Origin of the sequence: Mesorhizobium sp. WSM1497, from assembly GCF_001672455.2 — a bacterium.
GTDB lineage: Bacteria > Pseudomonadota > Alphaproteobacteria > Rhizobiales > Rhizobiaceae > Mesorhizobium > Mesorhizobium ciceri.
Genome location: NZ_CP021070.1, coordinates 1,869,172 through 1,981,451, shown reverse-complemented (window position 1 = coordinate 1,981,451; position 112,280 = coordinate 1,869,172). Strand labels below are relative to the sequence as shown.

At 63.5% G+C, this 112,280-nt stretch carries 109 protein-coding genes, 1 tRNA gene and 1 pseudogene (2 of these 111 only partly in view); 59 read left to right on the top strand and 52 right to left on the bottom strand.

What is annotated here, in order from left to right:
* The 10 genes from A9K65_RS09710 to A9K65_RS09660 all read left to right on the top strand — a co-directional run.
* Positions 1-861, top strand: partial view of an aldehyde dehydrogenase family protein gene (locus A9K65_RS09710; protein ID WP_064995608.1) — the 3' portion only. Its footprint begins 651 nt before the window's first position; only the last 861 of its 1,512 coding nucleotides appear in the window; its start codon lies off the left edge, out of view; its stop codon occupies positions 859-861.
* Between the two features lie 57 nt (positions 862-918).
* Positions 919-2,172: an ABC transporter substrate-binding protein gene (locus A9K65_RS09705; protein ID WP_064995607.1), complete on the top strand. Its 1,254-nt coding sequence runs from the start codon at positions 919-921 to the stop codon at positions 2,170-2,172.
* Positions 2,173-2,276: 104 nt separating this feature from the next.
* Positions 2,277-3,233, top strand: a complete 957-nt coding sequence (locus A9K65_RS09700; RefSeq protein WP_024502750.1) for a sugar ABC transporter permease — start codon at positions 2,277-2,279, stop codon at positions 3,231-3,233.
* A complete protein-coding gene (locus A9K65_RS09695) occupies positions 3,230-4,174 on the top strand; it encodes a carbohydrate ABC transporter permease (protein ID WP_024502751.1) in 945 nt (314 codons plus the stop codon). Before A9K65_RS09700 ends, A9K65_RS09695 begins: the two co-directional genes overlap by 4 nt.
* A 4-nt stretch (positions 4,175-4,178) precedes the next feature.
* The gene (locus A9K65_RS09690; protein WP_013529698.1) at positions 4,179-5,294 is read left to right on the top strand and encodes an ABC transporter ATP-binding protein; all 1,116 of its coding nucleotides are present in this window, start codon (positions 4,179-4,181) and stop codon (positions 5,292-5,294) included.
* An 88-nt stretch (positions 5,295-5,382) separates the two neighbouring features.
* Positions 5,383-6,885 carry a GMC family oxidoreductase gene (locus tag A9K65_RS09680; protein ID WP_064995606.1) on the top strand — a complete coding sequence of 501 codons (1,503 nt, stop codon included), beginning with the start codon at positions 5,383-5,385 and terminating at the stop codon, positions 6,883-6,885.
* Complete coding sequence (locus A9K65_RS09675) at positions 6,882-7,640, top strand: 3-ketoacyl-ACP reductase (protein ID WP_013529695.1); 759 nt, start codon at positions 6,882-6,884, stop codon at positions 7,638-7,640. The genes A9K65_RS09680 and A9K65_RS09675 overlap by 4 nt, the downstream gene beginning before the upstream one ends.
* Positions 7,641-7,652: 12 nt before the next feature.
* Complete coding sequence (locus A9K65_RS09670; RefSeq protein ID WP_064995664.1) at positions 7,653-9,281, top strand: choline dehydrogenase; 1,629 nt, start codon at positions 7,653-7,655, stop codon at positions 9,279-9,281.
* 17 nt (positions 9,282-9,298) lie between these two features.
* Complete coding sequence (locus A9K65_RS09665) at positions 9,299-9,607, top strand: Dabb family protein (RefSeq protein WP_013529693.1); 309 nt, start codon at positions 9,299-9,301, stop codon at positions 9,605-9,607.
* A 164-nt stretch (positions 9,608-9,771) separates the two neighbouring features.
* Complete coding sequence (locus tag A9K65_RS09660; protein WP_024502755.1) at positions 9,772-10,989, top strand: MFS transporter; 1,218 nt, start codon at positions 9,772-9,774, stop codon at positions 10,987-10,989.
* 8 nt (positions 10,990-10,997) lie between these two features.
* Here the strand turns inward: A9K65_RS09660 and A9K65_RS09655 are convergent, their stop codons facing one another.
* The 12 genes from A9K65_RS09655 to A9K65_RS09600 all read right to left on the bottom strand — a co-directional run bounded on the left by A9K65_RS09655 (position 10,998) and on the right by A9K65_RS09600 (position 25,504).
* Positions 10,998-11,843 (bottom strand): EamA family transporter, encoded by an 846-nt coding sequence (locus A9K65_RS09655; protein ID WP_013529691.1) that lies wholly within the window; start codon positions 11,841-11,843, stop codon positions 10,998-11,000.
* Entirely contained in the window at positions 11,840-12,742 is a 903-nt protein-coding gene (locus tag A9K65_RS09650) for an endonuclease/exonuclease/phosphatase family protein (protein ID WP_064995605.1), read from the bottom strand. Before A9K65_RS09650 ends, A9K65_RS09655 begins: the two co-directional genes overlap by 4 nt.
* Before the next feature lie 166 nt (positions 12,743-12,908).
* Positions 12,909-14,459, bottom strand: a complete 1,551-nt coding sequence (locus tag A9K65_RS09645) for a sodium:proton antiporter (protein WP_027161381.1) — start codon at positions 14,457-14,459, stop codon at positions 12,909-12,911.
* A 262-nt stretch (positions 14,460-14,721) separates the two neighbouring features.
* Positions 14,722-15,786 (bottom strand): ABC transporter ATP-binding protein, encoded by a 1,065-nt coding sequence (locus tag A9K65_RS09640; RefSeq protein WP_013529688.1) that lies wholly within the window; start codon positions 15,784-15,786, stop codon positions 14,722-14,724.
* A gap of 16 nt (positions 15,787-15,802) precedes the next feature.
* Entirely contained in the window at positions 15,803-16,594 is a 792-nt protein-coding gene (locus A9K65_RS09635; RefSeq protein ID WP_013529687.1) for an ABC transporter permease, read from the bottom strand.
* Positions 16,591-17,385: an ABC transporter permease subunit gene (locus A9K65_RS09630; RefSeq protein WP_224621361.1), complete on the bottom strand. Its 795-nt coding sequence runs from the start codon at positions 17,383-17,385 to the stop codon at positions 16,591-16,593. The genes A9K65_RS09635 and A9K65_RS09630 overlap by 4 nt, the downstream gene beginning before the upstream one ends.
* A gap of 186 nt (positions 17,386-17,571) precedes the next feature.
* Positions 17,572-18,678 carry an ABC transporter substrate-binding protein gene (locus A9K65_RS09625; protein WP_013529685.1) on the bottom strand — a complete coding sequence of 369 codons (1,107 nt, stop codon included), beginning with the start codon at positions 18,676-18,678 and terminating at the stop codon, positions 17,572-17,574.
* Between the two features lie 242 nt (positions 18,679-18,920).
* The gene (locus tag A9K65_RS09620) at positions 18,921-20,093 is read right to left on the bottom strand and encodes an iron-containing alcohol dehydrogenase (RefSeq protein WP_013529684.1); all 1,173 of its coding nucleotides are present in this window, start codon (positions 20,091-20,093) and stop codon (positions 18,921-18,923) included.
* Positions 20,094-20,110: 17 nt separating this feature from the next.
* A complete protein-coding gene (locus tag A9K65_RS09615; RefSeq protein WP_063168962.1) occupies positions 20,111-21,499 on the bottom strand; it encodes an aldehyde dehydrogenase family protein in 1,389 nt (462 codons plus the stop codon).
* A 127-nt stretch (positions 21,500-21,626) separates the two neighbouring features.
* The gene (locus A9K65_RS09610) at positions 21,627-22,997 is read right to left on the bottom strand and encodes a glutamine synthetase family protein (RefSeq protein ID WP_064995604.1); all 1,371 of its coding nucleotides are present in this window, start codon (positions 22,995-22,997) and stop codon (positions 21,627-21,629) included.
* Between the two features lie 87 nt (positions 22,998-23,084).
* Complete coding sequence (locus tag A9K65_RS09605) at positions 23,085-24,641, bottom strand: amino acid permease (protein ID WP_013529681.1); 1,557 nt, start codon at positions 24,639-24,641, stop codon at positions 23,085-23,087.
* A gap of 44 nt (positions 24,642-24,685) precedes the next feature.
* Positions 24,686-25,504 carry an N-formylglutamate amidohydrolase gene (locus A9K65_RS09600; RefSeq protein WP_024502760.1) on the bottom strand — a complete coding sequence of 273 codons (819 nt, stop codon included), beginning with the start codon at positions 25,502-25,504 and terminating at the stop codon, positions 24,686-24,688.
* A 144-nt stretch (positions 25,505-25,648) separates the two neighbouring features.
* Here A9K65_RS09600 and A9K65_RS09595 point away from each other — a divergent pair, with 144 nt between their 5' ends.
* From A9K65_RS09595 to A9K65_RS09585, 3 genes are all read left to right on the top strand, one after another.
* Positions 25,649-26,476: a MurR/RpiR family transcriptional regulator gene (locus A9K65_RS09595; protein WP_013529679.1), complete on the top strand. Its 828-nt coding sequence runs from the start codon at positions 25,649-25,651 to the stop codon at positions 26,474-26,476.
* Between the two features lie 193 nt (positions 26,477-26,669).
* Positions 26,670-27,830 (top strand): efflux RND transporter periplasmic adaptor subunit, encoded by a 1,161-nt coding sequence (locus A9K65_RS09590; protein ID WP_063170332.1) that lies wholly within the window; start codon positions 26,670-26,672, stop codon positions 27,828-27,830.
* Complete coding sequence (locus A9K65_RS09585; protein ID WP_027161377.1) at positions 27,827-30,958, top strand: efflux RND transporter permease subunit; 3,132 nt, start codon at positions 27,827-27,829, stop codon at positions 30,956-30,958. Before A9K65_RS09590 ends, A9K65_RS09585 begins: the two co-directional genes overlap by 4 nt.
* 64 nt (positions 30,959-31,022) lie before the next feature.
* On the opposite strand, the gene A9K65_RS09580 is transcribed toward A9K65_RS09585, so the two are convergent.
* The 7 genes from A9K65_RS09580 to A9K65_RS09550 all read right to left on the bottom strand — a co-directional run bounded on the left by A9K65_RS09580 (position 31,023) and on the right by A9K65_RS09550 (position 37,391).
* Positions 31,023-31,433, bottom strand: a complete 411-nt coding sequence (locus A9K65_RS09580) for a GtrA family protein (protein ID WP_064995603.1) — start codon at positions 31,431-31,433, stop codon at positions 31,023-31,025.
* Entirely contained in the window at positions 31,430-32,239 is an 810-nt protein-coding gene (locus A9K65_RS09575) for a ChbG/HpnK family deacetylase (protein WP_064995602.1), read from the bottom strand. The genes A9K65_RS09580 and A9K65_RS09575 overlap by 4 nt, the downstream gene beginning before the upstream one ends.
* A complete protein-coding gene (locus A9K65_RS09570) occupies positions 32,236-33,225 on the bottom strand; it encodes a glycosyltransferase family 2 protein (protein WP_064995601.1) in 990 nt (329 codons plus the stop codon). Before A9K65_RS09570 ends, A9K65_RS09575 begins: the two co-directional genes overlap by 4 nt.
* Positions 33,218-34,381: a glycosyltransferase 87 family protein gene (locus A9K65_RS09565; protein WP_064995600.1), complete on the bottom strand. Its 1,164-nt coding sequence runs from the start codon at positions 34,379-34,381 to the stop codon at positions 33,218-33,220. Before A9K65_RS09565 ends, A9K65_RS09570 begins: the two co-directional genes overlap by 8 nt.
* A gap of 181 nt (positions 34,382-34,562) precedes the next feature.
* Entirely contained in the window at positions 34,563-34,961 is a 399-nt protein-coding gene (locus A9K65_RS09560) for a hypothetical protein (RefSeq protein WP_084016287.1), read from the bottom strand.
* Between the two features lie 97 nt (positions 34,962-35,058).
* On the bottom strand, positions 35,059-36,096 hold the full coding sequence (locus tag A9K65_RS09555; protein WP_064995599.1) for a zinc-binding dehydrogenase: 1,038 nt from the start codon (positions 36,094-36,096) through the stop codon (positions 35,059-35,061).
* 53 nt (positions 36,097-36,149) lie between these two features.
* Complete coding sequence (locus A9K65_RS09550) at positions 36,150-37,391, bottom strand: acyl-CoA dehydrogenase family protein (RefSeq protein WP_064995598.1); 1,242 nt, start codon at positions 37,389-37,391, stop codon at positions 36,150-36,152.
* A gap of 113 nt (positions 37,392-37,504) precedes the next feature.
* Here A9K65_RS09550 and A9K65_RS09545 point away from each other — a divergent pair, with 113 nt between their 5' ends.
* From A9K65_RS09545 to A9K65_RS09525, 5 genes are all read left to right on the top strand, one after another.
* Positions 37,505-38,320 carry an SDR family oxidoreductase gene (locus A9K65_RS09545; protein ID WP_064995597.1) on the top strand — a complete coding sequence of 272 codons (816 nt, stop codon included), beginning with the start codon at positions 37,505-37,507 and terminating at the stop codon, positions 38,318-38,320.
* 39 nt (positions 38,321-38,359) lie between these two features.
* Positions 38,360-38,845, top strand: coding sequence for a MaoC family dehydratase (locus A9K65_RS09540; RefSeq protein WP_263484965.1), 486 nt, complete (start codon positions 38,360-38,362; stop codon positions 38,843-38,845).
* Positions 38,842-39,873, top strand: a complete 1,032-nt coding sequence (locus tag A9K65_RS09535) for a phosphotransferase family protein (protein ID WP_064995596.1) — start codon at positions 38,842-38,844, stop codon at positions 39,871-39,873. The genes A9K65_RS09540 and A9K65_RS09535 overlap by 4 nt, the downstream gene beginning before the upstream one ends.
* 165 nt (positions 39,874-40,038) lie before the next feature.
* Positions 40,039-40,683, top strand: coding sequence for a TetR/AcrR family transcriptional regulator (locus tag A9K65_RS09530; RefSeq protein ID WP_013529665.1), 645 nt, complete (start codon positions 40,039-40,041; stop codon positions 40,681-40,683).
* Between the two features lie 206 nt (positions 40,684-40,889).
* Entirely contained in the window at positions 40,890-41,138 is a 249-nt protein-coding gene (locus A9K65_RS09525) for a DUF680 domain-containing protein (protein ID WP_013529664.1), read from the top strand.
* A gap of 42 nt (positions 41,139-41,180) precedes the next feature.
* Here the strand turns inward: A9K65_RS09525 and A9K65_RS09520 are convergent, their stop codons facing one another.
* The 8 genes from A9K65_RS09520 to A9K65_RS09485 all read right to left on the bottom strand — a co-directional run bounded on the left by A9K65_RS09520 (position 41,181) and on the right by A9K65_RS09485 (position 49,020).
* A complete protein-coding gene (locus A9K65_RS09520; protein WP_064995595.1) occupies positions 41,181-42,230 on the bottom strand; it encodes a Gfo/Idh/MocA family oxidoreductase in 1,050 nt (349 codons plus the stop codon).
* Between the two features lie 69 nt (positions 42,231-42,299).
* On the bottom strand, positions 42,300-43,085 hold the full coding sequence (locus A9K65_RS09515) for a ThuA domain-containing protein (protein ID WP_027161369.1): 786 nt from the start codon (positions 43,083-43,085) through the stop codon (positions 42,300-42,302).
* Positions 43,086-43,162: 77 nt separating this feature from the next.
* Entirely contained in the window at positions 43,163-43,390 is a 228-nt protein-coding gene (locus tag A9K65_RS09510) for a hypothetical protein (RefSeq protein WP_013529661.1), read from the bottom strand.
* A gap of 59 nt (positions 43,391-43,449) precedes the next feature.
* Positions 43,450-44,034: a sarcosine oxidase subunit gamma gene (locus A9K65_RS09505; RefSeq protein ID WP_064995594.1), complete on the bottom strand. Its 585-nt coding sequence runs from the start codon at positions 44,032-44,034 to the stop codon at positions 43,450-43,452.
* A complete protein-coding gene (locus tag A9K65_RS09500) occupies positions 44,027-47,023 on the bottom strand; it encodes a sarcosine oxidase subunit alpha (RefSeq protein WP_064995593.1) in 2,997 nt (998 codons plus the stop codon). The genes A9K65_RS09505 and A9K65_RS09500 overlap by 8 nt, the downstream gene beginning before the upstream one ends.
* Positions 47,020-47,316 carry a sarcosine oxidase subunit delta gene (locus A9K65_RS09495; RefSeq protein ID WP_013529658.1) on the bottom strand — a complete coding sequence of 99 codons (297 nt, stop codon included), beginning with the start codon at positions 47,314-47,316 and terminating at the stop codon, positions 47,020-47,022. Before A9K65_RS09495 ends, A9K65_RS09500 begins: the two co-directional genes overlap by 4 nt.
* A 10-nt stretch (positions 47,317-47,326) precedes the next feature.
* On the bottom strand, positions 47,327-47,767 hold the full coding sequence (locus tag A9K65_RS09490) for a hypothetical protein (protein ID WP_024502778.1): 441 nt from the start codon (positions 47,765-47,767) through the stop codon (positions 47,327-47,329).
* A complete protein-coding gene (locus tag A9K65_RS09485) occupies positions 47,767-49,020 on the bottom strand; it encodes a sarcosine oxidase subunit beta (RefSeq protein WP_064995592.1) in 1,254 nt (417 codons plus the stop codon). Before A9K65_RS09485 ends, A9K65_RS09490 begins: the two co-directional genes overlap by 1 nt.
* A gap of 269 nt (positions 49,021-49,289) precedes the next feature.
* Here A9K65_RS09485 and A9K65_RS09480 point away from each other — a divergent pair, with 269 nt between their 5' ends.
* The 7 genes from A9K65_RS09480 to A9K65_RS09450 all read left to right on the top strand — a co-directional run bounded on the left by A9K65_RS09480 (position 49,290) and on the right by A9K65_RS09450 (position 54,902).
* Positions 49,290-50,048, top strand: coding sequence for an SDR family oxidoreductase (locus A9K65_RS09480; protein WP_013529655.1), 759 nt, complete (start codon positions 49,290-49,292; stop codon positions 50,046-50,048).
* Positions 50,049-50,159: 111 nt separating this feature from the next.
* Positions 50,160-50,546: an SET domain-containing protein-lysine N-methyltransferase gene (locus tag A9K65_RS09475; protein WP_013529654.1), complete on the top strand. Its 387-nt coding sequence runs from the start codon at positions 50,160-50,162 to the stop codon at positions 50,544-50,546.
* 177 nt (positions 50,547-50,723) lie between these two features.
* Entirely contained in the window at positions 50,724-51,002 is a 279-nt protein-coding gene (gene rpsU, locus A9K65_RS09470) for a 30S ribosomal protein S21 (protein WP_013529653.1), read from the top strand.
* A gap of 138 nt (positions 51,003-51,140) precedes the next feature.
* Positions 51,141-51,983, top strand: coding sequence for a tetratricopeptide repeat protein (locus A9K65_RS09465; RefSeq protein ID WP_013529652.1), 843 nt, complete (start codon positions 51,141-51,143; stop codon positions 51,981-51,983).
* Between the two features lie 209 nt (positions 51,984-52,192).
* A complete protein-coding gene (locus A9K65_RS09460; protein ID WP_024502781.1) occupies positions 52,193-52,669 on the top strand; it encodes a DUF992 domain-containing protein in 477 nt (158 codons plus the stop codon).
* Between the two features lie 91 nt (positions 52,670-52,760).
* Positions 52,761-53,243, top strand: a complete 483-nt coding sequence (locus tag A9K65_RS09455; RefSeq protein WP_024502782.1) for a DUF992 domain-containing protein — start codon at positions 52,761-52,763, stop codon at positions 53,241-53,243.
* Positions 53,244-53,465: 222 nt separating this feature from the next.
* A complete protein-coding gene (locus A9K65_RS09450; protein WP_064995591.1) occupies positions 53,466-54,902 on the top strand; it encodes an MFS transporter in 1,437 nt (478 codons plus the stop codon).
* A 15-nt stretch (positions 54,903-54,917) separates the two neighbouring features.
* Here A9K65_RS09450 and A9K65_RS09445 read toward each other — a convergent pair whose 3' ends face one another.
* The 10 genes from A9K65_RS09445 to A9K65_RS09400 all read right to left on the bottom strand — a co-directional run bounded on the left by A9K65_RS09445 (position 54,918) and on the right by A9K65_RS09400 (position 64,596).
* Positions 54,918-55,610 (bottom strand): response regulator transcription factor, encoded by a 693-nt coding sequence (locus A9K65_RS09445; protein WP_013529648.1) that lies wholly within the window; start codon positions 55,608-55,610, stop codon positions 54,918-54,920.
* A complete protein-coding gene (locus tag A9K65_RS09440) occupies positions 55,607-58,336 on the bottom strand; it encodes a sensor histidine kinase KdpD (RefSeq protein WP_064995590.1) in 2,730 nt (909 codons plus the stop codon). Before A9K65_RS09440 ends, A9K65_RS09445 begins: the two co-directional genes overlap by 4 nt.
* 54 nt (positions 58,337-58,390) lie before the next feature.
* Positions 58,391-58,957, bottom strand: coding sequence for a potassium-transporting ATPase subunit KdpC (gene kdpC / locus A9K65_RS09435; RefSeq protein ID WP_027161362.1), 567 nt, complete (start codon positions 58,955-58,957; stop codon positions 58,391-58,393).
* A 74-nt stretch (positions 58,958-59,031) separates the two neighbouring features.
* A complete protein-coding gene (kdpB, locus tag A9K65_RS09430) occupies positions 59,032-61,125 on the bottom strand; it encodes a potassium-transporting ATPase subunit KdpB (protein WP_027161361.1) in 2,094 nt (697 codons plus the stop codon).
* A complete protein-coding gene (locus tag A9K65_RS09425; RefSeq protein WP_224621338.1) occupies positions 61,122-61,319 on the bottom strand; it encodes a hypothetical protein in 198 nt (65 codons plus the stop codon). The genes kdpB and A9K65_RS09425 overlap by 4 nt, the downstream gene beginning before the upstream one ends.
* A 25-nt stretch (positions 61,320-61,344) precedes the next feature.
* On the bottom strand, positions 61,345-63,048 hold the full coding sequence (gene kdpA / locus A9K65_RS09420; protein ID WP_064995589.1) for a potassium-transporting ATPase subunit KdpA: 1,704 nt from the start codon (positions 63,046-63,048) through the stop codon (positions 61,345-61,347).
* A gap of 20 nt (positions 63,049-63,068) precedes the next feature.
* Positions 63,069-63,158, bottom strand: coding sequence for a K(+)-transporting ATPase subunit F (locus A9K65_RS09415; RefSeq protein ID WP_032808122.1), 90 nt, complete (start codon positions 63,156-63,158; stop codon positions 63,069-63,071).
* Between the two features lie 450 nt (positions 63,159-63,608).
* On the bottom strand, positions 63,609-63,911 hold the full coding sequence (locus A9K65_RS09410) for a DUF982 domain-containing protein (RefSeq protein ID WP_013529642.1): 303 nt from the start codon (positions 63,909-63,911) through the stop codon (positions 63,609-63,611).
* Between the two features lie 258 nt (positions 63,912-64,169).
* On the bottom strand, positions 64,170-64,394 hold the full coding sequence (locus tag A9K65_RS09405; protein ID WP_013529641.1) for an alkylphosphonate utilization protein: 225 nt from the start codon (positions 64,392-64,394) through the stop codon (positions 64,170-64,172).
* A 112-nt stretch (positions 64,395-64,506) separates the two neighbouring features.
* Positions 64,507-64,596, bottom strand: a tRNA-Ser gene (locus tag A9K65_RS09400).
* A 361-nt stretch (positions 64,597-64,957) separates the two neighbouring features.
* Between A9K65_RS09400 and A9K65_RS09395 the strand changes: the two genes are divergently transcribed.
* The 5 genes from A9K65_RS09395 (at position 64,958) to A9K65_RS09375 (ending at position 68,765) form a co-directional block, all read left to right on the top strand.
* A complete protein-coding gene (locus A9K65_RS09395; RefSeq protein WP_245322014.1) occupies positions 64,958-65,662 on the top strand; it encodes a hypothetical protein in 705 nt (234 codons plus the stop codon).
* A 306-nt stretch (positions 65,663-65,968) separates the two neighbouring features.
* Positions 65,969-66,292: a hypothetical protein gene (locus tag A9K65_RS09390; protein WP_064995587.1), complete on the top strand. Its 324-nt coding sequence runs from the start codon at positions 65,969-65,971 to the stop codon at positions 66,290-66,292.
* Between the two features lie 32 nt (positions 66,293-66,324).
* Positions 66,325-66,990 (top strand): peptide-methionine (S)-S-oxide reductase MsrA, encoded by a 666-nt coding sequence (msrA, locus tag A9K65_RS09385; protein ID WP_013529638.1) that lies wholly within the window; start codon positions 66,325-66,327, stop codon positions 66,988-66,990.
* A gap of 208 nt (positions 66,991-67,198) precedes the next feature.
* Positions 67,199-68,188 carry a BMP family ABC transporter substrate-binding protein gene (locus A9K65_RS09380; RefSeq protein WP_024502791.1) on the top strand — a complete coding sequence of 330 codons (990 nt, stop codon included), beginning with the start codon at positions 67,199-67,201 and terminating at the stop codon, positions 68,186-68,188.
* Between the two features lie 115 nt (positions 68,189-68,303).
* Positions 68,304-68,765: a GNAT family N-acetyltransferase gene (locus A9K65_RS09375; RefSeq protein ID WP_064995586.1), complete on the top strand. Its 462-nt coding sequence runs from the start codon at positions 68,304-68,306 to the stop codon at positions 68,763-68,765.
* Here the strand turns inward: A9K65_RS09375 and A9K65_RS09370 are convergent.
* Positions 68,760-69,155, bottom strand: coding sequence for a hypothetical protein (locus A9K65_RS09370; protein ID WP_064995585.1), 396 nt, complete (start codon positions 69,153-69,155; stop codon positions 68,760-68,762). The two genes, A9K65_RS09375 and A9K65_RS09370, sit on opposite strands and share 6 nt — an antisense overlap.
* A gap of 23 nt (positions 69,156-69,178) precedes the next feature.
* Positions 69,179-69,388, bottom strand: coding sequence for a SlyX family protein (locus A9K65_RS09365; RefSeq protein WP_013529634.1), 210 nt, complete (start codon positions 69,386-69,388; stop codon positions 69,179-69,181).
* A 227-nt stretch (positions 69,389-69,615) separates the two neighbouring features.
* Here A9K65_RS09365 and A9K65_RS09360 point away from each other — a divergent pair, with 227 nt between their 5' ends.
* From A9K65_RS09360 to deoA, 6 genes are read left to right on the top strand one after another with little or no spacing between them, the layout of a single operon-like run.
* A complete protein-coding gene (locus A9K65_RS09360; RefSeq protein ID WP_013529633.1) occupies positions 69,616-71,148 on the top strand; it encodes an ABC transporter ATP-binding protein in 1,533 nt (510 codons plus the stop codon).
* Positions 71,145-72,284 carry an ABC transporter permease gene (locus A9K65_RS09355; RefSeq protein WP_027161353.1) on the top strand — a complete coding sequence of 380 codons (1,140 nt, stop codon included), beginning with the start codon at positions 71,145-71,147 and terminating at the stop codon, positions 72,282-72,284. The genes A9K65_RS09360 and A9K65_RS09355 overlap by 4 nt, the downstream gene beginning before the upstream one ends.
* A gap of 1 nt (position 72,285) precedes the next feature.
* Entirely contained in the window at positions 72,286-73,257 is a 972-nt protein-coding gene (locus A9K65_RS09350) for an ABC transporter permease (RefSeq protein ID WP_013529631.1), read from the top strand.
* Between the two features lie 55 nt (positions 73,258-73,312).
* Positions 73,313-73,705: a cytidine deaminase gene (gene cdd, locus A9K65_RS09345; protein WP_013529630.1), complete on the top strand. Its 393-nt coding sequence runs from the start codon at positions 73,313-73,315 to the stop codon at positions 73,703-73,705.
* A gap of 30 nt (positions 73,706-73,735) precedes the next feature.
* Positions 73,736-74,545 carry a purine-nucleoside phosphorylase gene (locus A9K65_RS09340; protein ID WP_064995584.1) on the top strand — a complete coding sequence of 270 codons (810 nt, stop codon included), beginning with the start codon at positions 73,736-73,738 and terminating at the stop codon, positions 74,543-74,545.
* Entirely contained in the window at positions 74,545-75,864 is a 1,320-nt protein-coding gene (gene deoA / locus A9K65_RS09335) for a thymidine phosphorylase (protein WP_064995583.1), read from the top strand. Before A9K65_RS09340 ends, deoA begins: the two co-directional genes overlap by 1 nt.
* Positions 75,865-75,949: 85 nt before the next feature.
* On the opposite strand, the gene A9K65_RS09330 is transcribed toward deoA, so the two are convergent.
* The 3 genes from A9K65_RS09330 to A9K65_RS09320 form a co-directional block, all read right to left on the bottom strand.
* Positions 75,950-76,513, bottom strand: a complete 564-nt coding sequence (locus A9K65_RS09330) for a TIGR02281 family clan AA aspartic protease (protein WP_024502797.1) — start codon at positions 76,511-76,513, stop codon at positions 75,950-75,952.
* Between the two features lie 224 nt (positions 76,514-76,737).
* Positions 76,738-77,367: a uracil phosphoribosyltransferase gene (upp, locus tag A9K65_RS09325; protein ID WP_013529626.1), complete on the bottom strand. Its 630-nt coding sequence runs from the start codon at positions 77,365-77,367 to the stop codon at positions 76,738-76,740.
* 146 nt (positions 77,368-77,513) lie between these two features.
* Positions 77,514-78,488 (bottom strand): adenosine deaminase, encoded by a 975-nt coding sequence (locus A9K65_RS09320; protein WP_064995582.1) that lies wholly within the window; start codon positions 78,486-78,488, stop codon positions 77,514-77,516.
* A 134-nt stretch (positions 78,489-78,622) separates the two neighbouring features.
* Between A9K65_RS09320 and ubiE the strand changes: the two genes are divergently transcribed.
* The 5 genes from ubiE (at position 78,623) to coaBC (ending at position 83,037) form a co-directional block, all read left to right on the top strand.
* Entirely contained in the window at positions 78,623-79,399 is a 777-nt protein-coding gene (gene ubiE, locus A9K65_RS09315; RefSeq protein WP_013529624.1) for a bifunctional demethylmenaquinone methyltransferase/2-methoxy-6-polyprenyl-1,4-benzoquinol methylase UbiE, read from the top strand.
* 70 nt (positions 79,400-79,469) lie between these two features.
* Complete coding sequence (gene ubiB, locus A9K65_RS09310) at positions 79,470-81,044, top strand: 2-polyprenylphenol 6-hydroxylase (RefSeq protein WP_064995663.1); 1,575 nt, start codon at positions 79,470-79,472, stop codon at positions 81,042-81,044.
* Positions 81,045-81,125: 81 nt separating this feature from the next.
* Positions 81,126-81,383 (top strand): plasmid stability protein, encoded by a 258-nt coding sequence (locus A9K65_RS09305; protein WP_013529622.1) that lies wholly within the window; start codon positions 81,126-81,128, stop codon positions 81,381-81,383.
* Between the two features lie 2 nt (positions 81,384-81,385).
* A complete protein-coding gene (locus A9K65_RS09300) occupies positions 81,386-81,808 on the top strand; it encodes a type II toxin-antitoxin system VapC family toxin (RefSeq protein WP_013529621.1) in 423 nt (140 codons plus the stop codon).
* A complete protein-coding gene (gene coaBC, locus A9K65_RS09295; protein WP_064995581.1) occupies positions 81,805-83,037 on the top strand; it encodes a bifunctional phosphopantothenoylcysteine decarboxylase/phosphopantothenate--cysteine ligase CoaBC in 1,233 nt (410 codons plus the stop codon). Before A9K65_RS09300 ends, coaBC begins: the two co-directional genes overlap by 4 nt.
* An 85-nt stretch (positions 83,038-83,122) precedes the next feature.
* On the opposite strand, the gene A9K65_RS09290 is transcribed toward coaBC, so the two are convergent.
* Positions 83,123-83,701 carry an invasion associated locus B family protein gene (locus A9K65_RS09290; RefSeq protein WP_027161348.1) on the bottom strand — a complete coding sequence of 193 codons (579 nt, stop codon included), beginning with the start codon at positions 83,699-83,701 and terminating at the stop codon, positions 83,123-83,125.
* Between the two features lie 35 nt (positions 83,702-83,736).
* Positions 83,737-91,812, bottom strand: a complete 8,076-nt coding sequence (locus A9K65_RS36470) for an autotransporter outer membrane beta-barrel domain-containing protein (protein ID WP_280953815.1) — start codon at positions 91,810-91,812, stop codon at positions 83,737-83,739.
* A 635-nt stretch (positions 91,813-92,447) separates the two neighbouring features.
* Between A9K65_RS36470 and A9K65_RS09280 the strand changes: the two genes are divergently transcribed.
* Both A9K65_RS09280 and A9K65_RS09275 read left to right on the top strand, forming a co-directional pair.
* Entirely contained in the window at positions 92,448-92,756 is a 309-nt protein-coding gene (locus A9K65_RS09280; RefSeq protein WP_013529617.1) for a hypothetical protein, read from the top strand.
* A 126-nt stretch (positions 92,757-92,882) separates the two neighbouring features.
* Positions 92,883-93,353, top strand: a complete 471-nt coding sequence (locus A9K65_RS09275; protein ID WP_064995579.1) for an NUDIX hydrolase — start codon at positions 92,883-92,885, stop codon at positions 93,351-93,353.
* Positions 93,354-93,357: 4 nt separating this feature from the next.
* Here the strand turns inward: A9K65_RS09275 and A9K65_RS09270 are convergent, their stop codons facing one another.
* The 5 genes from A9K65_RS09270 to A9K65_RS09250 all read right to left on the bottom strand — a co-directional run bounded on the left by A9K65_RS09270 (position 93,358) and on the right by A9K65_RS09250 (position 98,584).
* Positions 93,358-94,209 (bottom strand): citryl-CoA lyase, encoded by an 852-nt coding sequence (locus A9K65_RS09270; RefSeq protein WP_064995578.1) that lies wholly within the window; start codon positions 94,207-94,209, stop codon positions 93,358-93,360.
* Positions 94,206-95,390: a CoA transferase gene (locus A9K65_RS09265; protein WP_064995577.1), complete on the bottom strand. Its 1,185-nt coding sequence runs from the start codon at positions 95,388-95,390 to the stop codon at positions 94,206-94,208. Before A9K65_RS09265 ends, A9K65_RS09270 begins: the two co-directional genes overlap by 4 nt.
* 15 nt (positions 95,391-95,405) lie before the next feature.
* On the bottom strand, positions 95,406-96,929 hold the full coding sequence (locus A9K65_RS09260; RefSeq protein ID WP_013529613.1) for a tripartite tricarboxylate transporter permease: 1,524 nt from the start codon (positions 96,927-96,929) through the stop codon (positions 95,406-95,408).
* 4 nt (positions 96,930-96,933) lie between these two features.
* Positions 96,934-97,470 carry a tripartite tricarboxylate transporter TctB family protein gene (locus A9K65_RS09255; RefSeq protein ID WP_064995576.1) on the bottom strand — a complete coding sequence of 179 codons (537 nt, stop codon included), beginning with the start codon at positions 97,468-97,470 and terminating at the stop codon, positions 96,934-96,936.
* A 139-nt stretch (positions 97,471-97,609) separates the two neighbouring features.
* The gene (locus tag A9K65_RS09250; RefSeq protein ID WP_027161341.1) at positions 97,610-98,584 is read right to left on the bottom strand and encodes a tripartite tricarboxylate transporter substrate-binding protein; all 975 of its coding nucleotides are present in this window, start codon (positions 98,582-98,584) and stop codon (positions 97,610-97,612) included.
* A 183-nt stretch (positions 98,585-98,767) separates the two neighbouring features.
* Between A9K65_RS09250 and A9K65_RS09245 the strand changes: the two genes are divergently transcribed.
* Positions 98,768-99,532, top strand: coding sequence for an IclR family transcriptional regulator (locus tag A9K65_RS09245; protein WP_064995575.1), 765 nt, complete (start codon positions 98,768-98,770; stop codon positions 99,530-99,532).
* Between the two features lie 31 nt (positions 99,533-99,563).
* Here A9K65_RS09245 and A9K65_RS35915 read toward each other — a convergent pair.
* Positions 99,564-99,668: pseudogene (locus tag A9K65_RS35915) on the bottom strand (DUF4892 domain-containing protein); the annotation flags it as partial.
* A gap of 5 nt (positions 99,669-99,673) precedes the next feature.
* Positions 99,674-100,207: a GNAT family N-acetyltransferase gene (locus tag A9K65_RS09240; RefSeq protein WP_063173086.1), complete on the bottom strand. Its 534-nt coding sequence runs from the start codon at positions 100,205-100,207 to the stop codon at positions 99,674-99,676.
* Positions 100,208-100,408: 201 nt separating this feature from the next.
* Between A9K65_RS09240 and A9K65_RS09235 the strand changes: the two genes are divergently transcribed.
* The 4 genes from A9K65_RS09235 to A9K65_RS09220 all read left to right on the top strand — a co-directional run bounded on the left by A9K65_RS09235 (position 100,409) and on the right by A9K65_RS09220 (position 104,084).
* The gene (locus tag A9K65_RS09235) at positions 100,409-100,864 is read left to right on the top strand and encodes a DUF2214 family protein (protein ID WP_024502811.1); all 456 of its coding nucleotides are present in this window, start codon (positions 100,409-100,411) and stop codon (positions 100,862-100,864) included.
* A gap of 175 nt (positions 100,865-101,039) precedes the next feature.
* Positions 101,040-102,017 (top strand): tripartite tricarboxylate transporter substrate-binding protein, encoded by a 978-nt coding sequence (locus A9K65_RS09230; RefSeq protein WP_013529607.1) that lies wholly within the window; start codon positions 101,040-101,042, stop codon positions 102,015-102,017.
* Between the two features lie 74 nt (positions 102,018-102,091).
* On the top strand, positions 102,092-102,565 hold the full coding sequence (locus A9K65_RS09225; RefSeq protein WP_027161339.1) for a tripartite tricarboxylate transporter TctB family protein: 474 nt from the start codon (positions 102,092-102,094) through the stop codon (positions 102,563-102,565).
* 10 nt (positions 102,566-102,575) lie between these two features.
* Positions 102,576-104,084, top strand: coding sequence for a tripartite tricarboxylate transporter permease (locus A9K65_RS09220; RefSeq protein ID WP_027161338.1), 1,509 nt, complete (start codon positions 102,576-102,578; stop codon positions 104,082-104,084).
* Position 104,085: 1 nt separating this feature from the next.
* Here A9K65_RS09220 and nth read toward each other — a convergent pair whose 3' ends face one another.
* Positions 104,086-104,910, bottom strand: coding sequence for an endonuclease III (gene nth / locus A9K65_RS09215; RefSeq protein ID WP_024502815.1), 825 nt, complete (start codon positions 104,908-104,910; stop codon positions 104,086-104,088).
* 22 nt (positions 104,911-104,932) lie between these two features.
* Between nth and A9K65_RS09210 the strand changes: the two genes are divergently transcribed.
* The 11 genes from A9K65_RS09210 to A9K65_RS09160 form a co-directional block, all read left to right on the top strand.
* On the top strand, positions 104,933-105,427 hold the full coding sequence (locus A9K65_RS09210; protein ID WP_013529603.1) for a DUF2244 domain-containing protein: 495 nt from the start codon (positions 104,933-104,935) through the stop codon (positions 105,425-105,427).
* Positions 105,428-105,551: 124 nt separating this feature from the next.
* Positions 105,552-106,427, top strand: coding sequence for a bifunctional helix-turn-helix domain-containing protein/methylated-DNA--[protein]-cysteine S-methyltransferase (locus A9K65_RS09205; RefSeq protein ID WP_064995574.1), 876 nt, complete (start codon positions 105,552-105,554; stop codon positions 106,425-106,427).
* Positions 106,428-106,647: 220 nt separating this feature from the next.
* Complete coding sequence (locus tag A9K65_RS09200; protein ID WP_027161336.1) at positions 106,648-107,118, top strand: hypothetical protein; 471 nt, start codon at positions 106,648-106,650, stop codon at positions 107,116-107,118.
* 19 nt (positions 107,119-107,137) lie between these two features.
* A complete protein-coding gene (locus tag A9K65_RS09195; RefSeq protein ID WP_064995573.1) occupies positions 107,138-107,530 on the top strand; it encodes a hypothetical protein in 393 nt (130 codons plus the stop codon).
* Positions 107,497-108,009, top strand: coding sequence for a hypothetical protein (locus tag A9K65_RS09190; RefSeq protein ID WP_027161334.1), 513 nt, complete (start codon positions 107,497-107,499; stop codon positions 108,007-108,009). Before A9K65_RS09195 ends, A9K65_RS09190 begins: the two co-directional genes overlap by 34 nt.
* Positions 107,984-108,466, top strand: a complete 483-nt coding sequence (locus tag A9K65_RS09185) for a hypothetical protein (protein WP_064995572.1) — start codon at positions 107,984-107,986, stop codon at positions 108,464-108,466. The genes A9K65_RS09190 and A9K65_RS09185 overlap by 26 nt, the downstream gene beginning before the upstream one ends.
* Positions 108,467-108,619: 153 nt before the next feature.
* Positions 108,620-109,525, top strand: coding sequence for a ribokinase (locus A9K65_RS09180; RefSeq protein ID WP_064995571.1), 906 nt, complete (start codon positions 108,620-108,622; stop codon positions 109,523-109,525).
* A gap of 1 nt (position 109,526) precedes the next feature.
* Positions 109,527-110,975, top strand: coding sequence for an amidase (locus A9K65_RS09175; RefSeq protein WP_064995570.1), 1,449 nt, complete (start codon positions 109,527-109,529; stop codon positions 110,973-110,975).
* A gap of 113 nt (positions 110,976-111,088) precedes the next feature.
* Complete coding sequence (locus A9K65_RS09170) at positions 111,089-111,703, top strand: LysE family translocator (protein WP_013529595.1); 615 nt, start codon at positions 111,089-111,091, stop codon at positions 111,701-111,703.
* Positions 111,704-111,804: 101 nt separating this feature from the next.
* Positions 111,805-112,125, top strand: a complete 321-nt coding sequence (locus tag A9K65_RS09165) for a hypothetical protein (RefSeq protein ID WP_013529594.1) — start codon at positions 111,805-111,807, stop codon at positions 112,123-112,125.
* A 3-nt stretch (positions 112,126-112,128) separates the two neighbouring features.
* Positions 112,129-112,280, top strand: partial view of a hypothetical protein gene (locus tag A9K65_RS09160; RefSeq protein WP_064995569.1) — the start only. It continues 226 nt past the right edge of the window; the window shows 152 of its 378 coding nt (coding positions 1-152); it begins with the start codon at positions 112,129-112,131; its stop codon lies off the right edge, out of view.

Genomic DNA, 112,280 nt, shown 5'->3' with positions numbered 1-112,280 from the left:
AATATCCTGGCCGGACTTGGCACCGATGTCGGTGCGCCGATGGTCAGCCATCCGCTGGTCGAAATGGTCTCGTTCACCGGCTCCACCCGCGTCGGCAAGATGACGATGGCGTCCGCCGCGCAGTCGCTGAAGAAAGTCTCGATGGAGCTCGGCGGCAAGAACGGCCAGATCGTCTTCCAGGACGCCGACCTCGAAGCGGCCGCCGATGCGGCGGTGTTCGGCGGCTTCTTCAATGCCGGCGAGTGCTGCAATGCCGGCAGCCGGCTGATCGTGCACGAGGCGATCGCCGACGATTTTCTCAGCACCGTCAAGGCGCTTACCGCCAGGGTCACGGTCGGCGATCCGCTCGATGACCAAACCAAGGTCGGCGCGATGATCTCGTCCGACCATTTGGCCAAGGTGGCCGGTTACGTTGCGGCAGCCGCGACCGAGGGCAGCAGCATCTACAGCGGAGGCAAGCAATTGGCCTCCAATATCGGTCAATACCTCGATCCCACCATCATCCGCGGCGTCACCGAGGACATGGCCATAGCGCGCGAGGAAGTGTTCGGCCCGGTGCTCTCGGTGCTGACTTTTGAATCGATTGAAAAGGCGTTGCACATCGCCAACAACACGCCCTATGGTTTGTCGGCGGGCGTGTGGAGCGCCAGCATCGACACTTGCATGTCGGTCGCGCGCGGCGTGCGTTCGGGAACCGTTTGGGTGAACACATTCATGGAAGGTTATCCCGAGCTGCCCTTCGGAGGCTATAAGCAGTCCGGTCTCGGACGCGAACTCGGCAAACGCGCCGTCGAGGATTATACCGAGGAAAAGACAATCCAGTTTCATCGCGGCCAGCGCACCGGGTGGTGGGTCGGCTGAGTTGAGAAGAACCCGGCGGCATCCGCCGGTCGTGTAATGCAACAAGGGAGGAAGTACATGTTGCGCAAACTGCTTATCGGAACGGCTCTCGCGTCGGGCCTGGCTTTCGCGGCCCACGCCGAGGACGTCAAGGAAGTCCAGATGCTGCATTGGTGGACCTCGGGCGGCGAAGCGGCTGCTCTCAACGTCCTCAAGGGTGATCTGGCCAAGGAAGGCTATGCCTGGAAGGACGTGCCGGTGGCCGGCGGCGGCGGCGATGCCGCCATGACCGCGCTGAAGGCGATGGTCGCGGCCGGCAATTATCCGACCGCCTCGCAGATGCTCGGCTACACCGTGCTCGACTATGCAGCCGCCGGCGTCATGGGCGACCTGACCGAAACGGCGAAGAAGGAAGGCTGGGACAAGTCCGTTCCGGCAGCCCTGCAGAAGTTTTCGGTCTATGACGGCAAGTGGGTCGCGGCGCCGGTCAATGTTCACTCGGTCAACTGGCTGTGGATCAACAAGGCCGTCATGGACAAGATCGGCGGCACCGAGCCGAAGTCTTTCGACGACTTCGTTGCGCTGCTCGACAAGGCCAAGGCGGCAGGCGTGATCCCGCTCGCTCTCGGCGGCCAGAACTGGCAGGAAGCCACCATGTTCGACTCCGTCGTGCTGTCGACCGGCGGACCCGAGTTCTACAAGAAGGCCTTCAACGACCTCGATGACGAGTCCCTGAAGTCCGACACGATGAAGAAGTCGTTCGACAATCTGGCCAAGCTCGTCACCTATGTCGATCCCAACTTCTCGGGCCGCGACTGGAACCTTGCCACCGCCATGGTCATCAAGGGCGATGCTCTGGTGCAGGTCATGGGCGACTGGGCCAAGGGCGAGTTCAACGCCGCCAAGAAAACGCCGGGCACCGACTTCCTGTGCTATCGCTTCCCGGGCACCGACGGCTCGGTGATCTACAACTCCGACATGTTCGGCATGTTCAATGTTCCCGACGACCGCAAGGCCGCCCAGGTCGCACTGGCCACCGCCACCCTGTCGAAGAGCTTCCAGTCGGCCTTCAACGTCGTCAAGGGTTCGGTCCCGGCCCGTACCGATGTTCCGGACACCGACTTCGACGCTTGCGGCAAGAAGGGCATCGCCGACCTGAAGGCAGCCAATGAAGGCGGCACGCTGTTCGGCTCGCTGGCCCAGGGCTATGGCGCGCCTCCGGCGGTCGCCAATGCCTATAAGGATGTCGTCTCCAAATTCGTCCATGGTCAGATCAAGACCTCGGACGAAGCCGTGACCGAATTGGTCAAGGCGATCGACGACGCCAAGTAAGCGCCACGCGCCAAAAACGCCTTCCCCGCTCCGGCGGGGAAGGCCCAGATCCGCGAACATAGATCCGCGAAGCTGGTTGGCCGCGAGTCGACGGGAGGAGCCCCATGAGCACGGTAGCGACAAGCCAGATCAAGCTGACGCCGGAGCATGCGCGGCCACGCGCCTCGGTGCGCTCGCGCCTGCAGGACGCATTGCCGAAGATCGTGCTGGCGCCGAGCTTCGCCATCACCATCGTCTTCGTCTACGGCTTCATCCTGTGGACGATCTATCTGTCCTTCACCAATTCCAAGACCTTCCCGTCCTATGTCCTAACCGGCTCGCGCGCCTATCAGCGGCTGTGGGGCTGGACCTTCGATACCGACCCGCCCTCGAGCTGGTACACGTCGATCACCAATATGGGTATTTTCGGTTTCCTCTACATCGCAATCTGCCTGGCGCTCGGCCTGTTCCTGGCCATCCTGCTCGACCAGAAGATCCGCGGCGAAGGCGTGTTGAGGCCGATCTATCTCTATCCGATGGCGCTGTCCTTCATCGTCACCGGCGTTGCCTGGAAATGGTTCCTGGATCCCGGCCTAGGTCTCGAGCAGACCTTGCATCAGTGGGGCTGGACGAGCTTCCATTTCGACTGGATCAAGAACAAGGATTTCGTCATCTACACGGTGGTCATTGCCGGCGTCTGGCAGGCCTCCGGCTTCATCATGGCGATGTTCCTGGCCGGCCTGCGCGGCATCGACGGCGAGATCATGAAGGCGGCGCAGATCGACGGCGCCACCACCTTCCAGCTCTATCGCCGCATCGTCATCCCGCTGCTGCGGCCGATCTTCCTGTCGGCATTCATCGTGCTCGCGCACCTCGCCATCAAGTCCTACGATCTCGTGGTCGCACTGACCAGCGGCGGGCCCGGCGGCTCGGCATGGCTGCCGTCCAACTTCATGTATGAGTACACGTTCAAGCGCAACGAAATGGCCGTCGGCTCGGCCAGTGCGGTGATCATGCTGATGACCATCGTCGCCATCATCGTGCCCTATCTCTATTCGGAACTGCGGGAGAAGCCGCGATGAGCGCCGTCACCACTCCCGCCCGCCAGGCCTCCGGCGGCGTCAACGTCAAGGTCATCAACCGCATCGTCATCTACGGGCTGCTGGCGCTGTTTGCGCTGTTTTACCTGATGCCGCTGTTCGTCATGCTGGTGACTTCGTTCAAGACCATGGACGAGATCCAGAACGGCAACATGCTGGCGCTGCCCAAGGCGCCGACCTTCGACCCGTGGCTGAAGGCGTGGGGCGAGACCTGCGTCGGCCTCACCTGCGCCGGCATCAAGGGCTATTTCTGGAACTCCATCAAGATGGTGGTTCCGGCCGTTCTGATTTCGACCATGCTGGGCGCGCTGAACGGCTACGTTCTGACCAAATGGCGTTTTCGCGGCGCGACGCTGGTGTTCGGGCTGATGCTGTTCGCCTGCTTCATTCCGTTCCAGTCGGTGCTGCTGCCGATGGCGACCATCCTCGGCAGCCTCGGCCGCTTCGGCGTCACACTGCAGAACTCGGTCGGAACGAGCTTCGGTCTCGGCAACCCGACGGTCAACCTGGTCTTCGTCCACGTCGTCTACGGCATCGGCTTCACCACGCTGTTCTTCCGCAACTACTACGAGGCGTTTCCGACCGAACTGGTCAAGGCGGCACAGGTCGACGGCGCATCCTTCTTCCAGATCTTCCGCCGCATCATGCTGCCGAACTCGATGCCGATCTTCGTCGTTACCGTGATCTACCAGTTCACCAACATCTGGAACGACTTCCTGTTCGCCTCGGCTTACGCCGGCACCGGCGACGCGATGCCGATGACGGTGGCGCTCAACAACGTCGTCAACACCTCGACCGGCGTCGTCGAATACAACGTCAACATGGCCGCCGCGATGATCGCGGCACTGCCCACCCTTCTCGTCTATGTGCTCGCCGGCCGCTACTTCGTGCGCGGTCTCATGGCTGGCGCCGTCAAAGGATGATCTGATGGCTTTTCTGGAAATTGATGGTCTGAGAAAGCGCTTCGGCCAGGTCGAGATCCTGAAAGGGATCGATGTCGAGCTCGAGAAAGGCGGTTTCCTGGTGCTGGTCGGCCCTTCCGGCTGCGGCAAGTCCACTTTGCTCAACACCATCGCCGGCCTGGAGACGATCACCTCGGGCGAAATCCGGGTCGACGGCCGCGCCATCAACGATCTGCACCCCTCCAAGCGCGACATCGCCATGGTGTTCCAGAGCTATGCGCTCTACCCGAACATGACGGTGGCCGGAAACATCTCCTTCGGCATGGAGATGCGCGGCGTGCCGGCGGCGGAGCGCCAGAAGGCGATCGACAAGGTGGCCAAGGTGCTGCAGATCGGCCACCTCTTGCAGCGCAAGCCGAGCCAGCTTTCGGGCGGCCAGCGCCAGCGCGTCGCCATGGGCCGGGCGCTGGTGCGCGACCCCAAACTGTTCCTTTTCGACGAGCCTTTGTCCAACCTCGACGCCAAGCTGCGCGTCGACATGCGCATCGAGATCAAGCGCCTGCATGCCACCACCGGCACCACCATCGTCTACGTCACCCACGACCAGATCGAGGCGATGACGCTGGCGACCAAGATCGCCGTGATGCGCGACGGCGAGGTGCAGCAGTTCGGCACGCCGGCCGAAATCTACAACAACCCGAGCAATCTCTTCGTCGCCGACTTCATGGGCTCGCCAGCGATGAACCTGATCCCGGCGACGATCGGTACGTCAGGCAATGCGTTGTCCGTCGTGCTGCAGCGCGAGGCGCGCGAGCCGATCAACCTGCCGATGGCCAATGCGCCGGCGGGCCTGTCGGCATTCCAGGGCAAGCCGATCATCTTCGGTGTCCGTCCCGAAGCCCTGACCGATCCGGAAGGTGCCGAGCGCAACGCCTCGCACATCGCAACCGCGGACTGTCACATCGAGGTCGTCGAGCCGGCAGGTTCGGACACCTTCGCCGTCACCAATCTCGGCGGCAAGGGCGTGGTGGCGCGGCTGCGCGCCGACGCCAACATTCAGCCGGGCACCAACACGCCGCTCGCCTTCAACCTGACAAAGGCGGTGTTCTTCGATCCGGCGACCGAGACCCGTATTCGCTGATGTATGTCGCCCAAAAGTGGATCCGGTTTTGGGGCAACGACATGCATCAAAACAAAAAACTAAAGCGCGTCGGGACGCGATTTAGGCCATGAGAAATCCGGACATCGTCATCATCGGCTCCGGCATCGGCGGCGCCACGATCGCTTCCGGCCTTGCCGGCAGCGGCGCCTCGATCTTGATGCTCGAGCGCGGCGAGCCGTTGCCGGCGACGCCGCACGCGCGCGACACGCGCTCGATCTTCGTCGACGGCCATTATAGGCCGAAGGAGATGTGGCGTGAGGCCGGCGGCGCCGCCTTCAACCCCGGCAATTATTATTATGTCGGCGGCAATTCGAAGTTCTATGGCGCGGTGCTGATCCGCTACCGCAAGGAAGATTTCGCCGCCATGGAGCACTTTGGCGGGGTCTCGCCGGCATGGCCGTTCTCCTATGAGGAATTCGAGCCCTGGTATTCGAAAGCCGAACAGCTGTTTCGCGTGCGCGGTGCACTGGGCGAGGATCCGACCGAGCCGTTCCATTCGATCCCCTACGCCTACAAGCCGGTGCCCGACGAGGCGCCGATCGCCCGCGCCCGCGCCGAGCTGAAAAACCTCGGCCTGCATCCGGCCTCGCTGCCGCTCGGCGTCGACATCGACACCTGGCTGAAAGAGGGCAAGACCGGCTGGGATGCGTTTCCCAACACCGGCCAGGGCAAGGTCGACGCGCAGACAGGACCGCTGACGGCGGCCCTGAAGGACACCAACATCCGGCTCGAGACCGGCTGTTATCTCGAGTACCTGGAGGCATCGACCGACGGCAAAACCATTGCTGCCATCCACTATCGGCAGAATGGTGAGCTGAAAAAGGTCGCGCCGAAACTGGTCATCCTCTCCGCTGGCGCGGTCAATTCCGCCGTCATCCTGCTGCGATCACCGTCTCCTGATGGCAAGGGCCTTGCCAACCGCTCCGATCAGGTCGGGCGCAATTTCATGAACCACAATTCCAGCGCCATGCTGGCGATCGATCCGCGCCGCCGCAACGATGCCGTCTACCAGAAGACGCTGATGCTCAACGACTACTATCTGTCCGACGGCAAGGGCGGTAAGCCGCTGGGGAACGTCCAACTGCTCGGCAAGATCGACGGCAACATGCTGCGGGCCAATGTCAAGTACACGCCGGGATTCGCGCTCGACTTCATGGCCGGCCACGCCGTCGACTGGTACCTTATGTGCGAAGACCTGCCCGACCCGGAAAGCCGCATCATGGTCGACGGCAAGGACATCATCATGCAGTGGCGGCGCTCCAACATGCAGTCGCTCGACGGGCTGAACAAGGTAATGCGCGAAAACTTCCGCGCCTGCGGCTATCCCATCGTGCTGTCGCGCCCCTTCGACAAGCGCACGCCGTCGCATCAATGCGGCACGATCAAGATGGGCGACGATCCGGCGACGGCGGCGCTCGACCCCTACTGCCGCTCCTTCGACCACCGGAACCTGTTCGTCGTCGACGCCGGTTTCCTGCCGAACTCGGCGGCGGTCAACCCAGCGCTGTCGATTGCAGCCCAAGCGCTGCGCGTTGCTGACCACATCCGCAAGACGGACCTCGCCGCATGACCCGCCCCGCCGCCATCGTCACCGGCGGCGCGCGCGGCATCGGCCTCGCCTGCGCCCAGGCACTGGCGGATGCCGGCTTCGATATTCTGGTCGCCGACCTTGCCGAAACAGCCGCTGACGGACTTGCCCCCGACATCGCCAAGCGTGGCGCAAAATTCGCCTATGTCAGGTGCGACATCGCGGACCTCGACACCCATACAGCACTTGTCGATGCCGCGATGCGCGCCTTCGGCCGCATCGACTGCCTGGTCAACAATGCCGGCGTCGGCGCCGTGGTGCGCGGTGACCTCTTGGACCTCAAGCCGGAGAATTTCGACCGCACGCTGGGCATCAACCTGCGCGGCACCGTCTTCCTCAGCCAGGCTGTCGCCAAGGCGATGCTGGCTGCGCCAGGCGATCAGAGATCGATCATCACCATCACCTCGGTCAGTGCTGAAATGGCGTCGCCGGAACGGCCGGACTACTGCATCTCGAAGGCCGGGCTTTCGATGTGGGTGAAGAACCTGGCGTTGCGGCTTGCGCCTGAAAACATCGGCGTCTTCGAAGTCCGGCCCGGCATCATCCGCACCGACATGACCTCAGGCGTGACCGCCAAATATGACGCCCTTATCGACGGCGGCCTGGTTCCGGCCAAACGCTGGGGCGAAGCATCGGACATCGGCGCGGTGGTGGCGACGCTCGCCGGCGGCAAGCTCGGCTTTTCGACCGGCTCGATCATCAATGTCGACGGCGCGCTCTCGGTGCCACGGCTATGAATGGATCAGGAAATGACTGACTATATCATCGTGGGCGCCGGTCCTGCCGGCTGCGTTATGGCCAACCGGCTGAGCGAAGATCCCAGCAATTCGGTCCTGCTGCTGGAAGCCGGCGGCAAGGACTGGCACCCCTACATCCACATGCCGGCGGGCTTCGCCAAGATGACCAAAGGCATTGCTTCCTGGGGTTGGTCGACCGTGCCGCAAAAGCACATGAAGGACCGCGTCTTCTGGTACACGCAGGCCAAGGTCGTCGGCGGCGGCTCGTCCATCAACGCCCAGATCTACACGCGCGGCAATGCCCGCGACTACGACGCCTGGGAGAAGGAAGAAGGCCTCGCCGGCTGGGGCTATCGCGACGTGCTGCCCTATTTCAAGCGCGCCGAAAACAACCAGCGCTACGCCAACGACTTTCATGGCGACCAGGGCCCGCTCGGCGTGTCCAACCCGATTTCGCCGCTGCCTATCTGCGAGGCCTATTTCCGTGCCGGCCAGGAGATGGGCATCCCCTTCAACCCGGACTTCAACGGCGCTGCCCAGGAAGGCGTCGGCTACTACCAGCTGACCCAGAAGGATGCCCGGCGCTCGTCCGCTTCAGTCGCCTATTTGAAGCCGATCCGCGCCCGCAAGAATCTGACCGTCCGAACCGATGTGCTGGTGACGCGCATCGTCGTCGAGAACGGTCGCGCTATCGGCGTCGAGGTGGTCGACAGGCCGGGCGGCGAGAAGAAAATCCTGCGCGCCGAACGCGAGGTGATCGTCTCGTCCGGCGCCATCGGCTCGCCGAAGCTCCTGATGCAGTCGGGGATCGGCCCCGCAGACCATCTGAAGTCGGTCGGCGTGACGCCGGTGCATGACCTGCCCGGCGTCGGCTCCAACATGCAGGACCATCTCGATTTGTTCGTCATCGCCGAATGCACCGGCGATCACACCTATGACAACTACGCCAAGCTGCACCGCACGGCCTGGGCCGGTCTGCAATATCTGCTGCTGAAGAAAGGCCCGGTGGCCTCCAGCCTGTTCGAGACCGGCGGCTTCTGGTACGCCGACCCGACCGCCGCCTCGCCCGACATTCAGTTCCATCTCGGCTTGGGATCCGGCATCGAGGCCGGCGTCGAGAAGCTCAACAATCCAGGTGTCACCCTGAACTCGGCCTTCCTGCGGCCGCGCTCACGCGGCACGGTGCGGCTGAAGAGTGCCGACCCGTCCGACCACCCGCTGATCGATCCGAACTACTGGTCCGATCCCTATGACCGCGCCATGTCGATCAAGGGGCTGCGACTGGCGCGCCAGATCATGCGACAGAAGGCGCTTGCCCCTTACGTGCTGCGCGAAGTGCTGCCCGGGCCGTCGCTCGCCAGCGACGACGAGCTGTTCGACTATGCCTGCCGCACCTCCAAAACCGACCATCACCCGGTTGGCACCTGCCGCATGGGCCATGACGACATGGCCGTGGTGACACCGGATCTGCGGTTGCGCGGCATCGAGGGCCTGCGCGTTTGCGACGCCTCGGTGATGCCGCGCGTGCCTTCATCCAACACCAATGCGCCGACAATAATGGTCGGTGAAAAAGGAGCCGATCTGGTCCTCGGCCGCGAGCCGCTGCCGCCGGCGGTGTTTTCCGGAAACCGGGCTGCTTAGCCGCTGAGGAGCAAGACATGATCAGGCACTGTGTTTTCGCTAGATTTCGCAATGATGTCGCCGCTACCGAGCGCACGGCGGTCCATGCCGATCTCGAGGCGCTGCGACAGCTGATCGACGGCATGGACGCCGTAAAATTCAGCGCCAATGTCAGCCCGGAGCCGTTCGCACGCGGCTTCACCCATGGCTTCACCATCGACTTCCGCGATGCTGCCGCGCGCGATGCCTATCTTGTGCATGAAGCGCACCAGCGCGCCGGCGCACGCCTGGTCGCTGCCCTGGAAGGCGGCACGGACGGGCTGATGGTGTTTGATCTCGAAATCTAGACTCACCGTCAAGCCACGATCGAGTTCATCGACAGATGGCACCGGTCGCTCCTCATTGCACCTCAGCGGGCGTTCGATCAAATGAGCCGCGCGAAAAAGTGACCACCGGTCTTCCCTGAACTGGCTGATAATTCCTCACATCGATGATGGTGGAGGAGGAAGATTTGCCCCTTAATTCGCAGCAGAAGAAGACCGTCCTCGCCTCGTTCCTGGGCTGGACGCTCGATGCTTTCGATTTCTTCCTTCTGACATTCCTGCTCACCGATATCGCGACCGAATTCCACGCCGACGTGCCCGCGGTCTCCAAGGCGCTGTTCCTGACCTTGGCCACACGCTTCATCGGCGCGTTCTTCTTCGGCATGCTTGCCGACAAATACGGGCGCAAGCCGATCCTCATGCTCAACATCGTGAGCTATTCGGTGATCGGCGCGCTGGCCGCCTTCTCGCCCAATCTCGGCATCTTCCTCGCCCTGCGTGCGCTGTTCGGCATCGCCATGGGCGGCGAATGGGGGCTTGGCAGTTCGCTGGCCATGGAATCCATTCCGCCGAGCGCACGCGGCATGGTCTCCGGCATCCTGCAATGCGGCTATCCGGCCGGCTATCTGCTGGCGGCGGTGGTCTATGGCCTGCTCTATCAGCAGACGATCGGCGGCTACACGATCGGCTGGCGCGCCATGTTCCTGCTCAGCTTCGTGCCGGCGCTGATTGTGCTCTTCATCCGCTCGCATGTGCCGGAATCGCCGGCCTTCGTCGAAGCGCAGAAGACGGCTCGACCGGGCATGTGGGAAACCCTGCAGAAACACTGGGGTGTCGCGCTCTATGCCGTCGTGCTGATGATGTTCTTCAATTTCTTCAGTCATGGCACGCAGGACCTCTACCCGACCTTCCTGAAGAAGCAGCACGGCTTCGATCCGCATACGGTGAGCTGGATCACCATCGTCGCCAATATCGGCGCCATCGTCGGCGGCCTGGCGTTCGGCGCGCTGTCCGAAAAGATCGGCCGCGTCAACGCCATCACGCTGGCCTGCCTGATCGCCTTGCCGTCGATCCCGCTATGGGCCTACTCGACCACGCCGTTCATGCTCGCCATCGGCGCCTTCGTCATGCAGGTCGCGGTCCAGGGCGCCTGGGGCGTCATCCCCGTGCACCTCAACGAGCTTTCGCCCGGAGCGGTGCGGGCGACCTTGCCCGGCTTTATCTATCAGGCGGGCAATCTCGCCGCGTCCTATGGCGGCCCCTATCAGGCAGGAATCGCGGAAAGCGCCGGAGGCAGCTATGGCTATGCCCTGGCGCTGTTCGCAGGCGTGGTCGCCATCTGCATCATCGTCGTCATCCGTTTCAGTCCGGAACGACGTGGCCAGCTGATGACCGTGCTCAATTAGGGTCGAAATCAGCCGAGCCTGAGCGCAACGACACCGGCGACGATGCTGAGCGCGGCGGCACCGCGCCAGCCGGTCATTTTTTCGCCGAGAGCGAAGACCGAGATCATCATGGCAAACAGGATCGAGGTTTCGCGCAGCGAGGCCACGGAGGCGATCGGCGCCTTGGTCATCGCCCACATGACGATCCAGTAGGCGGCGCCGCTGAGCACGCCCGTGAACAGCCCTGCCTTCCAGTCGCGCGCCAACACCGGCAGCGCCTTCGGCCCGCGGAAGATGAGGCACAGCACCAAGGCGCCAAAAGCATCGCAGATGAACAGCCAGGCTGCATAGCTCTGCGCGGTTGCCGCCAGCCGCGCGCCGCTGCCGTCGGACAGCGTGTAACTGGCAATGAAGATGGAAGTGCCCAGTGCGAAGCCAACCGCGCGCAGATTGAGTTTTTCCAGATGTGCGCCGCCACGAAACGACATCACCAGCGTGCCGGCCGACAACAGGAAGATGCCGAGCATGGCGAACGGGCCGGGAATCTCGGCAACGACGAACATGCCGCCAAAGGCCGAGAGCAGAGGTGCGGTGCCCCGCGCCAGCGGATAGGTCTGGGCGAAATCGCCGGCCTTGTAGGCGCCGATCAGGAAGGTGCGGTAGCCCATGTGGAAAATGACGGAGGCGATGATGTAGGGCCACACCTCCGCCTTCGGCACTTCGACGAAGGGCAGCACCACGAGTGCCGCCGCGCCCATGCCGAGCGTCATCAGCGTGATCGACAGGAAGCGGTCGAGATGGACCTTGACCAGCGCGTTCCAGATCGCGTGCATGGCGGCGGCGGCAAGCACTGCGAAAAAGACGAAAAGCGTCATGTGGCAATGCCGGGCGTTTCCAGGTCGATGTCGACCCGCAACGGAAAATGATCCGACGCAACCTCGTCGATATCGGCACAGATCGAACGCACCCGCCCGGCGAACATGCCGCCGACGAAGCAATGGTCGAGCCGGCGCTTTGCCAATCTGCCGTCGATGGTCTTCACATGGGTGTGGAAGTCCGGAACTGGCTCCCCGGCAACGGCGGCGGCATCGACGAAACCGCTGAGATAGGCGGCACCCCGATGGTAGGGCGTGCTGCCGACGATGCGGCGATATTCGGCGCTGCCCGGCTCCATGTTGAAATCGCCCATCCAGATCGCCGCCAGCGGGTTTTCCGGCTCCGCTTCGCCGCTGGTCCAGTTGCGCGTGGGCTCGTCGTCGACGCCGCTCCACGGCCCGCCGTCGGACGGTGCCCGGCGATGCTCGGCCAGGAGATAGTCGATCTGCTCCAGCCGCTCCTCGGCCGCGATATGGGCGAGATGCAGCGACAACACCCGCACCGGCCCTGCCGGCGTGCGGATCATGCATTCAAGTGCTGCATTGCGGGTGTTGAGCGGCCGCTGCGTGCGGCGCATCGGCAGCGCATGCAGCCGCGACCAGACGATCGGCAGTTTCGACAGCACCATGGTGCCGAACTGGCGGCGCCGGTTGACCAGACGGCCGTCATGCCGCTCGCTGGCGTCCATGTCGAAGGCCGGGCCATAGACCCAGTGATAGTCGGGCAGCAGGCTGGAAAGCAGTTCCGGCTGATCGTCGAAATTGCTGCGCTGCCAGTGACGCTCGACTTCCTGCAGTGCAATGATGTCGGCGCCGGCAACGATGCGCGCGGCGCGCGAAAGATCGTAGCGCCCGTCGCTGCCGAACCCGTACTGGATGTTGTAGCTGACCAGCTTCATTGCTTATCCGGCTCAATTTCGTGTTGGCAGTAGCGGTTCGATGCCACGGTTGCAATGTGCAGGAGAATGGACGTGGCTTGGACCAGCCTTGCCCCTGACCGGGATCATGCACCGATCCCGAAGCACTTCGGTATTTTCCGTGCGCCGGAAAACGGCGTGCGATGCCTCAAGTATTCAGCGGCTGGAACCGGCCGGGTGGCGACGCGGCCAGTTCGGTCCAGTCGATCTCTTCCTCAAGGCGATGATAGGCTTCGTCGCCAATCGTCCCGTTGCGGCGCAATTCCTCCAGCGCGTCGCGCTGGCTCTTGATCGCATAAAGACGCAAGCGGTCATATTCGGTCGCCGCCTGGGCATCGTCGGGGTTTTTGGCGATCTTGCGTTGAGCGGCATATTGCTCGCGCACCGCGGCCGCAGCATCCGATGTCTTGCCGCTCAATATGTCGAGCGCCGCCTGCATGACCACAACGCGCGCCTGCGCAACCTCGCGATCGACCGTTTCGTCAGGATTGAGATTCAAAAGGCGCAGCAGCGGCTTCAGGCTCATGCCTTGCAGCACCAGCGTGCCGAGGACGACCGTGAAGGCAGCGAGCACGATCGGGTCGCGGGCCGGGAATTCAGCCGGCAGGGCGAATGCCGCCGCAAGCGTCACCAAACCGCGCATCCCGCACCAGCCGATCAGCACGCCGCCACGAAACGACGGAGCGTCACGCTGACGATCAGCCACGCCGAAACGGTCAAACCACCTGATAATCGCGCCGCACCCCAGAACCCAGACGAAGCGTGAGACGATAACGATGGCGAGCACTGTCCCGGCCAGGACGAACGCATCGGTCTGCCCCTGCCCGGCAAGCCGGCCGACGATCGTACGCGCCTGCAGGCCCATCAGCACGAAAGCCAGAACATTGAGCACAAAGACCGCCGTTTCCCAGACGGAATAAGAGCTGATGCGGTTTCTGGCCGGCATGCGGCGCGGCGCGGTGCGGGCGATCGTCATGGCATAGACGACTATGGTGATGATGGCCGACAGTCCGATCCTGTCGGCCAGGATCCAGACCCCGAACGTGCCGGCAAATTGCACCACAGTGCCGCTCGCCGGGTCCTCGATCCGGCCCAGCGTCATCAGAGACAACCGGCCAAGCAGATAGCCGGCCGCAAGACTGCCGAGCGTGGACAGCAGGATCATCGGAACGGCGCTGCTCAGCAGAATGGAGCCTGCTGCCGCAGAAATCGCCATTCGGTAAATCAGCAGCGCGGTGGCGTCGTTAAGCAGGCTCTCGCCTTGCAGAATGGCAGTGATGCGATGCGGCACCTTGAACTGGCCAAGCACGGCCGATGCCGCAACCGCATCGGGCGGCGCCACGATGGCGCCAAGCGCTATGGCCGCGGCAATCGGCAGACCTGCCATCGCCCAGCCGGCCAGCGCCACCGTCGCTGTCGTGAAAAGGACGGCACCAAGCGCCAGCAGCACAAGCGGCACCTTGTAGCGGTTGAGATCGCGCAGCGACGTGTCATAGGCGGCGTCGAGCAGCACCGGCGCGATGAACAGGGCAAGCGCCAGTTCCGGGTCGATCTCGATGGTCGGCACGCCAGGCACGAAGGCGATGGCCACCCCTGCCAGCGCCAGCAAAGAGGGATAAGGAACCTGCACGCGCCGCGACAGCGCCGTCAGCGCAACGGCGATCAACAGCAGAACGAGTGTCAGTTCGAAAAGAACCATGGCCTCTTATAGCCGGGAAGCGAGATTCTGGCAGCGGCAAAGCGGCTGGAAATTGTTGATTGCCCGGCAAGCTCGAGCCGGCAGAAAATACCTCGAATTGCTTCCTGACAAATCGCCGTCCACACCAACATTGAAATCATCTGATATGGGGCTCGCTTAAACGCGGACTTCCCTGCACTGCAGCCCATGCCACGCGGGCGGAAGCATCCTTCCCCCTTCGCTAACCGGGATACAGCCATTCATTCCAAACAAGCGCAGCAGCCTAGTGCAGCACGAGCATATCGCTCGAAGAAAACGAGATCTCGGCCTTCTCACCAACTGCGGGGGGCGGCGTCGCCGGGCTGTTGAACGTGTCGAGCGAGACCGTGTTGCCGCCGATGCCGACACGAACCCGGATGACCGATCCGAGGAAATGCACTTCGGAGATTTCTCCGGATAGGCTGGAGTCACGGCCAGGCTGGCGGCCCAGCGAAATAGCTTCCGGACGCAGCGCCAGGGACAGCGTGTCGCCCGACTTGGAACCGTTGAGCTTGCCCTTGAGCGAGACCTGTTCGGAATTGACCCGCACCGTGCCCGCGGCGGCATCGGTGACGGTGCCTTCCAGCACATTCAGCGTGCCGACGAAATTGGCGACGAACTTGGTTGCCGGCCGGTTGTAGATCTCGAATGGCGTGCCGACCTGCTCGGCCTTGCCGCCATACATGACGGCGATGCGGTCCGAGATCGACAGCGCCTCTTCCTGGTCGTGCGTGACGAAGATGGTGGTGATGCCGAGCTTCTTCTGGATCGACCGGATTTCCTCGCGCAGCGACACGCGCACCTTGGCGTCGAGCGCCGACAGCGGCTCGTCGAGCAGCAGCAGCTTTGGCTTCGGCGCGATGGCGCGGGCTAGCGCGATGCGCTGCTGCTGGCCGCCCGAGAGCTGGTAGGGATAGCGATCCGCCATCTGCGGCAGCTTGATGATGCCGAGCATCTCGGCGACGCGGGCATCGATGTCCGCCCTCGGCATGCCGGCGACCTTCAAGCCGAAGCCGATATTTTGCGCCACGGTCAGGTTCGGGAACAGCGCATAGGCCTGGAACACCATGCCGACATTGCGCTGGTTGGGCTTCAGTCTCGTAATGTCCTTGCCGCTGACGACGATCGTGCCCGCGCTCGGCTCCTCGAAACCGGCAACCATGCGCAACACCGTCGTCTTGCCGCAGCCGGATGGCCCGAGGAAGGAGACGAATTCGCCGCGCTCTACGTCGAGATTGAAATCCTCCACCACCGTGGTGGCGCCGAAAGATTTTCGAACGTGCTGGATGGAGAGGAATGGGTCGGCCATGGCGTGGTTCTCTCGATCAATTTGGGCGGTTCGCCGATTTCGGCGCGAAGCGGGACAGGATCTGGATCAGCGACATGCAGCCCCAGGTGATGGCGAAGGCGATCACTGCAAGGGCTGCGGGCTCGTATGCACGGTTGGCGCCGATGTTCTGCAGATACGGGCCGAAAGCCGGACGGCTGAGCAGGCTGGCCATTGTAAACTCGCCAATGACGATGGCGAAAGTCAGGAATGCGCCGGACAGCACCGCGATCAGCACATTGGGCAGGATGACGCGGGTGATGATGGTGCCCCAGCCCGCACCCAGAATTTGCGCGGCTTCGGTCAGCGTACGCACATCGATGGTGCGCAGACCGGTGTCAACGGCCCGATACATGTAAGGCAGAGACAGCGTCGTATAGCCAATGACAAGCAACGCGTTCGCACCCCAATTGCTTGCCAAGAATGGCAGCGGCGAGTTCGAGCCGTACATCCTGATATAGCCGAAGACGATGACGATTGCCGGAATGACCAGCGGCAAAAGGGTGATGAATTCGACGATTGGCCTGAGCTGAGGCAGACGCAGCCGGATCCAGTATGCCGCCGGCACCACGATCAGCACCCCCAGGATAATGGTGCAGAGCGCAGCGATGACTGAAAAGAGGAAAGTTGACTGGAAGCGCGCGTCTCCCAGCACGACTTGATAGGCGTCGAAGGAGTGGACGCCGCGCCGCATGCGCAGCGAGAACTCGACCGTCGCCATCAACGGAATAAAGAAATAGGCAGCCCCGACAACAAAGACGACCCAGGCCCAGAACTTACCCGACTTCATTTGAGCCACCTTTCGGACCGAGTCCGAAACCAGATGTAGAAGACATTCGCAAGCCCGGTGATGACGATCATGCCAAAGGCTATGGCATAAGCGAGTTGCGGGTTGTGCAGCACGTCGCCATTCATCTGCGAGTAGAGCTTGATCGGAACGATATTAAGCGTCGGACCGGCAAACGCATAAGCGGTGGCGATGGCGCCGAAGGCGTTCGCAAACAACAGGATGACCGTACCGAGAAAACTCGGCCATATCACAGGGATGACAACCATGCGCCAGTACTGCGCCTGCGTGGCACCGAGCGTGGCCGCAGCCTCGCCCCACTCCTTCTTCAAGCCGTCGATGGCTGGCACGATGATGACCACCATCAGGGGAATCTGAAAGAACAGATAGACCGCGATCAGGCCCGTTGTGGTGAGAAAATTGAAGCCCATCGCGTAAATGTTGATGTTGAGCACGTCACGCAGAAGCGTCGTGACGATACCGACACGGCCGAGCGTAGCCAGGAACGCGAAGGCGAGCGGCAAGCCGGCAAAATTCGAGGCGACGCCCGAAAACGTCAGGGTCGCGGAGCGCGTCCAGCTTGGCAGTCCGCCGCGCACGATCGCGATCGCGATGGCGAGCCCGGCAAACGCCCCGATGATGGCCGACCAGAAACTGATCTTGATCGAAGACCAGTAGGAATTGCTGATCGACGGATCGCTGACCAGCTGCAGAATATTGTCGAGCGTGAACCCGCCTTCACCGTTCCGGAAGGCTCCCACGACGAGATAGAGCGTGGGCAGGATCAAGAACATTAGGGCAAAGATGAAGAACGGCGCCACGCCGATCCATTGCGTCGGCAAGCGGAAGGCGGTCGCCTCCTTCGGCGGCACCGGCTTGGTGGCGAATGCCTGATTTGAAAGCGAGAGATCGGTCATGCGCCGGCTACCGTCTTCGAGGAAGGACCGGACGGCCTCGCGGCCGCCCGGTGGATTTCAGTCTTACTTGACGTTGGCGCCGACAGTGGCGTCCCAGTTCTTGCTGATAGCTTCCTTGGCCTTAGCCTGCTCGTCGAGCGACGGGAACGCGGCCGAGGCATAGGATTCCGCCGGCGGCAGCTTGGCCAGCACGTCCGCCGGGATCTTGCCGTTCTTGGCGAGATCGTTGAAGCGGATCGGGTGGCAATAGCCCTTCAGCCAGCCGATCTGGCCTTCGTCGGAGTAGAGGTATTCCATCCACAGCTTGGCTGCATTCGGATGCGGCGCGTAGGCGCTGATCGCCTGCACGTAGACGCCGGCAACGACGCCGGTCTTCGGCACGATGACGTCGACGGGCGGGTTGCCCTTCAGCGTGTCGCGGCCGGCGAGCGCGTTGTAGTCCCAGTTGATCAGGATCGGGGTCTGACCCTGGGCAAGCGTTGCCGGCTTGCCCACGACCGGAACGAAATTGCCGGCGGCGTTGAGCTTCTTGAAGAAGTCTAGGCCAGCAGTGCCGGCAGCTTCACCGGCTGCAGCGCCACCGGAAAGGCCGGCGGCGTAGACAGCCTGGATGGCCTGGTTTGAAACGCGCGGATCGCCGGCAAGAGCGACCGCGTTGGCGAATTCCGGCTTCAAGAGGTCGGCCCAGTCGGTGGGCGATTCCTTGATCAGGTCCTTGTTCACCATGAACGACAGAACGCCGTAATAGTCGCCGTACCAGAAGCCGTCGGCATCCTTGGCGCTGTCGGGGATCGAGTCCCAAGTCGACACCTTGTAAGGCTGGATCAGGCCATCGGCCTTGGCGGTCGGGCCGAAGGACAGGCCGACGTCGATGACGTCGGGCGCCTGCGGGCCCTTGTTGTCCTTGTTGGCCTTGATCGCCTCGACCTCGTCGCCGGAGCCGGCGTCGGGGTTGAGTTCGTTGACGGTGATTTCCGGATACTTCGCCTTGAAACCTGCGATGACATCGCCATAGCCGCACCAGTCATGCGGCAGCGCGATGGTGGTGAGCTGGCCTTCCGCCTTGGCAGCCTTGACGAGATCGTCCAGCGAATCCGCGGACGAAATCACCGTCGACGCGAAAAGCGCCGCGGCCGAAAGGGAAAGCACTTTCCCCGTGAACTTGAACATGTGTTCTCTCCGTTGAACTGACGCCGTTGGACGCCTGCGATGCGGTATCGTTTTCATGTGACAGCCAGATGAAAGCTTTGTGAAAGCGGCTGCTCGCAGTGCGAAAAAGTAAACTCTTTTTAACCTGATGTAGCAATCGCTCCGCGATTCTTTTTCCGGCTAACTAGTTTGTGCCTTGCCCGTCATCCTCCCCCTTGTTTTCATAGCCCCTTTTCAGATCACTTTGCGGCGCGGAAAACGCCTCAGACCGTGCCGGCAATGGCGTTTTCGAGCAAGGTCAGCGCCGCCTTCTTGGTCAGCTTGACCGGGTTACCGCCGGCGGTCGGATCGACCACCGCCATGTCGGCGATCAGCGCCTTGCGTTTCTTGTCCATGTCGAGCCCCTTGATAAGGCCCGGCAGCGCATGCGGCACCTTCAATTCCTTGCGCAGCTTGATAATCGCCTTGGCGAACCCGTCGAAGCCGCCCTTGATGCCGCAATAGGCGGCGAGCCGGCCGATACGCTCCTCGATGGAGTCACGGTTGAAGGCGAGCACATAGGGCATGAACACCGCATTGGTCATGCCGTGATGGGTGTCATAGAGCGCACCGACCGGATGCGACAGCGAATGGATGGCGCCAAGCCCCTTCTGGAAGGCAGTGGCGCCCATGGCGGCGGCGCTCATCATGTGGGCGCGCGCGACGAGATCCCTGCCGTTGGCATAGGCCTTCGGCAGGTTCTCGAAGACCAGCCTCACACCTTCGACGGCGATGCCGTCGGCCATCGGATGATAGCCCGGCGCGCAATAGGCCTCGAGACAGTGGGCGAGCGCATCCATGCCGGTGCCGGCGGTGATGAAGCCGGGCATGCCGACCGACAGCTCCGGATCGGCAATAACGATTGCTGGCAAAAGTTTCGGATGGAAGATGACTTTCTTGGTGTGCGTTGCCTCATTGGTGATAACACCGGCGCGGCCAACTTCCGATCCGGTCCCGGCGGTGGTCGGCACGGCGATGATCGGCGCGATGGCGTCCGAATTGGCGCGCGTCCACCAGTCGTCGACATCCTCGAAATCCCATACCGGCCTGACCTGCCCGGCCTGGAAGGCGATCAGCTTGCCGAGATCGAGCGCCGAACCGCCGCCGAAGGCGATGACGCCGTCATGTTTGCCCTTCTTGAACACGGCGATGCCGGCGGTCAGATTGGACTCGACCGGGTTAGGCCTGACCTCGGAGAAGACGCCGTAAGGAACCTTGGCGTCGTCGAGTATCTTCAGCGTCGAGGCGACGACCGGCAGTTTCGCCAGTCCAGGGTCGGTGACGAACAACGGCCGCTTGATGCCGGTGGCCGCCAGCACCTCAGGCAATTCCTTGATGCGGCCGGCGCCGAAGCGGACGGTGGTGGGGTAGTTCCATTTGGAGATCAGCTTGGACATTTTTGTCTTTCAATAAATCAGATGGCTTCGCGCAGATGGAATGATTTCGGCCGGGTCAGATTGTCGTAGCCGATGGCCGACAAGCCCGCACCCTTGCCGGTGTCCTTGACGCCGGTCCAGACCAAGGCCGGGTCGAGGTAGTCGCAGCGGTTCATGAACACCGTGCCGGTCTCGACGCGGTTGCCGATCGCCACGGCATGCTCGGTATCGCGCGTCCAGATCGAAGCGGTCAGCCCGTAGGGACTGTCGTTCATCAGCGCGATCGCCTCTTCGTCGTTGCGCACCTTCATGATGCCGACGATCGGGCCAAAGCTTTCCTCGCGCATGACGCTCATCTGATGATCGACTTCTGTCAGCACCTCAGGTGCCAGATAAGGCGAACCAGCCTTGTCGTTAGCCACCTTCATGTTGATGTGCGCCTTGGCACCCTTGCGCAGCGCTTCCGCCTTCTGTTCACGGATCAGGTCAGCAAAGCGCGCCTGCGCCATCGGTCCCATCGTCGTCGCCTGGTCGAGCGGATTGCCGACGACATAGTTCTTGGTCTCGGCGATGAAGCCTTCGACGAATTCGTCATAGACCTTCTCGTGCACATAAACGCGTTCGATGCCGCAGCAGCACTGGCCGGAATTGTAGAAGGCGCCGTCGACCAGATTGGCGACCGCATGGTCCATCTTGGCGTCGGGCAGCACATAGGCCGGATCCTTGCCGCCAAGCTCGAGGCCGAGCGTCATGAAGGTGCCCGCCGCCGCCTTTTCGATGGCGCGGCCGCCGCCGACCGAACCGGTGAAATTGACGTGGTCGATCTTGCCCGAGCCGAGCAGCCTTTCGGTCTGGGCGTGGTTCAGCACGACATTCTGGAACACGCCCTTGGGCAGGCCGATCTTGTCGAAAGCCTGTTGAAAGCGCTCGCCGACCAGCAGCGTCTGCGCCGCATGCTTCAGGATCACGGTGTTGCCGGCCATCAGCGCCGGCACGATGGTGTTGACGGCGGTCAGATAGGGATAATTCCACGGCGCGATCACCATGACGACGCCGAGCGGGTCTTTCTTCACATAGCGGCGGAAACCGTCCTTGGGGTTGGAGGCCGGCACGGACTTGAGCGCCTGCTCGGCGATCTCGACCATGTAGTTGGTGCGTTCCCTGACGCCGCCGAATTCGCCGCCATAGCGCACGGGCCGCCCCATCTGCCAGGCGATTTCCGGCACGATCTCGTCGGTCATCGCGACCAGCGCTTCCAGCATAGCCAACATGTACTTGCCGCGCTCGACGATAGGTGTCTCAGCCCACTTCTCTTGCGCCGCCTTGGCGCGTTCCACTGCGGCGTTGATCGCCTGGTCTGTAGCAATCGGCCGCTCGGCATAGATCGAGCCATCGACGGGGGTAATGAGTTTGACCGTCTCGGTCATTTTGTAAGTCCTCGTATTCTACAACAAAATCGTGTGGCCTGGCGCTGCCCCTCATCTGCCTGCCGACAGCCTCTCCCCACGGGGAAAGGCTAAGAGTGAAGGGGTGGCGCCGACGAACCGCCGATACCTAATACCGCTCGAAACCTCTGTGCAGTTCCCAATCCGTAATCCGGCGGTCGTATTCGAACTGCTCCCACTTTGCGGTGTGGACATAGTGTTCGAGCACATCCTCGCCGAACGCCTGCTTGAGCATCTTCGACTTCGCCAGCGTGTCGGTGGCATCGCGCAGCGTCTTCGGAATCTCCGGCAGGCGAGATGCTTGATAAGCATCGCCGACGAACGGCTTCTGCAATTCCAGTTTTTCGTCGATGCCGGCAAGGCCGGCGGCGATCAGGGCTGCGAAAGCAAGATACGGGTTGAGGTCGGCGCCACCGATGCGGCATTCCATGCGGATGCCTTTGGTGCCCTCGCCGCACAGGCGGAAGCCTGCGGTGCGGTTGTCCTCGCTCCACATGATCTTGGTCGGCGCGAAGGTGCCGGCCTGGAAGCGCTTGTAGGAGTTGATATAGGGCGCCAGGAACCAGGTGAATTCCTTGGCGTATTTGAGCTGGCCGGCGGCCCATTGCTGGCCGAGTGTCGACAGCGTCCAGTCGGCCTTTTTGTCGAAGAACAGCGGTGTCTTGCCGTCGGCGCTCCACAGCGAATTGTGGATGTGGCTGGAATTGCCGGCGAGCCCGTAATTATACTTGGACATGAACGAAATCGCCTTGCCCTCGGACTCGGCGATTTCCTTGGCGCCGTTCTTCAGGATGACGTGGCGGTCGGCCATGTCGAGCGCCTCAGCATAGCGCACATTGATCTCTTCCTGGCCCGGACCCCACTCGCCCTTGGAATTCTCGATCGGAATGCCGGCCGCTTCCATTTCGTTGCGAAGCCGGCGCATGACGCCTTCTTCCTTGGTGGTGATGCCGATCTGGTAGTCGCCGATATAGGGCGATGCGGTGTCGAGACCTTGCCAGTGCTTCTTGCGGGCCGAATCGTAGGTCTCGTTGAACAGATAGAATTCGAGCTCGGATGCGAAATAGCCGATATAGCCGCGCTCGCTCAGCCGCTTGACCTGCTTCTTCAAGATGGCGCGCGGCGAATGCGGCAGGTCGTCATGCGTGTGGTGGTCGAGCACGTCGCAGATCACGAGCGCGGTCTTTTCCAGCCAGGGAATGCGCCGCAGCGTGGCGAGATCCGGCTTCATGACGAAATCGCCATAGCCCTTCGACCAGCTCGCCGCCTTGTAGCCCGGCACCGGCTCCATATCGATGTCTGCGGCCAGCAGATAATTGCATCCATGCGTTTCGTCATGCGCGGAATCGACGAAGTACTGCGCCAGGAAGCGTTTTCCCGCCAGCCGTCCCTGCATGTCGACGATGCAGGCCAGCACGGTGTCGATCTCACCGCTGGAGACCGCTTTCTTCAACTGATCGAACGAGAAATTTCCGGCCATTCCTTTGGCACTCCAGCGCTTGGGCTTTGAATGAGTTGAACGAAACCATGGCCGGCACGATGCCGGCCATGGCCATGATGGTCGAGGTCAGTGGCCGGTTTCGCCGACTGCCTGTTCGGCCGCCTTGATGGCCGCCTGACGCGCCGCAATGATGTCGCCGAGCGGCGGCCCCTGGAAGCGGCGCTTCTCGAAGCCGAACCAGACGACTGCCGTCAGGATGAAGAAGCCGACGGTGATGTAGAGCGCCCAATCGTTCGGCGGCTGGATGCCGATGATGAAGATCAGGATCATTGAGACGATCGACAGGAAGGCGAACAGCATGAACACGCCGCGCCCCATGTTCCAGGGACCCATCTTGTCCCACTTCGGCGTGCCCCAGGCGAGCATGCCGAGCACGATCGGCACGGTGAAGGAGAGGAACAGGAAGATGACGGTGCAGGAAACCACGATGGTGTAGGCCGAAGTGCCTGCGACCGAAACCAGCGTCGAACCCCAGACGAACAGCACCGACAGGATCGAAGCCGTCCAGATCGCCGCCACCGGCGTGCGGTAGGTCGGGCTGACCTTGGCGAGTGCCGCCGAACCCGGCAGGCCGCCGTCACGCGAGAAGGCGAAGATCATGCGCGAGGCAGACGTCACCGTGGCAAGGCCGCACAGCAGCTGTGCGACGAACACGACGAGGTAGACGAACTCCTTGATGCCGGGGCTTACGCGCTGGTCGAAGGCCCAGAAGAACACGTTCCAGCCCTGCTTGGCGGCATCGTCCATGTTCGGGATCATCAGCACGAAGGCGGCCAGGAACAGATAGCCGAAAACGGCCGACCAGATCACCGACATGACCATGGCGCGCGGCACGGAAGAAGCCGCCTTGATGGTTTCCTCCGAGGTGTGCGCGGAAGCGTCATAACCGGTGATCGTGTAGATCGGCAGCAACAGTCCGAGCGCGAACACCCAGGCATTCGAGACGGATGGCCACACGCCGGCGCCTGCGTCCCCGGAATAGTTCTTGAAGGTGAAGAGACGGCTGAAATCCCAGGTCTCAGCGGAAGCCAGGCAGACGATGGCGATCAGGATCGAGCCGAAGAAGATGAGATAGCCCGAGAAATCGGTCAGCTTCGCCGTCAGCTTGATGCCGAGATGGTTGATCAGCGCCTGCGCGCCGGTGATGATGATCAGAAAGATCATCTGGTTTGTCAGCGTGCCTTCGATTCCGAGCGTCGGGCCGAAAGCGCCGATGAAAAACGTCCAGGTGCCGACATTGATGGCGCCGAGCACGGTGATCAGGCCGAGCAGATTGAGCCATGCGGTGACCCAGCCGGTGCCGCGGTTGCCGAGGATCGAACCCCAGTGATAGAGGCCGCCGGCCGTCGGATAGGCCGAGCTGATCTGCGACATGGCGACCGCAAAGGTCAGCGAAACGAAGCAGCCGACCAGCCAGCCGATGCCGATGCCGATGCCGCCGGCGCCGGAGGTGGCCTGGGCCAGCGAATTGATGCCGCCCGACAGGATGCAGATGATGGAGAAGGAAACGGCGAAGTTCGAAAAGCGACTGAGGCGCCGCTCCAATTCCTGGGCATAGCCCATGCTGTGGAGGTGCTTTACGTCCTCCGCCTTGTCAACTTCAGTATAACCCGGTGCTGCCATTTTAGTGTCCCCTGTTGGTTTTCGGGTCGGGATGAGATCCCGCCCTAGCTAGCCGATTGAACTGACTTTCCGACTGAATGCGATCTGGTGTGTCCGGCCTCCTCTGGCTCCAGATCCGAAAAAATGCCCGTGAGCAGATCCGCCCATTTCCGCTGCCCGGTCTCGCCGGCGATTTCGTCATTGCGGATTTCGATCATCGCGCAGGGCAGTCCGCGCGAGCGCGCATGCCGTTCCAGCGTGAAATAGACGCGGTCATCAGGTGAATACGGCTCGTTGACCCCGACGGTGACACCGGAAAGCCGCTTCAGCGCCGATATCAGCGGCGCCGCCAGCCGGCGATCCTCGTCATGGATGATGCCGATATGCCAGGGCCGGTTGCGGCCCTTGTATACCGGCGTGAAGGAATGGACCGAAACCAGCCGCGTTTCCTGACCGTGTGACAGCCTGTGGCTGATGATATCCGCAATCGTATCGTGGAAAGGGCGCCACGAAAGCGCGACACGCGCGGCACGCTCACTTTCCGACAGGCCGGCATTGCCCGGTATGGCCGTTGTCTCACTGACCGGCGGCACCAGGTCGGGCGCGTCAAGCGGCCGGTTGCAGTCGATGACAAGGCGCGAAATGCGGGTTTCGACCAGCGTCGCGTCGAGCGCCTGCGCCATGCGGCGGGCAACCGGCAGCGCGCCGGGATCCCAGGCGATGTGGCGCGACAGGTCCTCGACAGCAAGGCCGAGCGTGCCGAATTCGGCGGGCAGGAAGTTCGAGGCGTGATCGCAGGTCAGCACGAAAGGGCTTGATCCGCCGGGGTTCGTCACCCTTACGGTATCAGACGATGCAAGGCTGGCGGGCCGTGCTTTCTCCATACTCTGCCGTCCCCGGGGAGCGCTGTATCGTATGTTACGTATTTTGCCTCATTGCGTCCCTGTGGATGATTTCATACAGTTTGTCCGGCTTTGTCAAATGCGATTTCGGAAAAGACCATCGACCGAGCCAGGGGTGGGGAAAAGATGATTTCCAACATTGCCGAACTGATCGCCGACCGCATCGGCACGATGCCGGCCAGCGAACGGCGCGCGGCCCAGACACTGATTGCCTTCTACCCGATGATCGGCTTGAAAACGGTCGCTGAATTCTCGGCCGCAGCCGGCGTTTCCTCGCCGACGATCCTGCGTTTCGTCGCCCGGTTGGGCTTTCAGAACTATCCGGAGTTCCAGTCGAGCCTGCAGGACGAACTGGCGGCGCAACTGCAATCGCCGGCGACAAGGACGCTCAATCCGCCATCGCCCGGCGGCGGGACCGTGTCGCCGATGCTGGAAGCGACGCTCGACAATATGCGCGAGACATTCAGGCACCTGTCCGACAAGCAGCTTGCCGACATCGCCGCCCGGCTAGCGGACCGGCGCGGCAAGACCTTCCTGATCGGCGGCCGCTTCACCGATCCGCTGGCGCGCTACATGGCCGCCCACCTCGCCATCATCCAGCCGGATGTCTTTCACCTCGCCGGGCAGGAAAGCATGTGGCGTGACCGGCTGATCGACATGGGCAAGCGCGACGTGCTGGTCATCTTCGACATCAGGCGCTACCAGGACAGCCTCCTCCGCTTCGCCGAGAAGGCGCATCAGCGTGGCGTGCAGATCGTACTGTTCACCGACCAGTGGCTGTCGCCGATCGCCCGCCTTGCTCGCCATGTCATCGCCGGACGAACCGCGGTGCCGTCGGCATGGGATTCATCGGCGGCCCTTTTCGTCGTCGCCGAAACGCTGATCGGCGCCGTCACCAGGCAACTGGAAGCAGAAGGCGCCAAACGCATTCGCGAGATGGAAAGTCTGCGTTAGTGCATATGCGATGATCCGAAGCGTTACGCATATTTTCTCAAACGTTACATATATTTAATGTGCGCAGCCCCCGGAGAATTGTCATAAAGACGCGATATCGAGACGGCTTCTTTGCCTTACAATAGCCTCGCTGCGTCTGCTTCATTTCGGGAAACCGGTAGACGGAAGGATTGTTTTACCAACCGGAGTGCTGATGGCCGCCTGGAAACAGATACTTTTTGCACTCGTGGTGCTGGTGGTGGCGGCAGCCGCCTGGCTGCGCTTTTATCCCGGCGCACCGGACGTGCTGGCACGTTGGGGCATCGACTGGGCTTACGCGGCAACGCCCCCGGCTGAAACCGGTGCCGCCAACGCGAGGCAGGCAAACGGCCGCAACGGCAACCAGCGGGTGAACGTGGTCGCCTTGGCGGCCACTTCGGCTGTTATCAACGACCGCCTGCAGGCGATCGGCACCGGCCGTGCCAACGCCTCGGTGACCGTCAATCCTTACAGCTCCGGCCGCCTCGCCGAACTGCTGGTCGAATCCGGCAGCCATGTCGAAAAGGGACAGATCCTCGCCACCCTCGATTCCGAGACCGAAGTGATCTCTCAGGACCGTGCCAAGCTCGCCTTGCAGGACGCTCAGTCCAAGCTCGACCGCGTTAAGTCGCTGCGTGCCTCCAATGCCGCGACCCCGGTAGCCGTGGCTGATGCCGAGGTGGTGCTGGCGGGCGCCAAGCTGGCGCTTCAGGACGCGGAACTTGCACTGCAGCGCCGGTCGATCCTGGCGCCGATCGCCGGCACCGTCGGCATCCTGCCGATCTCGGCCGGCAATTACGTCACCAACCAGTCGGCCATCGCCACGCTCGACGACCGGTCCTCGATCCTGGTCGATTTCCTGGTGCCCGAGCGCTTCGCCGCCGCCGTCAAGGTCGGTGCGCAATTGACGGCGACGCCGATCGCCAATCCCAGCAACGCCTATAGCGGCACCGTTTCGGCCATCGACAACCACATCGATGAAAAGAGCCGCACCCTGCTGGTCAAGGCCAAGATCGCCAACCCGGCCGATTCGCTGCGCGCCGGCATGTCGTTCGGCATCACCATGAAATTTCCTGGGCAAACCTATCCGGCCGTCAGCCCGCTGGCGATCCTGTGGGGGTCGGACGGCGCCTATGTCTGGCAGATCGAGGATGGCAAGGCCAGGCGGGTCCCGGTGCGCATCATCCAGCGCAACACCGAGACCGTGCTGATCGACGCCGAGATCGACAATGGCGACATGGTGGTCACAGAAGGCACCCAGAGCGTCAGCGAGGGCGGCGCGGTTCGCCTTGCCGGCGAAGAGCAGCGCGCCGCGGACGCCGCCGCAGGCTCATGACCGGAACCATCAACACCGCCAGCGAGACCGGCTTCACCGCCCTGTTCATCCGCAGGCCGGTCATGGCCTTCGTGCTCAACACACTGATTGCGGTCGCCGGCCTGGCCGCTTTCTACGGCGTCGAGATCCGCGAACTGCCTGATGTCGACCGCGCGGTCGTCACTGTTTCCACCACCTTCGAGGGCGCGGCGGCCGAGACCGTCGACCGCGAACTGACTGACACGATCGAGGGCGCCGTCGCCCGCGTCTCAGGCGTCAAGTCGATCTCGTCGTCTTCCTCGTTCGGCTCGAGCCGCGTCACCATCGAGTTCAACGACGGCGTCGATCTGAATGTCGCCGCCTCGGACGTGCGTGATGCTGTCGGCCGCGTCGCCAATCAGATGCCCGACACCGCCGATCCGCCGCGCATCGTCAAGGCCGACGCCAATTCCGACGCGGTGATGCGACTGGCGGTGACCTCGGACAACATGTCGATCCAGGACATGACCGTGGTGGTCCAGGACCAGATCGAGGACGAGCTTGCCGCCGTGCCCGGCGTTGCCGACGTCCAGGTCTATGGCGACCGCGACAAGATCTTTCGCATCGATGTCGACCAGAACAAGCTGGCCAGCCTCGGCTTCACGGTTGCCGATCTCAGGGCCGCCCTTGCCTCGGTCGCTTTCGATTCCCCTGCCGGTTCGATCACCACGACCAACCAGGACCTGATCGTCCGCACGACTGCCGACGTGACCACGCCGGAAGAGTTCGAAAACATCATTGTCGGCGGCACGACGCGCATCCGCGACGTCGCCACCGTCACGCTCGGTCCCGACGTCGGCCAGACCACGCTGCGCTCGGACGGCAAGACCGGCATCGGCATCGGCATCATCCGCCAGGCGGAATCGAACACGCTGGACATCTCGACCGGTGTCCAGGCCGCCGTCGCCAAGCTGCAGGAAAACCTGCCCAAGGGCATGTCGATCAAGATCACCAGCGACGACGCCGTCTTCGTCAAGGGCGCGGTGCACGAGGTCGAGATCGCACTCGGCCTGTCCGTGACCATGGTGCTGATCGTCATCTATGTGTTTCTCCTCGACTGGCGCGCGACGCTGATCCCCGGCCTGTCGATGCCGGTCGCCATGATCGGCACCATCGCTGCCATCTATCTGGCCGGCTTCTCGGTCAACATCCTGACCCTGCTCGCTCTGGTGCTGGCGACGGGACTGGTCGTCGACGACGCCATCGTCGTGCTCGAAAACATCGTGCGACGACGCAATGAAGGCATGGGGCCCCGCGCCGCCGCCGTGCTTGGCGCGCAGGAAGTGTTTTTCGCCGTCATTGCCACCACCTTGACGCTGGTCGCCGTCTTCGTGCCGATTTCGTTCCTGCCCGGCCAGACCGGCGGCCTGTTCCGCGAATTCGGCTTCGTGCTTGCCATGTCGGTGTTATTGTCCTGCGTTGTGGCGCTGACGCTGTGCCCGATGCTCGCCTCGCGCATGCTGACCAGCGCATCGCTCCACCACGAAGGGGGCCATGGCATCGGCGCCCGCATCGGCGGCGCGCTCAGTACGGCCTACAAGCGCGGCCTACACGCCTGCCTCGACGCGCCATGGATCGTGCTTCTGGTCGCGGTGCTGTTTGCCGGCACCGCCTTCACGCTGTTCGGCACCATCCGCCAGGAGCTGACGCCGACCGAGGACCGCGCCGCCGTGCTTCTGCGCATCAGCGCCCCGCAAGGCGTCAGCCTCGACTATACGACGCAGCAGATGCAGAAGATCGAGAGACTGATCCAGCCGATGCGCGATTCCGGCGAGATCCGCTCGACCTTCGAGAATGCCGGCCAGAACGGCTCCTACAATTCCGGCTTCATGGTGATGACGTTGGCGCCGTGGAACGAGCGCAGCCGCAGCCAGCAGGAGATCATGGCCGAGATCAGCCAGTTGACCAGGCAGGTGCCGAGCGTGCGCATCTTCCCGGTACAGCCCAACAGCCTCGGCATCCGTGGCGCCGGCAACGGCCTGCAGTTCGCGCTGGTCGGCAACGACCGCAAGGCGCTCGGCGACGCAGCCGTGAAGATCATCGCCGAGATGCAGAAGGACGCGCGCTTCCAGACACCGCGCCTGTCGATCGACCCGACGCAACCGCAGCTCGCCGTGGCCATCGACCGCGAGCGCGCCTCCGACCTCGGCATCGACATATCGGGACTGGCCAACACCTTGCAGGCCATGCTCGACGGCAACGATGTCGTCGACGTCTACATTGCCGACCGCAGCTACGGCGTGAAGCTGGTCTCGACCACCAATCCGATCAACGATCCGACCGATCTGGAAAACATCTTCCTGAAGACGGCAGACGGACGTTTCGTGCCGATGTCGACCATCGCCACGCTGACCGAACGTGCCGTACCGCCATCGCTGTCGCGCGAACAGCAGCAGCCCTCGGTGGCCATCACCTCCAACCTCAGTGGCGACTTCGCGCTTGGCGACGCGCTCACCCGCGCCGAGGAGATCGCCACGCCGCTGCTGCCTGCGGGCAGCCGCATCCTGCCTCTGGCCGAGGCGGCGACGCTGGGCGAAACCAACAGCGCCATGATCACCATTTTCGGCTTCGCGCTGGTCATCATCCTTTTGGTGCTGGCCGCCCAGTTCGAAAGTTTCGTCAGTGCCGTCATCATCATGGCGACGGTGCCGCTCGGACTGGCCTGCGCGATTTTCGCGCTTCTGCTCTCGGGCACCAGTCTCAACGCCTACAGCCAGATCGGCCTGGTGCTTTTGGTTGGCGTCATGGCCAAGAACGGCATCCTGATCGTCGAATTCGCCAACCAGCTGCGCGATCGCGGGCTTGGCGTGCGCGAAGCGATCGAGCAGGCCTCGATCATCCGCGTGCGGCCGGTGATGATGACGATGATCTGCACCGTGCTCGGCGGCTTGCCGCTGGTGCTGGCGAGCGGCGCCGGGGCCGAGGCGCGCGTCGCGCTCGGCTGGGTCATCGTCGGCGGCCTGGGGTTGGCCACCGTCTCGACGCTGTTCCTGACGCCGGTCGCCTATCTCCTGCTTGGCCGCTTCGTGACGCCGAAGACCCATGAGGAAGCGCGACTGAAGCGCGAGTTGGAGGAAGCCGCCTACACCAATGTGGAACCGGCGGAGTAAAGAAATCCAGGGAAAAGTGTGTAGCGGTTTTCCGTCCGGAATTTCGTAAGAAAAATAGTTCCGCCTATCTCAAGAACCGGCCTTCGATCGACCAGCGCGCGGCGAGGAAATTCAGCACCGCCGCCACCACGACACCGGCGATCTTTGCCGGCCACACTCCGGCGATGCCGGCAAACAGCGCGATGGAGAGGCTGGAGACGCCGAGCGAAATCAGCCCTCCAAGCGAGGCGAAGCGAAAGAATGCGTCACGCAGCCGGATGGCTCGATTGCGCTCGAACGACCAGAAGCCGTTCGCCGCGAAGGAAAAGGTGACGGCGATGAACCAGGCAGCAACGTTGGCCGGCAGCGGCGAAGCACCGAGCTTGAGCAGCAGGAAGAAGCTGGCAAGGTCGATGGCTGTGTTGGCCAGTCCGACAATGGCAAAGCGGACGATCTTGTTGCCGGTCGAACGCGGGGGCCGCTCGGCGTCGTTCATCCCCTGCCATCCATGATTGCGACATTGGCGCGGGCCAGGCTGGCTCCGAACGCGTCCGATGCCAGGGCCGCGAATTCGACCTCGCGCACACCTTGCATCGTGTCGCGCGCGCGCAGCGTCTCGTCGACATGGCCGGGATGGCACATGAACAGCCCTTGTTCCGGCAACCCTTCGACGGCGGCCTGCAGAACCGCAGTGAACTTTTCGGGCTGCCGCCAGTCATAGATGCCGGCGAGCGGCTGGAAAACGATGAAGCCGGCGCGCTGCATCGAACGGTTGAACCCGGCAGCGAGCGCGGCAATCGCGGCGACCTTCGACCCTGCGGCCAGCGCCGGGCCGCCGCGTAGGGCCGGCCTGTCGGCGCCTGCTGGAAACCGCGCGCGCAGCCATGTGCGCACGACGGGAAGGAAATGCACATGCTGATGCCCGTCGACGAAATCGGGGCGGCGGCCAAGCGCCTCGACGAAGCGGCTGTACTGGGCGTCAAGCTCGGCATGAACATGGCGCTCGTCGATGCGGCCGCGCAGAACAGGCAAGGCCAGTGCGCGGAGCGGTGGCAGCCGGCCTTCCGGCGCCAGGTTCGACCGGCCGGTAATGGTCAACTGGTCGGTCAAGGTGAGATGCAGCCCGACCGCGGCCCGGCCGCACAGCGGTTTTATGCGCGCTGCCTCCGCTTCCCATTCCGGAAAGCCGGTCATGCAGCTGGTGCCGGTCAGGCGGCCGCGATCGAGCAGGTCGAGAATCGCAGCGGAAACGCCGGGCGCCAGGCCATAATCGTCGGCGATCAGGCGGATGCGCCGCGTCATCTGTTCGAAGTGCCCGGCTCCGGCCGATCGGCGGGGGCCACGCTGCGCACGACGTCGCGCACGAGATAGACCGGGCGATCCTTGCTCTCGCTGAGCGTGACCCAGACGTATTCGCCGATCAGGCCAAGCAAGGTCAGGTTGAGGCCGCCGAGCAGGACGACGGCAACCAGCAGGCTGGGGTAGCCCGGAACGGCAATGCCGTAGAAGATCACCTCGAAGAGCACCTTGGCGCCATAGAGCGCACCGGCCAACGCCGCGAGCAGCCCGCTGAGGCTGATGAGACGCAAGGGAATGACGGAAAAGGAAGTAAAACCTTCGAGCGAGAAGGCGATCAGGTTGAGCCGGCTCCATTTCGACGTGCCGCTGGCGCGGCCTTCCGGCGAATAGGGCAACGCCTTCTGGCGAAAGCCGGCCCAGGCAAACAGGCCCTTGTTGAAGCGACGCTTGTCGCGCAGGCTGGTCAGCGCGCGCGCCACGGCGCCGCGCATGACGCGAAAGTCGCCGGCATTTTCGGGAATGTCGAAACGCTGGCTCGAGTTGATCAGGCTGTAGAAAAGCCTTGCAAGCTGGCTGCGCCGCCAGCTCGCCTCGCGGCGGTCGTTCTGCGCATAGACGACGTCGATGTCCGGATGGTCCACCAGCTCGGCGATCAGCTTCAGGCTGATGTCCAGGGAATGCTGGAGGTCGGCGTCCATGATCAGCACCATGTCGCCGCGCGACTGGTCGAGGCCGGCGAGCACCGCGACTTCCTTGCCGAAATTGCGGCTGAGGCGCACGATCTCCCACGACCCCGTCAGCGCTTGCGAAAACCGCACGGCGCCATCGTCACGACTGCCGTCATCGACGAGGATCTTGTGTACGGTCATGCCGAAGCGTTGTGCCACGGCCACTTCGAGCTCGCCCAGCAGGCACGCGAAGGCCGATGCCGATGCCGCCTCGTTGAAGAACGGTGCGACGATATCGAGGCTCGGCCGCAACTCAACCATTCGCGACTCCCGCATTCACCACCTTTTCCCGTGCCTTGGCCCAGAACCACCAGATCAGCGAACCGGCGATAAAAGTGACGGCGACCGGCCGGAACCAGGGGAAGAGGAAATCGTGCACATGGCGCTCGACGCCGCTCAACCCGGTCACGAACAGCGTCGTCGACAGCACCGAGGCAAGGACGCCGCCCCGTTCTTCGCGCCACAACAGGGCGATGGCAAGACCGGCTGGTACCGCGATCATGGCAAAGGTGTTTGGCTCGACGCGCGGGTTGAAGACGCACATGTAGAAAGTGGCTGTCAGGAAGATCGCCAGCGCCGCCTTTCCCTGTTCGAGCCTGCGGTCGAACCAGATGACGGCAGAAAGCGTAAACAGGGCCATGACCATGCGCACGATCGTTGCGCCGAATTCCGGAATTGGCAGTCCTATCGTGGTGAACGGTGCCGTGAAATCGGTGGGCACGAAATGGCTGGTGTTGTCGACGGCCATGGAGGTCAGCATCTGGATGAAGACACGATACTGGTCGTTGAGATAGCCGGCGGGAGCAAAAGCGTAAGGCAGTGCCAGCACGAACAGCAGCGCCAGCACCAGCACCGGTATCAGCCGGAGCCGAAGGGCTCCTACCAACAACAGCATTATGATCGCGGTCGGCTTGGCGATGATGGCAAGCGAAGCCCAGAAGAACGTCTCCGCCCGCCGCCCTTCCAGCGCCGACAGGGTGAGAATCCAGCAAGCGCCGGTCAAAAGGATCGTCGCCTGGCCGTTGCGGATCGCCCCCACCGCCATCGGCAAAGCGAGGAAAAGACCGAAAGAAAGCAGCCATGTCAGTTCGCCGCCGCCGAGCTTGCGCACCTGCCGCATCGCGGCGTAGGTCAGCACCGCAAAGCCAATGGAATGCCAAACCAAGCCGCCCAGATGCGGACCAAGCTTGACTATTGGAGTGTAGAGCGCGGCAAAGGCCGGCGCGTAGAGATACCCCATCTCGGACTGGGTGTCGTAGAGCGGCAGACCGGCCTGAAGCGCCACGCTGCCGTCGATATAGGCCTGCCATACCGTCCGCTTGTGCGGTGACCACAGGACCAGGGCAAGAACGACCAGGAACGCTCCGATCCACAGGCCAAACCCCAAACGGTCGAAAACCGGCTTGGAAATCGTCATCAAGGCGCTCCACACAATCCCGGAACTGGATCAGTCCAGCCTGTCCCGGCATTCGATGGCGGCGGCATATCACGGACGAAGTGGCGTGGCATAGGGGGCTGACGAACGTCAGGGCCGCACCTCCTTCGCCTCGAATATGCGTTCCCACCTTCATGGCTGCCGTCCGAGGCTGGCGACCTGACTAATCGCCAGTGAATTCGGGCAAACGAAAATAGGGGTTGCGCGGATCAAAGGGATATTTCGGCTCGCCCTTACCAGCAAGAACAGCCCCCGGAATCAGCACGCCTTTCGGCCCGAACTGATAGTCGATGCCGGCACAGAGGTGAGCGAGATCCTGGTAGTTGAAACTGCGCAACGCACTGCCACCTTCAAATGCAGCTGTTTTGAGTTGCTCAGGCATGAGCGGCCCGATCATCCTGTCGCGATAGGCTTTGATCTTGGCCTTGTTGAGTCTGGAGGCCTGACATTCGGCGCCGACGACCCGCGCCAGCATGATGTTCCTGACCGCAGTCCCGGCAGGATCATCCAGCGGGGCCGAATATTTCTTGAGAAAGTAATTCGTACCGGGATCGTTCGTCATCGCCTTGCGCCAAAACGGCGGGAACTTTTCGGCAGCCTGTTCTCACAAGCAGCCCCTTTTTTGCAGTAACTGGACTTCGCTCGCCAGCCATTTTCGTTCAAGGCTTGATGAACACCTTGCCGTTGGGCTTGGCCAGTTCGGCTGGCAGCCGCGCCATTGCTTCGGCAAGCGGCACCACCGCCGTCACGTCGGTCGACCAGCGCCCATCGGAAAAGCGCTTCTGCGCTTCCAGGATCGCCGGGCCGCGACGGTCGCGGAACTGGCGCATCCACTCGCTCAGCCAAAACCCTTCGATATGCTTGTGCTGGAAGATCAGTTGGCCGGGCTCGCGGATAACGGTGGCTTCGGGATCGAGCCGCCCATAGATGATCCAGCGCGACCGCTTCGGCATGACGTCGAAGATGGCGGAGGCAAGCGGCCCGGTTACCGCGTCAAGGAAGATGCGCGGCTGTTCGGCCTTCATCACCTCGCGCAGCGCCGCCTTGAAATCCGGCGCCCTTTCATTGAGCACGTGCGCCGCGCCAAGCGCATTCAGAGCCGCGATCTGGTCGTCGCGGCGCACGGTGACGATCGGCCGGAAACCCTCTTCGCTGGCCAGGCCGATGATCAGCTTGCAGAGCTGGCTGGCGCCGGCGGTCATGACGAAGGCCTTCTCGCCTTCCTCCTTGACGATGTCGAACATGGCGAGCGCCGTGAGCGGGTTGACGATCATCGCCGCACCATCCTCGTCGCGAACGGTGTCGAGCAGCGGGATGCAGGCAGCCGCCTCGGCGACGGCATAGTCGGCCCACGAGCCCCAGTTGGTGACGCCGGTGGCAAAAGCCACGCGCTTGCCGATCAGGCTTTTGGGATAGGGCTCGTCCCCGCTGGCGACGACAATGCCGACACCCTCGAAGCCGGCCGGCTGGCCCTTGGCACGCGGCTGGCCGTACTGGCCCTTGACGAAGGCGACATCGGACGGATTGATCGAGGCGAGGCTGACCTTGATCAGCACCTGGCTGGGGCCCGGTGTCGGCACCGCGATGCTGCCCGGCTCGAGATAGGGCTCCATCGCCTCCAGCACACTGCCGCTCCGCGTCCTGGTGTAGCCATCGCCGACAAGCAGCAGCGCCTTCATTTCGGATGGGACGGTCATCGGAACACTCCTCGCTCGAGCCTCGGGTCGCGCCCGCATGACGATGCCGGCGCTCAGACCTTCTCCTGCGTGTATTTCCTCAACTCCGTCCGCGCCACCTGACGGCGATGCACGGCGTCCGGCCCGTCGGCAAGGCGCAAGGTCCGCAGATGCGTCCACGACCGCGCCAGCGGTGTGTCCTGGCTGATGCCTTGCGCGCCGAACATCTGCACCGCCTCGTCGGTGACCTTGAGCGCGACGCGCGGTGCGATCACCTTGATCTGGCTGATCCAGGGAGCAGCGGCCCGCACATCGCCCTGGTCGATCATCCACGCCGCTTTGAGGCAGAGCAGCCGCGCCATCTCGATCTCCATGCGGCATTCGGCGATGATGTCGAAATTGGCGCCGAGCTTTGCCAGCTTCTGGCCGAAGGCCTCGCGGCGCACGGAACGCTGGCACAGCATCTCGAGCGCCATCTCGGCCTGTCCGATGGCGCGCATGCAGTGGTGGATGCGGCCGGGACCGAGCCGCCCTTGCGCGATCTCGAACCCCCTGCCCTCGCCGAGGATCAGGTTCGACGCCGGTACGCGCACATTGTCGAAGCGAAGATGCATGTGGCCATGCGGCGCGTCGTCATCGCCATAGACCTGCATGGCCCGGACCTTGGTCACACCTTTCGTGTCGGAAGGCACCAGGATCATCGAATGACGGCGGTGCTGCGGCTCGTCATCGCCCCCGGTCCTGACCATGACGATGTAGATGGCGCAGCGCGGATCGCCGGCGCCCGAAGCCCACCATTTCTCGCCATTGAGCACATAGTCGCCGCCGTGGCGTTCACAACGCATGGCAATGTTGGTGGCATCGGATGAAGCGACATCCGGCTCGGTCATCAGATAGGCCGAGCGGATCTTGCCGTCGAGCAGCGGTTCCAGCCATGCTTTCTTGTGGTCGGCCGAGCCGTATCGCTCCAGCACCTCCATGTTGCCGGTGTCGGGCGCCGAGCAGTTGAAGGTCTCGGCGCCGAGATGCGCCTTGCCCATCTCTTCGGCCAGATAGGCGTACTCGACAGTGGAAAGGCCATAGCCGCGTTCCGAGCCGGTCAGCCAGAAATTCCACAGGCCGCGCTCTCTTGCGGTCTTCTTCAGCCCTTCGAGGATCTCGCTCTGACGCGCACTGTAGACCCAGCGGCTGCCTGCCTTGCCCACTTCGCTGAGGAATTCATGGTCGAGCGGCATGATCTCGTCGCGCACCATGGCCGCGACGCGCGCGTGGATTGGCTTCAGCCGCTCGGTCATGCCGAGATTCATCTCCGTCATCGGTCGCTAACCCTTCATACACGCCAGGCATTTTGTCAGTGGCAAGGATGACCGTACTTCGGATAGCCTTGTCAACGAACTGTTTGCCCGCATGCCGAGCGCGGAGAATTGTGATGAGCTATCTGGACGAACTGTTTTCGGTGGCCGGCAAGACCGCGCTGGTGACGGGTGCGGCGACCGGCATCGGCCGCATGGCGGCGACCGCGCTGGTCAAGGCCGGCGCCAGCGTGATGATCGCGTCGCGCAAGGGCGAGGATTGTATCAAGGTCGCCGAAGAGTTGAACCAGCTTGGTGCACCGGGCCGGGCCGACGGCTTCGTCGGCGACGTTTCCAGCGAAGCCGGCATCGCCGCACTCGTCGCCGAGGTCAAATCGCGCATCGAACGGCTGAACATTCTGGTCAACAACGCCGGCGTCTCCTGGGGCGCGCCGCTGGAAAGCTTCCCCTATTCGGCATGGGCCAAGGTGTTTGGCGTCAACGTCACCGCGGTTTTCCACCTGACCCGTGAATTGCTGCCGCTGCTCGATGCCGCCGCCAGCGACGCCGATCCGGCCAGGGTGATCAACCTCGGTTCGGTGATGGGCACGCAGCCGCTGGCCGACGACGCCTATTCCTACACCGCCTCGAAGGCTGCGGTTCATCATCTGACGCGCACACTGGCGCTCGAGTTCGCCGCCCGCCGCATCACCGTCAACGCCTTTGCCCCCGGCCCCTTCCAGAGCCGGATGACGGCATTTGCCACCGCCACAGAGGAACAGGCCAGGCACGTCGGCAGCCATGTTCCGATCGGCCGTATCGGCGCACTGGATGACATTGCCGGCGCAACGCTCTATTTGTGCAGCCGTGCAGGCAGCTATGTCACTGGCGCCATCCTGCCGATCGATGGCGGACAGTCGGTGCAGCATGGGCTGACCTTGTTCAAGGAATGACATTTTCCGGCCACAGAAGCCGGGGGTGAACTGGAGGACATGAGCGTGGAACCGATCAGTCTCGATGTGCTTCTGGCCAGTGTCGGCAAGGAGGTCGGCGTGTCGCCCTGGCGGGTGGTCACGCAACGCATGATCGACCAGTTCGCCGACGCCACGGACGACCATCAGTTCATCCACTGCGATCCGGAGCGGGCGATGCGTGAAACGCCGTTCGGCGGCACCATCGCGCACGGCTTCCTGTCGCTGTCGCTGTTGTCGGCGATGACCTTCGAGACCATGCCGCCGCTGGAAAACGGCAAGATGGGCGTCAACCACGGCTTCGATTCGCTGCGCTTCCTGGCGCCGGTGAAAACCGGCGCGCGCATCCGCACGCGTTTCGTGCTGGCCGACGTCAAGGTCAGGCCGTCGGGCTGGGTGCAGACCGCGCATGACGTGACGATCGAGATCGAGGGTTCGAAGAAGCCGGCACTGACCGCGCGCTGGCTGACGCTGACCTTGATCGAACGCCAGCCCGAGACGGCATGAGTGATCCCGTTCTCGACCAGGCAGCGCTTGCGCCTTACCTCGAGGCGAACATACCGGGCTTTTCCGGGCTTGCGGCAGTCGAGAAGTTCAAATCCGGCCAATCGAACCCGACCTACCTTTTGACGGCGGCAAGCGGCCGTTACGTGCTGCGCGCCAAGCCGCCGGGGCAATTGCTGAAATCGGCGCACCAGGTCGACCGCGAATTCAGGGTGATGAGCGCCCTTGCCGGCACCGCCGTGCCTGTGCCGGCCATGCTGCATCTGTCGGCGGAAGGCTCGCCCATCGGCCGCATGTTCTACGTGATGGATTTCCTCGACGGCCGCATTTTCTGGGATCCGGCCCTGCCGGAGGCTGACGACAATGATGAACGCGCCGCCATCTACGATGCCATGAACGACACCCTCGCCGCCCTGCACGAGGTCGATGTCGAGACTGTGGGGCTCGGCGATTTCGGCCGGCCGGGCAATTATTTCGAGCGCCAACTGGCGCGCTGGACGAGCCAGTACCGTGCCTCGGAAACCGGCACCGTCGCCGACATGGACCGGCTGATTGCCTGGTTGGAAACGCATATGCCCGTCGATGACGGCCGGATCTCACTGGTCCATGGCGACTACCGGCTGGACAATCTGATCTTCGCGCCGGACCGGCCAACGGTTCTGGCAGTGCTCGACTGGGAACTTTCGACATCAGGCCACCCCTTCGCCGATATCGCCTATCAATGCATGCAATGGCGGCTGCCGCACGCTTCCGGCTTTCGCGGCCTGGGCGGTATCGATCGTTCCGCACTCGGCCTGCCTTCCGAAGAGGACTACGTCGCCGCCTACTGCCGGCGGCGCGGGCTCACCGGTATCGGCAACTGGACGTTCTTCCTCGCCTTTTCCTTCTTCCGGCTGGCTGCCATCTGCCAAGGCGTCTTCAAACGGGCGCTGGACGGCAATGCCTCCAATCCCGAGAAGGCGAAAACCTATGGCGAGGCGGTGAAGCTGCTTTCGTGTCTTGCCGCAGAACTGATCGACAGGGAGGCGTGATGGGCCATTTCGAGAGAGGAACGGTGCTGATCACGGGGCTGCCAAATTACGACAAGCGTCGGCACGGTCCGAAGCATACCGTTTGGGAACTTCCCGTGCCCTTGTCCGTTTCCGTACAGTGTATATAATTTAACCAGCCACCAACCCAACCGAAGGCACCAGATCTTGCCGCAGAGCGTCCAGACACGCCGCGAGAAACAAAAGGCAGAACTGCGCTCCGAATTGCTCGAGGCCGCGCATAAGCTTGTCCAGGAAGAGGGCTATGAGGGCCTGACCATCCGCAAGCTGGCCAAGCGGGTCGGCTACGCCCCGATGTCCGTTTATTCCTACTTCGCCGACAAGCAGGACATCCTGTTCGCTCTGGCCGAGGACGCATTCGAGACGCTTGCTCGCCGCATCGAGGAGCATCCGTCCGATGATCCGATCGCAGCCTTGCAGGCGGTGATGACGGAATATGCCGCCTTCGGGCTCGGCAATCCCAACGAATACCGCACCGTATTCATGACCGAAAAGACTAAGCTGCCGGAAGGCAGGAGCTACGACGACATGGAAGAGAGCAACCCGGCGATGAAGGCGCTGATCAGCCGGGTCGAGGCCTGCGTTGCCGCCGGAAAATTGCAGGGCGATCCGCGCGCCATCGCCACCATGCTGTGGGCGGTCGGCCACGGCACGATCTCGCTGCTCATCACCTTTCCATTCTACCCCTTCGGCGACCCGCAGGCCTTCGTGAAGCGGATGTGCGATTTCACGCTCGCCACGCTCAGCACGCAAAACGTCCCGCCATTGACCGAGACACCGGTCAACTGCTGAACGCCGTTCCCTTTCATTTCCATATTTTCTCTCCGTCCCAGCCAGACCCTGGGGGGATTTCTTGGTTAACGAAAAATTTATCGTACGCGTACGGTTTTCCCTTGAATTCCCAATCGACAGCGTATATGTACAGTGTATCGTACGTGTACGAGAAAAATTCACCCGTCGGTACGAATTGAATTCGACCCGGAAACCGGAGACTGACAATGAAAAAGACACTCCTCACCCTCGCCGCCGTGCTGGCACTTTCGGGCTCGGCTTTCGCCGCCAACACCACCCATCCGGTCAAGCATGCGCCGGTGGCGGCCTGCGTTGACACCAAAACCAACCTGAAGCTCGATTGCGCTTCGACCGGTTCGGTCGAGAAGAAGGGTGCCACGGAAAACACCGCTGAAGGCAAGGGCCCGCGGCTCGGCATCAGCATCAATCCGTGGATTGTGCCGAGCGCATTCTGATATCAGCAAAGATCGCGTCTGGCCGGCACAAGCCGGCCAGCTTCAAGCGACCGAAATCGGCAGCTTCGCTGCTGAACTCTCAAAGGCTGCGTCGATCAGCTTCTGCATGTCGGCGGCGCGCCGGAACGACGGATCGCCATTCCGGCCTGCATCCAGCGCATCGGCAAAGCGTCGCGCATTGCGCTTGACACTGGGCAGATCCAAAGTCCGCCAGCGCTGAAGATCGACATCCCCGCCGAGGCAGGCCGACAGGCTCGATGCCTTGCCGTCGGTCTCGACCTTAATGGCGCCCTTGGTGCCGTGCAGGGCCAGCGACAGATCGTTGGCGTGACCGGTCATGTAGCGGCTCGCCACGATCGTGGCGAGCGCGCCGCAATCGAGCCGCGCCGTCATTGCCACGCTGTCATTGGCGTCCAGCACATAGTCGCCGATGCGCTCGCCCTCGGCCTTCGGAAACGTCACCAGATCGGCATGCAGGCTGACGATATCCTGGCCGGCGCCATAGGTGGCGAAATCCAGGATATGGATGCCGACATCGCCCAGCACGCCGGTCGAACCGTGCCGGCTGGACAAGCGCCACAGCCATTTGTCCTCGACCCGCCAGTCACCCCATGATTTGCTGACCAGCCAGCTTTGCCGGTAGCTCGCCTCGACATGGCGCAATGCGCCGATCTCGCCGGCCTGAACCATGCGCCGCGCCTTGTGGATCGCCGGTGAGTTGCGATAGGTGAGGTTGACCATGTTGATCACCCCGGCAGCCTCGGCCGCTTGCGTCATATCAAACGCGTCGGCGTAGTTCGGCGCCAGCGGCTTTTCGCAAAACACATGTTTTCCCACGCCGAGCAGCGCCAGCGTCGTCGCCCTATGCGCACCATCCGGCGTCGCGTTGATGGCGGCATCGAACTGGCCCCAGGCGATCGCCGCCTCCAGGCTCTCGAAAGAATCGCCGATCTTACTGGCCGCGGCGAACGCCGCAGCGCGACCGGGCACCTGGTCGACACAGGCGACGATGCTGCAGCCGGGAATCCCGGCAAACTCCTCGACATGATGCCCGGCGATACCGCCGGTGCCGAGCAGAAGAATTCGATGCATTAGCCCCAAGCCCCCAAAATCAACTCACGCCTTGGGCAACTCAGGCCCGATCAGCTCAGGCCGCCCCAATCAGCTCAGGCCCTTGTCGCCATCGGCATGCAGGCGCAGCCCCTTCTGCACGATCTTCTCCTTGGCCGCATCCGTCGGCACGTTCGGCGCATTGGTGATGCCGGACCATGCCGGCGCCGGGTTGTGCGCCCAATGGACGGCGTTGCGCAGCACCTGCTGCACGCCCTCATTGTGATAGATCGGATAGGTCTCGTGGCCGGGCGAGAAGTAGAAGATCCGTCCCGCGCCGCGCTGGTAGGTCAGCCCGGACCGGAACACCTCGCCGCCCTCGTACCAGGAGACGAACACCGTCTCCAGCGGCTCCGGCACCGCGAACGGCTCGCCATACATTTCGGTCTCGCCGATCTCCAGGCACTCGCCGATGCCTTGCGCGATCGGGTGGCCGCGGTTGATCGCCCAGACGCGCTCGCGCTCGCCCGCCTCGCGCCATTTCAGCGAACAGGGCGTGCCCATCAGCCGCTTGAAGATCTTCGAGTAGTGGCCGGAATGGAGCACGATCAGGCCCATCCCTTCCCAGACCCGCTTCTGCACCCGCTCGACGATCTCGTCCTTGACCTCGCCATGCGCCGCGTGGCCCCACCACAAAAGCACGTCGGTGGCTGCCAGGCGCTTTTCGCTCAGGCCGTGCTCGGGCTCCTGCAAGGTGGCGGTGGCCGCCTCGATGCCCTTGTCCTGATTGAGCGCGGCGGCGATGGTGCCGTGCATCCCCAAGGGATAGAGTTCGCGCACGGCTTCATTGGTCTGCTCGTGGACATTCTCGCCCCAAACGATCGCTTTTGTCGGCATTTTCATCTCCCAAAGCGCTTTAAATAGCATGTCCAAGGGGATTGAGAAGGTCCCGATGCCGCCTGGCCTGATGAAAACTACGTCTTGCGCTTGCGCCCCGGAACGGTCTTGGCCTTGCCCGGTTTCGCCGGTGCGCCGGGGATGGCGGTTCCGGTAATGGATACCGGATCGCTGGCCGGGAACGTGTCTTCGAGGCCTTCCTCGAGTTCCTCTTCGGCGCTCGGGGCTTCACGTCGCTCATGTTCGAGCGAGCGGACGGCCGATGTCTTTTTGACCGGCGACTTCGGCGCGGAATTCGACGGCATCGGCATTCTCCCTCGGCGTGCGGATGCAGAACGAGCGTGCCCTGCAAAACGTTCCGAGTTCAGACCGCCGCGTCGCGCGATCCCTCGGACAGGAAAGTAAAGACATAGTCCGAGAAGGAACGCCAGCATTCGACCCGGAAGGCATCGGCGGCTGTGCGCAACAGCACGATCTCGGTCTTGCCCAGAATGGTGCGCGACGCCGCGCCCACCGGGAAGGCGTCGAGCGACAGATCCTGCGGGCAGCCCGCATTGATCGTCGCCGCTGCCCCAGTGCCCGTCACTGATATCGCGATGTTGCGATGCGAGACGCCAACCGCCGAATGCAGCGCGGATACTTTGGCGCAATCGGCGAGCGGATCGTTGCCGGCCTCATCGATGACAAGCCATTCGTCGGGGCCGAGCCACAGAGCGATGCGCCCACCCTTCGAGGCGGATGTCTTCGGCTTTTTCGGCAAGGTCACGCCGAGCACCTTCGAAAGCGCTGCGACCGAAGCCTCCGGCGCACGCAGCGAAATGCGCTCGGCCGGCGGCAGCACCTCGACCTTGACGGCGGCGGCAGTGGTGCTGCGACCGGCCAGCGCCGGACGGCGTTCTACCGAAGACGATGCAGCTGGCGTCGTCTTTCTTGCAGCGGCCTTAGCCATTGAGGCGCCCTCCCGTTTCGTCGAAGAACACCATGCCGGTAACCTCCACTTCGATCACCCCGTTCGGCATCGGCACGTAGAGTGTCTCGCCCATGCGGTCGCGACCGCCGGCGACCAGCGCCAGCGCGATCGAGCGGCCGCAATTTTCCGACCAGTAGCTCGAAGTGACATGGCCGATCATCTTCATCGGGATCGCCTGCTTCGGATCCTCGACGATCTGCGCGCCTTCTTCGAGCACCACCTTGGGATCTTTGGTCTTGAGACCGACCAGCTGCTTGCGGCCCTTGGCGACCAGGTCCGGCCGCGTCAGGCCACGGATGCCGACGAAGTCGGTCTTCTTCTTGCCGACCGCCCAGTCGAGCCCAGCATCGTTCGGCGTCACCGTGCCGTCGGTGTCCTGGCCGACGATGATGTAGCCCTTTTCGGCGCGCAGCACGTGCATCGCCTCGGTGCCATAAGCAGCCGCACCGTGCTTCTGGCCTTCGGCCCACAGCGCTTCCCAGACCGCCTGGCCATAGTCGGCCGGCACATTGACCTCGAAGCCGCGCTCGCCGGTGAACGACATGCGGAACAGCCGCGTCGGCACGCCGCAGATCTTGCCTTCGCGCACCGACATGTGCGGCAGCGCCTCGTCGGACATGTCGATGCCTTCGACCAGCGGCGCGATGATGTCACGCGACTTGGGGCCTTGCACGGCAATGACCGCCCATTGCTCGGTGATCGAGGTCAGCCAGACATTGAGATGCGGGAACTCGGTCTGGAGATAATCCTCCATATGGTTCATGACGCGCGGCGCGCCACCGGTCGTCGTCGTTACATGGAAACGGTCGGGCGCCAGCCTGCCGACGACGCCGTCATCATAGATGAAGCCGTCCTCGCGCAGCATGATGCCATAGCGGCAGCGGCCGGGTTCCAGTTTCTCCCATGGGTTGGTGTAGAGCAGCTCCATGAATTTGGCCGCGTCAGGACCGACCACTTCGATCTTGCCCAGCGTCGAGGCATCGAACAGGCCGGCAGTCTTGCGCACGGCGACGCATTCGCGGTCGACCGCGGCATGCATGTCCTCGCCCGCCTTGGGGAAATACCAGGCGCGCTTCCACTGGCCGACATCCTCGAACACCGCGCCTTGCGCCTCGGCCCAGGGATGGATCGCCGTTTTACGCGTCGGGTCGAACAGCGGCCCGCGCGCATGGCTGACGATCGCGCCGAAGGTCACCGGCGTATAGGGCGCCCGGAACGTGGTCAGGCCGACCTCCGGGATCGGCTTTCCCAGCATCTCGGCGGCAATCGCCAGGCCGTGCATGTTGGAGGTCTTGCCCTGATCGGTGGCCATGCCGTTGGTGGTGAAGCGCTTGACGTGCTCGATCGAGCGCATGCCTTCATGCACCGCCTGGCGGATATCCTTGGCGGTGACGTCGTTCTGGAAGTCGACGAACGCCTTCACCGTGGTGTCCGGCCCGGCGCCAGGAGCCGCACCCAGCATGCCACGCGACCAGCTCTCGGAGGTGTCGACCTTCGGCTTCGTACCCTTGGCGGTTTTCGCGCCCGCATCCCTGGCCGCTTTGGCGCCCGCGGCATAGGCCTCGTCGACCGTCGCCGATAGGCCGTCGGTACCATTGCAGGCGCCGACAGAGACACAATCCTGCGCATAGGTGCCCGGCACGAAGCGCTTGGTCTCGTCGTTGAAGGCGACCTTGCCGCGCGACTGCGAGAACAGATGCACCGACGGCGTCCAGCCGGCCGACATCAGGATCGCATCGACCGCGATGGTGCGTTCGCCGCCGCCATTCTTCGGCTGCACCGTCATCGAGGAAACGCGCAGCTTGCCGCCGGCGCGGATCACCGCGCGGCCGAAATTGACCTCGATGCCGAGCGCCCTCGCCTCGTCGATCACCGGTCCGGTCGGATTGTCGCGCAGATCGACGATCGCCGCCACGTTGACGCCGGCCTTCTTCAGGTCGATCGCCGCCGCATAGGCGGAATCATTGGCGGTGTAGACGCCGACATTCCTGCCGACCGCGACGCCATAGTGGTTGAGATAGGTGCGCGCGGCACCCGCCAGCATGATGCCCGGGCGGTCGTTGTCGGCAAACACCATGTGGCGCTCGATGGCGCCCGAGGCCAGCACCACGCGCTTGGCCCTGACCTGCCACAGCCGCTCGCGCGCCAGATCGTGGCCGGGAGCCTTCAGATGATCGCTGACACGCTCGACCAGGCCGACGAAATTCTGCGCGTAATAGCCGAACGCCGTCGTGCGCGGGAGCACGCGGACATTGTCCATCGCAGTGAGTTTCGCCACGGCAGCTTGCGCCCAGGCAAAACCGTCCTGGCCGTCGATTTTCGCGCCGCTCTCGAAACGCAGGCTGCCGCCGAACTCGGCCTGCTCGTCGGCGAGGATGACGCGCACGCCGGTCTCCGCCGCTGCCAATGCCGCAGCGATGCCCGCCGCACCGCCGCCCAGCACCAGCACTTCGCAATGCGCATAGCGTGACGAATAATGGTCGGGATCGGGCTGGTCCGGGGAAACGCCAAGACCGGCCGCGGCGCGGATCTTGGGCTCGTACAGGCTCTTCCATGCCGCCTTCGGCCACATGAAGGTCTTGTAGTAGAAGCCGGCCGAAAACATCGGCGACGCGATGTCGTTGACCGCACCGATGTCGAAGGACAGCGACGGCCAGCGGTTCTGCGACTGCGCCTCGAGCCCGTCATAAAGCTCCTGCACAGTCGCGCGCACGTTCGGCGTCTTGCGTGCCGCGTCGCGCCTGATTTCGACCAGCGCGTTCGGTTCCTCGGCGCCCGCCGACAGGATGCCGCGCGGACGGTGGTACTTGAACGAACGGCCGACCAGATGGACGCCATTGGCGAGCAGCGCCGAGGCCAGCGTGTCGCCCTCGATGCCGGCGTAGGACTGGCCATCGAAGCTGAAACGCGCGGTCTTGGCTTGGCTGAAGCGGCCGGCGCCGGAAATGCGGTACGACGCGCCGCTCATTTGCCAACTCCTGGCAGCTTGGAGGGTTTGGGTTCGCCGGCCTTGTAGGTCATGACGAACCTGTCGGTGACGGTGTCGCGCACGGCGTTGAAGAAACGCGCGCAGCCATGCATGTGCCGCCACCGCTCATAGATGATGCCCTTGGGGTTGGAGCGGATGAAGAAGAACTTTTCGAAATCGTCGTCGCTCTCGCCGGCCATATTGGCCGAGCGCGCGATATGCGCCTCGCCGGCGTTGCGGAACTCGAGTTCCGGACGCTCTTCCTCGCAATAGGGGCAGCGGATGAGAAGCATTTGTTCGTTCCTACAATTCGCCGTGGCCGACGCGGGCGCCCGCCGGTTGATCGCAAAGCTTCTGTCCCAGGGTCGCGAACGGCGCGACGAGCCGGATGCGTTCCTCCACGCTTGCAGCGGGACGAAACAGATCGCGCGACGCCATGTTGCCGAGAGTGAGTTGCATCGGATCGGTGGTGACGATGACTTGACGCGGCTGGAATGTCTCGTCTTCGTCAAGCCCTTCGGGACGTCCCTCGAAGAACATCACCACCCGCTGGCCGCCGCTCCAGACGCAGGCCAGCGTGCCGTCGTCGACCGAAAACGGCCAGACGGTCTCGTTGCCGGTGCGGCTGATCGGTTGCGTGCGCACTTCGTCAGCCGACGGAAAATGGAACATGCCCCGTTCCCCCGCCAGCACGTGTTCCCCCGCCAGCATCAGCGGCATCGCGACAGCCATCCCAGCCATCATCAGTGCGCCACCGCCGCCGCCGCCGCCTCGTCGATGAGCCGGCCGGTGCGGAAGCGCTCGATGGTGAAAGGCGCGTTGATCGGATGCGGATCGTCTTTGGCGATGGTGTGGGCAAAGACATGGCCCGAGCCCGGCGTCGCCTTGAAGCCGCCCGTGCCCCAGCCGCAATTGACATAAAGGCCGGGCACCGGCGTCTTGGCCAGGATCGGCGAGCGGTCGGGCGTGACGTCGACGATGCCGCCCCACGAGCGCAGCATCTTCATGCGCGTGAAGATCGGGAACATCTCGCAGATGGCGTCCAGCGTGTGCTGCAATATGTGCAGGCCGCCGGTCTGCGAATAGGAGACATACTGGTCGGTGCCGGCGCCGATCACCAGCTCGCCCTTGTCGGACTGCGAGATATAGGCGTGCACCGTGTTCGACATGACCACGCAGGGCACCACCGGCTTGACCGGTTCCGACACCAGCGCCTGCAATGGATAACTCTCCAGCGGCATGCGCACGCCGGCCATGTTCATGATCACTGAGGAATGGCCGGCGGCAACGACGCCGACCTTCTTGGCACCGATGAAGCCGCGCGTCGTGTCGACGCCCAAAACCGCGCCATTGGCCGCCCGCTTGACCCCGGTGACCTCGCAATTCTGGATGATGTGCACGCCGCGCGCCGAGGCGCCGCGCGCATAGCCCCAGGCAACCGCATCGTGGCGCGCCGTGCCGCCGCGCCGCTGCAGCGCCGCACCGACCACCGGATAGCGCGCATCCTTGGAGGTGTTGAGCGGCGGGCAGAATTCCTTCGCCTGCTCCGGCGTCAGCCACTCATTGTCGATACCGTTCAGCCGGTTGGCGTGCACGTGGCGCTTCAGCACCTGCACGTCGTGCACATTGTGCGCGAGCATCATGACGCCGCGCGCCGAATACATGACGTTGTAGTTGAGCTCCTGGCTCAGCCCATCCCACAGCTTCAGTGCATGGTCGTAGATGCCGGCGCTCTCGTCATAGAGATAGTTGGAGCGGATGATGGTGGTGTTGCGGCCTGTGTTGCCGCCGCCGAGCCAGCCCTTTTCCAGCACCGCGACATTGGTGATGCCGTGAACCGTGGCGAGGTAATAGGCGGTGGCCAGGCCATGGCCGCCGGCGCCGACGATGATGACGTCGTATTCTTTCCTGGGCTCAGGCGAGGACCACTGTTCTTCCCAGCCCTTGTGGCCGCGCATGGCTTCACGGGCGATGGCGAATACCGAATATTTCTTCAACGTCCCAACCTCGCCCCAAAAAGGCTTCGCGAATGGCGGCCGGCGTTCATTCGGTCCCGGCGCGCGAGGTGTATCACTAGCGAAACAGCGCTTCCACCCTTGCGCTGTTTGCGACGGCGCTTGCCGTTTTGCGCCGTGGTGAAAAAGACGCATCCGGCGCGTCGGCGCTTTCCAGCATCTTGGCGGGTATCGGGTGGCTCGCTTTGCCTTGATCTGCGACCAAGCATCCCAACTGCCGGTCAAGCCGGCGCGAAGAAAAGGATGCAAAAATGTTCGCACTCGCCAACAAGGTCGCCATCGTCACCGGCGCCAGTTCCGGCATCGGCCGCGCCACGGCAAAACTCTTTGCCGAGGAAGGCGCCAAGGTCATCGTCGCCGCCCGCCGCCAGGCCGAGCTCGACGCGCTTGTCGCCGAAATCGCGGATGCCGATGGCATCGCCATCGCGCTTGCCGGCGATGTCCGCGACGAAGCCTACGCAAAGGCCCTTGTCGATCTGGCGGCCGAAAAGTTCGGTGGGCTCGACATCGCCTTCAACAATGCCGGCGCTGTCGGCCTGATGGGACCGATAGCCGAATTGCCGCTGGAAGGCTGGCGCGAGACGCTCGACACCAATCTCACCAGCGCGTTTCTCGGCGCCAAATACCAGGTGCCGGCAATGGTCGAGCGTGGCGGTGGTTCGCTGATCTTCACCTCCACCTTCGTCGGCCACACAGTCGGCATGCCAGGCATGACCAGTTATGCCGCAAGCAAGGCCGGCCTGATCGGACTGACACAGGTGCTTGCCGCCGAATACGGCCCGAAAGGCGTGCGGGTCAACGCGCTGCTGCCCGGCGGCACAGACACGCCGGCGGCAACCTTCAAGACTCCGGAATCACGGGCCTTCGTCGAAGGCCTGCATGCTTTGAAGCGTGTCGCTATGCCGGAGGAGATCGCCCGTTCGGCACTCTATCTCGCCTCCGATGCCTCGAGCTTTACCACCGGAGCCGCTCTGTTTGCCGATGGCGGCGTGTCGATCAATCGGACGTGAAGACTTTTCGCGTCCGGAATGCATGCTCATAGCCGCCAGGCAGACGGCCGGTCTTGATTTTTCGCCGCGATTTGGCGATGCCGTTTCTGTCCAAAAGCGGGGTCTGGAACCATGTTGCTGATCAGAACCTATGTGACTGCGAGTGCGATCGAAGGCGTCGGCGTGTTCGCTGCGGAGCCGATCAGGAAAGGGGCTTCGATCTGGCGGCTCGATCCGGATTTCGACCGACTGGTCCCCATGGACAAATACGAAGCGGCACCCCCGCATCTCAGGGAACTGCTCGACCGCTATGCCTATCCCAGCCCCGACCGGCCAGGTTTCATGGTCTATGAAGTCGACAATGGCCGCTTCATGAACCATTCCAGCAATCCGAATACGGATTTTTCGCAATATGGCGGGGCCACCGCGACCCGCGACATCGCCGTGGGCGAGGAGATCACCTGCGACTACGGCGAGTTCTTCGAGGATTTCGAGCTGCTGCACCTCGCGACGGCCTAGTCGGCTCCTTATCTCAAGGCAAACAGACTGCGGCTGACACCGCAAATTCATTTCCGCTGTGGACAGCGCGGCATGATTCTGCTATCAGCCGCCACAATTCGTGGTGTAAACCGCCGCGGAGGCTAGCGGCTATGATCGCTTGCCTGTTGATATCAAACCCGAAAGACAGGATTGCCCGTGCAGGTACTCGTCCGCGACAATAACGTTGATCAGGCGCTTCGCGCTCTCAAGAAGAAGATGCAGCGCGAAGGCATTTTCCGCGAAATGAAGATGCGCGGTCACTACGAGAAGCCGTCCGAGAAGCGCGCCCGCGAAAAGGCTGAAGCCGTTCGCCGCGCCCGCAAGCTGGCCCGCAAGCGCGCCCAGCGCGAAGGCCTGCTGCCGATGACGCCGCGCCCTGTTGCTGCCGGCGCCGCTGGTGGTGCAGCTGGCGCTCCGCGTCCGCCGCGGTTCTAACGCCAATTTTTCGTCCTTTTCGAAGGATATCAGAGGTGGCGCGATGTGGAATCGCCGCCACCTTTTTGTTTTGATGTGACCGGTCCGGAGGGGGAGCCGGATCTGAACGACGCGGCTTGAAGTGAGGACAGGGCAGACATGAACGCAACGAGCGTGGAGCGCGGGACCGCATTGCGTGGTTTCGCCCTGACAGCGGCCCTGCTCTCCGGACTGGCGCTTGCCGGCTGCCAAACGGCGGGCCCGACCGGTGAATTCAACAACATCGACAAGGCGCAAGGCTCGAGCGAGAACATTTCCTCGCTCTCGGCGGTCATCCAGCGCAATCCCCAGGATCCCGAAGGCTACAATGTGCGCGGCTCGGCCTATGGCCGTGGCGGTCAGTACCAGGCGGCGCTCAAGGATTTCAATCAAGCCATCCAGCTCAATCCGAATTTCTTCCAGGCCTATTCGAATCGTGCGCTCATCCAGCGCTTCCTCGGCAACCAGGAAGCCGCACTCGCGGACTACAACCGTTCGATCCAGATCAACTCGAACTATGACGCCGCCTATATCGGCCGCGGCAATCTCTACCGCAAGGCGGGTCGCACCCAGGACGCCTTCAACGACTTTCAGAAGGCGATCCAGCTCGATACGACCGACGCGCGCGCCTACCACAATCGAGGCCTGATCTATCAGAGCCAGGGCCAGCACAAATTCGCCATCGAGGATTTCTCGACCGCCATCTCGCTGGCGCCGGACGCCGCCGAGCCCTACAACGGCCGCGGCCTCTCCTATCTGGCGACCAATGACGAGGACAACGCCTTCTCCGATTTCAACATGGCGATCAAGCTCGACGGCAAGAACGCCGAGGCCTGGGCCAACCAGGCGCTGATCTACGAGCGGCGCGGTGACAAGGCGAAAGCCGCGAAATCCTATAAGGAAGCCGTTCGCCTCGACCCGACCTACCAGCCGGCCAAGGATGGCCTCGCCCGCGTCAGCTGATCTCGGTTTCGGCAAACGCTTCCCATACAAAGCCGCGTGACATCCAAGTGCCGCGGGATTCTTGGCGTGTCCGAAAAGACGCACTTCGCAACTGCGCATTAACCCCGGCAGGAGGCTTTCGGCCCCTGCCTTGATCGCGCCAAGTTTTCAGCGGAACGGTCTGGCCTCCCAAGCCGTTATCGAAAAGCAATTTGCGAAAGGACCCTCCCATGATCAAGAAACTCGCCTGCGCCGCTGCCCTCGCCACGACGATGTTCGCGGTGGCTCCAGCCAGCGCCGGCAAGCTGCAACTCGGCACGCTCGATTGCACCATCGACGGCGGCACCGCTTATATCGTCGCTTCCAACAAGGGCGTGTCCTGTGTCTTCCGGCCTCATCATCACGGGCCGTCCGAGGTTTACACAGGCGTCATCTCCAAGATCGGCCTCGATGTCGGCCAGACGCATCAGGGCCAGCTCGTTTGGGCCGTGCTGGCTGCGACCCGGGACCGTGACGGAGGCGATCTCGCCGGCAGCTATTACGGCGTCAACGCCGAGGCGAGCGTGGTGACCGGCGGCGGCGCCAATCTGCTGGTTGGCGGCTTGGACAGCGCCTTCATGCTGGAGCCGCTCAGCGTCCAAGCGCAGACCGGCGTCAACCTTGCCGTGGCCGTGACCTCGCTCCAGCTGATCCATTCATTCAAGTGATCGCATGGAGCCGTGCGCTCCATGACCCCTCACCCCGCGGCGCGGAACCAGATAGGATGGTTCCGCGCCGTTGATTTTTGAGGGGACCATCATGCTGAAGACAGCCATTGCTGCTGCCATATTCGCTACCGTGTTTGTCGGAGCAGCGCAGGCGCAGGACGGTGGCGTAGAACTCGGCACGCTTGACTGTGCCATTGGCGGCGGCACCGGCTTCATCTTCGGCTCGAGCAAGGATCTGAGCTGCACCTTCAACCCCGCCGACAAGAGCTTCGCGCCGGAAGCCTATTTCGGCGCCGTCAACAAATACGGCCTCGACATCGGCACGACGAAGCAGACGGTCATGCAGTGGATCGTGCTGACGCCGCTGAAGAACATCTACGCGCCGGGTGCGCTGGCCGGCGACTACATCGGCGCCAGCGCCGAGGTGACGGCCGCCGTCGGCGCCGGCGCCAATCTCCTGGTCGGCGGCTCCGCTCAGGCCTTCACCTTGCAGCCGCTCAGCTTGCAGACGCAGACCGGCATGAACCTCGCGATCGGCGTCAGCCAGTTCCAGCTGCGCAGCACCGAGAACTGATCGCGCAACGAACCCGCCAATCGGAAAGGCTGCCGCGCGAACGGTCCTCAAAAAACCGCTTGAGCTCAACCCCGGTTGAGGTTTTACAAGCCTGCCCCGAACGCAACAACGCCTCGATGCGGCGCCCGATCCGGCGCTGTCGAACCGCATGGTCCTGCCGGAAAGCCGCACTGGCTTCTGGCGTCCTGCGCTGGCGTCGAGATATGCAAGACAGGGGTGGAAATGACCGGGATCAGTACAAACAAGGTCGACTGGCGCGGATTATGGGCAAGCGGCGACCTGGCGCGCTTCTGCTTCATCAGCCTCGGCATCCTGTTGCACGCCACCAACGAGACGATGGTGGCAACGGTGATGCCGGCCATGGTCGGCGAACTGGCGGGCGTGCAGCTCGTCGGCTGGTCGCTGGCGATCTACGAACTCGGTGCCATCGTTGCCGGCGCGGCCGCCGGACGGCTGGTGAGTTATGTCCCCTTGCGCACCAACATGGTGGTCGCAGCCCTGCTCTACGCAGCAGGCGCCCTGATCTGCGCCACCTCGCCTTCCATGCAACTGTTCCTCGCCGGCCGCCTGATCGAAGGACTTGGCGGCGGTGCGCTGGTGTCGCTGGCCTTCGTCTCGGTCGAACGACTGTTCTCGCGCGCCATCTGGCCGCAGCTTTTCGGCATCATGTCGGCGATCTGGGGCGTCGCCGCCTTCAGCGGACCATTGCTCGGCGCGATCATGACCGAGCTTTTGTCATGGCGCTGGGCCTTCGGCATCTTCACCCTCGGCGGCGCAGCCATGGCGCTGGCAAGTTTCATCGTGCTCGACACGCCGGAGGCGACGAGGCCGAAGGCGAGCGCAGGCGGGGCGCCGCCCTTCCCGTTCGCGGCCCTTGCCTGCCTTGCCGTTGCCGTGGTGCTGATCGCCTCGGCCGGCGTCGACATCGCCTTGCTGCGCTCTTCGCTGCTGATGGCCTTCGGCCTCATCGGCCTGCTGCTGTTCTTCACCATCGACGCGCTGAAGCCGCTTTCGCGGCTGTTCCCGGCGCGGCTGTTCTCATGGCGCACGCCGGTCGGCGCCGGCATGACCATGGTTGCCGCCTTTTCGGTGGCCACCTGTTCCTTCGGCGTCTACGGGCCGCTGCTGCTGACCAGCCTTCACGACATTCCGCTGCTGACCACCGGCTACATCATCGCCGCCGAGTCGATCGCCTGGTCGATCCTGTCGATCCTGGTCGCCAACGCGCCGCCGCGGCGCGAGCGGCTGATTATCATCAGCGGCGCGGTGATGATCGCGGCCGGCATCGCCGGCTTTGCCTACACGATACCCCTGGGTTCCATCCCGCTCATCCTGATCTGCGCCCTGTTGCAAGGCGGCGGCTTCGGCATCGCCTGGCCGTTCCTGACACGCGTCATCGTCGCCTCCGCCCCGAAGAGCGAGCAGACCATCGCCTCGGCGGCGGTGCCGACCATGCAGCGCATCGGCTACGCCGTGGGTGCACCCCTTGCCGGCATCGTCGCCAATGCCAGCGGCTTTTCGCAAGGTTTGAACCACGACGCGGCGGCGAATGTTGCGTCCTGGCTGTTTCTTGCCTTCGTCCCGCTCGGCATTGTCGGCTGCCTGGCGGCCTTGCGGGTTTCCAGGCCGCTTGGCCAGCAGCTGGAAGCTACTGGCTAGAAGCGCCCAACCCGCTCATTCGACCTCGCGCAGGCGGTAGCCGACGCCGGTCTCGGTGGTGATGTAGCGCGGCTGGTCGGGGCTCTTCTCGATCTTCTGCCTGAGCTGCCGCACATAGACCCTGAGATACTGCACGTCGGTCGAGTCGCCCCAGACCTGCTTCAACAGGAAATGGTGGGTCAGCACCTTGCCGGCGTGCTGCACCAGCATGCGCAGGATGTCGTATTCCTTCGGCGACAGCTTTACCTCCTTGCCCTCGACCTTGACGATGCGCTTGACCAGATCGACGCTGAGATCGCCGGTCTGGAAAATCGGCTTCTCTCCCTGCTGCTGGAACTTGTGGCGGAGCGCCACGCGGATGCGTGCGACCAGTTCGTTCATGCCGAAGGGTTTGGTGACATAGTCGTCGGCGCCGAGCTCCAGGGCCTGGACGATACCGGCCTCGTCGGTCCGGCTGGACAGGATGACCACCGGAATGTCGAGGCCGTCGTCGCGCCATTTGCGCAGCAACTCATGGCCGCTCATGCCGGGCAGGCCAAGGTCGAGCAAGACGAGGTCCGGCTTCTCCGCCTCCATCAGTTCGATGGCCGCCCTGGCATTCGGCGCCTCGCTGATCGCGTAGCCCTGGCTGCCGAGGCCGACGCGCAGCAGCTTGCGGATCGGAGGCTCGTCATCGACGACCAGTATCCTGACGTTCGAGTTTGTCATGCCAGGTCACCCACATCGTCGGTATTCGAAGCGTCGAAATTGGGCGGATTTGCCGGCTTGGGCATTTTGATGGTGAAGACCGCGCCCGAACCGTCGGTCCGGTTTGCCGCCGTGATCGTGCCACCCATCGCCTCGATGAAGCCGCGGCAGATCGACAGGCCGAGCCCGGTGCCGGCGCGGATCTGGTCGCGCTTGCGCACCCGGTAGAAGGTGTCGAAAATCCGTTCCAGATCGCCGGGAGGAATGCCCGGCCCTTCATCCATGATCTGCAGCAGGACGGAGCCATTGTCGGTCCAGCCCTGGACGCGGATCGTCGAGCCGGCCGGGGCATATTTCGCCGCATTGTCGAGAAGATTGAACAACGCTTGCTCGAACAGCACCGGGTCGACCTTCAACATCGGCAAATCCCTGGGGATGTCCGTCTCGATCTTGTGCTCGCCGATGATTTTCCTGGCCCTTTGCAGGGCAGAGCCGACCATGTCGCCGACATAGTGAAAGGCGTAGTTCGGCTCCATCGCGCCGGACTCGATCTTGGTCATGTCGAGCAGATTGGCGATGAAGCGGTTCAACCGCTCGGATTCGTCGAGCACCGTCGACAGCAGTTCGGCCCGATCCGGTTCGGGAAGTGCTGCTGAAAAATCCCGCAGCGTGCCGGCGGCGCCCATGATGGCGGCGAGCGGCGTCTTCAGATCATGGGAAATGGAGGTGAGCAGCGCCGAGCGCAGCCTGTCCGCCTCGGCGGCGAGCTTGGCCCGGTCGACGTCGGCGACCAGTTGGATACGTTCGATGGCGACTGCCGCCTGGTCGGCCAGTGCGTCGAGAAGCCGCTGCTGCTCGGGCGTCAGCAACGGTCCCTGCTTGTCGTTGTCGAGGCCGACGACGCCGATGGGAGTGCGTCCTGTCCGCAAGGGCAGATAGAGGCGCTTGGCGCCCGGAAGCGTGTCGGCGCCGCGACCCGCGGCACGATTATGCTCCCAGGCCCAGCGGGCGGCGGCGATGTCGGCTTCGGCCAGCGTGTCGTCAGGCGGATAGCCGGCCTTGACGGTGATCGTCCCGTCTTCCGGCAAAAGCAGCACCACGCGCAGCTTCAGCATCGAGGCGATCTGGAAGGCGGTGGCCCAGAGAACGTCGTCCAGCGTCCCGGCGCCGGCGAGCTTCTTCGAAAAGAGGTAGATGTCCTCGGTCGCCCGCGCCCGCGAGCGGGCGGCGACCGCCTGGCGCTGCACGCGCGCCGTCAGATTGCTGGCAATGACCGCAACGACGAGAAAGACGCCAAGCGCGACGATGCTCTCCGGATCCCTGATCGTCAGCGTATAGCGGGGCTCCAGGAAGAAATAATTGAAAGCAAGGGCGCTGACGAAACAAGCATACAGAGCCGGCCACAGGCCGCCGGTCACCGCCGATGCCAGCACCCCGATGAGCAGAATGATCGCCAGATTGCGAACGTCGAGAAACTGATCGAGAAGGACGGCGAAGGCGAGCGAGCCGATGACAAAGGCCGTCGCCTTGAGATAGGGCCGGATTTCGAACTGCCACTGCTCGTCGGCCGCCTTGACGCTCCGCGACGCCGCCTCGGTGCCGCGTTCGCTTCCCGAAATGACATGGACGCTGATATCGCCGGCATTGCGGATGAGATCATAGGTGAGCGAGCCTTCGATCAATTCGCGCCAGCGCGACCGGGTCGGCCTGCCGACGACGATATGGGTAAAATTGTTCGCCGTCGCATAACGCACGATGTCCTGCGCCACATTCTGACCCGGAATGGTCGTCACCTCGGCGCCAAGCTGCTGGGCAAGGCGCAGGTTCGTCGCCAGCCGGTCCTTGTCATCCTCAGGCATGCTGGCCGAGCGCGTGCTGTCGACGTGCAGCGCCGTCCACGGCGCACGCAGCCGGTCGGCCAGCCTGCGCGCATAGCGCACGCGGGCCGCTCCTCCAGGTCGCGCGTCGAGGCAGACGAGGACCCTTTCGCCTGCCGCCCACGGTCCGGGAATGGCGTGCGCCTGCATATGGATGAGCAACTGGTCGTCGACACGCTGCGCGGTGCGGCGCAGCGCCAGTTCCCTGAGCGCCGTCAGGTTGCCCGGCGAGAAATAGTTCTCGATCGCGCGCTGCGCGGTGTTGGGGAAATAGACCTTGCCTTCCTCGAGCCGCTTGATCAGGTCGTCGGGGGTGAGATCGATGATCTCGACATCGTCGGCCTGGTCGATGATGGAATCGGGAACCGTCTCGCGAACCCTGACCTTGGTGATCTGGGCGACGACGTCGTTCAGGCTTTCGACATGCTGGATGTTGAGCGTCGTATAGACGTCGATGCCGTGCGTCAGGATCTCCTGGACATCGAGATAGCGCTTGGGATGGCGGCTGCCGGGCGCATTGGTGTGGGCGAGTTCGTCGACAAGAACCAGCGCCGGGCGCCGGGCGAGGATGGCATCGATATCCATCTCGTCGAGGATGCGCCCTTTGTAGTCGACCTTGCGGCGGGGAATGACCTCATAGCCCTCGACCAGGGCCAGCGTCTCCTTGCGGCCATGCGTCTCGACGACGCCGATCACCACATCCACGCCGTCGGCCAGCCTGGCGCGGCCCGACATCAGCATCTCATAGGTTTTGCCGACGCCGGGTGCCGCGCCGAGGAAAATTCTTAGGCGGCCGCGACCCTCCCGCTCGGCATGGTCAAGCAGTGCGTCGGGCGAGGGTCTGGTGTCGCTGCTTCTGTCGTCAGGCATCGGGATCGATCATGGATGGCGCCGGGGGTACTGTCGATCCCCGGCCGCCGCCATTCACTCTTTCGCTACGTCCAGCGCAAGGTTGAGACCGAGCACATTGACCACAGGCTCGCCCATGAAGCCGAGTTCCCTGCCCTCGACTTGGGCATCGACAAGCGCCTTGACCCTGGCCTCCTCGATGCCCCTGGCCTTGGCCACCCGGGCGACCTGGAAGTAGGCGGCTTCCGGGCTGATGTCGGGATCGAGGCCACTGCCGGACGTCGTCACCAGATCCATCGGAACAGGCTGGTTCGGGTTTTCCGCTTTCAACTTCTCGGCGTCGCCCTTGATGCGGTCGATCAGCTTGGGACTGGTCGGGCCGAGATTGCTGCCGCTCGAGGCGGCTGCATTGTAGCCGTCGCCGGCAGCCGAAGGGCGGCCGTGGAAATACTTGTCGCTGGCAAACCCCTGGCCGATCGATTCGGAGCCGATGATCTTGCCGTCCCTCTCGACCAGGCTGCCATTGGCCTGCCGCGGAAACAGCGCCTGGGCGATGCCGGTCATGCCCAGGGGATAGATCAGGCCGGTTAGGACCGTGAAGAAGACGATCATGATGATCGCGGGTCTTATCTGGGTGAGCATGGAGATGTTCCTCAAAGCAATTCCAGGAGAAGTGTGAAGCGGTTTTCCCTAGGGAATTGCGTTAAAACAAAGAGTTAAGCGAGGCCAAGCGCGGTGACGATCATGTCGATCGCCTTGATGCCGACGAAAGGCACGATGAGGCCGCCGAGGCCATAGACGAGAAGATTGCGGCTGAGCAGCGCGCCGGCGCCGATGGCCCGATATTTGACGCCCTTCAGCGACAGCGGGATCAGCGCGATGATGATCAGCGCGTTGAAGATGATGGCCGACAGGATGGCACTCTGCGGCGTCGCCAGATGCATGACGTTGAGTGCCTGCAGCGGACCGGTCGTCTGTCCCGGTGCGACGTAGAAGACGGCGAACATCGCCGGGATGATGGCGAAATATTTGGCGACGTCGTTGGCGATCGAGAAGGTCGTCAGCGAGCCCCGCGTCATCAAGAGCGCCTTGCCGATCTCGACGATCTCGATGAGCTTGGTCGGATCGCTGTCGAGATCGATCATGTTGCCGGCCTCGCGGGCGGCAACCGTGCCGGTGTTCATGGCGACACCGACATCGGCTTGCGCGAGGGCCGGCGCATCGTTGGTGCCGTCGCCGCACATGGCAACCAGCTTGCCCTTGGCCTGTTCGTCGCGGATCAGCTTCAGCTTGTCCTCCGGTGTGGCCTGGGCGAGGAAGTCGTCGACGCCGGCTTCCGCGGCGATCGCCGCCGCCGTCATCGGGTTGTCGCCGGTGATCATCACCGTGCGGATGCCCATGCGGCGCAGTTCGGTGAAGCGCTCCCTGATGCCGCCCTTGACGATGTCCTTGAGGTGGATGACGCCGAGCAGGCGGCCGTCGCGTTCGACCGCCAGCGGCGTGCCGCCGGACTTGGCGATCTCGTCGGCGATGGCCTGGAGATCCCTGACGGTATCGCTGCCGGGCCGCGTGGCATGGGCTGCGACCGTCGATTGGTTGACATGGGCAAGCACGGAATCCACGGCGCCCTTGCGCACCGACGAACCATCGATGTCGACGCCGCTCATACGGGTCTGTGCTGTGAAGGGCACGAAGGTGGCGTGCAGCGTTGCCATGTCGCGGGCGCGGATGGCGTATTTCTCCTTGGCCAGCACGACGATGGAACGGCCTTCCGGCGTTTCGTCGGCGAGCGAGGCAAGCTGGGCCGCGTCGGCCAGTTCCTGTTCGGTGACGCCCTTGACCGGGCGGAACTGCGTCGCCTGGCGGTTGCCGAGCGTGATCGTGCCGGTCTTGTCGAGCAGCAGCGTGTCGACGTCGCCTGCGGCTTCCACGGCGCGACCCGACATGGCCAGCACGTTGAATCGCACCAGACGGTCCATGCCGGCGATGCCGATGGCCGAAAGCAGCGCCCCGATCGTGGTCGGGATCAAGGTGACGAACAGCGCCACCAGAACGGTCACCGAAATATAGCCGCCCGAATAGGAAGCAAAACTCGGGATCGTCGCGGTGGCCAGCACGAAGATCAGCGTCATGCCGACGAGCAGGATGTTGAGCGCGATCTCGTTCGGCGTCTTCTGGCGCTCCGCACCTTCGACCAGCGAGATCATGCGGTCGAGGAAGGTGTGGCCGGAAGCCGCCGTGATGCGCACGCGAACCCAGTCGGACAGCACCTGCGTGCCGCCGGTGACCGCCGAACGATCGCCGCCGGATTCGCGGATCACCGGCGCGGATTCGCCCGTGATCGCGGCCTCGTTGACCGAAGCGACGCCTTCGATCACTTCGCCGTCGGACGGGATGATGTCGCCGGCCTCGACCAGCACGGCATCGCCGACCTTGAGGCTGGTGCCGGGCACAAGTTTGTATTTGGTGCGGTCTTCACCGGTCAAAAGCTTGGCCTTGGTCTCGGTGCGTGCCTTGCGCAGCGAATCCGCCTGCGCCTTGCCGCGGCCTTCTGCGACCGCTTCGGCGAAGTTGGCGAACAGCACGGTGAACCAAAGCCAGATGATGATCTGCAGCGTGAAGCCGAGATTGCCGCCGCCGGAGACCAGGTCCTTGACGAACAGCACGGTGGTGAGCGCCGAGACGACGGCAACGACGAACATCACCGGGTTCCTGGCCAGCGTGCGCGGGTCGAGCTTGCGGAAGGCGCCGCCGATGGCGGGAAGCAGGATGCTGGCATCCATGATGCTGGCTGATTTCGAGTTGCTCATTTTGAAGCTCCGGCTTCGGTGTTGTTGGACGGCACCGGATGATCGGATGCCGAAAAGAGATGGGGCGGCCCGTAGGCCAGCAGCCAGAGGACGAGCATGACTGCCGCAAGGCCGAGAAACGTCGACAGGGTCGGGAAAGGAGGAGGTCCCTCCTCCTTTCCGTGATCGTCCCTGTGGGCGACCTTGCGGCGCATGGCATTGAACCACGACATGGCGGCCTCAGAAGGTCTGCCCGTGAGCCATCGCCAGGTGCTCGATGATCGGCCCGACGGCGAGCGCGGGGAAGAAGGTGAGGCCACCGACGATCAGGATGACGCCGATCAGCAGCCCGACGAACAGCGGGCCGTCGGTCGGGAAGGTGCCGGCGGAGGCCGGAACCGTTTTCTTCGCCACCAGCGAGCCGGCAATGGCCAGCGCCGGGATGATGACCAGGAAGCGGCCCATCAGCATGCCGATGCCGATGGTGATGTTGTACCAGGGCGTGTTGCCGCTGAGGCCGCCAAAGGCCGAACCGTTGTTGGCCGCCGCCGACGTGTAGGCATAGAGGACCTCGGAGAAGCCGTGCGGGCCGGCATTGCCCATCGACGCCACGCCGGTCGGCAGCACGACGGCGATGGCCGTGAAGATCAGCATCGCCAGCGGCAGGCACAATATGGCCAGCATCGCCATCTTGACCTCCTTGGCCTCGATCTTCTTGCCGAGATATTCGGGCGTGCGACCGACCATCAGGCCGGCGACGAAGACGGCGACGACGATGTACATCAGGATGCCGTAGAGGCCCGCGCCGACACCGCCGACGATGACTTCGCCAAGCTGCATGTTGATGATCGGGATCATGCCGCCGAGCGCCGTGAACGAGCCGTGCATGGCGTTGACGGCGCCGCAGGAAGCGGCCGTGGTGATGACGGCAAACAGCGCCGACAAGGCGATGCCGAAACGTGTCTCCTTGCCCTCCATGTTGCCGCCGTCGATGCCCAGCGCATGCACCAGCGGGTTGCCGGCGGCTTCCGCCCAGTAGCAGATGGCGACACCGGCGATGAACATGACGCCCATGGCCGAGAGGATCGCCCAGCCCTGGCGCTGGTTGCCGATCATGCGGCCGAAGACATTGGTCAAGGCGGCGCCGATGGCGAAGATCGACACCATCTGGATCAGGTTGGAGATCGCGTCGGGGTTCTCGAACGGGTGCGCGGCATTGGCGTTGAAGAAGCCGCCGCCATTGGTGCCGAGCATCTTGATGGCCACCTGCGAAGCGACCGGGCCGACGGCGATGGTCTGCTGCGCGCCTTCGAGCGTCGTGGCGTTGACATAGGCGCCCAGCGTCTGCGGCATGCCGAGCCAGACATAGGCCAGCGTCAGCACGACGCAGAACGGCAGCAGCAAATAGAGTGTGGAGCGGGTCATATCGACCCAGAAATTGCCGATCGACTTGCCCGAAGCCCGGGCAAAGCCGCGGATCAGCGCGATGGCTATGGCAATGCCCGTGGCCGCCGAAACGAAGTTCTGCACCGTCAGCCCGGCCATCTGCACGAGATAGGACATCGTGCTCTCGCCACCATAGTTCTGCCAGTTGGTGTTGGTCATGAAGCTGGCGGCGGTGTTGAAGGCGAGCCCTGGTTCAACCGCTGTCATGCCGGCCGGGTTGTAGGGCAGGCTGCCCTGCAGGCGCTGCAGGGCGTAGAGCACCAGGAAGCCGGCAAGGTTGAAGAGCAGCAGGGCGACCGCATAGGTGGTCCAGTGCTGTTCCTCGCGTTCGCTGGTTCCGCAAACACGGTACAGCCCGCGCTCGAGCGGGCCGAAGACGGGCGAGAGCAGCGTCCGGTCGCCGTTGAAGACGCGGTGCATGTAGCCGCCGAGCGGCTTCACCAGCAATATGACGATCCCGCAATAGACCAGGATCTGTATCCAACCGTTCAGTGTCATGGCTGTGGCTTTCCGTGCCTTCAGAAGCGTTCTGGACGAACGAGCGCGTAGGTCAGGTAGGCGAGCAGGAACAGCGTCACGCCGCCACCGAGAATATAGTCGACGATCATTTTTTCAGCCTCGCTCTAGAGCGCGTCGCAAACTTTGATGTAGGCGAAACAAAGGGTGAAGAACAAAATTCCGATCCCGATAACGGATATATCCATTGTGTTATTCCTTTTGTTCTTTTGTACTTTGCGAATTTGACAGGAGATTTCGCAATATCTCGAAAGTGTCCCGTCGCATCTTTGGCGACGAAACCGAATGTGTTTTCTGAAGGGAATATGGACCCGATCGCCATAAAGGTTCGAGACGGGGCGCAGTGGAAAGAAATAGGAATTTCATAAAGATTTTTGCGCGGGCTCTTCCCAACACTCCACGCAGGGATTGTCGCGCAAGGCAGGCGGCCAGCCACAGGATTGCGATTTGCTTGCGAGCTGCCGGAAACGGGAAAGCCCGGCTGGGGCCAGCCGGGCCTTCTATGGTGGTGTGGCTTTAGCCGCCACGGAGGGTATCGATCTTCAGGCGGCGTAGCCGCCATAGCCACGCGCAACGGCGTGCACGCCCGCCACCGGCTCGAGGTCCGGCCACAGGATACAAGAAGCTTGCGCAAACTGGACGAGCGCGTGGCGGGCCTGCTCGATGGTCACATAGCCTGGGATGGCGAGTTCACATGCTTCCACCGCGTTGCGGTAGAGCGGGCCGCGGCGGGAGGTCGTCCAATTGGTGAGGAAGTCGTGCATTTCGGCCAGCGACGCAATCTCGCGTTTGAAGCCAAGGCCGACCGAGAGTGCGACCGGGGAATGAAACAGCTTATCGTGCATGAAGCGGGCTCCTGGTTTTTTTGCGCGCTTGGAGAGATATCCGGCGGGTCCGCGAACGGGACGCCCTGAAACGCGCAATGAGGCCGGAGGTTCCAGACTTGGGTCTTGGCGGTTTTTGATTGTGCCTGGTCGGCGAAATTATCAATTTCGCAGCGCAACGATCATGTGCCGGACGCTCAACGGCTCCGCTTCCACTTGGCGACGGCAGGCTCTCCAAAATCCCGAAGGAGCCATCGAGATCGCTTGCCGCCCTGAGGCTCACGCCTTCTTCACGAACTCGGTCTTGAGCACCAGGCCTTTCACTTGCTTGGTGTTGCATTCGATCTCGCCGGGATTGCCGTTCAGGCGGATAGCCTTCACCAACGTGCCGCGCTTGATCGTTTCCGAAGTGCCTTTGACTTTGAGGTCCTTGATCAGCGTGACGGAATCGCCGTCATTCAATTGAGCGCCATTGCTGTCGCGCACGATTACATCGTTCGGCATGCCATCTCCTGTGATTGGCAGGTTTCAAGGGCAGAGCGCGGCGGGATGTTTACCGCCCTGCTTCGCGCAAAGGCTCGGGCTTGTCCTGCGAAGCTCGTAGAGCGAAGCAGGATGGCGGAGAGAGCGGGATTCGAACCCGCGTTACGGTCTCCCGTAAACACACTTTCCAGGCGTGCGCCTTCAACCACTCGGCCACCTCTCCGTCCATGCATGTCGCGTCGGCCGGTTTTGCCGCGCGGGTTGGGGAGATGCACCTCCCTTGGGGCAAGACGGAACTTTCGCCATCGGCGTCGCCAACCAGCAAACGCCTTCCCCTGCACCTGAGCCGTCGAAGCAACAGGCGCGGGGCTCATCTAGTCGATCCGACGGCGAATGCCAAGCCATAACGGCAGTCTATTCGCTTTGCCGGCCACACAGTCTTTCACGAGGCCGCCGGCATGCCCGTTTTTGCGGCCGCCGCCGCTGCAATGGTGTGCACAGGCAGGACCGCAGGGACGGCCGCCCTTGACTTCCCCCGGAGTTGCCTGTCGGGTGCCGAGGCTTTGCGGGGGCATTGTGCGGACATGACATCGAGCAATGGACAGACGCCAGTCAGGCGGCCGGACAGCGGGCTGTCCTTCGTGCCGGTGGGCTGGCTTGTCTTCGTCATGGCGTGGTCGGTCTACGGCCTGATCTCCGTCTGGCCCGCGGTCGGCGCCACCGGCCTGCCAGACAGCGTGCTTTACCTTATCTATGGCGGGCTCGTCGTCGACATCGTCACCATCCTATGGGGGCTTTACCTGCTCGGCCTCGCCTTCGGCCGCTCGGCCCGCTTCCCGCGCCAGTTCACGATCTGGCAGATTGCCATAATCGTCGGGCTGCTGGTCATCCATGCCTATGCCCCTACGGTGCCGGGATTCGTCTTCTCGGGCCAGGCGCTTGTCATCACCGGCGCCGAAATCGCCATCGGCGCGCTCTGCATCTATCTGCTGCGCCATGGATCCGAAGCCGATGCCGTTTATGTCAATCCTAAAACCGAGAGCCCATCGGCCTTCGTCTCGGTCATCGCCGCGCTGCTCGGCATCGTCCTGGGCGCGGTCATCGGCGCCGTGGGCGGATTCGCCATCGGCTCGCTGATCGCCGATGCCACCGAGATGAGCTGTTTCGAGGGCGCCTGCGGCTATTTCGCCGTGTTCACCGGCCTGGCCGGTCTGGTGATCGGCGCCATCGGCGGCGGCGTTTTTGCTGTCTGGCGTGTCCACCGGCACAAAAGGAAGCCGGCCGCATAATTCGCGCGGGCAACAAATCCGGGTTCACACGGTCTTTGGAGACTTCGCCGGCGCGTCGGTTTGCGAGCACCAAACGCAAAAACCCGCCTGTGCGGCGGGTCCTCGGCGCAAGTCAACGCCATACCGAAATTATTAGCATAGCTGCCCTCACATGTCAATGAAAAGCGACCCGACTGACTGTCGTCCGGCCCTCCGTTGACCTGAGTTTGGAGTCTGCAAATTCGCGTATGGCGATTGCGATCCAGCCATGCGCATTCTATCTCTGAAAAGTCCCTCGGCAGAGGACCAGCCCGGAGGAGGGTTCTGATGTTTCGCTTCGTCTTTCGTCTTGCTGCAATGATCGCGCTGTCGATTTCCGTCATCATGGCGGTGCTCGACGCGACACGCACAGTGGCGGCCTCCGTGCTGGTGCTGACCCCGCTCAACAGCAGTTGGCTGGCGGTCTCGCCCGACACGCGGGCCGCCTTCGAGACCTTCATCCGAACCAAGACCAGCCCGCTGCTGTGGGATGGCGCCATCGCCTGGGTGCTGAACCAGCCGGGCTTCGCCGTGTTCGCGGTGATGGCTTTCCTGCTCTATGCGATAGGCTACAGGCGGCAACGTCGCGCCGGACAGTTCGTCGCAAACTGATCCGCTTTCCGCGAAGAGAGGGAAACCCGCGCATGTTCTTTCTCAGCGACATGCTGAACAAGAAGCTCAATCTGCCGAAGCCCTCCGAGGCCCTGCCGGGCCGCGCCAGGGCGATCCCGACCGCATCCAGGCACAAGGTCTTGAAAAGACCGCTCAAGGGTCCTTATCCCGAGGGGCTGGAGACGGCCATGTTCGGGCTCGGCTGCTTCTGGGCTGCGGAGCGGCTGTTCTGGCAGATCGAAGGCGTCTGGGTCACCGCGGCCGGCTATGCCGGCGGCTTCACGCCCAATCCGACCTATCAGGAGACCTGCACCGGGCTAACCGGTCATGCCGAAGCGGTGCTGGTGGTCCATGACCCCGGGATCGTCTCCTATGCTGGGCTTCTGAAGCTGTTCTGGGAAAGCCACGATCCCACGCAGGGCATGCGCCAGGGCAATGATGTCGGCACCGCCTATCGTTCAGCGATCTACACGAGCGACGAGGCGCAACTGTTGGCGGCGAGCGCCTCGCGCGATGCGTATGAGACCTCGCTGCGCGGTGCCGGCCACGGCAGGATCACCACCGAGATCGCCCCGGCGGCCGAATTCTACTTCGCCGAAGCCGATCACCAGCAATATCTGGCGAAGAACCCTTACGGCACGTGCAACCTCAAAGGCACCGGTGTCGCTTGCGCCATCCCTGCCGCCGCCTCCGCCTGACACTTGGCGCAAGGACAAGCTGCGGTGCGGCTTGCCCGCACCAAGCTTTTCCAAAAGGTCAAAATTCCGCGTGAATTTTGTTTCGGGCCATGCCAGATTGCCGCCGAGCGGGAGGGAATACACTCCTGGCTGACGTCGCATGCCTGCCGGAGAACCGGGCCGGCATGCGGTGCGTAACGGAAAAAATAACCGACAGGGTGTGGATCACATGAAACGTATCGTTCTCGGCCTCCTGGCCGCAACCGCAATGGTTCTTCCGGCTTTCGCCGCGGATGTCCAGCCGGCCATCCTCTATGATCTCGGCGGCAAATTCGATAAATCCTTCAACGAGGCTGCCTATCACGGCGCCGAGAAATTCAAGACGGAAACCGGCACGGCCTACGTCGAATTCGAGGTCTCCAACGCCTCGCAGCGTGAGCAGGCGCTGCGCCGCTTCGCCGAGGACGGCCACAACCCGATCGTCATGGCCGGCTTCGCCTGGGAGGATGCGCTGAAGAAGGTCGCGGCCGAATATCCCGATCTCAACTTCGCCATCATCGACGACGCCGTCGACATGCCCAATGTCCGCTCGCTGGTATTCAAGGAAAACGAAGGCTCCTATCTCGTCGGCATCATGGCGGCGATGGCCTCGAAGTCGAAGAAGGTCTCCTTCGTCGGCGGCATGGACATCCCGCTGATCCGCAAGTTCGAATGCGGCTATGTCGGCGGTGCCAAATCGGCCGGCGCGACCGATGTCATCCAGAACATGACGGGTGACACGCCGGCTGCCTGGAACGATCCGGCCAAGGGCGGCGAGATCGCCAAGACGCAGATCGACCAGGGCTCCGACGTGGTCTACGCCGCGGCAGGCGGTACCGGCGTCGGCGTGCTGCAGGCGGCGGCAGATGCCGGCAAGCTTGGCATCGGCGTCGATTCCAACCAGAACGGCCTGCAGCCCGGCAAGGTGCTGACCTCGATGCTGAAGCGCGTCGACGTCGCCGTCTACACCGCCTTCATGGACGGCAAGAACGGCACCTTCAAGGGCGGCGTCGAGAATCTCGGCCTCAAGGAAGGCGGCGTCGACTACGCCATGGACGACAACAACAAGGCGCTGGTGACGGACGAGATGAAGGCGGCCGTCGAAAAAGCCAAGGCCGACATCATTGCCGGCAAGGTCGAAGTACACGACTATACGACTGACAACGCCTGCCCCTATTGAGCGGCACGAACATACAGCCATGATCTGCAAACCGCCGGGCGCCAGCCCGGCGGTTTTGCCTTTACCGGATCGAGCGAAACCTTCGCTCCGTGCCGGACACCGTTTCGAGATACAGATGCAGCCGACGATCGGACCCATGGGCGAGCACGACGTAGCAGCGGTCGCGCAACTGCGCCTGTCTGCCTTTTTCGAGGGAACCGGAAGGACTCTCGGGGAAGATGCGGCAGGGCTTCGCGACTTGATCGCCGGTGACGGTTTCGAGGCGGCATTCGTGGCCCGGATCGGCGACACCCCGGTCGGGACATGCCTGCTGGTCCGCCACGAACTGGAGCCCGCGCATGATCTGACGCCATGGCTGGCCGGGTTGGTTGTCGATGCAAAGTATCGACGCCGAGGCATCGCCACCGCGCTGGTCAAGGCAACGGAAGCCCATGCGGCGTCACGGGGCGTCGAGATGCTCTATCTCTACACATGGGATGCGCGTGATTTCTACGCGGCCGTCGGCTGGAACATCGTTGGGATATGCCGTTCGGACGGCGAGACGATGGCTCTGATGTCTCGCCGGCCTCGCCTATAGCAGCTTCGCGACGAGACAACCGAGCGCGAACGCCACCATCAGTCCGGCGGCAACCACAAATCCACGCCGGCCGCCCAGCGCGTGCACGCCGACGCCGTATGGCCGCTGCGACAGGCTTCGGATCACGGTTGGCGGCCTGGCGTCGCTCAGGCCAGAACTACGCATCTGCGGCAGGTCGCCAATGCGCTGCGTGATCTGCTTCCAGCGCTCTTCGCCATCCCCCGGTTCGGCACGGTCGAAGACGTGCATGCGCTCGGCAAGTCGCACGACCTCGTCGCGGAAGGCCGGGTCGATCTGCAGATCACGTTCGGCCCGTTCGCGCTCCGCATCGTTCATCAGGCCACGCACATAGTCGCTGGCCCGTGCAATGCGATCGCTTTCACTGGCCATGGCATGCGCCCTTCCCTTTTTCCTCACCAGTGCGGCGGCTTGGTTACAGGCACTTCATCTCCCGTCTGCTCCTCCAGCGCCAGAAAGCGATCCGTCAGCGCGTCGAGCTTGCGCTGCATGCGCTCGATCACTTTCCACTGCTCGGCGATCTGGCCGGACAGTTCCTCGATGGTCTTCTCCTGCTCGGCGGCGCGGATTTCCAGCGTCGTCAGCCGGTCGGCGGGTATGGTCATGTGAATTCCCCAGTCTTCACCGCGATGTCGTTCACCGCGATGTCTTGCGCCGCAATGCGAATTTCGGCTCCGTCATACTAGCGAATGTGAAGGCCCCGGCCACGTTGCAAATTGACAAGCGCACCGGGATTTGTCGAGAGTGAACCTGCTCCGCCAATTGGCACGGGCGGAGCGTCATGCTAGGCGTTTTGACCAAGCGATAAAAAAATAAGAGTGGGACAGGCTGCATGGCGCAAGCCGCAATCGAGTTGATCGGCATCAACAAGAGTTTTGGTGCGGTTCGCGCCAACCGGGACATCAATCTTGAGATCGGTCGCGGCACGATCCACGGCATTGTCGGCGAGAACGGCGCTGGCAAGTCGACGCTGATGTCGATCCTCTACGGCTTCTACCAGGCCGACAGCGGCGAGATCCGCGTTGGCGGCCAGCCGGCTTCGATCAAGACCCCCAATGACGCCATCGCGCTCGGCATCGGCATGGTGCATCAGCACTTCATGCTGGTCGACAATTTCACGGTGCTGGAGAACGTCATCCTCGGCGCCGAAAGCGATGCGCTCTTGAAGAAGAGCATCGCCAAGGCGCGCTCCGAACTGGAGCGGCTGGAGCGTGAATACGGGCTGGAAGTCGATCCCGATGCAATCATCGAGGAACTGCCGGTCGGCCTGCAGCAGCGTGTCGAGATCCTGAAGGCGCTCTATCGCGGCGCCGAGATCCTGATCCTCGACGAACCGACGGGCGTTTTAACGCCGGCCGAGGCCGACCATCTGTTCCGCATCCTTCGGCAGTTGAAGGACCAGGGCAAGACGGTGGTGCTGATCACCCACAAACTGCGCGAGATCATGGCCATCACCGACACGGTGTCGGTCATGCGCCAGGGCACGATGGTGGCGACGCGCGAGACCAGGAAGACGACTGTCGAGGAACTGGCCGAGCTGATGGTCGGCCGGCGCGTGCTCTTGCGGGTCGAGAAGGGCGAGGCAGAGGCCGGCGCCGTCAAGCTCGCAGTCAAGAACCTGACGGTCAGGGATACGCGCGGCGTCACCATGGTCGACGACATCTCCTTCGATATCAGGGCCGGCGAGATCGTCGGCATCGCCGGGGTCGCCGGCAACGGACAATCCGAACTGCTCGAGGCGATTTCCGGCATCAGGCGTGCCGTTTCCGGCTCGGTCATGCTGGATGGCAAGCCGATCGACCTGACCGGTGCCGCCGACCCCGGAGAGTTGCGCGACCGTGGCTTGGCGCATGTGCCGGAGGACCGCCATCACGTCGGGCTGGTGCTGGCCTTCGAGGAGAACGAGAATTCGATCCTCGGCTATCACGATGATCCCCGCTATTTGAAGGGGCCGTTCCTCAACATCGATGCCATCCGCAACGATGCCAGGGACAAGATCGCCAAATACGACATCCGCCCGGCCGACTGCCGGCTGAAGACCGCCAATTTCTCCGGCGGCAACCAGCAGAAGATCGTGCTGGCACGGGAGATGGAACAGGACCCGGGCGTGCTGATCGTCGGCCAGCCGACACGCGGCGTCGATGTCGGCGCCATCGAGTTCATCCACAAGCGCCTGATCGCCATGCGCGATCAGGGCAAGGCGGTGCTGGTGGTGTCGGTCGAGCTGGACGAGATCCGTTCGCTGTCCGACCGTATCCTGGTGATGTTTGCCGGCCGCATCGTCGGCGAGCGCGGCTCCGAAGCGACCGAAGGCGAGCTCGGCCTGCTGATGGCCGGCATCGAGCACCAGGAGGCAGCACTTTGAGCACGCCTTACGCCAAACTGCCGGCCTGGGCCGATTATGGCCTGATCCCGCTGATCAACCTGTTCGTCGCCTTCCTCGTCGCCGGCTTCGTCGTGCTTCTGGTCGGCGAGAATCCGTTGCGCGCCGCCGTCATCCTGGTCGAAGGCGCCTTCGGCAAAGGCACAGGCATCGCCTTCACTCTGTTTTATGCCACCACCTTCATCTTCACCGGGCTTTCGGTGGCGGTGGCCGCGCATTGCGGCCTGTTCAACATCGGCACCGAGGGGCAGGCCTACATCGCCGGCCTTGGCATCGCCATCGTCTGCCTGAGCTTCGACAGTACACTGCCATGGTGGCTGACCTTCCCGCTGGCGATCATTGCTGCGGCGGCGGTGGGCGCATTGTGGGCGCTTATCCCGGCCTATCTGCAGGCCAAGCGTGGCTCGCACATCGTCATCACCACCATCATGTTCAACTTCATCGCCGCCTCGATCATGGTTTACCTGCTGGTCGGCCCGTTGAAGCCAGCCGCCTCGCAAGCGCCGCAGACGCGCAACTTCCTCGCCGGCGCGGAATTGCCCAAACTCAACTGGATCATCGAGCTGTTCGGCGCCAAGATCCGTTCGGCGCCGCTCAACGTCACCTTCCTGCTGGCGCTGGTCATGGCCTTCCTGGTCTGGCTGCTGATCTGGCGCACCAAGCTCGGCTACGAGATGCGCACCTACGGTCACAGCCCGAAGGCGGCACGCTATGCCGGCATTTCCGAAACCCGCATCATCATCACCGCCATGATGATCTCGGGCGCGCTGGCCGGCATGATGGCGCTCAATCCGGTGATGGGCGATCAGCACAATGTCGCCATCGACTTCGTTTCCGGCGCCGGCTTCGTCGGCATCGCCGTGGCGCTGATGGGCCGCCTGCACCCTGTCGGCATCGTATTGGCGGCGGTCCTGTTCGGCATGCTCTACCAGGGCGGCGCCGAACTCGCCTTCGAGATGCCGGCAATCAGCCGCGACATGATCGTCATCATTCAAGGCCTGGTGATCCTGTTTGCCGGTGCCCTCGAGCACATGTTCCGGCCCTACATCCAGGCGCTGTTTGCCTCGTTCAGTCCGCGATCGGTCGGCATGGAAGCGGTCAAGGGGAAAGGTGCCTGAGATGGATGTGTTCAACGCGATCATCCAGACACTGGACTCCACCATCCGCCTCTCGGTGCCGCTGCTGCTTGCTTGCCTCGCCGGGCTCTATTCGGAACGCGCCGGCATCTTCGACATCGGCCTCGAAGGCAAGATGCTTGTCGGCGCCTTCGCCGGAGCGGCCGCAGCTTCCGTGTTCCATTCGGCCTTTCTCGGCCTCGGCATGGCGGTCGTGATCTCGGTCGCCTTCGCCATGATCCACGGCTTTGCCTCGATCACTCATCGCGGCAACCAGATCGTCTCCGGCGTGGCGATCAATTTCATCGCCGCCGGCTCGACCATCATCCTCGGCCAGGCCTGGTTCCAGCAGGGCGGGCGCACGCCGGCGCTGCAACCGGGCGAGCGCTTCGAGGCCATCACCCTGCCGGGCGCCGAGGCCATCCGCGACGTGCCGATCATCGGACCGATCTATGCCGAACTCCTGTCGGGCCACTCGATCCTGGTCTATCTTGCCTTCCTGATGGTGCCGTTCACCTGGTGGGTGCTGTTTCGCACCCGCTTCGGCCTGCGCCTTCGCGCCGTCGGCGAGAACCCGGCCGCCGTCGACACCGCCGGCATCTCGGTCGCCTGGCTGCGCTACCGGGCGCTGATCTGCACCGGCATCCTCACCGGCATTGCCGGCGCCTACCTGTCGATGGTGCAAAATGGCGGCTTCGTGAAGGACATGACTGCCGGCAAGGGCTATATCGCGCTGGCAGCCTTGATCTTCGCCAAGTGGAAGCCGGTCAACGCCATGTTCGCCTGCCTGCTGTTTGGCTTCCTGGACGCTGCGTCGATCCGCCTGCAGGGATCCCCGCTGCCCATCATCGGCAAGGTGCCGGCGCAGTTCATGCAGGCGTTGCCCTACATCCTCACCGTCATCCTTCTCGCCGGCTTCATCGGCAAGGCAATCCCGCCACGCGCCGGCGGCGTGCCTTACGTCAAGGAACGTTGAGCGACGGGTCGGCTTTGCGCCGGGTTTTGAACACGATCATCGGAGAGAACGCTGAATGTCGCATGATCTGTTCGAGGCCGCCAAGGCCGCCATGGCCAAGGCCTACGCGCCCTATTCTAAGTTTCCGGTCGGCGCTGCCTTGCGCACCGAGGACGGGCGCGTCTTTACCGGCGCCAACATCGAAGTCGCCTCCTATCCGGAAGGCTGGTGCGCCGAGACCACGGCGCTCGGCCACTACATTATGGGCGGCGGCGGCAAGATCGTGGAAATCGCCGTCCTAGCCGAACGCATGGCCAAATGCTCGCCTTGCGGCGGCTGCCGCCAGCGGCTTGCCGAATTCTGCCGGCCGGAAACAAAGCTCTATCTCTGCGACAATGCGGGTGTGGCCGAAACCGTGACCATGGGCGACATGCTGCCTTACGGCTTCCGCGGCGATATTTTGAAATGAGCAACAGGCTCAAATGAACAGCTGGCAACGATGACGGAAAAAGCCCTGGATCATCTCGTCGAAAGGCTGGACGGCCTGGCGCCGGCCACGGCACTGGTGCTCGGCTCGGGCCTCGGCGGTCTGGTCGACCAGATCGAGGACCCGATCCGCATCTCCTATGCCGACCTGCCCGGCTTTCCCAGAAGCGGTGTCACCGGGCACGCCGGCGAAGTGGTGGCAGGGCTGTTTGCCGGCGTGCCGGTGCTGCTGCTGTCGGGCCGTGCCCATTACTATGAGCACGGCAACGCCGCGGCGATGCGGCCGGTGCTGGAAGTGCTTGCCGGCATCGGCATCACGAAACTGATCCTCACCAATGCCGCCGGCTCGGTCGATCCGGACATGCCGCCGGGCTCGGTGATGCTGATATCGGACCACATCAATTTCTCGGGCACCAACCCGCTGATCGGCGAACCAAGCGACCGGCGTTTCGTCGGCCTGACCGAAGCCTATGATGCCGGCATCCGCCAGGCCATCGAACGGGCGGCAAAAGCGACCGGCACCACCCTGCACAAGGGCGTCTATATGTGGTTCTCCGGCCCATGCTTCGAAACGCCGGCCGAAATCCGCATGGCGCGCATCATGGGCGCCAATGCGGTCGGCATGTCGACCGTACCGGAGGTCATTCTCGCCCGCTTCCTCGGACTGCGCGTCGCCGCCTGTTCGGTCATCACCAATCTGGCGGCCGGCATGACCGGGGCCGAGCTTTCGCACCAGGAGACCAAGGACATGGCGCCGGTCGGCGGCGCGCGGCTGGCGACGGTCCTGCAGCGCGTGTTCCGCGACGGACTGCTGGAGATCTGATGCTTCCCCAGGAAATCATCCGCCGCAAGCGCGATGGCCTCAGGCTGTCGGAGGAGGAGATCGCCGGCTTCGTCGCGGGCGTGACGTCAGGCGCCGTTACCGACGGCCAGGCCGGCGCCTTCGCCATGGCGGTGTTCTTCAACGGCATGAACCGCGACGAGGCCGTGGCGCTGACGCTGGCGATGCGCGATTCCGGCGATGTGCTCGACTGGTCGGACCTGCCAGGTCCGGTCACCGACAAGCATTCGACCGGCGGCGTCGGTGACAATGTCTCGCTGATGCTGGCGCCGATCGTCGCCGCCTGCGGCGCCTATGTGCCGATGATCTCGGGCCGTGGCCTTGGCCACACCGGCGGTACGCTGGACAAGATGGATGCCATCCCGGGCTACGTCAGCCAGCCCGATGTCGCGCTGTTTCGCAAGGCGGTGCTCGAAACAGGCTGTGCCATCATCGGCCAGACCGCCGACCTCGCACCCGCCGATCGACGACTCTATGCGATCCGCGACGTCTCCGGCACGGTCGAATCGGTGCCGCTGATCACCGCTTCGATCCTGTCGAAGAAGCTGGCGGCCGGGCTGCAATCGCTGGTGCTCGACGTCAAGGTCGGCAACGGCGCCTTCATGGAAAAATCGCGCGACGCCACCGCACTCGCCAACAGCCTGGTTGAGATCGCCAACGGCGCCGGACTGAAGGCCTCGGCGTTGATCACCGGCATGAACGAGCCGCTGGCGTCGGCCGCCGGCAACGCAGTCGAGGTGCGCAACGCCGTCGATTTCCTCACCGGCCGGTATCGTGACCGTCGGCTCGAAGATGTGACGCTGGCGCTGGCCGCCGAAATGCTGCAGTCGGCCGGGCTGGTGTCGTCCAATCAGGATGGCATGCGGCGCGCCACCGAGACGCTCGCCAGCGGCCGCGCCGCCGCCACTTTCGCACGCATGGTGGCCGCGCTTGGCGGCCCCGCCGATTTCATCGAGAAACCGGAAAAATATCTGCCTGCGGCGGCGATCGAACTTGCCGTCAAGGCGACCGCAAATGGCTTCGTCACCGGCATCGCCACCCGCGATATCGGGCTCGCCGTGGTCGGCCTGGGAGGTGGACGCACGCGGCCGGACGACCAGATCGACCCTGCGGTCGGCATCACCAGACTATTGCCGGTCGGTGCGGAGGTTGGGATCGGCGAGCCGCTGGCGCTGATCCATGCCCGCTCATCGGCCGATGCCGAGGCCGCCGCGGCAACCGTGCTTTCGGCCTATATGGTCGGCGCCTCGAAGCCGCCCGCCGACAAGTCGGTCATCCGGCGGATTCTGCCGCGCGGCTAGAGCAATTCCAGGAAAAGTGTGAAACGGTTCTCCCTGGGAAAAAGCGCATAGCGCTTTCCCTTGGGAAATTGGAAAACGAATAGCCTTACTGGACGAGCAGCAGCGTGCCGTTCTCGACCTGGTATTTGTCGAGCCGGTTGAGGAAGCTCATGCCGATCAGATTGGTGCGCAGCGCCCTGTCGTCGAGCACGATGGTCTGGACGTCATTGACGGTGATGCTGCCGATCTGCAGGCGGTCGATCATGGCCACAGCCGCCTTGATGGTGCCGTTGGCGGTGTTGACCTCGCGGTTGAAGTCGGAAGCGTTCAGCGACAGGCCGATCCTGCGTGCCGTCGAAATGTTGATGGCGACCAATGTAGCGCCGGTGTCGATCATGCCGTCGACCTGACGTCCGTTGAGCTTGAAGGGTGACGAGAAATGCCCGCGTTCGTCTGCCGCGACGAGGACCTTGCGGCCCATCGGCAGCGGTGCCGCGGGCTTGTTGGGCACCGATGCCAGATTGACGTTCGGCTGGGCTTCGACCGCTTGTTTGCCCGGCACCGCCGACCTCAGCAGGTTTTCGACGAGTTGCGGATTCGACTGATACACAATCGGTATCGATGCCGATGTACCGGCGAAAACGGCGAGGATCAGAAGTTTGCGCAGCATGGATCGGCCTCGCCGCATGACCCCGAAAATCGGGAACGATTTTCGGAAAGGCTCATGCACAAAATCAAAGTGCTACAGCGTCCTTTGCGCGTCCGAAACGGACGCGCGGCGCTGTAGTGACAGCCGATCGTTAAGCCCGGATGGTGTTTGCCGCTTTAACGCGCGCCAAAACCGCGCCTTTGCGTAAATATTTGGTAAATCGTACCAGGCGACTTGGTCTGATATTACTTGGTCCCGTACATGCGGTCGCCGGCGTCGCCGAGGCCGGGCATGATGTAGCCCTTCTCGTTGAGCTGGCGGTCGATCGAAGCGGTGAAGACGGGAACGTCCGGATGCGCCTTGATGAAGCGCTCGATGCCTTCGGGCGCCGCCAGCAGGCAAAGGAAACGGATGTTGGTGGCGCCGCGCTCTTTCAGCTTGTCGATCGCCGCGATCGCCGAATTGGCGGTGGCCAGCATCGGATCTACGACGATCACCAGCCGGTCGGCGAGGTCGCTCGGCGCCTTGAAGAAATATTCGACCGCCTCCAGCGTTTCGTGATCGCGGTAGAGACCGACATGGGCGACGCGCGCCGCCGGCACCAGGTCGAGCAGGCCTTCCAGCAAGCCGTTGCCGGCGCGCAGCACCGAGGCAAAGACCAGTTTCTTGCCCTCAAGCGTCGGCGCTTCCATCGTTTCCATCGGCGTTTCGATGGTCGTCGTCGTCAGTTCGAGATTGCGGGTGACCTCGTAGCCGAGCAGCAGCGAGATTTCGCGCAGCAGCCGGCGGAAGCCCGCCGTCGAGGTTTCCTTCTTGCGCATGATGGTCAGCTTGTGCTGGACAAGCGGGTGGTCGACGACGGTGACGCCCTGCATGGTGTTCTCCTGATGCCTGCGCCCGAAAATGCGCGCATCGCCCTTTCGGACGCGCCGCGCTTCAAGCTGCCTGGGCGAACCCTAGCGGCAATGCGCCGGCCAAGGAACCGCTTGGCCCGCACCGACCACAGCTTTGTCGGCGGAAATCAGCGTGCCGCGCTGTTCAACCGGGCAAGAAGTGCCGTCTTTGTCTTTCTATCGACGAAAGCGGCCTCGATGGCCGTTCTGGTGACGGCGGTCAGCGCCTTGTCGTTCATCGAGAAATGCTCGGCAGCGATATCGTATTCACGCTTGAGCGAGGTCCAGAAATAGGGCGGATCGTCGGAATTGAGCGTCACCTTGCAGCCTGCCGCCTGCAGGGCCGGAAACGGATGATCGGCGAAACTGTCGAACACCTTGAGCGCGATGTTGGAACCGGGGCAGCATTCCAGCACGATGCCCTCGTCGGCGATGCGCCGGACGAGGTCCAGGTTCTCGATGGCGCGCACGCCATGGCCGATGCGGGACGGACGGATGTGATCCAGCGCCGCCTGGACGGTCTCCCAGCCCGTCAGTTCGCCGGCATGGATGGTGATGCCGAGCCCGGCTTCGCGAGCGATCTCGAAAGCCCTGACATAGTCCTCCATATCACCGATCCGCTCATCGCCGGCAACGCCGAAACCGGTGACCAGCGGATGCCCGCAGCGCGCCGCGAAGCGCGCCGCCTGCTCGATCGACTCGACGCCGACATGGCGCACGCCGGTGACGATCATGCGGCCCTCGATGCCGGTCTTGGCCTTGGCGCGGGCCATGCCTTCGCCGAGCGCGTCGGTATAGGCCTTGGGCGACAGGCCGGCTTTTTTAGCGTGGTCCGGCGAGGTGAACACCTCGGAATAGATGGCGCCATCGCGGGCAAGGCTGGTCAGATAGTGGTCGGCCAGCCGCGCATAGTCCTCCTCGGTCCGGAACAGATCGGCGGAAAAATCATAAGCCGCCAGGAAGGAGGTGAAATCGTGCCAGACGAAGGACCCGTTCTGGATATAGGGCGAGGTGTCCTTGCCGTATTTCTGGGCCTGGCGGATGACGAGTTCGGGCGCCGCTGCCCCTTCGATGTGGCAGTGCAGTTCCGCTTTCAAAGGCATTCAATCATCCCGTCGGTCCGTCCAGGTCTCGAAAACCCGCCACCTGGAAGCGCGGCTGAACACCGCGCCTTAAACAATAGCGCCCGCACCATCGATCGGCTATGGTCCCGCCGGTTTTATGACGGATCAAAAAAATGTCAGTTGAGAGAACCACGGCCGCGGGCGGCATGGAAACCTCCTATGGTTTCAAGCGTGTAGGGGCTGGCGACAAGCAGTCCCTGGTCAACGATGTTTTCCACAAGGTCGCCAACCGCTACGACCTGATGAACGATCTGATGTCGGCCGGCCTGCACCGGCTGTGGAAGGACGCCATGGTCACCTGGCTCAATCCGCCTAAACGGGCGGGCTGGAAGGTGCTCGACGTTGCCGGAGGCACCGGCGACATTGCCTTTCGCATCGTCGATGCCAGCCACGGCAATGCCCATGCCACCGTGCTCGACATCAATGGCTCGATGCTGGCTGTCGGCCGCGACCGGGCCGAAAAGAAGGGCCTGTCCGGCAACACCGATTTCGTCGAGGCCAATGCCGAGGAACTGCCCTTCCCTGATGCCACATTCGATGCCTATACCATCGCTTTCGGCATCCGCAACGTACCGCGCATCGAGGTGGCCTTGGGCGAAGCGTTTCGCGTGCTGAAGCCCGGTGGGCGCTTCCTGTGCCTGGAATTTTCCGAGGTCGAGATGCCGCTGCTCGACAAGGCCTATGAAGCCTGGTCGTTCAACGCCATTCCAAAGATCGGCAAGATGGTCACCGGCGACGGCGAGCCCTATTCCTATCTGGTCGAATCGATCGCCAGGTTTCCCAACCAGCAGAATTTCGCGACGATGATTTCCCGCGCCGGCTTCGACCGCGTTTCCTTCCGCAACTATTCCGGCGGTATTGCAGCACTTCATTCGGGCTGGAAGCTTTGAGGCCGGACCGCATTTCTCACAATCGACGCGTGCTATGCCGGTTCAAAGAGCCGGCAGGGTTGGCGCGGCCATGAGCAATGTCAGTGCAGGATTCCGGCTCGTAAGGGCCGGCTGGGTGCTGGTCCGCGAGGGTGTCGTCGCCGCTCTGCCGGGTGAGGAACTGTCCGGCCTGCCGAAGTTCGGCTGGCGGATGGCACGGCTGTTCACGCGCCGCCGCGCGCTGGCCTATGAGCGCAGCGACCGGCTGGCCAAGGCGGTCGTCCGGCTCGGTCCCTCCTATGTAAAGCTCGGCCAGTTCCTGGCGACGCGGCCCGACGTCGTCGGCAACGACATGGCGCTCGATCTCGCCATGTTGCAGGACAAGATGCACACCTTTCCGAAGGCCGAAGCCATAGCGGCCATCGAAGCCTCGCTCGGGCGCAAAGTCGGCGATCTCTACGTGCAATTCGGCGATCCGGTCGCCGCCGCCTCCATCGCCCAGGTCCATGCCGCCGATGCCATGCATGACGGCGTTGCCACCAAGGTGGCGGTCAAGGTGATCCGGCCCGGCGTGCGCCGCCGCTTCTTCCAGGATCTCGAAAGCTATTTCCTTGCCGCTCGCCTGCAGGAGAAATACATCCCCTCGTCCCGCCGGCTGCGGCCGGTCGAGGTCACGCAGACGCTGGCACAGACCACCAAGATCGAGATGGATCTTCGCCTCGAGGCGGCGGCCCTCTCGGAGCTCGGCGAAAGCACCAGGCACGACCCCGGCTTTCGCGTGCCGTCCGTCGACTGGGAGCGTACCGGCCGCGACGTGTTGACCATGGAATGGGTCGACGGCGTCAAGATGAACGACATTGCCGGACTGGTCGCGGCGGGCCACGATCTGAAAACCATCGCCACCAACCTGATCCAGTCGTTCCTGCGCCACACGCTGCGCGACGGATTTTTCCACGCCGACATGCATCCGGGCAATTTGTTCGTCGAGGCGAACGGCACCATCGTCGCCGTCGATCTCGGCATTGCCGGCCGGCTCGGCAAGAAGGAGCGCCGCTTCCTCGCCGAAATCCTCTACGGCTTCATCACGCGCGACTATCTGCGCGTCGCTGAGGTCCATTTCGAGGCCGGCTATGTGCCGCGCCAGCACAATGTCGCGGCCTTCGCGCAGGCGATCCGGGCGATCGGCGAGCCGATCCATGGCCAGCCGGCCGAGACCATCTCGATGGCCAAGCTTCTGACGCTGCTGTTCGAGGTTACCGAGCTCTTCGACATGGCGACGCGGCCCGAACTGATCCTGCTGCAGAAGACCATGGTGGTGGTCGAGGGCGTGGCGCGCACGCTCGACCCGGCCTTCAACATGTGGAAGACTGCCGAGCCGGTGGTCGGCGACTGGATATCAGGCAATCTTGGGCCGCGTGGCATGATGATGGATGCGCGCGATGGCGCCAAGGCGCTGCTGACGCTGGCCCGCCAGGTGCCCGAGCTTGCGGCGCGCACTGACCGGCTGTCGCGCGAGATCGACCTGATGGCCGAGCATGGCCTGCGCTTCGACGAGACCACCGCCCACGCCATCGGCAAGGCCGAAGCGCGCTACAGCCGCTCCGGCCGCTGGGCACTCTGGGTGATTGCCGTGACGCTGGTCTATATCGCCTGGAAGATCATCTGAGTTCTCGGTGACAGCAGTGCCGGCATTGCTATCATTGAAAGCAACGCTTTCATGGACTAGGTTGAGGTAAGGAGCAAAAACATGAGCACACTTACCATCCGCAATCTCGACACCAACGTGAAGCAGAAACTGCGTGAGCGAGCTGCCGTGAGGGGAGTCTCAATGGAAGAGGAAGCGCGTAGCGTTCTTGCCAAGAGTGTTCTTTCGGACGGTGTGGACCAAGACCCTCGGGGAGAGTCACTCTATGCCGCGATTCGTAGGCTGGTTGAGCCCCATGGCGGTTTCGATGTCGAGTTGCCGGAGCGCGGCCCTACGCGCGAGCCACTGAAATTTGACTAACCATGTTCGTGCTGGATACGAATGTTATCTCGGAAACCTTCAAACCACGGCCGGATGCAGGGGTGGCTACCTGGATGGATAGCTCGCTCGCGACCCGCTCATATGTCACGGCGATGACCAAGGCAGAGCTGCTCGTTGGGCTTGCGAACATGCCGGACGGAACGCGTAAGGCTGCACTGGGTAGTGTCATCGGGGCCTTTTTCACCAAATGGCTCAAGACCCCAGTGCTCGCGTTCGGTGACCGCGAAGCCGAAGCATACGCGGAGATTGTTTCGAACAGACGATTTCTGGGACGTCCTATACGCGAATTTGACGCACAGATCGCCTCGGTTGCTCGCTCGCGGGGCTTTGCGATGGTGACTAGAAATGTTGCTGACTTTTCCGATTGCGGTATCAGCATAGTCAATCCTTGGGAGGGTGCATGAGCCTCTCCGGCAAGCGCATCCTGCTCATCATCGGCGGCGGCATCGCCGCCTACAAAGCGCTGGATCTGATCCGCCGGCTGCGCGAGCGCGGGGCCGCGGTTCGGGTGGTCATGACATCGGCCGCGCAGGAATTCGTCACCACGCTGTCGGTCGGCGCGCTCTCCGCCGACCATGTTTTCACCGAGCTGTTCGACCGCAATGACGAACACGATGTCGGCCATATCAGGCTGTCGCGCGAGGCCGATCTGCTGGTGGTGGCGCCCGCCACCGCCGACCTGATGGCGAAGCTCGCAAACGGCCACGCCAACGATCTGGCCTCCACCGTGCTTGTCGCCACCGACAAGCCGGTGCTGATGGCGCCGGCCATGAACCCCAGAATGTGGGCGCATCCGGCCACCCGCCGCAACCGCGCGACGCTGCAGAAGGACGGCGTCACCTTCGTCGGTCCGGCAAGGGGCGAGATGGCCGAAAGCAATGAGACGGGCGAAGGCCGCATGGCCGAACCGCTGGAGATCGTTGCCGCGGTCGAGGCGCTGCTCGATGTCGGCCCCAGGCCGCTGTCGGGGCGCAAGATCATCGTCACCTCCGGCCCGACCCATGAGCCGATCGACCCGGTGCGCTACATCGCCAACCGCTCGTCCGGCAAGCAGGGCCATGCGATCGCGGCAGCACTGGCCAGGCTCGGCGCCGATGTGCGCCTCGTCTCCGGCCCTGTCGGCATCGCCGATCCCCCCGGAGTGAAGACCATTCACGTCGAGCGGGCGCAGGAGATGCGCGACGCGGTGGAACGGCTCTTGCCCGCAGATGCGGCGGTGTTCGTCGCCGCCGTGGCCGACTGGCGCACCGAGAACTCGGCCGGTGAGAAGATCAAGAAGGTCGCGGGCGAAGGGCCGCCGGTGCTGCGCATGGTCGAGAATCCCGACATTCTCGCCGGCGTCGGCCATCACAGCCAGCGACCCGGCCTGGTTATCGGCTTCGCCGCCGAGACACAGGATCTCCTGCGCAACGCCGAGGCCAAGTTCAAGAAGAAAGGCGCCGATCTCATCGTTGCCAACGACGTGTCGCAGGGAAGCGGCGTCGGCTCTTCGGGCGTGATGGGCGGCGATCGCAACCGGGTGCGGATCGTGTCAAAGGCCGGTGTCGAGGAATGGCCGGAGATGAGCAAGGACGAAGTGGCGGCTCGGCTTGCCGCCCTGATCGCCGAACGGCTTAAAACAATCGTCGTTTGACTGAAAGATGTTCTGCTGCAGTGACGCACCGCCCTGCCGCGAGACTGCGTTCAGGCGGCGCGCGCTTTAAGTCCTGCGGCTCACATCAATTGGTCAAAAGCTCCGCGGTTCGGGCAAGTGCGCCGGCGAAGCCGTTGAGCGGAATGGAAAAGCTCACCGCTTGTCCGGTGTCTGCCGCGAAAGCGTCGATCTTCAGCGTGGTGCCTGATTTCAGCAGCGGCGTGACAGTCGCATCGAACATCACCGGCACCAGACAGCCGACGACCTGGCAGGTGTTGAACGCCAGGCTGCCGTCCAGCTTCTGATCGTCGATGGTCAGGCTCACCCCCTTGGCCAGCGCCAGGCCGAACGGCAGCGCAAGCGTTCCCGTGGCATCCTCGCCGGTCTTGCTCGACAGCTCGATCGCCAGCAGGCGCTGATTGTTTTGCTTGTTGAATTGCTGATGCGACAGGCTGCAGGTTTTGGTCGCGCCTGATATCTGGCAATTGACCGTCCAGTCGCCGTGGGTTTCGGACAGTGCCGACGCGCCACCGGGCAACTGCGGCGCATCGGCGGCAGCCGGTGCCGCGACCGCCTTGTCGCTCTTGGTTTGCGCCGCCACGGCCGGCACACCGACGGTGCAGGCAACACCCAGCATCGCCAAGAAATACGCGAACTTCCTCATCAAGACCCCTCCCGCCCGGCTCCGCCTCGGGCCAGCTAGAAGCTGACCTTGAGAGACGCGCTGATCGCGTTCTGTTTAACCGTTTCGCCGAAGGCGCCATTATATCTGACGGACATGCCGACGCCATTGACGCCATTCAGTTCAAGGCCGGCGCCGACCCGATAGAGCGGCGAATCGACGGCCTCCGTCAAGTGCAATGCGGGGTTGCCAGGCAGATTCTCCGCCGCCGCGAAGCGACCTTCGATTTCCCACTCCTTGTTGGAAAACTCCGCCCCGGCCTTGCCGTAGACGCGAAGGCTGGCAATGTCGCTGAGCGCGATGTCGGTGCCGATCTCGATTGCAGGGGTTGCAGAATAGTAGGTGTTGGCCGAGCCATCGAAGTTGAAGGCGGCGACCGAACCCTCCTCCGTGCCTGAGACACGCAGCCAGCGCGCGTCGAACTGCACTGTCGGCTGCAGATAGAACGCGCCCATCTCCCGGGTGAAACCCAACCGCGCCGAGCCGCCGAACATCGCGGTCTTCTGTGTGTAGGTGACGCTGCTGCCGATGCCAGGCAGCATTACCTCGTCGAGATAATCACCCGCCAACGTTTCGCCCGGAATGTAGAATGCCGGGTCGATATGGGTGTCGCGTTCGCCCTTGAACGAGCCCGTGCCGCCACCGAGTGCAAAGTCCACGAAGTAATTCTTGTTGGTATATTTGGCCAGCGCGTAGGCCTGCCAGGCCTCACCGGTGGTCTCCGACAGCAGGTCTCCATCAAAGCCGATCTTGGAATCGAACTCTGTGCGGCCGATGGTGGCGCCAAGCGACCAGTTCTGGCCAATCTCGCCAATGCCGCCAAGCGACATCGTCTTCAGGACGTCGTCGCGGCTTGTAGTGCCAGCACCCGCGTCGCGGCCGTACTCGGCCTGCGGGCTGATCGTTGCCCAGACGCAGCGGCCGTCGGGATTCTTGTAGGCAGGCACGCCAGTACACTCACGCGCCGCTTCCAGCATCATGTCGGCTTCGCGGTTGATCATGTCGAACGTATGCACGGCATAATGCGGTGTGAGCCGGGTCAATGCTGCACCCAGTTCCTCTTCATTGGGCAGGAAGCGCAGCATGTTGATCAGCCTGGCCATCGGGTTGTCCGGGGTCGATGCTGCCTCGACATCGTCAAGGTACTGCGCCATCTGGAACACGCCGGGATCGGTGGTGCCGGACCCCGGATCCTGCGCCAGTTCCAGGAATGTCGGGTTGTCGGCGTAAAGAACGAGATCGGTGCCGCCATCCACCCGGAACTGGAAGTTGAAGCCCACTGCCGGATGCAAGGTCTTCGCTGCTATGCCGGAGTCGGTCATCCCCGAGCCATTGGCGACCACATATTCCGTGAACAGCTTATCGATCGACAGGAAATTCAGCGGCGCTTCGCCGTTGAAGTCACCGGCCGCCGTTAGTGCCAGGGCATCCGTGATCTGGTTGTTGAGATCCACATCGGTGACGAAATCGCCGAAGAGGTTTTGTTTGAAGCTGCCGCCGACATCCACCTTCGCCACCACGCCGATGCCCTGGTTGGTATAGAGCCCGTCATTGGTGAACAGCCCGCCGCCGAGATCTATGGTTTTCAGTCCGACCATCGAGGCATCGGCAAAATTGTGGAAGCTGTTGTTGCCGCCGCCGAGATCGATGTTGCCGATGACGCGTCCCAGCGTGTCGCCCAGCGGCGAATTGTCGACATGGTCATCACCCGACGTGCCGGTAATGGCCAGCGGACTGAAATCATCGAGCAGCGATTCCAGGATCGCATTGGTCGGCACGACGGGACCGGGCGCCAACAGGAAGGTCTGGAATGCCTGGATATCCGCTGTCTGGATCTCGAACGTCGGCGTCGCTCCCATTGCGTAGAGCAGGCTGTGGTTGGTCAGCGCGTTGTTGGCGCCGCCGACGAGCATGGCGGCAACGCCGGTTCCGGCGCCGCCAATCGTGTAATGACCGTTGAGATTGATGGTGATGTTGCCTTTCGCGCCGTTGGCTGTGCTTTCGCCGTAGGCGGCCACGGAACCAGCACCCTGCGCGAACAGGCTGTCGCCCGCGGTCAGCGTAACCGCGTGCGCGTCGCCGATGCCGGTCGCGCTCTGTCCGAACATGGCATACGAGCTCGCACCCTTGACCCAGACCTGGCTCATGGCCGTCGCCGTCGCCGCCGCGGCATCGCCGATGCCACCGCCGGAACCGGCAGCGCCGGCGGAGAGCGTGCCGGCCAGGCCGCCGCCGCCGCCCACCGCCTGGGCCACGATGCCGTGCGCCCGCTCGCCATCGGTGACGATCTCGCCGTCCTGCTGGATGGTCACCGTGCCGCCATTGCCCTTGGCACCCGCAAATGTGTTGAAGCCGATGGTGTTGTTGTCGATGCCGCTGCCGCCATCCGCCGTGGCGCCGAAGCGCCCGAAGCCGGCGCCGCCGATGCCGCCGCCGCCGCCGACCGACTGCGCGATGATGGCGACCGCATCGACACCATGCGTGGTGATGGTGCCGGTGCGGATCACGGTCACGTCGCCGCCATCGCCGCCATTGCCGCCAAGGCCGCCGATGCCGAGCGCGTTCGAGGTTTTACCTTTTGCGTCGCCGCCGACACCGCCGCCGCCGCCCACCGACTGCGCCACGACGCCATGCGCGCGGGCGCCGAAGGTTTCGATCGATCCGGAAACCTCAACCCTCACATCTCCGCCATCGCCGCCGTTGCCGCCCTTGCCGCCCAGGCTGAGAGCAAAGGAATCGGACCCGGCGAAGTCGGACGAAACCGTCCCGCCATATCCTCCACCGCCGCCGATGGACTGGGCGAAGATGCCGTATGACCCATCCTTGTGTGTGATGATCTCGCCATCGTTGGTGACGGTGACCTTGCCACCATCGGCCTCGTTGTCGGGGTCGTTGGGGTCGCCGACCACCGGGATCGGAATCCCGTTGGGTATGCTGGCACCGCCACCGATTGTCATGTCTGCTTCCGATGCGCCGGTCGCGGCACCCGAGGCACCACCGCCACCGCCGATCGACTGCGCAAAAATGCCGTGCGAGATATAGCCCAGTGTTTCAATCTTGCCGAAGTTGTTGACCTCGACCTCACCGCCGATGCTGCCACTGCCGCCTTGGCCGCCGATATACATGGTAACCGCCGTCTCGGCCTTACCGGTCTCCGTGGAGCCAGCGCCACCCGCACCACCGCCGCCGCCCACCGACTGTGCGAAGATGCCGTGCGAGTTGTCGTCCTGCGTCAGGATCGAACCGCTCTGGAAGTTCTGGACGTGAACCTTGTCGCTGGTACCGCCAGCGCCGCCGGCGCCGCCGAGGCTCAGCGTGATGGCGATCTTCGAGTCGGTGGATGACGTGCCGGACGCGCCGCCGACGCCACCGGAGCCGCCGATCGACTGCGCCAGGATGCCGTGGGAATTGGCCTTGTCGGTCTGGATTATGCCGCTGTTTTCGACATTGACCTTGCCACCGTTGCCGCCGACCTCACCCGAGCCGCCAAGCGACAGGTTTACCGCGACCTCACCGCCATCGCTCTTGCCCTTGCTTTCGCCGGCACCACCTGCGCCGCCGCCGCCACCGACCGACTGCGCGAAGATGCCTATCGAGCGCTCCTGCTTGGTCCATATCGTTGCGCCGGCCATATTGACGACATCGACCTGGTTGCCATTGCCGCCCTTGCCACCCGCACCGCCAAGCGAGCCGCCGATTGCGTAAGTGCCAAGCACGCCAGAGCTGGACGAGCCGCCGACACCGCCGCCGCCACCGATCGAATTGGCGCTGATGCCATAGGAATCGGCGCCGTCCGTGACGATCAGATTGCGGTTGGTCACCGAAACCGTGCCGCCATTGCCGGCGCCGCCGGCACCGAGGGCGATCGCCGCGCCGATACCGACCGAAGTCTCGCCAGCATCGCCTGGGCCGACGATATCCTCTTTGGTCGAAGCCGAGCCGCCACCGCCGCCACCGCCGCCGATGGACATGGCGAGGATGCCGACCGAGTTGAACCCGCTTGTGCGGATCTCGCCCGAATTATCGACTGCGACACCGACCTTGCCATCGAAACAAGTGGCATTGCCACCGGCGTCCGCGGCACAGGCGGCATCGTTGCCTTCGCCGCCATTGCCGCCGATGCTGACATTTGCGGTAACGCTCGTGCCGGCGGTGCCGCCGACGTGGAAGGCCTGCGTGTTTGTCGCACCGCCCATGCCGCCACCGCCGCCGATCGATTGGGCAACAATGCCGGACGAATAGTCGCCGTCGGTGGTCAAATTGGCGGAATTCGTAACATCCACGGCACCGGACTTGTTGCCTGTGCCACCCGCCCCGCCGACACCAACGTTGACGGCGACGTTGACGCCGTTTTCTGTACCGAGATCGGCCGTCGCGCCATTGGTCGCTCCGCCGTTGCCGCCGCCGCCGCCGATCGACTGGGCAACGATCGCGGCGCTCATGTCCCCACCCGTCTTGATCGTCATGGCGTTGTGAACGGCGACATCGCCGCTGATGTTGCCCTTGCCGCCGCCGCCACCGATGGTGACCGTCGCATTGATGCTGGCGTTGACCCCGAAGCCGCCTGCAGCTCCCCAGGAATCGCCGCCATTGCCGCCGCTACCGGCCACCGATTGCGCGAGGATGCCGATCGCGTTGGCGCCTTTGGTAACGATGCTGCCGCCGCCATTCATGCCGCTGTCGACGATGACGAGGTCGCTCTTGCCACCGTCGCCACCCCAGCCACCAACAGTGACACCGAGTGAAACGCTGACCCCCGTGCTGGCTGCACCCGAAATCGTGGCAGCGCGGCCGCCATTGCCGCCGCCGCCGCCGATGGACTGGGCAACGATGCCGCCGGAACCGGCTGCGTCGGTGTCGGCAATCAGGTTGCCATCAGCCCGAACCGTTACCTTTCCACCATTGCCTCCGTTGCCGCCCTCGCCACCCACGGCAACCCCGACCGAAGCGGACACGTAGAGACCAGCGCTGACCGCGCCTGAATAAGCCGAACCGCCGTTGCCGCCACTGCCACCGACCGATTGCGCAAGGATGGCCTTCGAGCCCATGCCGCCGACATGAATGTCACCTTTGTGGGTGACCGTGACCTGGTTGCTGAGATTGCCATCGCCGCCACCGCCGCCGATCGCCACGGAAGCGGCGCCGAACAGACCGACGGCAAACGTTCCGACAGATCCGCCATTGCCGCCACCGCCGCCGACCGACTGGGCGAGAATGCCGTGTGAGAGGGAGCCCACCGTCGTGATGTTGGTGGTGTTCTTGACCTCTACCTCGCCGGCCGCGCCGCCGGCCCCGCCTTTGCCACCGATGCCGACCGCGGCAAAGGCGCCGGCCGCCATCGCAAACCCGCCGTCGCCGCCCGAGCCGCCGACCGACTGCGCGAAGATGCCGATCGACATATCCTTGTCCGTGCTGATCAGGCCTGTGTTTTCGACATAGACCTTCTTGCTCCCGCCGCCCGACGCGCCATCGCCGCCAAGCGAGAAGGACGGCCCGCCAACCGAGACGGCAAATCCGCCTGAGCCGCCACCGCCGCCGATCGACTGCGCCAGGATGCCATGAGACTGGACACCTTCGGTGTGTACCGCCGCGCCATTGGTGACATCGACGGTCCAGCCCGTGCCGCCGCCACCTCCCTTGCCACCGATTGTGACGTTGGCGCCGAGGCCGGCGGAAGCCGTGCCGCCGCCATTGCCGCCGCCGCCGCCGATCGACTGGGCGATGATACCCGTGGAGCGGTCACCAAGCGTGTGAATCAGCCCTGAATTGATGCCGACCGTCACTGCCTTGGCGTCGCTGGCAGTGCCGGCCTTGCCGCCGATGCTGACAGCAGCCACAAGACCCGCGCCGTTCAACGAGAAGCCGCCATTGCCACCGCCGCCGCCGACCGACTGCACGATGACGCCGGCCGAGTCCGACTGATGGGTCGTGACGTCAAGTGTTGTCGTCGAGAAGAACTTTGCCGTCCCGGCTTCGCCGCCCCCCGCGCCCGAACCACCGATGCCCACGCTTGCGTTGACGCTCAGGCCGAACTGGCCGCCGCCATTTCCGCCACCGCCACCGATTGATTGCACGATGATACCGGCCGACCTTTCGCGGAAAGTCTCGACCGAACCATTATAGGTGGCTTCCGTCGCCACGCCCTTGCCGGCCGCGCCGCCTCTTCCCCCCATGCCGAAGCCGGCAATCGCCGACAGTGTGCCGGAAAAGCCGCCATTGCCGCCGCCGCCGCCGACCGACTGCACGATCAGGCCGGCCGAATCCGCGCCGTCCGTGGTGATCGATTGCATCGCGCCATCAGCCGTGCGCAGCGTGACGGCATCGGCATCGCCGCCGCCTGCGCCACTGCCGCCGACACCCACACTGGCGCCGAAGCTGGCAGCGCCGGAAAAGCCGCCATTGCCGCCGCCGCCGCCGATCGATTGGGCAACGATGCCGGTCGACCGATCCCCGGAGGTGTTGACGGTGCCGCCGACGGTCGCGTCGACCACGCCGCCTTTACCCGCCTTGCCGCCACTGCCGCCGACGCCCACTGCTGCGACGGTCGAGCCGGAAAGTGCAAACCCGCCATTGCCGCCGCCGCCGCCCACCGACTGCATAAGCACGCCGATGGAATCGTCCCCGAGCGTGGTGACCTTGGCGTTCGCAACGTTGTAATTCACCTTGTCGCCGTCACCCGCCGCATCGCCTGATCCGCCTACCGACACACCCACCAGGCCGCCAATGGCAATGGCGCCGCCGCCATTGCCGCCGCCGCCGCCGACCGACTGTGCGATGATGCCGCTAGCGGAACGGCCGTTCGTCTCGACGGTCACACCGTTGCCGGCCTGATTGACGTTGACCACGCCACCCTTGCCGCCAGTGCCGCCGCCACCGCCGATGGCGACCGAAATTGCAGGCGCTACGCCGATGGCGTAGCCGCCATTGCCGCCGCCACCGCCGACCGACTGGATCAGAATGCCATGCGCGCCGTCGCCGCCGTTTCCATCGACGCCGGTCTTGATGACGCCGCCAATATTGCCGGTCGCCGTATCGCCCTGGCCGCCACCGCTTGCCTTGCCACCGATCGACACGAGACCGATGGCGCCGCCGCCATCGCCGCCGCCGCCGCCCACCGACTCGACCAGCATGCCGATGGCGCCCAGGCCACTGGTGGTGATGTTGCCGGTGTTGGTCCCCGTGGCTGCCCGGCCGTCATTGCCATCCGTACCCGCGCCGCCACCGCCGAACAGACCTAGACCGCCACCGCCGTCGCCGCCGCCACCGCCCACCGACTGCACGACCATGCCGCTGGCAAAATCTCCCCGAGTTGTGATGGTCCCGGAATTTATCCCCTCGGCATTGCCGCCGATTGTCGGCACGCCCCCATTGCCGCCGTTACCCACGATACCGAAACCACTTGCACCATCACCGGCAACGCCGCCCGCCGACCGCACAAGCATACCCTTCGAGAAAGCCCCGTCCGTGGAAATGGAGCCGGCATTATCGCCTTTCGCGTCACCGCCGAAACCGCCATTGCCGCCATTGCCACCCTTGCCGGCACCGATCGCAGCGCCCAAGCCGCCATTGCCGCCGCGCCCTCCGCTGGAATTGACGGTGATGCCGTTCGAATTAACCCCGTGCGTGATGATATTGCTTTCGATCGTAGTGGTCACGGTCGCCGTGCCGCCATCGCCACCCCGCCCGCCGACGCCGCCCTTACCGCCTACCGCGATGGCGAATGCCCATGCGCCGTTACCACCATCCCCACCGCCGGCGTCGCCCGATATGCCGGGAGCATTGTCCCCCGATGTTTCGAGGGCGCCAGATGCGTTGTTTGTTATATCGACGGTTCCGCCCTTGGCGCCATCGCCGCCTTTACCACCCTTGATCTCCACAAAAGGCGGGACGGCTGTTGCATGGACAGCCGAGCCGCCATCGCCGCCGCGCCCACCCCGGGCGCTGCCAACGAAAGCGGCCTCCCCGGAGGTCGTGCGGCCGACACTATTCGTTCCCGTAGCCGGCGCCACCGGCGAATGGCCATCTCCGGCGTCAGCAGTACCGATTCCGTCATCACCATTGTCGCCCGGTGCACCATCCGTATTGATGGACAATTGCTGCGCATGGACCGGAGATTGAGCGTAAGGAAAGACCAGCCCCACCAGTGCCGTAGCGCAAAGCAATCGAGCTATCCGTTTGGGCAGAGTGGCGAGACATTGATTCGGCCGGCCGGGCAAACCCTTCTGAGTCGCCGCGGCATCACGAAGAACTTCCTCAGAACATGCCCTGGCTGAACCGTCGTCGGCCGATGCGCACGACAATACGGCAACGCGCTCTGTGAACAAAGCCATGCACTTACCCCCCGTTTTACGGGGGCGCGCCTCAATGCCTGCTTGAGTCCGACGCCACCGCTATGCTCTGCTCATGCAATTGCAATAAGGATGCCGGCACTGTGCAATAAGGTTCAATGCATTAAAACAGGGCATCCGTATTCCCACTTGCGGAGCTCTGACTCAATTAGAATACATTAACTTATGCCGGATGAAACCAAAAATTTACGTGGGGAACACTGACCAAAGCCACTGACGTTTCATAGTCATCATATGATGACTATCTGCCGTTTCGCTGCCGAAATCGCAGAACAAAGCGATTGGACCGCCCGATTTCGTGATACTCGACCCGCTGGCCATGGCATCGACGCGCAAACGCCCTATATCAAAGGACAGAGTTTTTGCGCGGGAATGAACGGATGTCGGCACTTCGGCCATCAACGATCTTCACAGTGGCAATGCTGGCCACGGCAGTGCTGGCGGGCGTTTGCCTGCCGGCTTCCGCGCAAGCGCTCAATCCCGCTACCGGCAACAATGCGCTGATCCGGCAGAACGACCTGCAAATCCTGCAAAACAGGATACAGCGGCAGCAATATCAACAGCAACAGCAGCAGAATCGCGCCCAGGACCGCCAGATCTTTCAGCAACCGCCACCGGTCGTGCAGCAGCTCAAGCCAAGCTGCCAGACACAGATAATCGGCACCACCGCCGTGAGCAATTGCCGCTGACATCAAGGCCTTTTTCGTTTATTTAGCCGACTTATGTATTTCGAGTGTCGTTGGCACATGCGAAAGTTTTGGTTTTGCAACGACGCCTTGTCGCGCTATGCGGCATTGCATCGACTGGATTGACGAATGGCAGCCACCAAGAAAAAGGCCGTACGCAAGGCAAAGAAGGGCGAGAGAATCCGCCAGGTGGCGGCTATTCCCTTCCGGCTGACCGCGCGTGGCGATATCGAGGTGATGCTGGTCACGTCGCGTACCACCAGGCGCTTCATCGTCCCCAAGGGCTGGCCGATGAAGGGCAAGAGCGGACGCAAGGCGGCCACCATCGAGGCGCAGGAGGAAGCCGGCGTGCTCGGCAAGACGCTGAAGCAGCCGGCGGGCACCTATTCCTACTGGAAGCGGCTGGCCAATCGCTTTGTCCGCGTCGACGTCATCGTCTACCTGCTCGAGGTGAGCGAGGAACTGGCCGACTGGCAGGAAGCCAAACGACGCCAGCGGGCCTGGCTGGCGCCAGCCGATGCGGCCATGCTCATCGACGAGCCGGATCTTTCAACGTTGGTGAAGACGCTGAAGATCCCTGTGCAGGTGGACCAGGTGTAGAGCCTCACTCGCCGGGGTCATCGCTTTCGGGAAACGACCGCACCGGCGTGCCGGTATAGGCCCACAGCCACTCGCGCGGCAGCGGCCCCTTGTTTCGCTCGGCCTGCTGCGACTGCTCCCAGGCATGCGCCAGGATGCCGACCGAGCGCGACAGCACGAAAAGCCCTCGCGTCAGCGGCGGCGGAAAACCGAGTTCGCCATAGATGACGGCGGTGGCGCCATCGATGTTGAGGGGTATTTTTTTCCCCTTTCGGCGTTCGACATCCGCCTCGACCGCTTCGGCGATATCGGCGAAACGCCCATTGACGGCACCGCGTGCGGCAAATTCGCGGGTCAGTTCCAGCAAGCGCGGCGCGCGCGGGTCGACGGGATGGAAGCGATGTCCGAGCCCCGGCACATAGCCCTTCTCCTCGGCGAAGAACCGGTCGAGCCGCGCCGAGACCGCCTCATTCAGCGTCATCCCGGCATCGATCGCCACGGCAATGTCACCATAGAAGGAAAGCGCCTGCTCGCCGGCGCCTCCATGCACGTCGCCGAGAACGTTGATGGCCGAGGCCATGGCGCTGTTGATACCGACGCCGCAGGTTGCAGCCATGCGCGCGATGGCAATCGATGGCGCCTGCGGTCCATGGTCGACGGCGGCAGCCAAGGCAATGCCGAGCAATTCTGCCTGGTCCTCGCTGGGCAGTTCGCCGCGCAGCATCAGCCAGATGACAGCCGGAAAGCTGACGCGGCCGATCAGATCCTGGATCTCGTAGCCGCGCAGCCGGATGACACCAGGCCGCATCTCGATGATATCGGTCTGCCACCATTCCTCGCCGCGCTCACGGCCCGTCTTCTTCTCCGTGCCGCTCATGCGCGTGCCTTTGTCCTGGCGTGGGGCGGCAGGTCGGCGAACACCTCGCTCATATGTTCGCCGAGCGCCGGCGGCGGCTTTGTCGGCAAGGGCGCCTCGCCATCGACCATGAAGCCGCCGCGCAAAACGGTCAGCGGCTTGTCCATGCCAGCCACATCGTCGAAATGCGCGGTCACCTGGCGCTCGAGGACCTGGGGCTCGGCCAGCACTTGCGGGATCGTCAGCACCCTGCCGGCAGGCACGCCGGCGCGATTGAGCGTCTCTTCCCAGGCCGCCGCCGAGGCGCCCGCCAGGGCGTGCTCGATCTCGACTTTAAGCGCCGCACGGTTGCGCTTGCGCGTCTCGCGCTCTGCATAGCGGACATCGGAAGCCAATTCCGGCCGGCCGATCAGCCGGCACAGCGCCACGAACTGCTCCTGCTTGTTGGCGGCGATGTTGATGAGCCCGTCGCCGGTGCGAAACGCACCGGAGGGTGCCGCCGTCATGTTCTCGTTGCCCATCGGCATGGGGTCGATACCTGCGGTCAGATAGTTGGAAACCGGCCAGCCAAGTGCGGAAAGTGTGCATTCGAGCATCGAAACGTCGAGAAAGGCACCCTCGCCGCTCGTCTTCTGCCGCACCAGCGCCGAGGCGATGGCGAACGCGCCGACCAGTCCGCCAAGCGTATCGGCGACGGGATAGCCGACCCGCAGCGGCGCCGTTTCCGGTGTGCCGGTGATGCTCATGATCCCAGACAGGCCCTGGATGATCTGGTCATAGGCGGGATTATCGCGCATTGGCCCGGTCTGGCCGAAACCCGATATCGCGCAATAGACGAGGCCCGGACGGACCGTCTTCAGTGCCTCGTAGCCAAGCCCCAGCCGATCCATCACGCCGGGGCGGAAATTCTCCACCAGTGCGTCGGCGCTGGCCACCAGATCGAAAAAGCGCTCGCGATCGGCTTGCTTCTTGAGGTCGAGCACAACCGACCGTTTGCCGGCGTTCTGAGCCAGGAACGAGGCGCCCATGCCGGCGCTGTTCAGCTTCGGCGAGCCGCCGAGCTGGCGGGCGAGGTCGCCGCCTTGCGGCGCCTCGACCTTGATCACGTCGGCGCCCAGCAGCGCCAGCTGATAGGCACAGTAGGGACCGGCCAGGACATTGGTCAGGTCGAGGACGCGAATACCGGAAAGCAGTTCTGTCATGGCATCATGGATCGATCAGGCATCGCCGGGCACATGCTCCGGTCCGCGCCGACGACGATGCTCGATGAAGGCCCAGATATGCGGGCCGGCGAGGCCGATGAAGGCGAGCGTCAGCAGTGTCAGCGACAGTTTGTGGGTGTAGAACACGGACCAGTCGCCATTCGAGATGGTCATCGCCCGGCGGAACTGGGTTTCGGCGAGCGGCCCAAGGATCATGCCGATGATGACAGGCGCGGTCGGAAAATCGAACCGCCGCATCAGGAAACCGGCGGCCCCCAGCAGATAGAGGATGACGAGGTCGATGGGCGATTGCGAAATGCCATAGGTGCCGACCGTGGCGAACACCAGGATGCCGGCATAGAGCTGCGGCGCCGGGATTTTCAGCAGCCGCACCCACAGCCCGATCAGCGGCAGGTTGAGGATGACCAGGATGACGTTGGCGATGAACAGGCTGGCGATCAGCCCCCAGACGAGGTCGCCCTGGGTCGTCAAAAGCAGTGGTCCGGGATTGATGCCGTAGCTCTGGAACGCCGACAGCATGATCGCCGCCGTCGCCGAGGTCGGCAGGCCAAGCGTCAGCATCGGCACCAGCACGCCGGCTGCGGACGCATTGTTGGCGGCCTCGGGGCCGGCAACGCCTTCGATGGCCCCGACCGTGCCGAACTCCTGCTTGTGCTTCGACAGCTTCTTTTCGATGGCATAGGACAGGAAAGTCGGGATTTCGGCGCCGCCGGCCGGCATGGCGCCGATCGGGAAGCCGATCGCGGCGCCGCGTAGCCAGGGTTTCCACGAACGCCCCCACTCGGCCGCCGTCATGTAGAGCGAGCCCTTCAGCGGCACGATCTCGTCCTTGCCGGCATAGCGGCGCGAGGCCATGTACAGCGTCTCGCCGACCGCAAACAGGCCAACGGCGGCGATGATGACGTCTACGCCGTCGAGCAGTTCGGTCATGCCGAAGGTGAAGCGCGGCTGGCCGGTCTGCAGGTCGACGCCGATCATGCCGATGACGAAGCCTGCGAACAGGCTGGTCAGGCCGCGAACGGAAGACGAGCCGAGCACCGCCGAGACGGTGATGAAGGCCAGCACCATCAGCGAGAAATATTCGGCCGGACCGAAGGCCAGCGCGAATTTGACCACCACCGGCGCCAGGAAAGCGACGCCCATCGTGCCGATCGTGCCGGCTACGAATGAGCCGATCGCCGAAGTGGCGAGGGCTGCACCGCCGCGGCCGGAACGCGCCATCCTGTTGCCTTCCAGCGCGGTGACGATGGTGGCGCTTTCGCCGGGCGTGTTGAGCAGGATCGACGTCGTCGAGCCGCCGTACATGGCGCCGTAATAGATGCCGGCAAACAGGATGAAGGATGCCTCCGGCGCCACCTGATAGGTGATCGGCAAAAGCAGCGCGATGGTCAGCGCCGGCCCAAGACCGGGCAGCACACCGATGGCGGTGCCAAGCGTGGTGCCGAGCAGGCACCACAGAAGGTTGACCGGGGTGAAGGCGACCGAGAAGCCGTGTGCGAGATGTCCGAGCGTTTCCATGGCGTCAGCCCCTCAACATGGTGATGAACGCATCGATGACCGCGTTCAGCTGGTTCTCGATGAAACCGGCACCGATGTTGACGCCGAGCGCCCTGGCGAAGCCGAAATAGGCGGCCAGCGCCAGGATAAGGCCGAGCACGACGTCCCGCAGCGTACGCTTGCTGCCGAAGCCGTAGCAGACGAGCACGAACATGATGACGGATGCCGCCGTGAAGCCGAGCGGTTGGATGAGCAGCAGATTGGCGATCAGGCCGATGACGACGAAGCCCATTGCCTTCCAGTCGGTCGGCGTCTCCTTTTCCTCCTCCGGCTGCCAGCCGCCGCGAAGCGCGGCAAGGATGAGCAACAGCGAAAGTACCACCAGGCCAACCATGGTAAGGTAGGGAAAGACGGTCGGGCCGACCTTGGAGTAGAGCGGCGACACCGGGATCGCCAGCGTCTGCCAGGCAACGGCGCCGGCGCAGGCCAGGAGCCCGATGCCTATCAACAATTCCGGCACGGCAAGCCGCGACGGCGCCGGCTGCTGGTCGCTGGTGCTCATGATTGTCCTCCCCAGGAGAGCTGGCCAAGTATGGTTGGCGAAAATGCCCGGCGCCGCATGCTTGCTCCCCACCGCAGGGTCATGCCGGCTTGCATTTCATGCGAGAAGGGGCGACCTGCGCCGCCCCTATGACGATGGATCAGGCGAGCCCGAGATCCTTCAGGATCGCCTCGATGCGGGCTGAATCCTCGGTGACGAACTTCGCATAGTCGTCGCCGGTGAGCAGGATCGGCGTCCAGTTGCGGTTCTTGCATTCGGTCGCCCACGCGTCGCTCTTGGCCATGGTCTCGATCAGGGTGATCATCGCTGCCTTGTCGGCGTCGGAAATGCCCGGCGGTGCGAAGACGCCGCGCCAGTTGAACAGTTCGACATCGATGCCGGCCTCCTTCAGCGTCGGCGCATCGATGCCGTCCTGGCGCTTGTCTGCCGAGATGGCGAGCAGCCGCAGCGCGCCCGCCTTGACCTGCTCGGAGAACTCGCCAAAGCCGGATATGCCGGCCGCGACCTGGTTGCCGAGCAGCGCCGACAACGCCTCACCGCCGCCGGCGAACGGCACGTAGGACAGGTTAGTCGCCGGCACGCCGACGGTCTTGGCAATCAGGCCGAACAGGATGTGATCGGAACCGCCTGCGGAGCCGCCGGCGACAGGAACCTTTGTCGGATCGGCCTTGAGCGCGGCGACGAAATCAGCGGCCGTCTTGAACGGCGACTCCGCCGGCACGACCAAGGCCTCGAACTCGCCGGTAAGGCGGGCGATCGGGGTGACCTGCGTCAGATTGTTGGCGGCCTTGTTGGCAATGATGGCGCCAACCATGACCATGCCGGCAACCATCAGGGAATTGCCTTTGCCGTTCCACTGGCTGATGAATTGCGGCAGCCCGACAGTCCCGCCGGCGCCGCCGACATTGGTGATCTGCGAACCCGAGATGAGCTTTTCACTGCGCAGCACCTGGTCGATCGTGCGCGCCGTCTGGTCCCAGCCGCCACCCGGTGCGGCAGGCACGAAGAGCTGTATCTGGGGCGCGCCTTCGGCGAAAGCGGGAGAAAGATGCGACGTCATCAGCCCGGCACCCACGGCTGCGGTGCTCATCAAAAATCTGCGTCTGTCCAGCATGGGATTCCTCCAAATCACGACACCTCCTCCGGTGCCCGCCAAAACGCGCCTGCATCCAGACCCGTCATCGATTTCAAGCAGATGTTACGGAGTTCTGTCAACGGAAACGATATTCTACTGGACAGAACGATTTGGCGGCGCGACACAGTCGCGTCGCTCGGCTTTCTTCAAACTGGAACCGCCATGGACTCGCCAAGCAAATCGGCAGATGCGGAAATCGACCGCGCCGAAGGTGTTGCAGCACTCGATCGGGCGATTGCCATCCTCGATGCCTTCAGCACGGAGGACCGGTCGCTCAGCCTGGCCGAAATCGCGGCGCGCACCGGCCTCTACAAGAGCACCATCCTGCGGCTTGCGAATTCCCTTTTGCGCGGACGATTGCTCGAGCGCCTCGACAATGGGCGCTACCGCGTCGGACCCGCGACGTTTCGGCTCGGTGCGCTCTACCAGCGTTCGGTCGTGGCGGTCGATATCCTGCTGCCGATCATGCGCGATCTTTCCGAGCGAAGCTGGGAAAGCGTTGCCTTCTACGTTCGCTCGGGCGATGTCCGCACCTGTCTTTACCGCGTCGAATCCAAGCACCCGATCCGCTACACGATACGCGAAGGCGACGTATTGCCTTTGCTGCTCGGCTCGGGCGGCCGCGTGCTCGCAGCGTTTTCGGGCCAGCAGGGCGAACCCTACGAGACCATCCGCAAGACCTGCAACTGTCTCGCCGTCGGCGACCGCGACCCCGAGACCGGGGGCGTGTCGGCGCCGGTATTCGGGCCGGGGGGCGTCCTGCTCGGCGCCTTGACCCTGGCTGGACCAAGCACGCGCGTCGACGCGGCCTTTCTGCAGCGCATGAAGCGCCCGCTGCTCGAGGCAGCGGCCCGCGCCACCCGCGCCTTCGGCGAGGACGCCTCAATGCTCGAGCAGGCAAGCCTGGTAGCGGACGCCCTGCCGTAGAATGCGGCCTGATTGGAAGGCTCGCCCAGTTCAACTTGACCAGAACCACACGGCGGTTCTTGGCGCGGCCCGCCTCGTCATCGTTGCTGGCGACAGGTGCCATCATGCCGGCGCCCGCAGCGGTCAGCCGCGCCGCTCAGGTCACCGCGCCAGCAGGATGGTCGGAGCGTCGTGGTAGGTGGTCTTTACCACTTCCCGGTAACCGCACTTGGCAGCCACCCTCAGCGAAGCGCCATTTTCCGGATCGATGATACAGACGGTCTTCTCGCGCCCGAAAATCACTTCGCCCCATGCCAGGACGCGGCCAACCACCTCGGTGGCGAAGCCCGCGCCGTGCACGGCCGGAACCAGCGCCCACCCGGCCTCGGGAATGCCTTCGATCGATGGTTCCATGTCGCGCTTCAGATCGTGAAACCCGGCCTCGCCGATGAAGCGCCCGGTCGCCTTCTCCTCGATCGCCCAGAAGCCATAGCCAAGCAACGACCACAGGCCGGCGTGACGCAGGAAGCGCATCCAGCTTTCTTCGCGCGTGCGCGGCTTGCCGCCGATGAAGCGGGTGACGAGGGGATCGGTCCACATCGCGGCATAGGTGTCGAAATCATCCAGCCGGTGTGCCCGCAGGATGGTTCGCTTCGTTTCGATGACAGGAGCACTGGTCGCTTGCGGGTTGTTCATGGGATCTGCCTCGCACGGATCGCCAGCGCTTAGCAAATCGCCGGTGCTGCGCAAGGGGCCAGGGCAACACGGCCCATCATCCAGGCGCCGCTATGGGAATTTTGCGCGACGATGTTATTTTTCACCGCAGGCTGATTCAACACCCGCTAGCGCGACCTTTTTCAGGCGCGCATTGGTGGCGTCAAACCCAGGGAAAAGAGCATGGATACCACCGATCTTGTGCTTGCGATCTTCCATCATCTGCTGGTGTTTTCGCTGGCGGGGATCATCGGCGCCGAATTCGTCCTGATCCGCGGCGATCTGGGTGCTGCGACGCTCAAGAGGCTCGCCGGCATCGACCGCCATTACGGCGTCATCGCCGCGCTGATCATCGTCGTCGGCATCGGCCGTGTCTTCTATGGCCTCAAGGGCTGGGAATTCTACGTCTACAACTGGGTGTTCTGGGCCAAGATAGCGGCGTTCGGCGCTGTCGGCCTGCTGTCGATCATCCCGACCGTCCGCTTCATATCCTGGAACAGGCAGGCGAGCGGCAATGCCTCGTTCCAGGTGCCGGCGACCGAACTTGCGTCCGTGAAGACCTATATCCGCGCCGAAGCTTTCATCTTCCTGCTCATCCCGGTCTTCGCCGCGGCGATGGCGCGCGGCTACGGCTACTAGGGTGGCGATCACCCTCCGACATTATCCACCCATCGAGTGCGGATGTTTGCGGATATCGGCAGTTTGCCGCCCAGTTGCTATTTGCTAGCTTGCCCTAGTTGTTGCTTCATGCGCAGCCGGTGTTGAGAGGAGATCCGCGCGGCGTTGGAGATTCATATCCCGGGAGGAGATCACGATGAGAAGATTTGTCGCCACTCTGGCTGCTGCCGCGGCCGTCACGCTTTATGGGTTCGCGGCCAGCGCGCAGACCTATCCTGAACGCACCATCACCGTTGTGGTGCCGTTTGCGGCCGGCGGGCCGACCGACACGGTCACGCGCCTCGTCGCCGAAGCGATGTCGAAGGATCTCGGCCAGCAGGTCATCGTCGAGAATGTCGGCGGCGCCGGCGGCACGCTGGGTGCCGGCCGCGTCGCCAACGCCGAGCCTGACGGCTATACGCTGCTGCTCCATCATATCGGCATGGCGACAAGTGCGACGCTGTACAGAAAGCTCGCCTACGACACGCTGAACGCCTTCGAATATGTCGGCCTCGTCACCGAGGTGCCGATGACCATCGTCGGCCGCAAGGACCTGGAGCCGGCCGATCTCAAGGGATTGGTGGAGTACGCCAAGGCCAACAAGGATTCCATAACCGTCGCCAATGCCGGCATCGGTGCGGCCTCGCATCTGTGCGGCATGCTGTTCATGAGCGCCATCAAGACGCCGCTGGTCACCGTGCCCTACAAGGGCACCGGCCCGGCCATGACCGATCTCCTCGGCGGTCAGGTCGACATCATGTGCGACCAGACGACCAACACCACCAAGCAGATCCAGGGCGGCACAATCAAGGCCTATGCCGTCACCTCGCCGGAGCGCCTCGATGTGCTGAAAGACGTGCCGACGACGGTGGAAGGCGGCCTTCCCGAAGTGCAGGTCGGCATCTGGCACGGTCTCTATGCACCCAAGGGCACACCGGCCGGGATCACCGAACGCCTGTCGAAATCGCTTCAGGTCGCGCTGAAGGACCAGAACGTCGCGGCCCGCTTCGCCGAACTCGGCACCAAGCCATCGCCCGAGGCCGATGCGACGCCCGCCGCACTGAAGGCCAAGCTGGAAAGTGAGATCGCGCGCTGGAAGCCGATCATCGAAGCCGCCGGCCAGTACGCCGACTGAGGTTTGAACAGGGGCGCCACCGGCGCCCCTGTTCGCTCGGCATCCGCTACCCACTCGGGCTTGGGAGAACCATCATGAAACCTTTCGCGATCGACAGGGCCAACGGCCTGTGCGCCGCCCTGTTCATCGGCTTCGGCGCATGGTTCGCGCTGCAATCGCTCGGCCTCGAAATCGGCACAGCGTTGCGCATGGGGCCAGGCTATTTTCCGCTGGTCCTGGCGATCGTGCTGATCCTGCTTGGCGCCGTCATTCTCGTCCAGGCTGTACGCGTCGAGGGCGAAGCGATCGGGCATATTGCGTGGCGCGGCATGCTGCTCATCCTGCCTGCTCCGATCTTCTTCGGCCTGACGGTGCGCGGCCTCGGATTCATCCCGTCGATCTTCCTGACGGCGCTGATCGCGTCGTTTGCCAGCCGCCGCATGAAACCGATGACCGCGCTCGTGCTGTCGGCCGGCCTGACATTGTTTGCATTCCTTGTCTTCAGCTACGCGCTCGGCCTGCCGTTCCGCCGCTTCGGCCCGTGGCTGGCCCCGTGGTCGGTATCGTAAGGCGATGAGCATGGATCTGCTCGACAACCTTGCGCTCGGCTTTTCGACGGCGACGTCGCTGACCAACCTCGGTTTCTGCCTGATCGGCGTCCTTCTCGGCACACTGATCGGCGTCCTGCCCGGCATCGGCGCCACCGCGACCATCGCCATGCTTTTGCCCATCACCTTCCAGATCGGCGACCCGGTTTCCTCCCTCATCATGCTCGCCGGCATCTATTACGGTGCGCAATATGGCGGCTCGACCACCGCCATTCTCATCAACATGCCCGGCGAATCCTCGTCCGCCGTCACCGCGATCGACGGCTACCAGATGGCCAGGAACGGCCGCGCCGGGGCGGCCCTCGCGATCGCGGCCATCGGCTCGTTCTTTGCCGGAACCGTGTCGACGTTCCTCGTCGCCATCTTTGCCCCGCCGCTGACGGCGATCGCGCTGAAATTCGGCGCGGCCGAGTATTTTTCGCTGATGATCGTCGGCTTGGTTTCGTCCGTCGCGCTCGCCCACGGCTCGATCGTCAAGGCGCTGGCCATGGTCGTGCTCGGCCTGCTGCTCGGCATTGTCGGCACCGACATTTACACCGGCACGCCGCGCTTCACGCTTGGAATCCGGGAATATGCCGACGGGTTGAATTTCGTTGCGGTGGCGGTCGGCGTCTTTGGCATCGCCGAGATCCTGCGCAACCTCGAAAACGAGGATGAGCGCTCCGTGATGATCCGCAAGGTCACCGGCCTTATGCCGACCCGCGAGGACTTTCGGCGCATGGCAGCGCCCATCGTGCGCGGAACGATCATCGGTTCGGCGCTCGGCATCCTGCCGGGAGGCGGCGCGATCCTGGCAGCCTTTGCCTCCTACACGGTCGAAAAACGCGTCTCGAAAAACCCGAAGGAGTTCGGCAAGGGCGCCATCGAAGGCGTCGCCGGACCGGAATCGGCCAACAATGCCGGTGCGCAGACTTCCTTCATCCCGATGCTGACGCTGGGCATTCCGGCCAACCCGGTCATGGCTCTGATGATCGGCGCCATGATCATCCAGGGCATCGTGCCCGGCCCCAATGTCGCAACCGAACAGCCGGCGCTGTTCTGGGGCATCATCGCCTCGATGTGGATCGGCAATCTGATGCTGATCATCCTCAACCTGCCGCTGATCGGGCTTTGGGTGAAGCTGCTGACGATCCCCTATTACGTGCTTTTCCCGATCATCATGGCGTTCTGCTCGATCGGCGTCTACAGCGTCAACAGCAACGTCTATGATCTCTACGCCGTCGCCTTCTTCGGCTTCCTCGGCTACCTCCTGACCAAGCTGCGCTGCGAACCGGCACCGCTGCTGCTCGGCTTCGTGCTCGGCCCGCTGCTCGAGGAAAACCTGCGCCGCGCCATGATCCTCTCGCGCGGCGACCCGAGCACCTTCGTGACCAGACCGATCAGCGCCGGCCTGCTGCTCATAGCGCTCGCCGTGCTCGCCGTCGTCTTCCTGCCGGCGGTCAAGAAAAAGCGCGAAGAGGTGTTTGTGGAGGAGAGTTGAACTACGCCGCCGTTCCGCCTCGGTCCTGAACCTCTTCGACCGGGTCGAGCGGTGCGATCGGCACCAGCGGTGCCGGCACATCGGTCGTCTTGACCTCGGCCTTGCAGATGTCGGCGATGACGCAGGCCGGGCAATCCGGCTTGCGCGCCTTGCAGACGTAGCGGCCATGCAGGATCAGCCAGTGATGTGCATGGCGCATATATTCGTCCGGAATGATCTTCAACAATCCTTGCTCGACCTGTTCCGGCGTCTTGCCGGGCGCCAATCCGAGCCGGTTGCCGATGCGAAGAATGTGCGTGTCGACCGCCATCGTGTGCTGGCCGAAGGCCATGTTGAGCACGACATTGGCGGTCTTGCGCCCCACCCCGGGCAGCTTGACCAATTCATCACGATTATCGGGTACCTCGCCGCCATGGTCGCGGATCAGCGCCTGCGACAGCGCAATCACATTCTTCGCCTTGTTGCGCCACAGCCCGATGGTGCGGATATATTCGCCGACCCTTGCTTCCCCCAGCGCCAGCATCTTGTGCGGCGTATCGGCGGCCCTGAACAGCGCCCGCGTCGCCTTGTTGACGCCGGCATCCGTCGCTTGCGCCGACAGCACCACCGCGACCAGCAGCGTGAAGGCGTTGACATGTTCGAGTTCGCCTTTCGGCTCGGGCCGCTGGACGGAAAAGCGCCGGAATATCTCGTTAACTTCGGCCGGGCTGTAGCGTGACGCGCGTCGCACCGGCCTCGGGCGCGGCTTTGCGTTCGAACCATCGCGTCGTGCGGGCAACAGCTCTTTTTTGGACAGGGAAGAATCTTTGGACTTGGGGCTTGCCATTTCCCTCCTATAATATCCCCTCATGAGCGACACAAACGCCTCGTTTCAGGCCGACGAGCCATTCTTTCAGGCGCTACTGACCCCGCACCGGTCTCTGGGCCGGACAGGCTTCTTCGTCCTGATGGGCGCGCTGCTGTTCGGCTGGCTGGTGACAGGCGCATTTTTCCTGTCGCGCGGCGCCTGGCCGGTGTTCGGCTTCTTCGGCCTCGACGTGGCCGCCGTCTACATCGCCTTTCGCATCAACTATCGTGCCGCTCGCGCACGCGAAGAAGTCTCGGTCTCGCGCACCAGCCTCGACATCCGCAAGACAGCCCCCTCGGGGAAATCGGAAGCGCATCGCTTCAATCCGTTCTGGGCGCGGTTTTCGGTGGCCCGTCACGCCGAGATCGGCATCACAGGCATGACGGTGCAAGGTGAAGGCCAGAACGTGCCGATCGGATCGTTCCTGGACCCCGATTCCCGCGAGAGTTTTGCCACCGCCTTTTCGCGCGCGCTGGCGACCGCCAAGACACGCTGAGGCAGCCGCGAGCGATTCCTGGGCTCGAATCCGGTGCCTATCCGGGTATGCGCCGCAAGAAGGCAAGTTTCGGGTGGCGATCGACGCCCCAAGGGGCGATATTCCGGCTCAAGGAGACAGTTCCATGAGCACACACACCGCAGTCCTCAAAAAGGACATCACGCCTGAAGGCAGCGATTATGAGATCGTGCGCCGTGCCATCGAGAAGATCAGTCTCGACTATCGCGACCAGCCTTCCCTCGAAGAGCTGGCCGAGGAGGTCGGCGAGACGCCGACCGGCCTGCAAAAACTCTTCACCCGCTGGGCCGGCCTGTCGCCCAAGGCCTTCCTGCAGGCGGTGACACTGGACCATGCGCGCAGGCTGCTCGATTCCGGCATGCCGCTGCTCGAGACCTCATTCGAACTGGGCATGTCCGGCCCCGGCCGGCTGCATGATCTGTTCGTCACGCACGAGGCGATGTCGCCGGGCGACTACAAGACACGCGGCGCCGGGCTCACCATCCGCTACGGCTTCCATTCCTCGCCGTTCGGCACCGCCCTGATCATGGCCACCGAGCGCGGGCTCGCCGGCCTCGCCTTCAGCGACCCCGGCGAGGAACGCGCCGCCTTCGCCGACATGTCCAGCCGCTGGCCGAACGCCATCTACGTCGAGGACATGACTGCCACCGGCCTCTATGCCGCCCGTATCTTCGACCCGACGCTGTGGCGCCCCGACCAGCCGCTGCATGTCGTCATGATCGGCACCGACTTCCAGGTTCGCGTCTGGGAGGCGCTGCTCAAGATCCCGATGGGCAAGGCCCGCACCTATTCCTCGATTGCGGCCAGCATCGGCGCACCGTCCGCCAGCCGTGCGGTCGGTGCGGCCAACGGCGCCAATCCGCTCTCTTTCGTGGTGCCTTGTCACCGCGCCATCGGCAAATCAGGCGACCTCACCGGTTATCATTGGGGCCTGACCCGCAAGCGCGCCATTCTGGGTTGGGAAGCCGGGCAGGTATCGTAATATCGATTTTTCTCGATATTGCGAAGAAAAACATGGTTATATCGGCGCTATCAAGTATAAGCGCTATTTACGCTGTGGTTTCCGCTTTTGCAACCGAGGGCAACCTCCGATTCCTGTAGTTGTTATTTGAGGCGTTATTTTAGGTAACTCTAAATTAACCACGATAAAGTGATGATGCTCTCATATTAATCCGGACGATCCGGCTTGATAGGAGGTCTCGATGACATTGTTTCGCGCCGCCTGCGGCGCAGCTCTGCTGGTTGCCAGCGTCGACGAGGCCGCGTTGGCCACGACGCAGAATGTCATCTTCAACGGCACGATCGCGCCCACCTGCACGCTGGTCGTTGCCACCAACGGTACGATGACGGCCAGTCCCGATCTCCAGTCCCTGAGCTCCCACAACAGCGGCGGCTCGGCTGGAACCGTGACGCTGACGACGACCGGAGGTGTGTCGCTGAGCGTCGACCCGGTCACCACCATGACGGTGCCATCCGCCGACAGCACGTCGACGACCTGGACACCCACCTACTCCGCCGCCGGCGCGCATTCCATCGTCGAGACCGGCTCGACAACCAGCATCACCACCCCCGGCGCAGATCTCGTCTCGGTTCACCTTGCCGGAACCAAGGGCGGCAGCAATCGCTTCGCCAACGGCAATTATCAGGCAACGGTAACGCTGCGCTGCGAATGACGCGAGCGAAGGAGGGGTCGTGAAACATGCTCGAATCCTGGCGACGGCGTTGGCCGTCGGATTGGCGCCCGTTGCCGCCAAGGCTCAGTCGATGTCGCCGATGCGTGGCGATATCAAAAGCTTCACCGACGTCTTTGCGGTTCGCGTCTTCCCCGCCAATCCCTACGACCGCAAGATCCGGGTCGAAATTCACGTCTACGATCAGGATTTCCAGCCGGTAGATGCCAGGGTCTCTCCAAATGTCTTCCAACTGGCCTCCCAGGCCTCCCGTTCTGTCCTTGTGGTTGTGCCTTTCGACGGCGCTGCCGAGCGTAAGGTGCGTATCTGTACCGAAAGCATCCCCTTTCCCAATCAACAGACGCAGATAAGGGCACAGATATGCGGAAAGTTTTTTGGGCGCCGCAAGTCCTGACACTGGCGCTCGCGGCTGTTTGGGCGGGTGCCTCGCCGGCCGGGGCCGAGGACGTCTACAACCTCAACCAGAACGAAAGCGGCTTCAACCTGCCCGGCGTCACCTTGCCCCAGGGCCAGGACGAGGTCCATGCCGCGGATGGCACCACTTGCCGTTCCGCCGTCTCCGGCTCCGGCGCCTATGTCGATCTCGGCGTCATCAGAGGCAACAGCCAGTCCGACAATGATGTCGCCACTTACGGCCGCGTGGTGATCCCCATCGGGCGTACGCCCAAGCGCGTCGATTGCAGCCGTCTCTACGAGCTTGAGGTCGAGCGCCTTCAGCTGGAGCTGAAGCTCCTCAAAATGGGCCTCGGCACCGACGGCCAGACGGCGAGTATTGCCGCCACCGCTCCCGCGACCGCATCACCGGGGTGGGCCAACGAAGGCTGGAGCATCAGAACCGGAAATGGCGATGGCAAGAAAAAGAAGAAGCAGTAGCCGCGCGCTGTTTGCGATGGCGGCACTTGCCGGTTCCTGCCTTCCGATGCAGGCGGCGATCATCGGCACCTGCACCATCATGGTCGGGGCGTCCGGAACGATGAAGGCCAATCCCGCCATCAGCATACTGGGCTCCAAACAGGCAGGCGGATCGAGCGCCAGCGCCACCGTGGTGGCAAGCTCCCTGTTATGCTCAATACTCAACCTGCTTGACTGCTATTCGGTTTCGGCGCCGGCGCCTGCCGCATTCTCGTCCGCGCCGAGCGGCGGTGGCACCAACGTGACGTTCGCTTCGGTCTTCCGCCTCGATGGCTCGGGGGCCGATGTCAACGGAAGTGTGCCGCAGAGGGTTGTCAACGGCACCCACGCGATGCAGGTCGACCTCACCGCCACCAAGTCGAGCGGTATCTTTCCCGCCGGCAACTATCAGGGCACGGTCACCGTGCGCTGCGAATAAGGCCGCGACAACTCAAATCGGGCTGGACCATGCGCGTGGTCTGGCAAGCTGCGGCCTTACAGGTTAGCTTCCACGCAATCGGAACGATCTGCGTTCGCCCGGACGCACGAAGACGCTCCGACATTTTGAATTTGCGTTGCCAGGAGGCCCTGCTTGATTATCGTCATCGGCTCGATCAACCTCGACCTTATCGCCAAGGTCGACCGCTTGCCGAGCCCCGGCGAGACGGTGGGCGGCTCGGCCTTCACCACCGCGCCCGGGGGCAAGGGCGCCAACCAGGCACTGGCCGCCGCACGCGCCGGCGCCTCGGTGCGCATGGTCGGCGCCGTCGGCAGGGACAGCTTCGCCGCCGAAGCACTGGCATTGCTGCGCGACGGCAAGGTCGACCTGTCCGGCGTTGCCGAGACTCACGCCTCGACCGGCACGGCACTGATCATGGTCGCAGACGACGGCGAGAACATCATCGCCGTGGTGCCGGGCGCCAACGCTTCCGTGGTGCCCGGCGATCTCTCCAAGGCCTTTCTGAAAAAAGGCGACGTCGTGTTGCTGCAAAATGAGATTCCGCTGGCCACCGTCGATGCCGCCCTCGACCAGGCAAGGGCGGCCGGCGCCATCACCGTGCTCAACACAGCACCTTTCCAGGCGCAGACAGCCGGCTTTCTCGACAAGGCCGACTATGTCGTCGCCAACGAAACCGAGTTCGACCTCTATGGCGAAGCGCTGTCGCTGCAAGGCCGCGATCGGGCGGCGCGCATGCGCGACTTTGCTGGAAAGACCGGCCGCACCGTCGTCGTCACGCTCGGCGGCGATGGCGTGATGGCGGCGACACCGACCGAGTTCCTGGCCGTTGCTGCGCGCAAGATCGTCCCCGTCGACACGGTCGGCGCCGGCGATACGTTCTGCGGCTATTTCGCCGCCAGCCTGTCGTCGGGCCTCACGCTCGAACAGGCGCTGGCGCGCGCCGGCGCGGCCGGCTCGCTGGCCTGCCTGAAGCCTGGCGCCCAACCGGCGATCCCGCTCGCCAAAGACGTCGATCAGGCGCTGCAGGAAACCCATTAAAATGCTGCGTCCTCAAACAAAACATGCCGTGCCGCCGGCAGGCGACATCTGCCGCCTGTCCGCAGTCGAACTCGCCGGCGCGATCCGGGAGAGAGAGCTTTCCGTGCGCGAGATGGTGGCGGCATTCCTCGACCGCATCGAGGCGGTCAATCCGCTGGTCAACGCCATCGTCTCCTTGCGCGATCGCGCCGATATCCTGCGCGAAGCCGATGCGGCCGATGCCAGCCCAACGCGAGCCAAAACCAACCCGCTCTTCGGCCTGCCGATGGCCATCAAGGACCTCGCCTCGACCACGGGCCTCAGGACCTCTTTCGGCTCGCCGATCTTCGCCGATTTCGTGCCGCAGGAGGACGATTTCTTCGTCGAGCGCATCCGCAATGCCGGCGCCATTATCATCGGCAAGACCAACGTCCCCGAATTCGGGCTTGGTTCCAACACCTACAACGCCGTGTTCGGGCCGACGCTGAACGCCTTCGATCCGGCCCTGACCGCCGGAGGCTCGAGCGGCGGCGCGGCCGTTGCCCTGGCGCTCGACATGGTGCCCGTCGCCGATGGCAGCGACTTTGGCGGCTCGCTGCGCAACCCGGCCGCCTGGAACAATGTTTTTGGCTTCCGCCCGTCGCAAGGACTTGTTCCCGGTGGACCCGATTTCGAAGTCTTCCATGCGCAGATGGGCGTCGACGGGCCGATGGGCCGCAACGTCCGTGACATGGCACTGCTGCTCGATGTGCAGGCCGGTTACCACCCGCACGCGCCATTGTCCTACGAGAAACCCGGCTCGTTCCTCGAAGGGCTTGGAATACCCGCAATTGGTGGCCGCATCGCCTGGCTCGGTGACCTCGGCGGTCATCTGCCGGTTGAAACAGGCATTCTCGGCCTGTGCGAGGCGGCACTTGGCCGCTTTGCGGAGGCGTCCTTCGCGACCGAGCCCCTGCTGCCGGATTTCGATTTCGAAGCGCTGTGGCAGGCCTTCGTGACGCTGCGCCAGGCCAGCAGCGGCTGCGCGCTCAAAACCCACTATGACGATCCCGCAAAGCGCCGCCTGCTCAAGCCGGAAGCCATCTGGGAAGTGGAGAACGCAACGCGGCTGACGGCGCCGCAGATCCGCGCCGCTTCGGTCATCCGCACGTCCTGGCATCGCACGCTTCTGTCGATCTTCGACCGCTATGATCTGATTGCGCTGCCGACAGCGCAGGTCTTCCCCTTCGACATCGATACGCATTGGCCGCGTGAGGTCGCCGGACGCACAATGGACAGCTATCACCGCTGGATGCAGGTTTCCGCCTTCGCGACCTTGGGCGGCTGCCCGGCGGCCAATGTGCCGGTCGGCTTCGACGATAGAGGGCGGCCGATGGGCATGCAGCTGATCGGCCGGCCACGCGGCGACCTTGCCGTGCTCAAGGCGGCGGCCGCCTATGAGGCAACACTGCCCTGGCCGGCCGGCGCCTGAATCGCACGCGTTGGCGTGCCGCGGCGCTTCGCGCACCGGCTTGCATCGCTATCGCCGCCATGCATTGATTATCCTCAGCCGCGCCGCCTCGGCGGTATTCCTGGGGAAAAAGCATGTCGCTCGAACTCTACGCCGCCTATGTCCTCGCTTGCATCGTCATTATCCTGGTGCCCGGTCCGACGGTCACGCTGATCATTGCCAACAGCATCCGCCATGGCTCGCGCGCCGGCCTCGCCAACGTCGCCGGCACGCAGGCCGGGCTTGCCGTGATGATCGCCATCGTCGGCATCGGCCTCAACACGCTGATCGCAGGCATGGGCCACTGGTTCGAATGGGTACGGCTGATCGGTGCCGCCTATCTGATCTGGATGGGTGTGCAGATGTTCCGTTCCAAGGGCACGTTGAATGCCGATGGAACAGCGAGAAAGCCGCGGGGCGGCTTCTTCCTGCAGGGCCTGCTGGTGGCGCTGAGCAACCCCAAGACGCTGATTTTCTTCGGCGCCTTCTTTCCGCAGTTCATTTCGCCGCAAGGCAACTACTCGCTGCAGATCGCCGTCATGGGTCTGACCGCCATGATCTTCGCCGCCTTCTCGGATTCGACTTACGCGCTGGCCGCCGGCCGCGCCGGGCGCCTGCTGTCGGCCGGCCGCATCAAACTCCTGTCGAGGATCAGCGGCAGCTTCATGGTCGGCGGCGGCCTGTGGCTGGCGTTTTCGCGGTCGAAGTAAAGGCGGCCGAGCCGGCGCCGCAAGGAGTTGCAGCACCCTGGAATGGCAACAGATTGAAAGTGTGCTGTCCCACCACCACATGAATCTGGCCTGAGGGATTCATGTCTGTCTTTTGGACTTGGGATGGTTTGAAGAGGAACGCGCCTGGCGTGATCCTCTTTATTGGTGCGTTTGCGGTTATGATCATGTTGGCGGCAAACAAATGGATCAACGACGCCAGCCCGATCCGATCGGTCGACACAGTCGAGGCAAACGTCGAAAGTGTCCGGTTGGACCATGGCCGCGGCATATATCTGGTTTCTATCGAGAACGGTTCGTCTGTCCTTATCGATGACGATCACCCGCATCTGATCGGCTCGCGCACAAACATCGAACGCGTCACGCGCGACAATGGCTTCGTCTTCTACCGATTCGTGAATTGAATCATGGCAACAGTATCTTCTCTCAGAAACCGCCTGCTTCTGTTTCAGGCAGAATACCGAGACGCAGTCATTGGTGTCGTATTCTTCTGCGCACTGCCGCTGGCGGCGCTGATCCCGATTGCGATGAACCAGGACAATCCGGTTGTGGCAACTCA

What these genes read in the sequence shown, in the direction of transcription:
- A9K65_RS09540 (WP_263484965.1), top strand. Translation starts at nt 38,360, where the DNA reads ATGAGCGTGGAACCGATCAGTCTCGATGTGCTTCTGGCCAGTGTCGGC.
- A9K65_RS09635 (WP_013529687.1), bottom strand. Translation starts at nt 16,594, where the DNA reads ATGAAGTCGGGTAAGTTCTGGGCCTGGGTCGTCTTTGTTGTCGGGGCT.
- A9K65_RS09465 (WP_013529652.1), top strand. Translation starts at nt 51,141, where the DNA reads ATGAACGCAACGAGCGTGGAGCGCGGGACCGCATTGCGTGGTTTCGCC.
- nth (WP_024502815.1), bottom strand. Translation starts at nt 104,910, where the DNA reads ATGGCAAGCCCCAAGTCCAAAGATTCTTCCCTGTCCAAAAAAGAGCTG.
- A9K65_RS09690 (WP_013529698.1), top strand. Translation starts at nt 4,179, where the DNA reads ATGGCTTTTCTGGAAATTGATGGTCTGAGAAAGCGCTTCGGCCAGGTC.
- A9K65_RS09620 (WP_013529684.1), bottom strand. Translation starts at nt 20,093, where the DNA reads ATGTCCAAGCTGATCTCCAAATGGAACTACCCCACCACCGTCCGCTTC.
- A9K65_RS09290 (WP_027161348.1), bottom strand. Translation starts at nt 83,701, where the DNA reads ATGAGGAAGTTCGCGTATTTCTTGGCGATGCTGGGTGTTGCCTGCACC.
- A9K65_RS09560 (WP_084016287.1), bottom strand. Translation starts at nt 34,961, where the DNA reads ATGACGAACGATCCCGGTACGAATTACTTTCTCAAGAAATATTCGGCC.
- A9K65_RS09455 (WP_024502782.1), top strand. Translation starts at nt 52,761, where the DNA reads ATGCTGAAGACAGCCATTGCTGCTGCCATATTCGCTACCGTGTTTGTC.
- msrA (WP_013529638.1), top strand. Translation starts at nt 66,325, where the DNA reads ATGTTCTTTCTCAGCGACATGCTGAACAAGAAGCTCAATCTGCCGAAG.
- A9K65_RS09175 (WP_064995570.1), top strand. Translation starts at nt 109,527, where the DNA reads ATGCTGCGTCCTCAAACAAAACATGCCGTGCCGCCGGCAGGCGACATC.
- A9K65_RS09575 (WP_064995602.1), bottom strand. Translation starts at nt 32,239, where the DNA reads ATGACGCGGCGCATCCGCCTGATCGCCGACGATTATGGCCTGGCGCCC.
- A9K65_RS09490 (WP_024502778.1), bottom strand. Translation starts at nt 47,767, where the DNA reads ATGATGGCTGGGATGGCTGTCGCGATGCCGCTGATGCTGGCGGGGGAA.
- A9K65_RS09700 (WP_024502750.1), top strand. Translation starts at nt 2,277, where the DNA reads ATGAGCACGGTAGCGACAAGCCAGATCAAGCTGACGCCGGAGCATGCG.
- A9K65_RS09440 (WP_064995590.1), bottom strand. Translation starts at nt 58,336, where the DNA reads ATGCCTGACGACAGAAGCAGCGACACCAGACCCTCGCCCGACGCACTG.
- A9K65_RS09665 (WP_013529693.1), top strand. Translation starts at nt 9,299, where the DNA reads ATGATCAGGCACTGTGTTTTCGCTAGATTTCGCAATGATGTCGCCGCT.
- A9K65_RS09360 (WP_013529633.1), top strand. Translation starts at nt 69,616, where the DNA reads ATGGCGCAAGCCGCAATCGAGTTGATCGGCATCAACAAGAGTTTTGGT.
- A9K65_RS09505 (WP_064995594.1), bottom strand. Translation starts at nt 44,034, where the DNA reads ATGGCTAAGGCCGCTGCAAGAAAGACGACGCCAGCTGCATCGTCTTCG.
- A9K65_RS09590 (WP_063170332.1), top strand. Translation starts at nt 26,670, where the DNA reads ATGGCCGCCTGGAAACAGATACTTTTTGCACTCGTGGTGCTGGTGGTG.
- A9K65_RS09410 (WP_013529642.1), bottom strand. Translation starts at nt 63,911, where the DNA reads ATGCACGATAAGCTGTTTCATTCCCCGGTCGCACTCTCGGTCGGCCTT.
- A9K65_RS09640 (WP_013529688.1), bottom strand. Translation starts at nt 15,786, where the DNA reads ATGGCCGACCCATTCCTCTCCATCCAGCACGTTCGAAAATCTTTCGGC.
- A9K65_RS09305 (WP_013529622.1), top strand. Translation starts at nt 81,126, where the DNA reads ATGAGCACACTTACCATCCGCAATCTCGACACCAACGTGAAGCAGAAA.
- A9K65_RS09220 (WP_027161338.1), top strand. Translation starts at nt 102,576, where the DNA reads ATGGATCTGCTCGACAACCTTGCGCTCGGCTTTTCGACGGCGACGTCG.
- A9K65_RS09705 (WP_064995607.1), top strand. Translation starts at nt 919, where the DNA reads ATGTTGCGCAAACTGCTTATCGGAACGGCTCTCGCGTCGGGCCTGGCT.
- A9K65_RS09165 (WP_013529594.1), top strand. Translation starts at nt 111,805, where the DNA reads ATGTCTGTCTTTTGGACTTGGGATGGTTTGAAGAGGAACGCGCCTGGC.
- A9K65_RS09370 (WP_064995585.1), bottom strand. Translation starts at nt 69,155, where the DNA reads ATGGCCAGTGAAAGCGATCGCATTGCACGGGCCAGCGACTATGTGCGT.
- A9K65_RS09250 (WP_027161341.1), bottom strand. Translation starts at nt 98,584, where the DNA reads ATGCTGGACAGACGCAGATTTTTGATGAGCACCGCAGCCGTGGGTGCC.
- A9K65_RS09515 (WP_027161369.1), bottom strand. Translation starts at nt 43,085, where the DNA reads ATGCCGACAAAAGCGATCGTTTGGGGCGAGAATGTCCACGAGCAGACC.
- A9K65_RS09340 (WP_064995584.1), top strand. Translation starts at nt 73,736, where the DNA reads ATGACGGAAAAAGCCCTGGATCATCTCGTCGAAAGGCTGGACGGCCTG.
- A9K65_RS09595 (WP_013529679.1), top strand. Translation starts at nt 25,649, where the DNA reads ATGATTTCCAACATTGCCGAACTGATCGCCGACCGCATCGGCACGATG.
- A9K65_RS09645 (WP_027161381.1), bottom strand. Translation starts at nt 14,459, where the DNA reads ATGGTTCTTTTCGAACTGACACTCGTTCTGCTGTTGATCGCCGTTGCG.
- ubiB (WP_064995663.1), top strand. Translation starts at nt 79,470, where the DNA reads ATGAGCAATGTCAGTGCAGGATTCCGGCTCGTAAGGGCCGGCTGGGTG.
- coaBC (WP_064995581.1), top strand. Translation starts at nt 81,805, where the DNA reads ATGAGCCTCTCCGGCAAGCGCATCCTGCTCATCATCGGCGGCGGCATC.
- A9K65_RS09535 (WP_064995596.1), top strand. Translation starts at nt 38,842, where the DNA reads ATGAGTGATCCCGTTCTCGACCAGGCAGCGCTTGCGCCTTACCTCGAG.
- cdd (WP_013529630.1), top strand. Translation starts at nt 73,313, where the DNA reads ATGTCGCATGATCTGTTCGAGGCCGCCAAGGCCGCCATGGCCAAGGCC.
- deoA (WP_064995583.1), top strand. Translation starts at nt 74,545, where the DNA reads ATGCTTCCCCAGGAAATCATCCGCCGCAAGCGCGATGGCCTCAGGCTG.
- A9K65_RS09580 (WP_064995603.1), bottom strand. Translation starts at nt 31,433, where the DNA reads ATGAACGACGCCGAGCGGCCCCCGCGTTCGACCGGCAACAAGATCGTC.
- A9K65_RS09170 (WP_013529595.1), top strand. Translation starts at nt 111,089, where the DNA reads ATGTCGCTCGAACTCTACGCCGCCTATGTCCTCGCTTGCATCGTCATT.
- A9K65_RS09680 (WP_064995606.1), top strand. Translation starts at nt 5,383, where the DNA reads ATGAGAAATCCGGACATCGTCATCATCGGCTCCGGCATCGGCGGCGCC.
- A9K65_RS09475 (WP_013529654.1), top strand. Translation starts at nt 50,160, where the DNA reads ATGTTGCTGATCAGAACCTATGTGACTGCGAGTGCGATCGAAGGCGTC.
- kdpA (WP_064995589.1), bottom strand. Translation starts at nt 63,048, where the DNA reads ATGACACTGAACGGTTGGATACAGATCCTGGTCTATTGCGGGATCGTC.
- A9K65_RS09445 (WP_013529648.1), bottom strand. Translation starts at nt 55,610, where the DNA reads ATGACAAACTCGAACGTCAGGATACTGGTCGTCGATGACGAGCCTCCG.
- A9K65_RS09270 (WP_064995578.1), bottom strand. Translation starts at nt 94,209, where the DNA reads ATGAGCGGCACGGAGAAGAAGACGGGCCGTGAGCGCGGCGAGGAATGG.
- A9K65_RS09225 (WP_027161339.1), top strand. Translation starts at nt 102,092, where the DNA reads ATGAAACCTTTCGCGATCGACAGGGCCAACGGCCTGTGCGCCGCCCTG.
- A9K65_RS09415 (WP_032808122.1), bottom strand. Translation starts at nt 63,158, where the DNA reads ATGATCGTCGACTATATTCTCGGTGGCGGCGTGACGCTGTTCCTGCTC.
- upp (WP_013529626.1), bottom strand. Translation starts at nt 77,367, where the DNA reads ATGCAGGGCGTCACCGTCGTCGACCACCCGCTTGTCCAGCACAAGCTG.
- A9K65_RS09395 (WP_245322014.1), top strand. Translation starts at nt 64,958, where the DNA reads ATGACATCGAGCAATGGACAGACGCCAGTCAGGCGGCCGGACAGCGGG.
- A9K65_RS09605 (WP_013529681.1), bottom strand. Translation starts at nt 24,641, where the DNA reads ATGGCAGCACCGGGTTATACTGAAGTTGACAAGGCGGAGGACGTAAAG.
- A9K65_RS09265 (WP_064995577.1), bottom strand. Translation starts at nt 95,390, where the DNA reads ATGACAGAACTGCTTTCCGGTATTCGCGTCCTCGACCTGACCAATGTC.
- A9K65_RS09695 (WP_024502751.1), top strand. Translation starts at nt 3,230, where the DNA reads ATGAGCGCCGTCACCACTCCCGCCCGCCAGGCCTCCGGCGGCGTCAAC.
- A9K65_RS09260 (WP_013529613.1), bottom strand. Translation starts at nt 96,929, where the DNA reads ATGGAAACGCTCGGACATCTCGCACACGGCTTCTCGGTCGCCTTCACC.
- A9K65_RS09615 (WP_063168962.1), bottom strand. Translation starts at nt 21,499, where the DNA reads ATGACCGAGACGGTCAAACTCATTACCCCCGTCGATGGCTCGATCTAT.
- A9K65_RS09375 (WP_064995586.1), top strand. Translation starts at nt 68,304, where the DNA reads ATGCAGCCGACGATCGGACCCATGGGCGAGCACGACGTAGCAGCGGTC.
- A9K65_RS09630 (WP_224621361.1), bottom strand. Translation starts at nt 17,385, where the DNA reads ATGTTCTTGATCCTGCCCACGCTCTATCTCGTCGTGGGAGCCTTCCGG.
- A9K65_RS09255 (WP_064995576.1), bottom strand. Translation starts at nt 97,470, where the DNA reads ATGAGCACCAGCGACCAGCAGCCGGCGCCGTCGCGGCTTGCCGTGCCG.
- A9K65_RS09510 (WP_013529661.1), bottom strand. Translation starts at nt 43,390, where the DNA reads ATGCCGTCGAATTCCGCGCCGAAGTCGCCGGTCAAAAAGACATCGGCC.
- A9K65_RS09390 (WP_064995587.1), top strand. Translation starts at nt 65,969, where the DNA reads ATGTTTCGCTTCGTCTTTCGTCTTGCTGCAATGATCGCGCTGTCGATT.
- A9K65_RS09240 (WP_063173086.1), bottom strand. Translation starts at nt 100,207, where the DNA reads ATGAACAACCCGCAAGCGACCAGTGCTCCTGTCATCGAAACGAAGCGA.
- A9K65_RS09550 (WP_064995598.1), bottom strand. Translation starts at nt 37,391, where the DNA reads ATGACGGAGATGAATCTCGGCATGACCGAGCGGCTGAAGCCAATCCAC.
- A9K65_RS09565 (WP_064995600.1), bottom strand. Translation starts at nt 34,381, where the DNA reads ATGACGATTTCCAAGCCGGTTTTCGACCGTTTGGGGTTTGGCCTGTGG.
- A9K65_RS09600 (WP_024502760.1), bottom strand. Translation starts at nt 25,504, where the DNA reads ATGGAGAAAGCACGGCCCGCCAGCCTTGCATCGTCTGATACCGTAAGG.
- A9K65_RS09380 (WP_024502791.1), top strand. Translation starts at nt 67,199, where the DNA reads ATGAAACGTATCGTTCTCGGCCTCCTGGCCGCAACCGCAATGGTTCTT.
- A9K65_RS09520 (WP_064995595.1), bottom strand. Translation starts at nt 42,230, where the DNA reads ATGCATCGAATTCTTCTGCTCGGCACCGGCGGTATCGCCGGGCATCAT.
- A9K65_RS09300 (WP_013529621.1), top strand. Translation starts at nt 81,386, where the DNA reads ATGTTCGTGCTGGATACGAATGTTATCTCGGAAACCTTCAAACCACGG.
- A9K65_RS09425 (WP_224621338.1), bottom strand. Translation starts at nt 61,319, where the DNA reads ATGCGCCGCAAGGTCGCCCACAGGGACGATCACGGAAAGGAGGAGGGA.
- A9K65_RS09230 (WP_013529607.1), top strand. Translation starts at nt 101,040, where the DNA reads ATGAGAAGATTTGTCGCCACTCTGGCTGCTGCCGCGGCCGTCACGCTT.
- A9K65_RS09245 (WP_064995575.1), top strand. Translation starts at nt 98,768, where the DNA reads ATGGACTCGCCAAGCAAATCGGCAGATGCGGAAATCGACCGCGCCGAA.
- A9K65_RS09625 (WP_013529685.1), bottom strand. Translation starts at nt 18,678, where the DNA reads ATGTTCAAGTTCACGGGGAAAGTGCTTTCCCTTTCGGCCGCGGCGCTT.
- A9K65_RS09545 (WP_064995597.1), top strand. Translation starts at nt 37,505, where the DNA reads ATGAGCTATCTGGACGAACTGTTTTCGGTGGCCGGCAAGACCGCGCTG.
- A9K65_RS09655 (WP_013529691.1), bottom strand. Translation starts at nt 11,843, where the DNA reads ATGACGCTTTTCGTCTTTTTCGCAGTGCTTGCCGCCGCCGCCATGCAC.
- A9K65_RS09555 (WP_064995599.1), bottom strand. Translation starts at nt 36,096, where the DNA reads ATGACCGTCCCATCCGAAATGAAGGCGCTGCTGCTTGTCGGCGATGGC.
- A9K65_RS09405 (WP_013529641.1), bottom strand. Translation starts at nt 64,394, where the DNA reads ATGCCGAACGATGTAATCGTGCGCGACAGCAATGGCGCTCAATTGAAT.
- A9K65_RS09185 (WP_064995572.1), top strand. Translation starts at nt 107,984, where the DNA reads ATGGCAAGAAAAAGAAGAAGCAGTAGCCGCGCGCTGTTTGCGATGGCG.
- kdpC (WP_027161362.1), bottom strand. Translation starts at nt 58,957, where the DNA reads ATGCTCACCCAGATAAGACCCGCGATCATCATGATCGTCTTCTTCACG.
- A9K65_RS09280 (WP_013529617.1), top strand. Translation starts at nt 92,448, where the DNA reads ATGTCGGCACTTCGGCCATCAACGATCTTCACAGTGGCAATGCTGGCC.
- A9K65_RS09450 (WP_064995591.1), top strand. Translation starts at nt 53,466, where the DNA reads ATGACCGGGATCAGTACAAACAAGGTCGACTGGCGCGGATTATGGGCA.
- A9K65_RS09235 (WP_024502811.1), top strand. Translation starts at nt 100,409, where the DNA reads ATGGATACCACCGATCTTGTGCTTGCGATCTTCCATCATCTGCTGGTG.
- A9K65_RS09210 (WP_013529603.1), top strand. Translation starts at nt 104,933, where the DNA reads ATGAGCGACACAAACGCCTCGTTTCAGGCCGACGAGCCATTCTTTCAG.
- A9K65_RS09330 (WP_024502797.1), bottom strand. Translation starts at nt 76,513, where the DNA reads ATGCTGCGCAAACTTCTGATCCTCGCCGTTTTCGCCGGTACATCGGCA.
- A9K65_RS09585 (WP_027161377.1), top strand. Translation starts at nt 27,827, where the DNA reads ATGACCGGAACCATCAACACCGCCAGCGAGACCGGCTTCACCGCCCTG.
- A9K65_RS09650 (WP_064995605.1), bottom strand. Translation starts at nt 12,742, where the DNA reads ATGAAGCTGGTCAGCTACAACATCCAGTACGGGTTCGGCAGCGACGGG.
- A9K65_RS09670 (WP_064995664.1), top strand. Translation starts at nt 7,653, where the DNA reads ATGACTGACTATATCATCGTGGGCGCCGGTCCTGCCGGCTGCGTTATG.
- ubiE (WP_013529624.1), top strand. Translation starts at nt 78,623, where the DNA reads ATGTCAGTTGAGAGAACCACGGCCGCGGGCGGCATGGAAACCTCCTAT.
- A9K65_RS09480 (WP_013529655.1), top strand. Translation starts at nt 49,290, where the DNA reads ATGTTCGCACTCGCCAACAAGGTCGCCATCGTCACCGGCGCCAGTTCC.
- A9K65_RS09200 (WP_027161336.1), top strand. Translation starts at nt 106,648, where the DNA reads ATGACATTGTTTCGCGCCGCCTGCGGCGCAGCTCTGCTGGTTGCCAGC.
- A9K65_RS09675 (WP_013529695.1), top strand. Translation starts at nt 6,882, where the DNA reads ATGACCCGCCCCGCCGCCATCGTCACCGGCGGCGCGCGCGGCATCGGC.
- A9K65_RS09460 (WP_024502781.1), top strand. Translation starts at nt 52,193, where the DNA reads ATGATCAAGAAACTCGCCTGCGCCGCTGCCCTCGCCACGACGATGTTC.
- A9K65_RS09610 (WP_064995604.1), bottom strand. Translation starts at nt 22,997, where the DNA reads ATGGCCGGAAATTTCTCGTTCGATCAGTTGAAGAAAGCGGTCTCCAGC.
- A9K65_RS09275 (WP_064995579.1), top strand. Translation starts at nt 92,883, where the DNA reads ATGGCAGCCACCAAGAAAAAGGCCGTACGCAAGGCAAAGAAGGGCGAG.
- A9K65_RS09350 (WP_013529631.1), top strand. Translation starts at nt 72,286, where the DNA reads ATGGATGTGTTCAACGCGATCATCCAGACACTGGACTCCACCATCCGC.
- A9K65_RS09320 (WP_064995582.1), bottom strand. Translation starts at nt 78,488, where the DNA reads ATGCCTTTGAAAGCGGAACTGCACTGCCACATCGAAGGGGCAGCGGCG.
- A9K65_RS09525 (WP_013529664.1), top strand. Translation starts at nt 40,890, where the DNA reads ATGAAAAAGACACTCCTCACCCTCGCCGCCGTGCTGGCACTTTCGGGC.
- A9K65_RS09495 (WP_013529658.1), bottom strand. Translation starts at nt 47,316, where the DNA reads ATGCTTCTCATCCGCTGCCCCTATTGCGAGGAAGAGCGTCCGGAACTC.
- A9K65_RS09500 (WP_064995593.1), bottom strand. Translation starts at nt 47,023, where the DNA reads ATGAGCGGCGCGTCGTACCGCATTTCCGGCGCCGGCCGCTTCAGCCAA.
- A9K65_RS09190 (WP_027161334.1), top strand. Translation starts at nt 107,497, where the DNA reads ATGCGGAAAGTTTTTTGGGCGCCGCAAGTCCTGACACTGGCGCTCGCG.
- A9K65_RS09570 (WP_064995601.1), bottom strand. Translation starts at nt 33,225, where the DNA reads ATGGTTGAGTTGCGGCCGAGCCTCGATATCGTCGCACCGTTCTTCAAC.
- A9K65_RS09205 (WP_064995574.1), top strand. Translation starts at nt 105,552, where the DNA reads ATGAGCACACACACCGCAGTCCTCAAAAAGGACATCACGCCTGAAGGC.
- A9K65_RS09365 (WP_013529634.1), bottom strand. Translation starts at nt 69,388, where the DNA reads ATGACCATACCCGCCGACCGGCTGACGACGCTGGAAATCCGCGCCGCC.
- kdpB (WP_027161361.1), bottom strand. Translation starts at nt 61,125, where the DNA reads ATGAGCAACTCGAAATCAGCCAGCATCATGGATGCCAGCATCCTGCTT.